The 113857-nt window shown below is 63.7% G+C and carries 99 protein-coding genes and 2 riboswitches (1 of these 101 cut by a window edge); of the genes, 46 read left to right on the top strand and 53 right to left on the bottom strand.

Features of this window, described 5'->3' with window-relative positions; genetic code table 11:
• Together QUG01_RS00535 and QUG01_RS00540 are read right to left on the bottom strand one after the other, a co-directional pair.
• Nucleotides 1-1036: the 5' portion of a hypothetical protein gene (locus tag QUG01_RS00535; RefSeq protein ID WP_500828404.1), read on the bottom strand. 275 nt of this gene lie to the left of the window's left edge; 1036 of the gene's 1311 nt are visible here — the first part of the coding sequence; its start codon is at nt 1034-1036; the stop codon falls past the left edge of the window.
• A 70-nt stretch (nt 1037-1106) separates the two neighbouring features.
• Entirely contained in the window at nt 1107-1883 is a 777-nt protein-coding gene (locus tag QUG01_RS00540) for a helix-turn-helix transcriptional regulator (RefSeq protein ID WP_500828405.1), read from the bottom strand.
• Nucleotides 1884-1984: 101 nt separating this feature from the next.
• Here QUG01_RS00540 and leuC point away from each other — a divergent pair, with 101 nt between their 5' ends.
• The 16 genes from leuC to QUG01_RS00620 all read left to right on the top strand — a co-directional run bounded on the left by leuC (nt 1985) and on the right by QUG01_RS00620 (nt 19564).
• A complete protein-coding gene (gene leuC, locus QUG01_RS00545) occupies nt 1985-3400 on the top strand; it encodes a 3-isopropylmalate dehydratase large subunit (RefSeq protein ID WP_500828406.1) in 1416 nt (471 codons plus the stop codon).
• A gap of 100 nt (nt 3401-3500) precedes the next feature.
• Nucleotides 3501-3686, top strand: coding sequence for an entericidin EcnAB (locus tag QUG01_RS00550; protein WP_106077113.1), 186 nt, complete (start codon nt 3501-3503; stop codon nt 3684-3686).
• A gap of 30 nt (nt 3687-3716) precedes the next feature.
• Nucleotides 3717-4355 (top strand): 3-isopropylmalate dehydratase small subunit, encoded by a 639-nt coding sequence (leuD, locus tag QUG01_RS00555; RefSeq protein ID WP_500828407.1) that lies wholly within the window; start codon nt 3717-3719, stop codon nt 4353-4355.
• A gap of 7 nt (nt 4356-4362) precedes the next feature.
• The gene (locus QUG01_RS00560; protein WP_500828408.1) at nt 4363-4680 is read left to right on the top strand and encodes a hypothetical protein; all 318 of its coding nucleotides are present in this window, start codon (nt 4363-4365) and stop codon (nt 4678-4680) included.
• Nucleotides 4681-4705: 25 nt separating this feature from the next.
• Nucleotides 4706-5770, top strand: coding sequence for a 3-isopropylmalate dehydrogenase (leuB, locus tag QUG01_RS00565; RefSeq protein ID WP_500828409.1), 1065 nt, complete (start codon nt 4706-4708; stop codon nt 5768-5770).
• Nucleotides 5771-5903: 133 nt separating this feature from the next.
• Nucleotides 5904-6401, top strand: coding sequence for a GNAT family N-acetyltransferase (locus QUG01_RS00570; protein WP_500828410.1), 498 nt, complete (start codon nt 5904-5906; stop codon nt 6399-6401).
• Nucleotides 6402-6656: 255 nt separating this feature from the next.
• On the top strand, nt 6657-7763 hold the full coding sequence (gene asd, locus QUG01_RS00575) for an aspartate-semialdehyde dehydrogenase (RefSeq protein WP_500828411.1): 1107 nt from the start codon (nt 6657-6659) through the stop codon (nt 7761-7763).
• A gap of 130 nt (nt 7764-7893) precedes the next feature.
• On the top strand, nt 7894-8904 hold the full coding sequence (locus tag QUG01_RS00580) for an aspartate-semialdehyde dehydrogenase (protein WP_500828412.1): 1011 nt from the start codon (nt 7894-7896) through the stop codon (nt 8902-8904).
• A 179-nt stretch (nt 8905-9083) separates the two neighbouring features.
• The gene (locus QUG01_RS00585) at nt 9084-11309 is read left to right on the top strand and encodes a motility hub landmark protein FimV (RefSeq protein WP_500828413.1); all 2226 of its coding nucleotides are present in this window, start codon (nt 9084-9086) and stop codon (nt 11307-11309) included.
• A 380-nt stretch (nt 11310-11689) separates the two neighbouring features.
• Nucleotides 11690-14092, top strand: coding sequence for a type IV pilus assembly protein FimV (locus tag QUG01_RS00590; protein ID WP_500828414.1), 2403 nt, complete (start codon nt 11690-11692; stop codon nt 14090-14092).
• A gap of 171 nt (nt 14093-14263) precedes the next feature.
• Nucleotides 14264-15052, top strand: coding sequence for a tRNA pseudouridine(38-40) synthase TruA (gene truA, locus QUG01_RS00595; RefSeq protein ID WP_500828415.1), 789 nt, complete (start codon nt 14264-14266; stop codon nt 15050-15052).
• The gene (locus tag QUG01_RS00600) at nt 15022-15693 is read left to right on the top strand and encodes a phosphoribosylanthranilate isomerase (RefSeq protein WP_500828416.1); all 672 of its coding nucleotides are present in this window, start codon (nt 15022-15024) and stop codon (nt 15691-15693) included. The genes truA and QUG01_RS00600 overlap by 31 nt, the downstream gene beginning before the upstream one ends.
• A complete protein-coding gene (gene trpB / locus QUG01_RS00605) occupies nt 15680-16882 on the top strand; it encodes a tryptophan synthase subunit beta (protein WP_500828417.1) in 1203 nt (400 codons plus the stop codon). Before QUG01_RS00600 ends, trpB begins: the two co-directional genes overlap by 14 nt.
• Nucleotides 16883-16892: 10 nt before the next feature.
• Nucleotides 16893-17681, top strand: coding sequence for a tryptophan synthase subunit alpha (gene trpA, locus QUG01_RS00610; protein ID WP_500828418.1), 789 nt, complete (start codon nt 16893-16895; stop codon nt 17679-17681).
• A gap of 73 nt (nt 17682-17754) precedes the next feature.
• A complete protein-coding gene (gene accD, locus QUG01_RS00615) occupies nt 17755-18624 on the top strand; it encodes an acetyl-CoA carboxylase, carboxyltransferase subunit beta (protein WP_500828419.1) in 870 nt (289 codons plus the stop codon).
• Between the two features lie 445 nt (nt 18625-19069).
• A complete protein-coding gene (locus QUG01_RS00620) occupies nt 19070-19564 on the top strand; it encodes a GNAT family N-acetyltransferase (RefSeq protein ID WP_500828420.1) in 495 nt (164 codons plus the stop codon).
• A 118-nt stretch (nt 19565-19682) separates the two neighbouring features.
• Here QUG01_RS00620 and QUG01_RS00625 read toward each other — a convergent pair whose 3' ends face one another.
• The 7 genes from QUG01_RS00625 to QUG01_RS00655 form a co-directional block, all read right to left on the bottom strand.
• Nucleotides 19683-22205 (bottom strand): alpha/beta hydrolase family protein, encoded by a 2523-nt coding sequence (locus QUG01_RS00625; protein ID WP_500828421.1) that lies wholly within the window; start codon nt 22203-22205, stop codon nt 19683-19685.
• A gap of 143 nt (nt 22206-22348) precedes the next feature.
• The gene (mmsB, locus tag QUG01_RS00630) at nt 22349-23239 is read right to left on the bottom strand and encodes a 3-hydroxyisobutyrate dehydrogenase (protein WP_500828422.1); all 891 of its coding nucleotides are present in this window, start codon (nt 23237-23239) and stop codon (nt 22349-22351) included.
• A gap of 30 nt (nt 23240-23269) precedes the next feature.
• The gene (locus tag QUG01_RS00635; protein ID WP_500828423.1) at nt 23270-24388 is read right to left on the bottom strand and encodes an enoyl-CoA hydratase/isomerase family protein; all 1119 of its coding nucleotides are present in this window, start codon (nt 24386-24388) and stop codon (nt 23270-23272) included.
• Nucleotides 24389-24419: 31 nt separating this feature from the next.
• Complete coding sequence (locus QUG01_RS00640) at nt 24420-25202, bottom strand: enoyl-CoA hydratase (RefSeq protein ID WP_500828424.1); 783 nt, start codon at nt 25200-25202, stop codon at nt 24420-24422.
• A 132-nt stretch (nt 25203-25334) separates the two neighbouring features.
• Nucleotides 25335-26495 carry an acyl-CoA dehydrogenase family protein gene (locus tag QUG01_RS00645; RefSeq protein ID WP_500828425.1) on the bottom strand — a complete coding sequence of 387 codons (1161 nt, stop codon included), beginning with the start codon at nt 26493-26495 and terminating at the stop codon, nt 25335-25337.
• Nucleotides 26496-26611: 116 nt separating this feature from the next.
• Nucleotides 26612-28114 carry a CoA-acylating methylmalonate-semialdehyde dehydrogenase gene (locus QUG01_RS00650; RefSeq protein ID WP_500828426.1) on the bottom strand — a complete coding sequence of 501 codons (1503 nt, stop codon included), beginning with the start codon at nt 28112-28114 and terminating at the stop codon, nt 26612-26614.
• A gap of 39 nt (nt 28115-28153) precedes the next feature.
• A complete protein-coding gene (locus QUG01_RS00655; RefSeq protein WP_500828427.1) occupies nt 28154-29002 on the bottom strand; it encodes a 3-hydroxybutyryl-CoA dehydrogenase in 849 nt (282 codons plus the stop codon).
• Between the two features lie 136 nt (nt 29003-29138).
• On the opposite strand from QUG01_RS00655, the gene QUG01_RS00660 reads away from it, so the two are divergent.
• The 3 genes from QUG01_RS00660 to QUG01_RS00670 all read left to right on the top strand — a co-directional run bounded on the left by QUG01_RS00660 (nt 29139) and on the right by QUG01_RS00670 (nt 32867).
• The gene (locus QUG01_RS00660; RefSeq protein ID WP_071108465.1) at nt 29139-29546 is read left to right on the top strand and encodes a MerR family transcriptional regulator; all 408 of its coding nucleotides are present in this window, start codon (nt 29139-29141) and stop codon (nt 29544-29546) included.
• Nucleotides 29546-30730, top strand: a complete 1185-nt coding sequence (locus tag QUG01_RS00665; RefSeq protein WP_500828428.1) for an acetyl-CoA C-acyltransferase — start codon at nt 29546-29548, stop codon at nt 30728-30730. The genes QUG01_RS00660 and QUG01_RS00665 overlap by 1 nt, the downstream gene beginning before the upstream one ends.
• Nucleotides 30731-30917: 187 nt before the next feature.
• The gene (locus tag QUG01_RS00670) at nt 30918-32867 is read left to right on the top strand and encodes a helicase-related protein (RefSeq protein ID WP_500828429.1); all 1950 of its coding nucleotides are present in this window, start codon (nt 30918-30920) and stop codon (nt 32865-32867) included.
• A gap of 66 nt (nt 32868-32933) precedes the next feature.
• On the opposite strand, the gene QUG01_RS00675 is transcribed toward QUG01_RS00670, so the two are convergent.
• The 6 genes from QUG01_RS00675 to glnE form a co-directional block, all read right to left on the bottom strand.
• Nucleotides 32934-33647 (bottom strand): hypothetical protein, encoded by a 714-nt coding sequence (locus tag QUG01_RS00675; RefSeq protein WP_500828430.1) that lies wholly within the window; start codon nt 33645-33647, stop codon nt 32934-32936.
• Nucleotides 33648-33720: 73 nt separating this feature from the next.
• Nucleotides 33721-34311: a TetR/AcrR family transcriptional regulator gene (locus QUG01_RS00680; protein WP_500828431.1), complete on the bottom strand. Its 591-nt coding sequence runs from the start codon at nt 34309-34311 to the stop codon at nt 33721-33723.
• 1 nt (nt 34312) lies between these two features.
• Nucleotides 34313-35347: a lipopolysaccharide heptosyltransferase II gene (gene waaF, locus QUG01_RS00685; protein WP_500828432.1), complete on the bottom strand. Its 1035-nt coding sequence runs from the start codon at nt 35345-35347 to the stop codon at nt 34313-34315.
• 120 nt (nt 35348-35467) lie between these two features.
• Nucleotides 35468-35668, bottom strand: coding sequence for a zinc-finger domain-containing protein (locus QUG01_RS00690; RefSeq protein ID WP_043624705.1), 201 nt, complete (start codon nt 35666-35668; stop codon nt 35468-35470).
• A gap of 102 nt (nt 35669-35770) precedes the next feature.
• Entirely contained in the window at nt 35771-36694 is a 924-nt protein-coding gene (locus QUG01_RS00695) for a branched-chain amino acid transaminase (protein ID WP_500828433.1), read from the bottom strand.
• A gap of 116 nt (nt 36695-36810) precedes the next feature.
• Nucleotides 36811-39495 carry a bifunctional [glutamate--ammonia ligase]-adenylyl-L-tyrosine phosphorylase/[glutamate--ammonia-ligase] adenylyltransferase gene (glnE, locus tag QUG01_RS00700; RefSeq protein WP_500828434.1) on the bottom strand — a complete coding sequence of 895 codons (2685 nt, stop codon included), beginning with the start codon at nt 39493-39495 and terminating at the stop codon, nt 36811-36813.
• Between the two features lie 122 nt (nt 39496-39617).
• Between glnE and QUG01_RS00705 the strand changes: the two genes are divergently transcribed.
• Genes QUG01_RS00705 through tldD form a run of 3 tightly spaced genes read left to right on the top strand, consistent with a single transcriptional unit; the run spans nt 39618 to nt 45706 of the window.
• Nucleotides 39618-43448 carry a YhdP family protein gene (locus QUG01_RS00705; RefSeq protein ID WP_500828435.1) on the top strand — a complete coding sequence of 1277 codons (3831 nt, stop codon included), beginning with the start codon at nt 39618-39620 and terminating at the stop codon, nt 43446-43448.
• Nucleotides 43448-44254 carry a carbon-nitrogen hydrolase family protein gene (locus tag QUG01_RS00710; protein ID WP_439646999.1) on the top strand — a complete coding sequence of 269 codons (807 nt, stop codon included), beginning with the start codon at nt 43448-43450 and terminating at the stop codon, nt 44252-44254. Before QUG01_RS00705 ends, QUG01_RS00710 begins: the two co-directional genes overlap by 1 nt.
• A 9-nt stretch (nt 44255-44263) precedes the next feature.
• A complete protein-coding gene (tldD, locus tag QUG01_RS00715) occupies nt 44264-45706 on the top strand; it encodes a metalloprotease TldD (protein ID WP_103321567.1) in 1443 nt (480 codons plus the stop codon).
• 5 nt (nt 45707-45711) lie between these two features.
• Here tldD and QUG01_RS00720 read toward each other — a convergent pair whose 3' ends face one another.
• Complete coding sequence (locus QUG01_RS00720; RefSeq protein WP_500828627.1) at nt 45712-46311, bottom strand: ATP phosphoribosyltransferase regulatory subunit; 600 nt, start codon at nt 46309-46311, stop codon at nt 45712-45714.
• A gap of 470 nt (nt 46312-46781) precedes the next feature.
• On the opposite strand from QUG01_RS00720, the gene QUG01_RS00725 reads away from it, so the two are divergent.
• Nucleotides 46782-47294: a PraA/PraB family alkane oxidation protein activator gene (locus QUG01_RS00725; protein WP_500828436.1), complete on the top strand. Its 513-nt coding sequence runs from the start codon at nt 46782-46784 to the stop codon at nt 47292-47294.
• On the opposite strand, the gene QUG01_RS00730 is transcribed toward QUG01_RS00725, so the two are convergent.
• Nucleotides 47291-48343: a GlxA family transcriptional regulator gene (locus QUG01_RS00730; protein ID WP_500828437.1), complete on the bottom strand. Its 1053-nt coding sequence runs from the start codon at nt 48341-48343 to the stop codon at nt 47291-47293. The genes QUG01_RS00725 and QUG01_RS00730 overlap by 4 nt on opposite strands.
• Before the next feature lie 275 nt (nt 48344-48618).
• Between QUG01_RS00730 and QUG01_RS00735 the strand changes: the two genes are divergently transcribed.
• The 5 genes from QUG01_RS00735 (at nt 48619) to QUG01_RS00755 (ending at nt 55081) form a co-directional block, all read left to right on the top strand.
• Nucleotides 48619-49800, top strand: coding sequence for a M20 aminoacylase family protein (locus tag QUG01_RS00735; RefSeq protein WP_500828438.1), 1182 nt, complete (start codon nt 48619-48621; stop codon nt 49798-49800).
• A 56-nt stretch (nt 49801-49856) separates the two neighbouring features.
• Nucleotides 49857-51668 carry a DUF1302 domain-containing protein gene (locus tag QUG01_RS00740; RefSeq protein WP_500828439.1) on the top strand — a complete coding sequence of 604 codons (1812 nt, stop codon included), beginning with the start codon at nt 49857-49859 and terminating at the stop codon, nt 51666-51668.
• A 289-nt stretch (nt 51669-51957) separates the two neighbouring features.
• A complete protein-coding gene (gene cysC, locus QUG01_RS00745) occupies nt 51958-52617 on the top strand; it encodes an adenylyl-sulfate kinase (RefSeq protein ID WP_500828440.1) in 660 nt (219 codons plus the stop codon).
• A complete protein-coding gene (locus QUG01_RS00750; RefSeq protein ID WP_500828441.1) occupies nt 52601-53668 on the top strand; it encodes a sulfotransferase family protein in 1068 nt (355 codons plus the stop codon). Before cysC ends, QUG01_RS00750 begins: the two co-directional genes overlap by 17 nt.
• A gap of 654 nt (nt 53669-54322) precedes the next feature.
• Nucleotides 54323-55081 (top strand): substrate-binding periplasmic protein, encoded by a 759-nt coding sequence (locus tag QUG01_RS00755; RefSeq protein ID WP_500828442.1) that lies wholly within the window; start codon nt 54323-54325, stop codon nt 55079-55081.
• A 19-nt stretch (nt 55082-55100) separates the two neighbouring features.
• Here the strand turns inward: QUG01_RS00755 and QUG01_RS00760 are convergent, their stop codons facing one another.
• The 9 genes from QUG01_RS00760 to QUG01_RS00800 form a co-directional block, all read right to left on the bottom strand.
• Nucleotides 55101-56108, bottom strand: coding sequence for a substrate-binding domain-containing protein (locus tag QUG01_RS00760; RefSeq protein WP_500828443.1), 1008 nt, complete (start codon nt 56106-56108; stop codon nt 55101-55103).
• Between the two features lie 325 nt (nt 56109-56433).
• Nucleotides 56434-57336, bottom strand: a complete 903-nt coding sequence (gene prmB, locus QUG01_RS00765) for a 50S ribosomal protein L3 N(5)-glutamine methyltransferase (protein WP_500828444.1) — start codon at nt 57334-57336, stop codon at nt 56434-56436.
• Between the two features lie 118 nt (nt 57337-57454).
• On the bottom strand, nt 57455-58831 hold the full coding sequence (locus QUG01_RS00770) for a phosphomannomutase/phosphoglucomutase (RefSeq protein ID WP_500828445.1): 1377 nt from the start codon (nt 58829-58831) through the stop codon (nt 57455-57457).
• A gap of 74 nt (nt 58832-58905) precedes the next feature.
• The gene (gene trpD / locus QUG01_RS00775) at nt 58906-59934 is read right to left on the bottom strand and encodes an anthranilate phosphoribosyltransferase (protein ID WP_500828446.1); all 1029 of its coding nucleotides are present in this window, start codon (nt 59932-59934) and stop codon (nt 58906-58908) included.
• Nucleotides 59935-59947: 13 nt separating this feature from the next.
• Entirely contained in the window at nt 59948-60334 is a 387-nt protein-coding gene (locus tag QUG01_RS00780; protein WP_500828447.1) for a lysozyme inhibitor LprI family protein, read from the bottom strand.
• Nucleotides 60334-60903, bottom strand: coding sequence for an aminodeoxychorismate/anthranilate synthase component II (locus QUG01_RS00785; protein WP_500828448.1), 570 nt, complete (start codon nt 60901-60903; stop codon nt 60334-60336). Before QUG01_RS00785 ends, QUG01_RS00780 begins: the two co-directional genes overlap by 1 nt.
• Nucleotides 60878-61066, bottom strand: coding sequence for a hypothetical protein (locus QUG01_RS00790; RefSeq protein WP_500828449.1), 189 nt, complete (start codon nt 61064-61066; stop codon nt 60878-60880). The genes QUG01_RS00785 and QUG01_RS00790 overlap by 26 nt, the downstream gene beginning before the upstream one ends.
• A gap of 163 nt (nt 61067-61229) precedes the next feature.
• The gene (brnQ, locus tag QUG01_RS00795; RefSeq protein WP_500828450.1) at nt 61230-62549 is read right to left on the bottom strand and encodes a branched-chain amino acid transport system II carrier protein; all 1320 of its coding nucleotides are present in this window, start codon (nt 62547-62549) and stop codon (nt 61230-61232) included.
• A 97-nt stretch (nt 62550-62646) separates the two neighbouring features.
• Nucleotides 62647-62793, bottom strand: coding sequence for a hypothetical protein (locus QUG01_RS00800; RefSeq protein WP_500828451.1), 147 nt, complete (start codon nt 62791-62793; stop codon nt 62647-62649).
• Nucleotides 62794-63246: 453 nt separating this feature from the next.
• Between QUG01_RS00800 and QUG01_RS00805 the strand changes: the two genes are divergently transcribed.
• Nucleotides 63247-64044, top strand: coding sequence for a substrate-binding periplasmic protein (locus QUG01_RS00805; RefSeq protein ID WP_500828452.1), 798 nt, complete (start codon nt 63247-63249; stop codon nt 64042-64044).
• A gap of 66 nt (nt 64045-64110) precedes the next feature.
• Here the strand turns inward: QUG01_RS00805 and QUG01_RS00810 are convergent, their stop codons facing one another.
• From QUG01_RS00810 to QUG01_RS00820, 3 genes are read right to left on the bottom strand one after another with little or no spacing between them, the layout of a single operon-like run.
• Nucleotides 64111-65403: an MFS transporter gene (locus QUG01_RS00810; protein WP_500828453.1), complete on the bottom strand. Its 1293-nt coding sequence runs from the start codon at nt 65401-65403 to the stop codon at nt 64111-64113.
• 35 nt (nt 65404-65438) lie between these two features.
• Nucleotides 65439-66608: a porin gene (locus QUG01_RS00815; RefSeq protein ID WP_500828454.1), complete on the bottom strand. Its 1170-nt coding sequence runs from the start codon at nt 66606-66608 to the stop codon at nt 65439-65441.
• 57 nt (nt 66609-66665) lie between these two features.
• Complete coding sequence (locus QUG01_RS00820) at nt 66666-67847, bottom strand: M20 aminoacylase family protein (RefSeq protein WP_500828455.1); 1182 nt, start codon at nt 67845-67847, stop codon at nt 66666-66668.
• 99 nt (nt 67848-67946) lie between these two features.
• On the opposite strand from QUG01_RS00820, the gene QUG01_RS00825 reads away from it, so the two are divergent.
• Both QUG01_RS00825 and modA read left to right on the top strand, forming a co-directional pair.
• On the top strand, nt 67947-68846 hold the full coding sequence (locus QUG01_RS00825) for a LysR family transcriptional regulator (RefSeq protein WP_500828456.1): 900 nt from the start codon (nt 67947-67949) through the stop codon (nt 68844-68846).
• Nucleotides 68847-68932: 86 nt separating this feature from the next.
• Nucleotides 68933-69676, top strand: coding sequence for a molybdate ABC transporter substrate-binding protein (gene modA, locus QUG01_RS00830; RefSeq protein WP_500828457.1), 744 nt, complete (start codon nt 68933-68935; stop codon nt 69674-69676).
• 102 nt (nt 69677-69778) lie between these two features.
• Here modA and QUG01_RS00835 read toward each other — a convergent pair whose 3' ends face one another.
• The 4 genes from QUG01_RS00835 to QUG01_RS00850 all read right to left on the bottom strand — a co-directional run bounded on the left by QUG01_RS00835 (nt 69779) and on the right by QUG01_RS00850 (nt 75019).
• The gene (locus tag QUG01_RS00835) at nt 69779-70393 is read right to left on the bottom strand and encodes a trimeric intracellular cation channel family protein (protein ID WP_500828458.1); all 615 of its coding nucleotides are present in this window, start codon (nt 70391-70393) and stop codon (nt 69779-69781) included.
• Between the two features lie 136 nt (nt 70394-70529).
• Nucleotides 70530-70627, bottom strand: a riboswitch (glycine riboswitch).
• A 4-nt stretch (nt 70628-70631) separates the two neighbouring features.
• A riboswitch (glycine riboswitch) is annotated at nt 70632-70718 on the bottom strand.
• 198 nt (nt 70719-70916) lie between these two features.
• Nucleotides 70917-73355 carry a DUF3141 domain-containing protein gene (locus QUG01_RS00840; protein WP_500828459.1) on the bottom strand — a complete coding sequence of 813 codons (2439 nt, stop codon included), beginning with the start codon at nt 73353-73355 and terminating at the stop codon, nt 70917-70919.
• Between the two features lie 132 nt (nt 73356-73487).
• The gene (locus tag QUG01_RS00845; protein WP_500828460.1) at nt 73488-74033 is read right to left on the bottom strand and encodes a GNAT family N-acetyltransferase; all 546 of its coding nucleotides are present in this window, start codon (nt 74031-74033) and stop codon (nt 73488-73490) included.
• Between the two features lie 44 nt (nt 74034-74077).
• Nucleotides 74078-75019, bottom strand: coding sequence for a LysR substrate-binding domain-containing protein (locus QUG01_RS00850; protein WP_500828461.1), 942 nt, complete (start codon nt 75017-75019; stop codon nt 74078-74080).
• A gap of 106 nt (nt 75020-75125) precedes the next feature.
• Here QUG01_RS00850 and QUG01_RS00855 point away from each other — a divergent pair, with 106 nt between their 5' ends.
• Complete coding sequence (locus QUG01_RS00855) at nt 75126-75734, top strand: FMN-dependent NADH-azoreductase (protein ID WP_500828462.1); 609 nt, start codon at nt 75126-75128, stop codon at nt 75732-75734.
• 59 nt (nt 75735-75793) lie between these two features.
• Here the strand turns inward: QUG01_RS00855 and QUG01_RS00860 are convergent, their stop codons facing one another.
• From QUG01_RS00860 to QUG01_RS00875, 4 genes are all read right to left on the bottom strand, one after another.
• Nucleotides 75794-76588 carry a substrate-binding periplasmic protein gene (locus QUG01_RS00860; RefSeq protein ID WP_500828463.1) on the bottom strand — a complete coding sequence of 265 codons (795 nt, stop codon included), beginning with the start codon at nt 76586-76588 and terminating at the stop codon, nt 75794-75796.
• Nucleotides 76589-76627: 39 nt separating this feature from the next.
• Complete coding sequence (locus tag QUG01_RS00865) at nt 76628-77458, bottom strand: substrate-binding periplasmic protein (protein ID WP_307912187.1); 831 nt, start codon at nt 77456-77458, stop codon at nt 76628-76630.
• 95 nt (nt 77459-77553) lie between these two features.
• Complete coding sequence (locus tag QUG01_RS00870) at nt 77554-78198, bottom strand: FMN-dependent NADH-azoreductase (protein ID WP_500828464.1); 645 nt, start codon at nt 78196-78198, stop codon at nt 77554-77556.
• A gap of 2 nt (nt 78199-78200) precedes the next feature.
• The gene (locus tag QUG01_RS00875) at nt 78201-78638 is read right to left on the bottom strand and encodes a GNAT family N-acetyltransferase (RefSeq protein ID WP_500828465.1); all 438 of its coding nucleotides are present in this window, start codon (nt 78636-78638) and stop codon (nt 78201-78203) included.
• A 73-nt stretch (nt 78639-78711) separates the two neighbouring features.
• Here QUG01_RS00875 and QUG01_RS00880 point away from each other — a divergent pair, with 73 nt between their 5' ends.
• On the top strand, nt 78712-79179 hold the full coding sequence (locus QUG01_RS00880) for a MarR family winged helix-turn-helix transcriptional regulator (protein ID WP_500828466.1): 468 nt from the start codon (nt 78712-78714) through the stop codon (nt 79177-79179).
• A gap of 18 nt (nt 79180-79197) precedes the next feature.
• Here the strand turns inward: QUG01_RS00880 and QUG01_RS00885 are convergent, their stop codons facing one another.
• Genes QUG01_RS00885 through QUG01_RS00895 form a run of 3 tightly spaced genes read right to left on the bottom strand, consistent with a single transcriptional unit; the run spans nt 79198 to nt 81699 of the window.
• The gene (locus tag QUG01_RS00885; RefSeq protein WP_500828467.1) at nt 79198-80688 is read right to left on the bottom strand and encodes an aldehyde dehydrogenase; all 1491 of its coding nucleotides are present in this window, start codon (nt 80686-80688) and stop codon (nt 79198-79200) included.
• A 46-nt stretch (nt 80689-80734) separates the two neighbouring features.
• On the bottom strand, nt 80735-81127 hold the full coding sequence (locus tag QUG01_RS00890; protein ID WP_500828468.1) for a VOC family protein: 393 nt from the start codon (nt 81125-81127) through the stop codon (nt 80735-80737).
• Between the two features lie 26 nt (nt 81128-81153).
• Nucleotides 81154-81699, bottom strand: a complete 546-nt coding sequence (locus QUG01_RS00895; RefSeq protein ID WP_071108498.1) for a cupin domain-containing protein — start codon at nt 81697-81699, stop codon at nt 81154-81156.
• 214 nt (nt 81700-81913) lie between these two features.
• Here QUG01_RS00895 and ald point away from each other — a divergent pair, with 214 nt between their 5' ends.
• From ald to QUG01_RS00940, 9 genes are all read left to right on the top strand, one after another.
• Nucleotides 81914-83038, top strand: coding sequence for an alanine dehydrogenase (ald, locus tag QUG01_RS00900; RefSeq protein ID WP_500828469.1), 1125 nt, complete (start codon nt 81914-81916; stop codon nt 83036-83038).
• A gap of 17 nt (nt 83039-83055) precedes the next feature.
• Nucleotides 83056-83811: a gamma-glutamyl-gamma-aminobutyrate hydrolase family protein gene (locus QUG01_RS00905; RefSeq protein ID WP_500828470.1), complete on the top strand. Its 756-nt coding sequence runs from the start codon at nt 83056-83058 to the stop codon at nt 83809-83811.
• A gap of 116 nt (nt 83812-83927) precedes the next feature.
• Nucleotides 83928-85262: a glutamine synthetase family protein gene (locus QUG01_RS00910; RefSeq protein WP_103321488.1), complete on the top strand. Its 1335-nt coding sequence runs from the start codon at nt 83928-83930 to the stop codon at nt 85260-85262.
• A 127-nt stretch (nt 85263-85389) separates the two neighbouring features.
• Nucleotides 85390-86769, top strand: coding sequence for an aspartate aminotransferase family protein (locus QUG01_RS00915; RefSeq protein ID WP_500828471.1), 1380 nt, complete (start codon nt 85390-85392; stop codon nt 86767-86769).
• 179 nt (nt 86770-86948) lie between these two features.
• Complete coding sequence (gene motA, locus QUG01_RS00920; RefSeq protein WP_500828472.1) at nt 86949-87806, top strand: flagellar motor stator protein MotA; 858 nt, start codon at nt 86949-86951, stop codon at nt 87804-87806.
• Nucleotides 87807-87824: 18 nt separating this feature from the next.
• Nucleotides 87825-88745 (top strand): flagellar motor protein MotB, encoded by a 921-nt coding sequence (gene motB / locus QUG01_RS00925; protein WP_500828473.1) that lies wholly within the window; start codon nt 87825-87827, stop codon nt 88743-88745.
• A gap of 10 nt (nt 88746-88755) precedes the next feature.
• Nucleotides 88756-89496 carry a class I SAM-dependent methyltransferase gene (locus QUG01_RS00930; RefSeq protein ID WP_500828474.1) on the top strand — a complete coding sequence of 247 codons (741 nt, stop codon included), beginning with the start codon at nt 88756-88758 and terminating at the stop codon, nt 89494-89496.
• Entirely contained in the window at nt 89483-90808 is a 1326-nt protein-coding gene (locus tag QUG01_RS00935; RefSeq protein WP_500828475.1) for a histidine kinase, read from the top strand. The genes QUG01_RS00930 and QUG01_RS00935 overlap by 14 nt, the downstream gene beginning before the upstream one ends.
• 67 nt (nt 90809-90875) lie before the next feature.
• Nucleotides 90876-91667, top strand: a complete 792-nt coding sequence (locus tag QUG01_RS00940) for a TrmH family RNA methyltransferase (protein WP_500828476.1) — start codon at nt 90876-90878, stop codon at nt 91665-91667.
• Nucleotides 91668-91684: 17 nt separating this feature from the next.
• Here the strand turns inward: QUG01_RS00940 and QUG01_RS00945 are convergent, their stop codons facing one another.
• The 6 genes from QUG01_RS00945 to QUG01_RS00970 all read right to left on the bottom strand — a co-directional run bounded on the left by QUG01_RS00945 (nt 91685) and on the right by QUG01_RS00970 (nt 100832).
• Complete coding sequence (locus QUG01_RS00945) at nt 91685-92932, bottom strand: multifunctional CCA addition/repair protein (RefSeq protein ID WP_500828477.1); 1248 nt, start codon at nt 92930-92932, stop codon at nt 91685-91687.
• Nucleotides 92933-92934: 2 nt separating this feature from the next.
• Nucleotides 92935-93870 carry a complex I NDUFA9 subunit family protein gene (locus tag QUG01_RS00950; protein ID WP_500828478.1) on the bottom strand — a complete coding sequence of 312 codons (936 nt, stop codon included), beginning with the start codon at nt 93868-93870 and terminating at the stop codon, nt 92935-92937.
• A 33-nt stretch (nt 93871-93903) separates the two neighbouring features.
• Entirely contained in the window at nt 93904-95793 is a 1890-nt protein-coding gene (locus tag QUG01_RS00955; protein ID WP_500828479.1) for a lytic transglycosylase domain-containing protein, read from the bottom strand.
• Nucleotides 95794-95914: 121 nt separating this feature from the next.
• On the bottom strand, nt 95915-96136 hold the full coding sequence (locus QUG01_RS00960; RefSeq protein ID WP_500828480.1) for a hypothetical protein: 222 nt from the start codon (nt 96134-96136) through the stop codon (nt 95915-95917).
• Between the two features lie 416 nt (nt 96137-96552).
• Complete coding sequence (locus QUG01_RS00965; protein ID WP_500828481.1) at nt 96553-99696, bottom strand: efflux RND transporter permease subunit; 3144 nt, start codon at nt 99694-99696, stop codon at nt 96553-96555.
• 8 nt (nt 99697-99704) lie between these two features.
• The gene (locus QUG01_RS00970) at nt 99705-100832 is read right to left on the bottom strand and encodes an efflux RND transporter periplasmic adaptor subunit (protein ID WP_500828482.1); all 1128 of its coding nucleotides are present in this window, start codon (nt 100830-100832) and stop codon (nt 99705-99707) included.
• A 287-nt stretch (nt 100833-101119) separates the two neighbouring features.
• On the opposite strand from QUG01_RS00970, the gene QUG01_RS00975 reads away from it, so the two are divergent.
• Nucleotides 101120-102022 carry a LysR family transcriptional regulator gene (locus QUG01_RS00975; protein WP_500828483.1) on the top strand — a complete coding sequence of 301 codons (903 nt, stop codon included), beginning with the start codon at nt 101120-101122 and terminating at the stop codon, nt 102020-102022.
• A 7-nt stretch (nt 102023-102029) separates the two neighbouring features.
• On the opposite strand, the gene gloA2 is transcribed toward QUG01_RS00975, so the two are convergent.
• The gene (gene gloA2, locus QUG01_RS00980) at nt 102030-102419 is read right to left on the bottom strand and encodes an SMU1112c/YaeR family gloxylase I-like metalloprotein (protein WP_500828484.1); all 390 of its coding nucleotides are present in this window, start codon (nt 102417-102419) and stop codon (nt 102030-102032) included.
• Between the two features lie 190 nt (nt 102420-102609).
• Here gloA2 and QUG01_RS00985 point away from each other — a divergent pair, with 190 nt between their 5' ends.
• Together QUG01_RS00985 and QUG01_RS00990 are read left to right on the top strand one after the other, a co-directional pair.
• The gene (locus QUG01_RS00985; RefSeq protein WP_500828485.1) at nt 102610-103341 is read left to right on the top strand and encodes a glutathione peroxidase; all 732 of its coding nucleotides are present in this window, start codon (nt 102610-102612) and stop codon (nt 103339-103341) included.
• Nucleotides 103342-103493: 152 nt separating this feature from the next.
• Complete coding sequence (locus QUG01_RS00990) at nt 103494-104882, top strand: dihydrolipoyl dehydrogenase (RefSeq protein ID WP_500828486.1); 1389 nt, start codon at nt 103494-103496, stop codon at nt 104880-104882.
• Nucleotides 104883-104939: 57 nt separating this feature from the next.
• Here the strand turns inward: QUG01_RS00990 and QUG01_RS00995 are convergent, their stop codons facing one another.
• From QUG01_RS00995 to QUG01_RS01010, 4 genes are all read right to left on the bottom strand, one after another.
• Nucleotides 104940-106253: an MFS transporter gene (locus tag QUG01_RS00995; RefSeq protein ID WP_500828487.1), complete on the bottom strand. Its 1314-nt coding sequence runs from the start codon at nt 106251-106253 to the stop codon at nt 104940-104942.
• A 69-nt stretch (nt 106254-106322) separates the two neighbouring features.
• Nucleotides 106323-107624, bottom strand: coding sequence for a NupC/NupG family nucleoside CNT transporter (locus tag QUG01_RS01000; RefSeq protein WP_500828488.1), 1302 nt, complete (start codon nt 107622-107624; stop codon nt 106323-106325).
• 133 nt (nt 107625-107757) lie between these two features.
• Nucleotides 107758-107925 carry a cbb3-type cytochrome oxidase assembly protein CcoS gene (gene ccoS, locus QUG01_RS01005; RefSeq protein ID WP_500828489.1) on the bottom strand — a complete coding sequence of 56 codons (168 nt, stop codon included), beginning with the start codon at nt 107923-107925 and terminating at the stop codon, nt 107758-107760.
• Nucleotides 107925-110354, bottom strand: a complete 2430-nt coding sequence (locus QUG01_RS01010) for a heavy metal translocating P-type ATPase (protein WP_500828490.1) — start codon at nt 110352-110354, stop codon at nt 107925-107927. The genes ccoS and QUG01_RS01010 overlap by 1 nt, the downstream gene beginning before the upstream one ends.
• A gap of 135 nt (nt 110355-110489) precedes the next feature.
• Between QUG01_RS01010 and QUG01_RS01015 the strand changes: the two genes are divergently transcribed.
• Nucleotides 110490-111485, top strand: a complete 996-nt coding sequence (locus tag QUG01_RS01015) for an NAD(P)H-quinone oxidoreductase (protein WP_500828491.1) — start codon at nt 110490-110492, stop codon at nt 111483-111485.
• 11 nt (nt 111486-111496) lie between these two features.
• Here QUG01_RS01015 and QUG01_RS01020 read toward each other — a convergent pair whose 3' ends face one another.
• The gene (locus QUG01_RS01020) at nt 111497-112813 is read right to left on the bottom strand and encodes an enoyl ACP reductase FabMG family protein (RefSeq protein ID WP_500828492.1); all 1317 of its coding nucleotides are present in this window, start codon (nt 112811-112813) and stop codon (nt 111497-111499) included.
• A gap of 159 nt (nt 112814-112972) precedes the next feature.
• Nucleotides 112973-113845, bottom strand: a complete 873-nt coding sequence (locus QUG01_RS01025) for a hypothetical protein (RefSeq protein ID WP_500828493.1) — start codon at nt 113843-113845, stop codon at nt 112973-112975.
• Between the last annotated feature and the right edge of the window lie 12 nt (nt 113846-113857).

Genomic DNA, 113857 nt, shown 5'->3' on the forward strand with positions numbered 1-113857 from the left:
AGTAATGGCCGAAGTTCTGGCCCAAGTCGGTGTAGAGCGACTCGTAACTGGTCATCGTGCTGCACTCGTTGACTAGAGCGTTTCTTTGACGGCAATTGGACATGACACTGCGCATCTTGCCATCAACTTGGATATTGAGCGGATAGAGTTTGCCATTTTCCAGGTTGAACAGGGCATAGTCTTCCTTTTTGTTCAGGCCCACCAGTGCGCCCATGCTTTTGACGGTTGAGAAAATATCGCCTAAGCCGCCATCATGAACGTATTGCTTTTCCAATAGCACGAAATTGGTTGCGCCCACATTGCCGCGTTGGAACTGAGCCATTTCCCAGCCGTCCGGGATGGATACGGACTTGACGCCCAAGCCTGGTACATAGCGGAAGGCTGAGCTGCCGCGGGATACCATGACGCCCTTCGCAATGGGTGTGATGGTGTTGCCGCTGATTTGCTTGCCGCTTGCGGTGGTGACTTGCCATATCCCGCCAGCAGGCTGGGCGGTAGCGATGGTGATGGGCTCGGCAGGGCTGCCGGCGCGCAGATATTTGTAAACCAGTTGCGGGCCGGATTGAACCGAGTAGGTAATGTCTCCAGTCAAGCTGTCGAAGGCATAGTTGCGGATGGTGCCTGAAGGGTCAAGATAGCTGCTCCCATCGATTTTGAGTCCATCTCGTGCCTGAACAATGCTGAAGCCGGTTTTGGGTTTGCCTAGAGTAGCCAATTGCTTAGCCACGGTTTGCTCATTTGAGTTAGATGGCGTTATGGATCCCAAATTGGCGGATGTGCTGTCCGGGGATGTCTGTCCGCTTGCCATGGCATTGATTTGTGCGGCTCTGACGGAGACATTGAGCATGCTTGCCCGCCATTGCTGCAACATGGACTGTTCTTCCTGCGGTGTTGGCGCGCGGCCAATTTGCTTGCTGTAGAACTGGCGGATTTGTTGCAAGGCCTGCTCTTCTTGCGGGGATAGGCTGTCGGCCATTGCGCTGCCTGCCAGCATGCACAGGGATGCGGCGAGCAGCCATTTTGTTGCAGATGACATGATTTTCCTTTTCACATTGCCAGACGCCACGTTCCATGTGGGCGAATGAGTGCAATATGATACATCAACGTCATAACAGCATCACCAGCTTCAGCTCCGGCGCGTTGGCCGGCCTGAGCGTGATCTGACGCTTGTGCAGCCTGCCTAGCGCCGGATGATGGAAGGCGCGTTCGCCGCCTTCGCGCTCCAGCACATCCTGCTGCTGCCAGAAACATTCGAAGTCCGCGCTTTCCCGGCGCAGCCTCTCCAGCATGGCCGCCGTTTCCACATCATCCAGTTGCTGGCCCAGGTCGGCCCGCAGCTCCGCCACGATGCGCCGCGCCCGTTCCGGCCAGTTGTCGATGAAGTCCCGCGCCTGCGGCATCAGAAAAATGAAGTCGAGCTGGCTGCGGCTGGCTTCCGGATTGCCAAGCCAGCCGCAAAACAGCTGTTCCGCGGCCGCGTTCCAGGCGACAGCCCGCCAATGGCGGTCCAGCACATAGGCCGGGATGGCGATGTGCGGCAGCATGGTTTCCAGGATTTCCCGCGCCTGCGGGTTGGCCTCGGCGCGTTTGTCCTTGGGATTTTTCAGACCGGCCAGGTCGAACAGGTAGTCGGTTTCCGCGCCGGACAATTGCAGCGAGGCCGCCAGCCGGCTCAGGGTATGGGCCGACACCGACTCGGTACGGCCCTGTTCCAGCCAAGTGAGCCAGGTGGGGCTGATGCCGGCCAGTTGCGCCACTTCCTCGCGCCGCAAACCTTTGGCGCGGCGGCGTGGGCCAGCGGGCAGGCCGGCCTGTTGCGGGGACAGTCGTTCGCGGTGGGCGCGCAGAAATGAGCCAAGCGGCGTGGACGAGGATGACTCCATATGACGATCCTGTTGGTTTTTATACCAGTATAACGGCTTATCTTGTAACAGGATCAAAGCTGGTCAAAGATGTGTGCAACGACGACCCGAGGAGCCGCAATATGACCGCGCAAACCTTGTACGACAAACTGTGGAACAGCCATGTAGTGCGCCAGGAAGCCGATGGCACGGCGCTGTTGTATATCGACCGCCACCTGGTGCACGAAGTGACCAGCCCGCAGGCCTTCGAAGGCTTGAAGCTGGCTGGCCGCAAGCTGTGGCGCGTGGATTCCGTGGTGTCCACCGCCGACCACAATACGCCGACCGATCACTGGGATGAAGGCATCCAGGACCCGATTTCCCGCCAGCAGGTGGAAACGCTGGACGCCAACATCAAGGCATTCGGCGCGCTGGCCTACTTCCCGTTCAAAGACAAGGGCCAGGGCATTGTCCATGTGATGGGGCCGGAGCAGGGCGCCACGCTGCCGGGCATGACCGTGGTGTGCGGCGACAGCCACACTTCCACCCACGGCGCTTTCGGCGCGCTGGCGCATGGCATCGGCACCTCGGAGGTGGAGCACGTGATGGCCACGCAATGCCTGGTGGCCAAGAAGTCCAAGAACATGCTGGTGCGCGTGGATGGACAGCTGGGCGCGGGCGTCACCGCCAAGGACGTGGCGCTGGCGATCATCGGCAAGATCGGCACCGCCGGCGGCACCGGCTACGCCATCGAGTTTGGCGGCGAGGCCATCCGCAGTCTGTCGATGGAAGGCCGCATGACGCTGTGCAATATGGCGATCGAGGGCGGGGCCCGCTCCGGCCTGGTGGCGGTGGACGACAAGACCATTGAATACGTGAAGGGTCGGCCGTACGCGCCCAAGGGCGAGCAGTGGGAGCAGGCCGTGTCTTACTGGCGCACGCTGCACTCCGACGACGGCGCGTATTTCGACGAGGTCATCGTCCTGCAGGCTGCCGACATCCAACCTCAAGTCACCTGGGGCACTTCGCCGGAAATGGTGGTGGACGTGGGCGGCAAGGTGCCGAATCCGGCGCGAGAAAGCGATCCGGTGAAGAAGGCCGGCATCGAGCGCGCGCTGGCCTATATGGGCCTCGCGGCCGATACGCCGATAGACCAGATTCCGGTGGATGTGGTGTTCATCGGTTCCTGTACCAACAGTCGCATCGAAGACTTGCGCGAAGCCGCCGCCGTGGCCAAGGGCCGGCAAAAGGCCGTCAACGTCAAGCAGGTGCTGGTGGTGCCGGGCTCCGGCCTGGTCAAGGCGCAGGCCGAGGCCGAGGGCTTGGACAAGATTTTCACCGCAGCCGGCTTTGAATGGCGCGAGCCGGGCTGTTCGATGTGCCTGGCGATGAACGCCGACCGGCTGTTGCCGGGCGAGCGCTGCGCCTCCACCTCCAACCGCAATTTCGAAGGCCGCCAGGGCCAGGGCGGGCGCACCCATCTGGTGAGCCCGGCGATGGCGGCGGCGGCGGCGGTGGCCGGCCATTTCGTCGATGTGAGGCGCTTGGCCGCGCAGTGAACGGCGGCGATGGACCACCGGCGACGACAGGGTAGAATGCATGTCTGATTCAATCCTGTCGGACAGAAGGGCTGTCCATCGCAATATGGAGCATCGCATCATGAACAAACCGATAGTCTGGCTGAGCCTGGCCCTGCTGCTGGGCGGCTGCAATACCGTGCAAGGCATCAAGACCGACGCCAAGGAAGGCGGGCAGGCCGTGGAGCATGGGCTGCAGAAGGCTGGCAAGGCGATCGGCAACGCGGTGGAAAAAGGCGGCGAAGCGATCAAGCGCACCGCTGACTAACCCCGCGCCATCCTGAACAGGGAGCGCAATATGAAAGCATTTACCACTTTGCAGGGCTTGGTCTGTCCGCTGGACCGCGCCAATGTCGATACCGACGCCATCATTCCCAAGCAGTTTTTGAAGTCGATCAAGCGGTCCGGCTTCGGCCCCAATCTGTTCGACGAGTGGCGCTATCTGGATCACGGCGAACCCGGCATGGACAACAGCCAGCGGCCGCTGAATCCGGACTTTGTGCTGAACCAGCCGCGCTACCTGGGCGCCCAGATCCTGCTGGCGCGGGAAAACTTCGGCTGCGGCTCCAGCCGCGAGCATGCGCCGTGGGCATTGGATGACCAGGGTTTCCGCGCGGTGATCGCGCCCAGTTTCGCCGACATCTTCTTCAATAACTGCTACAAGAACGGCCTGCTGCCCATCGTGCTGGCGGCGGATATCGTGGACCAGCTGTTCCGCGAATGCGAGGCCACGCCGGGCTATAGCCTGACGGTGGACCTGGCGGCGCAGACCGTGCGCACGCCGTCCGGCCAGGCCTTCCCGTTCGACATCACCGAGCACCGCAAGCATTGCCTGTTGGGCGGCCTGGATGAAATCGGCCTGACCTTGCGGCATGCGGACGAAATCAAGGCCTTTGAAGCCAAGCGCCGCGCAGAGCAGCCCTGGCTGTTTGCTTGAGCGCAAAATGAGCGATGCGGCCAAGCGCGGCAGCCAAGGCGGCATGGCGTGGCTCCATCGCCATCCTGTAGCCTGTTTTCTGCTGTTGGGGCTGAGCTTTCTGCTGTTTGGGCTTGGCACCATCAATCTGGCTTTGCTGCTGCAGCTTAATCTGAAGGTGTGGCTGGAGGCGGGCTGGCAGGCGGCGATGGATGGCGCGCTGCGCCAGTTGGGTGAATTGCTGCTGTCCGGCTACGCCGCGATGGCGGCCTACATCGTATTCAAATGTTGCGAAAAGGCGCTGGTGGAGCGGCTGACCCAGCGCGACCAAGACAAAACGAAATAAGACGAGCGGGAATAAGGAAGACACCATGAAAATCGCCATTCTGCCGGGTGACGGCATCGGTCCGGAAATCATCGCCCAGGCCGAACGCGTGCTGGACGCGCTGCGTCGCGACGGCCTGAAAATCGAGACCGAGCACGCGCCGCTGGGCGGCGCCGCTTACGACCAGTACGGCGCGCCGTATCCGGAGGCCACGCAGAAACTGGCGCGCGAAGCCGACGCCGTGCTGTTGGGCGCCGTCGGCGGCCCGCAATACGACAAGCTGGAGCGTCCGCTGCGGCCTGAGCGCGGGCTGTTGGCCATCCGCAAGGACCTGGGCCTGTTCGCCAATCTGCGCCCGGCCATTCTGTACCCGGAGCTGGCCAACGCGTCCACGCTGAAGCCGGAAGTGGTGGCCGGGCTGGACATCATGATCGTGCGCGAGCTGACCGGCGACATCTACTTCGGCCAGCCGCGCGGCATCGCCGTCAACGAGCTGGGCGAGCGCGAGGCCTACAACACCATGCGCTACAGCGAGAGCGAAGTGCGCCGCATCGCCCATGTCGCCTTCGGCATCGCCATGAAGCGGGGCAAGAAGCTGTGCTCGGTGGACAAGGCCAATGTGCTGGAAACCACTGAGTTCTGGAAAGAGATCATGATAGACGTGGCGCGCGAGTATCCGCAGGTGGAGTTGAGCCACATGTACGTGGACAACGCCGCCATGCAGCTGGTGCGCAATCCGAAGCAGTTCGACGTGATGGTCACCGGCAATATCTTCGGCGACATTCTGTCCGACGAAGCCTCGATGCTGACCGGCTCTATCGGCATGCTGCCGTCGGCGTCCCTCGATCAGAACAACAAGGGCCTGTACGAGCCCAGCCACGGCTCGGCGCCGGACATCGCCGGCCAGAACCTGGCCAACCCGCTGGCCACCATCCTGTCCGCTGCCATGATGCTGCGCTACAGCTTCGGCCAGGAGGCCGCGGCGCAACGCGTGGAAAGCGCGGTGAAGAAGGTGCTGGCGCAAGGCTATCGCACCGGAGACATCTTTGAAGCCGGCTGCGAGAAGGTCAGCTGCTCCGGCATGGGCGACGCGGTGGTGGCGGCGCTGTAAAACCGGTGAACAACCCCCCTGACCCCGCGTTGCGCCTCCTTGCCGTACTGTTTGCACTGCCCGCGTCGGCGCGCCTTGACCCGGGTTCTCTAAACAGGTTTTGTTAGCGGCGCTAAATTGCTGGAGAAGCTTCATGCATGTCATCCGTCTGGCAACGCTTGCGGATCTTGAGGGCATTGCGCAACTGCTGCAGGAGAACGCGCCTTCACAGGGCGGCTCCCTGACAGGCGAATTTCCCACGGAAAAAGTGGCAGCCATGCTCAGCGCGGCCATCTGCACGGTGGTTGCCGTGCGCGAAGACAAGTTGGTCGGCGTGCTGTTCAGTACCGACGCCCATCGTTTGGCGGACGCGCCGCCCGTGCAAGCCATGCTCCGGGCCTGGCCTGGCAGCCCCGGCGCTTATGTGTATGGCCCGGTGTGCGTGGCGCAGACCGAGCGCGGCACGGGCTTGCCGCGCAAGCTTTATGCGTCTTTGCGGCAAGCCTTGTCCGGACGCGAGGCGATATTATTCATACGCGAGGACAATGCGGCGTCGCTGACCGCCCATTTGAGACTGGGAATGCGAGAAGTGGCGTCGTTCACGCTGGATGGGTTGGCTTATTCTGTTTTGAGCGATGCGCCATTGGCCTAGCGCGCGGCCGATGCGTCTGTACCCGCGGAGGGCCAGGCTTGGCGAAGCCGAGTTTCGCGGCGCGACTGGCGCGGCCAGCGTGGTTGAGTTTTCTTGAATCGATTGTTCTGCCCACCTTCACAATAAAAGCTATTTACCCCATTGCCTGACGCGGTGGCGCGCTGCACAATGAGGTAACAGAATTTTCATCGCCGCTCCGCGCAAGACGGGGCGCGATTCACGAATCGGACTTAGGACAGACTCGGGAGATTTACAGTGAGAGTAGGCTTTGTAGGCTGGCGCGGCATGGTCGGTTCCGTGCTGATGCAGCGCATGCGCGAAGAAAACGACTTCGCCGCCATCGACGAACCGGTGTTCTTCACCACCTCCAATGTCGGCGGCAAAGCGCCGGACATCGGTCGCGAAGCGCCGGCCTTGAAAGACGCCGGCGATATCGACGAACTGAAGGCCATGGATGTGATCGTCACCTGTCAAGGCGGCGATTACACCACCGAAGTCTACGGCAAGCTGCGCGCGGCCGGCTGGAACGGCTACTGGATCGACGCGGCCTCCACGCTGCGGATGGAAGCGGACTCCATCATCGTGCTGGACCCGGTCAACCAGGGACTGATCGAGCAGGGGCTGGCCCGCGGCGTCAAGAATTACATCGGCGGCAACTGCACCAACTCCATCATGCTGATGGGCATGAACGGCCTGTTCCGCGAAGGCCTGGTCGACTGGGTGTCGTCCATGACCTACCAGGCGGCATCCGGCGGCGGCGCCAACCACATGCGCGAACTGCTGAAGGGCATGGGCGCGATCCACACCGCCGTGGCCGAAGAGCTGGCCACGCCGTCGTCCGCCATCCTGGACATCGACCGCAAAGTGGCCCAGGCCATCCGCGAGGACGTGCCGACCGAGTTCTTCGGCGCGCCGCTGGCCGGCGGGCTGATCCCGTGGATCGACAAGCAGCTCGACAACGGCCAGTCCAAGGAAGAGTGGAAGGGCCAGGCCGAGGTCAACAAGATTCTCGGCACCGCCAGCGTGATTCCGGTGGACGGCCTGTGCGTGCGCATCGGCGCCATGCGCTGTCATAGCCTGGCGCTGACGGTTAAACTGAAGAAAGACCTGCCGCTGGACGAGATCGAAGCCATCATCAAGTCCGGCAACGACTGGGTGAAATGGGTGCCGAACGATCGCGACATCTCGGTCAAGGAACTGACGCCGGCGGCCATCACCGGCGGGCTGCAAGTCGGCGTGGGCCGCGTGCGCAAGCTGAACATGGGCGGCGAGTACCTGTCCGCCTTCGTGATCGGCGACCAGCTGCTGTGGGGCGCGGCCGAGCCGCTGCGCCGCATGCTGCGTATCCTGATCGCGCGCTGACGGGTAGAATAGGCGCCAAGCCTCGCTCCGGCGCTTGCCGGGGCTGACAGAATTCAAGGGCACTTCGGTGCCCTTTTCGCATTGCAATGCCGGCGGCCCGCGCCGTCGGCGGTAACGATAGGAACAAGATATGTCGACTTCTCTGCAAATCGCCGTGGTGGGCGCCACCAGCCTGGTGGGCCAGGCCGTGCTGGAACTGCTGGCCGAACGCAACTTTCCGGCCGCCCGCGTGTTCGCGGTGGACAGCGCCGAGCAGGACGGCAGCACCGTGTCGCTGGGCAATCTGGAGCTGGACGTGCATCCGGTGGACGAGTTCAATTTCGAGAACGTCGGTCTGGCCATCTTCGCCGCCGGCGGCGAGATCTCGCGCCAATACGTGCCGCAGGCGCGCGACGCCGGCGCGGCGGTGGTGGATTTCAGCTCCGCTTTCCGCCGCGACGCCGGCGTGCCGCTGGTGGCGCCGGCGATCAACGCCGCCGAGCTGCAAGACCTGGGCCGCGCCCCGCTGGTGGCCGTGCCCAACTGCACGGTGACGCCGCTGGCCCTGGCCCTGGCGCCGCTGCTGCCGCTGGGCATCGCGCGCGTCACGGTATCCACCTACCAGGCAGTTTCCGGCAGCGGCCAGAAGGCGATGGAGGAAATGGCTGACCAGACCACCGCGCTGTTTACGCATCGCGACGCCGAGGTCAATGTCTATGCCAAGCGCATCGCCTTCAACGTGCTGCCGCAGATCGGCGAGGTCGACGCCAACGGCGACTCGGAAGAGGAGCGTTCGGTGCGCGACGAGACTGCCCGCCTGCTGAAACTGAAGCCAGAACAACTGGAAGTCACTTGCGCGCGCGTGCCGGTGTTCTTTGGCCATTCCTGGGTAGTTCAAATCGAATTGCATAAAGAGTTTGACCTCGAACAAGTGCAAAATCGGCTCAAGGCGGCAGGATTGCAGGTGGTCAGCCGCGAACAGCACGGCGGCTACATCACGCCGATGGAAGCGACGGGCAACGAAGGGATCTGGATCAGCCGGCTGCGCCGTCATGGCAACGTGATAAGCTTGTGGCTGTCGGCCGACAACGTGAAAGCCGGCGCGGCCATCCACTGCGTGCGCATCGCGGAGATTCTGGCCGGACAGAGCGCGCTGATGTAATCCCATTCAGGGCAGGCGCAGGGCGCGGCTGTTGTGACATCTGGCTAAACTTGCTGCCAGAGCCTAAGATTGCAGCAGTTGCCCGCCATCCCGGAGGCGGGCTCGCGCCAATAAAATCACATAAATGCGACAATGCCGGAAGGTAGACAGTGAGAAATCAGCGAAAAATCAAGCTTGGCATGCTTTTGATCGGTCTGGCGTGTTCCGCGTGCGCCTGGGCCGGATTGGGGAAGATTTATGTCCGCTCCAATCTGGGGGAGCTTCTGAGGGCGGACATCGAAATGACTGGGGTAACGCCCGGCGAAATGGACGCCGTCCGCGTGGGCCTGGCCGGCATCGAAACCTTTCAGGCGTTGAACGTCGACTACGCCCCCTCGCTGTCGACGCTGCGCTTCGCGCTGAATCCGGGTTCCAATGGCGCGACGATCCGCGTCAGCTCCACCCGGCCCATCAATGATCCCTATCTGCGTTTCGTCGTCGAGGCGCGCGCGCCGTCCGGGCGCTCAGTGCGGGAGTACACCGTGCTGCTGGACCCGGCAAACTACAATCCCGGCGGGCAGAACATCGTGCAGGATGCGCCCAGCTATGCCGACAGCGACCAGGCCTCCCGTTATAAGTCTGCCGCGCCGGTCAGACAGGCGCCGGCCGTTCCCACTGAGCTGAGGGTAAAGCAGGGCGCTACCTTGCGTTCGCTGGCCTTGAAAGTCAAACCGCGCGGCGCGAGCGTGCGTCAGACCATGGCGGCGCTGGCCCAGGCCAATCCTGACGCCTTTGAGCAGGGCGATGTCGACCATCCCAAGCCAGGTTCGGTTCTGAAAGTGCCGGCTGCCCGCAAGATCAAGGCGCTGTCGGCCGAGCAGGTCAGCAGCATCCTCGGCCCGGTCGCGAGCGCGGCATCGCAGCCGCAGGCGCAGTCGGCCGCATCGGGCGGCAAGGCGGGCGGCGACGTGCTCAAACTGGTGCCGGGAGACGGCGCCGACAGCGCCAAACTCAACGACTTGCAGCAACAGATCAATGCCAAAGAAAAGGCGCTGCAGGATGCCACGGCCCGCATCACGGCGCTGGAGCAGCAGCTGAAATCATTGCAGGCGGCTGGCGTGATTCCGCCCGCCAAGACGGCATCGGCCGCGGCGATGGCGCCGGCCCCCATGGCCGCGCCTGCCAGTTCGCCTGTCCCGGCGCCAGCCGCCAGCGCGCCCAAACCGATGGAAAAGCCGGCCGAGCCGCATCCGGCGCCCAAACGCAAGCCCGTTCATCTTGCGCCGCCTCCACCGCCGCCGCAGCCGTCTTTGATGAGCCGCGTGATGGAAAATCTGCCGCTGATCGGCGGCGGCGTCGCAGTCGTCGGGTTGTTGGGATTGTTGGGCGTGATGGTCGCCAGGCGCCGCGCTGGCGGACGTGACGCCGCCGCGGGAGCCGCTTTGGGGCGCGCCACCGTGATGGGGGCCGGCGCAACTGCCGCAGGCGGCTCCAACTCCTTCATGAGCAACTTCACCCAGGCCGCCGGCGCGATTGACGCCGCCGAGGTGGACCCGGTAGCCGAGGCTGAGGTGTACATCGCCTATGGCCGCGATCAACAGGCCGAGGAAATTCTCAAGGACGCGCTGTTGAAGGACCCGTCGCGCCACGAAGTGCGGATGAAGCTGATGGAGGTGTATGCGGCGCGGCCCGATACCGCGAGCTTCGAGCGTTTGGCGCGGGAGATGCAAGCAGCCTTCGACGGCCGCGGCGCGATGTGGGCCAAGACGGTCACGCTGGGACGGGCCATCGATCCGGAGAATCCTTTGTATCAATCGGGCGACGACGCCATGCCGGAGATCACGGCCGCCGCCGCGCCAGGCGAGGCGATCGATCTGGACAAGGAGTTGTTCGCACCGGATGTCGAGGCGGCTGCCGCCGAAATGACGGAAGCGGCGCCCGCGCCCGAGGCCGACCCCTTGGCGGCATTGTTCGATCTGCCGGCAGACGAACCCAAGCGCGAGGAAGAGCCTAACGTGCTGGACTTCGATCTGGAAGCCATGCTGCCGCCGGAGCCGACGGCGGAAGCAGCCAAGCCGGCAGCCACGGAAGGCAATCTGCTGGACTTCGACTTCAACCTTGACGCCGTGCAGGCGGAGCCGCCCAAAGCGGAGACCGGGCCGGCAGACGCGACGGAAGGATTGGAGTCCCTGTATGCGGACATGCTGGCGGAAACGCCTGCCGAGGCCCCGCCTGCCGCCGGCGCGCAGGCCGAGGGCATGTCTGTGCTGGATGACCCCTTGTCCACCAAATTGGATCTAGCCAAGGTATATCTCGACATGGGCGACCGCGAAGGCGCCCGCGAAGTGTTGCAGGATTTATTGGGCGAAGCCCAGGGGGCGTTAAAAGACGAAGCCCAGGCCTTGCTGGACAAAATCAGCAGCTGAGCCTGAGAATAATCCGCCGCCGCAAATGGCCGCCCTTGCCCGATTTGGCGCAGGCGGCCATTTTTCATGCCGTATGCGCGGCGATGGCGCATAAATAGATGGCCATCAAGGCGCGACTCGCCTGTTGGCATCGGCTACGCATAAAAAGCGTTTCGCGGTTTTATGGATTTGCGGCGGTGTTTTTTATGCCTATTTTAATATTGATGACCTTGGCGATTGGAAAGTGACCTAGGATTGCCAATCGAAACTGCTATAAGGTTTAATTGCAATGAATGCTAAGCTCGTCCGCGCGGAGGGCGAGAGGGGCCGCGGCGGCGCGTCCGGTTAAAAACAGAACAGGCAAAAGGTTGGGAACGTCCAAGATGGCTGCAAATTTACGCATGGCGAGTTTGGCCCTGCTGCTGGCGGGATTGGGGAGCGCATCCGCTGCGCAGGCGGGCCTGGGGCCCATTCATGTGCTGTCGGCCGATGGCGAGGCGTTTTCCGCCGAAATCCCGGTAGTCAATGAGGACATACAGGATTTTGCCCAGGTCAATCTGGCCGACCGCAATAACTACCCCTTGCTTTCGGCTTACAGCGGCTCCGCGCCGACGCTGCAATTCAGCTTGGTGCGCGGAAGCGACGGCCACCTGCAGAAAGTGCTGGTTAAGGGGCCATCGAGTTTCGGCGAGCCCTTGCTGCGCTTCGCCGTGGAAGTGGGTTGGCCCGATGGCAGGCTGGTCCGTGAGTTCGAGGTCGATTACAAACGCGATGGTCCGCGCCGCAAGGCTCCGGTTCCAGCCGGAGACGACGGCAAGCGTCATGCGGCAACGCCGGACCAGGGTTCGCGGCTGGATGGCGTCGGCCTTGGCGACATACGCGTCAATTCTCGATTGGGCGAACCCCTGATGGCGGAGCTGCCTTTGTTGGGCGGCGTATTCGACAAGGCTGAGCAGTTGCAAGTGGCCATCTATGCCGACACCTCCCAGAGCGGCCAGGTCAAGGAATTGCTGCGGCAGGTGTCCTCCATCTCGTATCAGCATGAGCGATCCGCCGATGGCCGGCGCATGTTGACGCTGGCCTCGTCGGTGCCCATCACTCTGCCGCAATTGGCGTTCCGGGTCGAGGTGGCCGCCGGCAGCGTCAAGGCGCAGAAATCCTATGTGCTGGCCTTGGAAGGAGCGGGGGCAGCCGGCGCCCAAGCCAAGGCTGCCGATCACGCCCCGCAGGCGGCCGAGTCGGCCAAGTCGGCCAAGTCCTACAAGGTGTTGAAGGGCGATACCCTGTCCGCCATCGCCTCGCGCATGCATGGCCACGCCAAGGGAGAGGATGTGGCCGCCCGCCTGTTGAAGGACAACCCTGATGCCTTCATCCGGGGCGACGCCAACCGCCTGCTGGCGGGGGCGGATTTACGCTATCCGGCCGAATGGAAAATGCGAGACCTGGCGCGCAAGGACGCGTCGGAGAAGGCTCAGCCGCCGGCGTCGCCTGGCGCCATGGCCAAATTGCTGGAGCAGGGACGGCAGGCCGATCAGGCTGGAAAGGGCGTATCGACCGAAGCCAAGTCCATGGCGAAACCGGAGGCCAGCGCGGCCAAGCCCGCCGCCATCGCCCGGCCTGCTTCGTCGCCGGCCGTTTTGGCCACAGAGCAAAAGATGCGCGACCGCCTGCACTTCCAGGAGCAGGCCTTGAAGGAGACCGAGGAGCGCACCCGCGCGCTGGAAGAGAAGATACGCGCCTTGCAGCAAGGCAAGGCGAAGGCCGCTGCCTCCATGCCCATGGCGGCGCAGGCGGCCAAGCCCGAGGCGAGCGCCAAGCCGGCCATGCCTTCCGCGCAACACAAGAGCGCGGCGGCGAAGCCGCAGCCGGTAGTGAAGGCGGTGGCTTCGCTGCCGAAGGCGGCCGAGGCTGCCACCCAACCCATGCCGCACCCGGCGCCTGCGCCGACTCCGGCTCCGGTCAATGCGCCAGCGCCCACGGCGCCATCGCATCCGTTGACGCCGAAGCCAGCCACGGAAAGCGTGCTGGATGACGCGCTTGCCGTCTTGAGCGACCGCGACGTACAGATCAAACTGGGCGGCGCGGCGGCGGCGCTCGGCCTGGTGGCCTTGCTGCTGATCCGCCGCAAGCGGCAAGGCAAGCAGGAGGAGGCAGCTGGCGAAGCGTCTGCGGGCGGAAGCTCGCGCTTGGCGCTGGGGCCGTTGGCGGGATTGATGAGTTCGCTGAAAAACGATGACGGAGCCGATCTGAGCGCGGTGGATGTGATGGCCGAGGCCGAGGTGTATCTGGCATACGGTCGGTCCGATCAGGCCGCGGCAGTGCTGCGCGCAGGTTTGGATAAGGAGCCGATGCGGCAGGATCTGCGCTTCAAGCTGCTGGAGGTGCTGGCGTCCAAGCCGGACAAGGACGCGTTCCTGCAGGAGGCGATGTCGGCCAAGAGCATGTTCAATCCGGACAGCACAATGTGGCAACGCATCTGCGAGCTGGGGCGGAACACGGTGCCGGGCCATGTTTTGTTTGGCGTGGCGGCTGAGCCTGCCGCAGCGGCCAAGCCTGAACCGGAGATGGCTCCCGCGCCTGCTCCGCGCGCGCCGGCCGCCGCCCCTGAGCCGGCAGCGCCTCCGCCGCAGCCTGCCGCTCCGGCCCCAGCCGCCAAGCCTGCGGCAACGGCCGCCAAGCCGACGTCGCCCATTGCGGCGCCGGATGTGGATATGGAAAAGATGGAACTGGCCAAGCTGTACATGGAAATGGGCGACAAGGAAACGGCCGAGACCCTGATGCGGGAGGCGCAGCACGGCAGGTAGGCGCAGTTTGGCGGTTTTGTCGGCAATGGCACCGGCCTGGATGGCGGTGCCATTCGTTTTTCTGGGGGCAGGGGCGTGGCGCAAACCTGCCGGGATAGGATAAAGTGGGGGTTTTACGGTTTCGCTGGCGGCAATGGCGCGCGAGGCCGGGGAACAAATGGATGATTGGGTATGAGAATCGCGCTCGGCATCGAGTATGACGGCCGGGCGTTTGCCGGCTGGCAAAGTCAGCCGCACGGCAATACGGTACAGGACATCTTGAATCAGGCCTTGGGCCGGATCGCGGGCAACCGCGACATCGCCACGGTGGCCGCCGGCCGCACCGACGCCGGCGTGCACGCGGCGATGCAGGTGGCGCATTTCGACACCGATGCCAGCCGCCCGCTGAATGCCTGGGTGCGCGGCGTCAATGCCTTGCTGCCGCCGGAAATCGCCGTGGTGTGGGCGCGCGAAGTGGACGATGGCTTCCATGCCCGGTTTTCCGCTTTTTCCCGCAGCTACAGCTATTTTTTGCTGACGCACCCGGTACGCTCCTGCCTGCTGGCGGGCAAGGTGGGCTGGTATCATCAGGCGTTGGATGTCGATGCGATGCGCGAGGCGGCGCAGCGTCTGCTCGGCCGGCATGATTTTTCCAGTTTCCGCGCGTCCGAATGCCAGGCCAAGTCGCCGGTGAAGGATTTGCAGCGGCTGGACATCGTGGAGGACGGCGGACTGATCCGCTTCGACCTTGTTGCCGATGCCTTCCTGCATCATATGGTGCGCAATCTGGTGGGCGCGCTGCTGTACGTGGGCAAGGGAGCTTTGGACGCGGCGGGCATGCAGTCGCTGCTGGAGGCGTGCGACCGTACCTGCGCGCCGCCCACCTTCATGCCGGATGGGCTGTACCTGACCGGCGTAGGCTATCCGGAGACGTTTGGCTTGCCGTCGCAATGCGAGGCCGGGCGCTTGAAACTGCGCTAGCACTTAACAGAGAAGAGACAGTGGTCAGAATCAAGATCTGCGGCATCACCAAGCCCGAACACGGCGCGGAAGCCGCCCGCCTGGGCGCCGACGCCATCGGCTTGGTGTTTTACGACAAGAGCCCGCGGAATGTGTCCATAGCCCAGGCGCGCGCCGTGATCGCGGCGCTGCCGCCTTTCGTCAGCGTGGTGGCCTTGTTCGTCAATCCGATGCGCGAATGGGTGGAACAGGTGCTGAGCGCCTGCGCCATCGATGTGCTGCAGTTCCATGGCGAGGAGAGCGCGGAATTCTGTCGCTCGTTCCGCCGTCCGTATCTGAAAGCCGTGCGGGTGAAGCCGGGTGTCGATCTGCTGCAATGGGCTGCGGCCTACCCGGATGCGCGCGGCCTGTTGACCGATGCCTTTGTCGAGGGCGCGCACGGCGGCACCGGCGCCACCTTTGACTGGACCCTGTTGCCGGACGATCTGCCTTTGCCGCTGATCCTGTCCGGCGGACTGGACGAACACAATATCGAAGAAGCCGTGCGCCGGGTGAGACCGGCCGCGGTGGACGTCTCCAGCGGTGTGGAGGCGGCCAAGGGAATCAAAGATGCTGCCAGAATGGCGGCCTTCATATCAGGAGCAAGACATGGATCGGTATGATTTTCCGGATGCGCAGGGCCATTTCGGCCCTTATGGCGGTGTCTATGTCGCCGAAACCTTGATGGTGGCGCTGGACCAGTTGAAAGAAGAATACGCTCGCGTGAAGGCCGATCCGACGTTCTGGCAGGAGTTTCGCCATGAACTGAAGCATTACGTCGGCCGCCCCAGCCCGGTTTATCACGCCAAGCGCTGGTCCGAGCAATTGGGCGGCGCGCAGATCTGGCTGAAGCGCGAAGACCTGAATCACACCGGCGCGCACAAGATCAACAATGCCATCGGCCAGGCGCTGCTGGCGCGCCGCATGGGCAAGAAGCGCGTCATCGCCGAAACCGGCGCCGGCCAGCACGGTGTGGCTACGGCCACCGTGGCGGCGCGCTATGGCATGGAGTGCGTGGTGTACATGGGCGCGGAGGACGTCAAGCGCCAGTCGCCCAATGTGTTCCGCATGAAGCTGCTGGGCGCCACCGTGGTGCCGGTGGAGTCCGGCTCCAAGACGCTGAAGGATGCGCTGAACGAAGCGATGCGCGACTGGGTGACCAATGTCGATTCCACTTTCTACATCCTCGGCACGGCAGCCGGCCCGCATCCGTACCCGATGCTGGTGCGCGACTTCGTGTCGGTGATCGGCGAAGAAGCCAAGGTGCAGATGCCGGAAGTGATCGGCCGCCAGCCTGATGTGGTGGTGGCGTGCGTCGGCGGCGGCTCCAACGCCATCGGCATGTTTCATCCATACATCGACGTGCCGGGCGTGCGCATGGTGGGCGTAGAGGCCGGCGGGCACGGCATCGCCAGCGGCAAGCATGCCGCGCCGCTCAGCTCGGATGCCAAAGTGGGCGTGCTGCACGGCGCCAAGAGCTATCTGATGCAAGACGAGGACGGCCAGATCATCGAGACGCATTCGGTTTCGGCAGGCCTCGATTATCCGGGCGTCGGCCCGGAGCACAGCTATCTGAAGGACATTGGCCGCGCGGAATACGTGGCGATCAATGACGACGAGGCGCTGCGCGCCTTCCACGATTGCTGTCATCTGGAAGGCATCATCCCGGCGCTGGAGTCCAGCCACGCGCTGGCCTGGGCCGCCAAGGCGGCGCCGAGCATGGGCAAGGATCAGGTGATCCTGGTCAACCTGTCCGGCCGCGGCGACAAGGACATCAATACCGTTGCCGGCCTGGCCGGCATCACGCTGTAAGGGGCGCTTCATGTCACGCATTGCCAATCGTTTTGCCGAACTCGCGGGCAAGAAGGCCCTGATTCCCTTCATCACCGCCGGCGATCCCAATCCCGGCCTGACCGTGTCGCTGATGCATGGCCTGGTGGAAGGCGGCGCCGACATCATCGAGCTGGGCGTGCCGTTCTCCGATCCGATGGCCGATGGCCCGGTGATCCAGCGCGCCTCCGAGCGCGCGCTGTCGCACAAGGTGGGGCTGCGCCATGTGCTGGAAATGGTGGCCGAGTTCCGCCGCGCCGATGAGGTGACGCCCGTCGTGCTGATGGGCTATCTGAACCCCTTGTGCGCGATGGGCTATACCGAATTTGCCAAGCGCGCCAAGGCCGCCGGCGTGGACGGCGTGCTGACGGTGGATTGTCCGCCGGAGGAAGCTGTCGATCTGCAGGCGGCGCTGGATGCCCAAGGACTGGACACGGTGTTCCTGATCGCGCCCACCACGCCGCCGGCGCGGGTGGCGGAAATCGCCAAACTGGCGCGCGGATACGTTTATTATGTGTCGCTGAAGGGCGTCACCGGCGCGGGACATCTGGACATTGACGACGTAGCGCGTAAAATTGCTGCCCTCAGACAACAATTGCCGCTGCCGATAGGCGTGGGCTTCGGGATTCGCGACGCCGCGACTGCCAAGGCCATCGCCACCGCTGCAGACGCGGTGGTGGTGGGCAGCAGGCTGGTACAGGAAATTGAGGCGGCGACACCCGAAACTGCCAAAGAGCAGTTAACTCGTCTGGTGGCCGAACTAAAGGCCGCCATCCGCTAGAACACCGACGGGGGCCATCGCCCCCGTTCATGCGCCGGGAACCGTCCCGCGCATTTAGATTCAAGGAGTCAGCATGAGCTGGTTGAATAAGCTCCTCCCGCCGAAGATCAAGCGCGAAAACCGCGCCGACAAACCTTCCGCGGTGCCCGAGGGGCTTTGGAGCAAGTGCCCGGAATGTGAAGCCGTATTGTATTACACCGACCTGGAGAGCAATCTGCAGGTCTGCCCCAAGTGTGGTCATCATCATCCGCTGACGGCGCGTCAGCGCCTGAATCTGTTGCTGGATGAGGAAGGCCGCCGCGAAGTGGGCGAGGAAGTCAGGCCGGTGGACATCCTCAAGTTCAAGGACAGCAAGAAGTATCCGGACCGCCTCAGCGCAGCCAAGAGCGATACCGGCGAGGACGACGCGCTGGTGGTGATGCAAGGCAGCATCCACTCCCTGCCAGCCGTGGTGGCCGCGTTTGAATTCCGGTTCATCGGCGGCTCCATGGGCTCGGTGGTGGGCGAGCGCTTCGTGCGCGGCGTGCGCGCGGCGGTGGAAGCCAAGGCGCCGTTCATCTGCGTGGCTGCTTCCGGCGGCGCGCGGATGCAGGAGGGCCTGAACTCGCTGATGCAGATGGCCAAGACCAGCGCCGCGCTGCAACTGTTGTCCGACCACAAGCTGCCGTTCATCTCCGTGCTGACCGACCCGACCATGGGCGGCGTATCGGCCTCGTTCGCCTTCCTGGGCGATGTGGTGATGGCCGAGCCCAAGGCGCGCATCGGCTTCGCCGGCGCCCGTGTCATTGAGCAGACCGTGCGCGAGACCTTGCCGGAAGGCTTCCAGCGCGCGGAGTTCCTGCTGGATAAGGGCGCCGTGGACATGGTGGTGGACCGCCGCGAGCTGAAGCGCAAGGTCGCCAACATGATTACCTTGCTGATGAAGGAACCGTCGGCAGTCTGACGACGACGCTCTCTTATCGGATTCCAAGCCCGCTCCGTCACATGACAAGCGGGCTTTTGCTTGCTGTGCAAGCCCGTCTTCTGGATTGTCATGACGACTTGAATTCCATATGACATAATTTTGCCGTCATTCAAAAATAATGAGGAGTCCTGCCAATGAGCCAATTCAATCTTCATGCGCAGGAGCAAGGCGGCCGGGCGGTGTTTCAATGGATTTTCGCTTAAAGCATTTTCTTCAGTTGTAATCGGCGCCGTCAGGCAGCCGCTCCCCGCTCTGCCCCTTCCACCGCATCCGCGCGGTGACTTAAGCCTGCTCGTCAGGCCCATTTTCCCTACTCATATCTTCGCGCTAGCCAGCCAGCTGTTTTCCCGCGCCGGGCGGCATGGTCACGGCTGCGGGTAGTTCAGCTGGCGCTTGGCGCGTGAAGCCCAATCAGGAAGTTTGTATGCAACAACTGGATATTTCGGCAATCGGCACGGTTGTTCTAAGCGAACGACTTTGCCTGGAGCCTTTGCAGGCGGAGCATGCGACGGCATTGTTTCCCTTGTTCCAACATCCGCGCATCTACGACTGGATATCGATGCGGCGGCCGGCGTCTGTCGAAGCGCTGGCAAAAACCTGGCGCGATCTGCCGTTTAAAGCGGCGGGCGAGCCTGATGAGTATGGGTTCGGATGGGCGGTGATGCGGCTGGAGGACGGCGCATGGCTCGGCAAGATGGATGCCGATATCCGCGCCGATGGCATCGCCAGCAATGTCGGCTATTGGTTTGCCCCGGATTACTGGGGGCAAGGCTATGCCAGCGAGGCGGTCGCGGCTTTGGCGCGCCATCTGGCCTTGCATGGGGTATATGAGCAACGGGCCACCGTGACGGTGGGCAATGAGGCCTCGTTGAAGGTGCTGGCGCGCGGGCTTTGTTCAAACGCGGGTGTTGCCGGATAACGATACCGTGGGCGGACGCCTAGTCGATGACATTGAGTTTGTTCGGCTGGACTTGAGGTAGGCCGGACATTGTTGGAAAACACGCCCCGAGGTGAGTCGGGGCGCGTATGGCTTGCGCTCAGGGCTGCGGCGCCGGCTGCCCGGCTTGCGCGGTCTTCTGCGCGCGCGGCGGGGCGTTCTTCACGTACTTGTCGAACCAGTTGAGCATTTCGTACACCAATTGCTCGTTGGATTCGCGCGCGGCGTACCAGTGGGGCTCGTGCGGCAGCATCACCAGACGGGTGGTGCCGCCGTTGCCGCGGATGGCCTCGAAGAACTTGGAGGCCTGCAGCGGGGTGGTGCCGGGGTTGGCGTCGTCGGTGCCGTGGACGATCAGAATCGGCGCTTTCAGCTTGTCGGCGTAGAAGAAGGTGGACACCTTGCGATAGACATCGGGCGCTTCCCATACCGAGCGGCGCTCGCTCTGGAAGCCAAACGGCGTCAGCGTCTTGTTGTACGAGCCGCTGGTGGCCGCGCCAGCGCGGAACAGGTCGGTGTGCGCCAGCAGGTTGGCCGTCATCAGCGCGCCGTGACTGTGACCGGTGACGGCCACGCGGTCCGGATCCACCACGCCCAGTTTCACCGCCTCATTCACGGCCGCTTCGGCGTCCATCTTCAGCTGGTCCAGGTAGCTGTCGTAGGCGGCTTTCGGATCGCCCACCACCGGGAACGAGGCCTGGTCGATGATGGCGTAGCCTGCCAGCAGCAGGTATTTGTACTGGTACAGGCGGGTGAAAGTCTGCTGCGAGCCGCTGACCTGGCCGGCGCTGGCGGCGTCGGCGTAGTCCAGCGGGTAGGCATTGAGGATGGCCGGGATGCGGGTGCCTTCCTGGTAGCCGGGCGGCGTATACAGCGTGAACGACAGTTCCAGCCCGTCGGCGCGCTTGTATTTGACCAGCCGCTTCTTGATCTGGCGCAGTTCCGGCGTCGGGTCGACGATGTGGGTGACCACGGCCGGCGTGGACGAGAAAACAGCCTCGCCCTTGTCGGCGCTGACGGGGCTGCCCAGTTTGCGCAGGAAGGCGTTGGGCGCTTCGGTCGGCGTCTGGCGCCAGGTCAGGAAGCTGCCGCTTTGGCTGGACAGGCCGATGAAGCGCTCATAGGCGGACTTGTCGCTGCGGAACAGGCGCTGGCTTTCGCCGGTTTTCAGGTTCAGCTTGTCCAGGAAGGGGCGGTTGCCTTGCGGGGAGGCGCCGGTGCCGGCCAGGTAGATGGCGTCGCCTTCCAGCTGGATCACCCGCTCGCCATTGGCCAGAGTGCGATGCACCGGGCTGCCCGGATCGGCGTACTTGTTGTCGAAGGACATGTCCCACAACAGCTTGCCCGCCTGTTTCGCATCGTCGATGTTGACGATGCGGGTCTGCCGCCAGTGTTTGTTCAGATCGATCTCATGCACCAGCGCGGTGTCGGCGCGCTCGCTCCAGTCTATGCCGGCGAAACGCTGAGTGGTGCGCAGGATTTCCACCGGCGCGGCGGTGAACGGCGCTTTTTGCATCATCACCTTGTCGCGCGCCGGCGCGGTGTTCTGCCAGTCGCCGCCATCCAGCGCCTCGGCCCAGAGCAGGGTAGCCGGCTCGGTGGCGCGCCAGAAGAAATCGCGCGGACCAAGCGGCTCGCCATGCACCGGCACGCGGTCGGCCAGCGGCAGTGAGGCGACGGTGTGGATGGCGATGCGGCCAGGCTGGGCAATATTCCAGACCTGCACTTCATGCGGGAAGCGTTGGTAAGTGGTGACGTAGGAATAGGGCTTGCGCACGCTGGACACCAGGATGTGCTTGCCGTCCGGCGCCGGCGCCACGCCATCGTATAGAGCCGCTTGGCCAAGCGGGGTGGCTTTGCCGCTGGCGGCGTCCACCAGCAGCAGCTGCGAGGCGGCATAGTAGTCGAACAGCGCTTCGTCATGCGGGCTGTTCAGCGTATCGCGGGTTTCATAGGTGCTGCTCTGGCCCTTTTCGCCATCGGCTTCCTGCACATTGGGGCCTTCCGGGCCCGAATCCTTCACCGGCGGCGGCCCCAGTTTGGCCGGCACGGCCTTGACCAGCAAGGTTTTCTGATCCGGCATCCATTGCAGTTCATCGTTGAGCATCGGGTTCAGGCGGATGCCGGGAAGCTTGCGGATCCGGCCGCTGGCGACATCGCCGACCCAAACTGCTACCGCATTCTGGGTGGTGTTGGCGAACGCGAAGCGTTTGCCGTCGGCCGACCAGATCGGCGCATCCGGGCAGGCGCCGGCCGGCAGCGAGATCGCCGTTTCCTTGCCGCCGGGGAGGGCCACCAGCTTGAAGCTTTCGGCGCACGGCGCGATGCCGTAGCCGCCAGGCGTGTCGTGCTTGCTGCGATTGGCCGGCTCGACGCGGGTGCCGGCCAGTTTCAGGTAAGGCGCGGCCACGCGGGCGATGGACGGATACTCCTGCCAAGCCACCAGCAGCATGTTGTCCTTGGTGGGGCTGATGCTGGGGCCGGGCAGCGACGGCGCGCGCATCACTTTCAGGATGTTGGCCGGCGGTTGCTGATAACCGGCAGCGGATGCGGCGGCGGGCAGCATGGCGCAGGCCGCCAGCGTGGCGGCGGCGATGCCCTTCAGAGCGTGCAATGGAAACATGGTCATCCTTGTAGACATCTTGTTGTGGTGATTGTCCGTTCATCAAGCGCCAACGGGAGGCTGCTGACGCGGCCTCCCGTTGGAAAGACACAATGACAAATTTATCACATGTCATATGTGTTGGGGTGATGGTCTTGACCTGTTCAATTCACCGTATGAAAGTATTTGACGATGCTGGAGAAGTCCAGCTTGCCATGGCCTTGGTGCACGTGTTCTTCATACAGATTGCGCGCCAGCGCGCCCAAAGGATTGGCGGCGTGGCTCTGCAGCGCGGTTTCCTCGGCCAGTCCCAGGTCCTTCAGCATCAGCTCGGACATGAATCCGCCGGCGTAGTTGCGGCTGGCCGGCGCATTTTCCATCACGCCGGGCCAGGGGTTGTAGAGTTCGGTAGCCCAATTGCGGCCGGAGCTTTTGCTGATGATTTCAGACAAGACTTTCGGGTCCAGGCCGTTTTTCACCCCCAGGGCCAGCGCCTCGGCGGTGCCGGCCATCAGGATGCCCAGCAGCATGTTGTTGCAGATCTTGGCGGTCTGGCCGGCGCCTGCGCCGCCGGCGTGGAAGATGTTCTTGCCCATCGCTTCCAGCACCGGGCGGGCGCGGGACAGGTCCTGCTCCGCGCCGCCAACGATGAAGGTCAGCGTGCCGGCCGCTGCGCCCGCCGTGCCGCCGGACACCGGCGCATCCAGCATGGCCAAGCCTTTTTCCTGCGCGGCCTCGGCCACCTTGCGCGCCGTGCCGGCGTCTATGGTGCTGCAGTCTATGATCAGCGTGCCCTTGGGCAGCTTGGTGAAAAGGCCTTCATCGCCCAGGTACAGGCTGGCTACATGTTTGCCGGCAGGCAGCATGGAGATCACCACCCCCGCGTCCTTGGCCGCGTCGGCGGCGCTGGAGGCGGCTCGGCCGCCGGCGGCCGCCACCTTGGCCAGCGCCTCGGCCGACAGATCGAAGGCACTGACCTGGAAGCCCTTGTTCAGCAGATTGACGGCCATCGGGCCGCCCATATTGCCCAGGCCGATGAAGGCGATGTGTTCCATGCTGCTCTCCTCTGTTTGGTTCTGTTTGTTTTATTTGAGCGCGGCCAGGGGGTGGTCCCCATCGCGCCAAGGCGATTCGAAGTGCCCATCGACCCAGACCTGGTCTATGTCCGGCAGCTGGCGGCTCCAGTGCGGATTGCGGTCTTTGTCCACCAAGAGCGCGCGCACGCCTTCCGGAAAGTCCGAGCGGGCGCAGAAATTCACCGACAGCACCAGCTCCATCCGCAAGGCCTCGGCCAGCGACATGTGCTTGGAGCGGTTCAGGATTTCCCAGCTGACGGCGGCGGAAGTGGGGCAGCCATGGGCGAAATTCTTGGCGGCGTCGGCGAGCCACGGGTCTTCGAATGCCGTTTGGGTCAGCGCTGCGCTGACGGCGGCCAGGTCGCCCTTGTTCATCAGCCGGTGCACCGCCAGCAGATTGCGTTCGACGTTGGAGGCGGGCAGGGCATCGCCCAACTGGCCTTCCAGCTGGTTCAGCAGCGCGCTGGCTACCGCCGGGTGGCCATGCGCGTCGCCGCTCCAGTCGGCCTGTTGCAGCGCTTGCAGCAGCGCCGGGTAAGCATCCGCCGCCAGCACATGATCGGCCAGATTGGCGATCAGCGCGTCGTGGGCGTTCAGCGGCGCGCCGGTCAAGGCCAGGAACAGGCCCAGGTGCGCCGGCATGCGCTGCAGGAACCAGCTGCCGCCCACGTCCGGGTACAGGCCTATGGTGATTTCCGGCATGGCGATGCGGGTGGCGGGCGTGACCACGCGGTGGCTGGCGCCGGCCATCAGCCCCAGGCCGCCGCCCATGACGATGCCGCCGCCCCAGACGATCAGCGGCTTCCGGTAACGGTGGATGCGGTAGTCGAGCGTGTATTCCTCGGTGAAGAAGGCCACCGCGTGCGGATGCGGGTAGTGCGGCTCGCTCACCAGTTTTTCGCGCAGGCTGCGCACATCGCCGCCGGCGCAGAAGGCACGCTCGCCAGCGCCGCGCAGCACCACGGCGACGATGCCTGCGTCGCGCTCCCAGATGGTGAGGCGCGAATCCAGCAGCCGGATCATGTCCAGCGTCAGCGCGTTCAGCGATTTTTCGGCATTGAGGGTGGCGATGGCGATGCGATGGCCGTCGCCGGTAGTCAGTTCGTCAAACAGCACCACGTCATGCATGGCGGGACCTCGTTCGGGTGATGGGCGGGTTTCAGGCGTTCTTCCAGTTCGGCGCGCGCTTTTCCAGGAAGGCGCGGGTGCCTTCGGCCTGATCGTAGGTGTCGAACAGCTTGATGAAGGCCTCGCGCTCCTTGATCAGGTTCCAGGCGGGCGGCTGAGTGCGGGCGGCTTGCACCAGCTGCTTGCACACGCCGACGGACGACGGCGACTGCTTGGCTACGCCTTCGGCCAGCTTGATGGCGGTTTCCAGCGCCTGGCCCTTGGCCACCACCTGTTCCACCAGGCCGATGCGCTCGGCGGTGGAGGCGTTGACGCGCTCGCCGCATAGGATCATGCGCTTGGCCCAGCCTTCGCCGACCAGCCAGGGCAGGTTCTGGGTGCCGCCGGCGCAGGGCAACAGGCCGACGCCGGCTTCCGGCAGCGCCATCTGGCTTTGTTCTTCGGCGATGCGGATGTCGCAGGCAAGCGCGCACTCCAGGCCGCCGCCCATGGCGTAGCCGTTGATCGCCGCGATGCTGACGCCGCGGAAGCCGGACAGCGCTTCGAAGGCCTCGCCGAACAGCATGGTCATCTCGGTGGCCACCTTCTTGTCGCCATCAGCGAACAGATTCAGGTCCGCGCCGGCGGAAAAGAACTTCTCGCCCTGGCCGGTGATCACCAGCGCGTAGATGTCGCGGTCGGCGTTGAGATCGGCCACCAGTTGCTTCAGCGCGGTCAGGCTGGCGCGGTTCCAGGTGTTGGCCGGCGGGTTGTCTATGGTCACTACGGCAGTGTGGCCGCGTTTTTCCACGTTCAGGTGGGCGTAGCTTTGCATCTGAATTCCTTTTCTTCTGCCACGAAAAGACACGAAAGGGACCACTCTTGCCATGGCCACAAGCAGGAGGCGTGATCCGAAAGCGCGATAGTTCGTGTTCTTTAGTGGTTTTCGTGGCGGCCAAATAAGCTGTTAACGCAGCGTTTCCAGCGCGCCGTCCTGCAGCATCTTGCGCGCGACGATCATCCGCATCACCTCGTTGGTGCCTTCCAGGATCTGGTGCACGCGCAGGTCACGCACATGGCGCTCCAGCGGGAAGTCCTGCAGATAGCCGTAGCCGCCGAACAGTTGCAGCGCGTTGTTGGCGATATTGAAACTCAAATCGGTGGCCAGCCGCTTTGCCATCGCGCAATAGGCGGTGGCGTCGGCGCTGGCATTGTCCAGTTTCCAGGCGGCCAAACGCACCATCTGGCGCGCGGCCACTAGTTCGGTCAGCATGTCGGCCAGGCGGAACTGCACGGTTTGCAATTCTGCCAGCGGGTGGCCGAATTGCTGGCGCTCCTGCACATAGCGCTGGGCGGCGTTCAGCGCGGCCTGGGCGGTGCCGACGGCGCAGGTGGCGATATTGATGCGGCCGCCGTCCAGGCCCTTCATGGCGAAGGCAAAACCCTGGCCTTCCTCGCCCAGGCGGTTTCCCACCGGAATTTCGACGTTGTCGAAGGTGATGGCGCGGGTGGGCTGGCTGTTCCAGCCCATCTTCTTTTCCTTCTTGCCATAGCTGACGCCCGGCGCGTCGGCCGGCACCACGAAAGCGGAAATGCCCTTGGGGCCCGGGCCGCCGGTGCGGGCCATCACCACCAGCACCTGGGTGCTGCCGGCGCCGGAGATGAACATCTTGCCGCCGTTCAGCACGTAGACTTCGCCCTTGCGTTCGGCGCGGGTTTTCAGCGAGGCGGCGTCGGAGCCGGCGCCCGGTTCGGTCAGACAGTAGCTGCCCAGCACTTCGCCAGTCACCATTTTCGGCACCCACTGCTCGGCCAGCTGCTTGCCGCCGAAGCTGGCGATCATCCAGCTGACCATATTGTGTATGGTCAGGTAGGCGGCGGTGGAGGTGCAGCCGGCGGCGAGCTCCTCGAACACGATGGCGGAGTCCAGCCGCGACAGGCCCAGGCCGCCGTAGGCTTCCGGCGTGTACAGGCCGAGAAAACCCATGTCGCCGCTCTTGCGGATCACGTCCAGCGGGAAGAGGGACTCGGCATCCCATTCGGCCGCGTCCGGGGCCAGCTCGCGCTCGGCGAAATCGCGGGCGCTTTGTTGGAAGGCGATCTGGTCTTCGTTCAGTTCGAAATTCATTTACAGCTCCTGTTTGCCACGAAACCCACGAAAAACACGAACCAAGGCGTCGATCATTCAAGGACCGGCGCTCGGCCGTCATTCTTTTGTGTCATTCCGTGGCCAGTAAAACCGGTTTAACGCAGCGAGATGGTGGTGTGCACCTTGCCGCTGCTGGCCTCGTCGTCGAACCAGCGGCTGGTGACGGTCTTGGTCTGGGTATAGAAGGCCACCACCTGCTTGCCGTAGGGGCCGAGGTCGCCCAGCTTGGACGCGCGGCTGCCGGTGAAGCTGAACAGCGGCACCGGCACCGGGATCGGCACATTGATGCCCACCTGGCCGACATCGATGTCCTCCTGGAACTTGCGCGCCGCCGCGCCGCTCTGGGTGAAGATGGCGGTGCCGTTGCCGTTGGGGTTGGCATTGATGATGGCGATGGCTTCATCCAGCGTGTCGGCGGCCATCAGGCACAGCACCGGGCCGAAGATTTCCTGGTGATAGATCGCCATCTCGGGTTTGACGCCGGAGAAGATGGTCGGGCTGACGAAGTTGCCATGTTCGAAACCGGCGACTGTGACATCGCGCCCATCCAGCTCCAGCTTGGCGCCTTCCTCCACGCCGCGGGCGATCAGGCTCTTGACGCGGTCCAGCGCGGCGCGGGAGATCACCGGGCCGAGGTCGGGGTTGTCCTTGCCGGGGCCGACTTTCAATCCTTTGGCCTTGGCCACCAGTTCCGGAATCCATTGCTGCGCCTCGCCCACCAGCACAGCCACGGATAGGGCCATGCAGCGTTGTCCGGCGGCGCCGAAAGCCGCGCCGGTCAATTGGTTCAATGCCTGCTCCTTGTTGGCGTCCGGCAGCACGATGGCGTGGTTCTTGGCGCCCATCATGCACTGCGCGCGCTTGCCGCTGAGGGTGGCGCGCTGGTAGACGTGGGTGCCCACCTTGGTGGAGCCGACGAAGGAGACGGCCTTGATGTCGGGATGGTCGCAGATGGCGTCGACGACCGACGCCGCGCCGTGCACTACGTTGAGCACGCCCTTGGGGATGCCGGCGTCCAGCGCCAGCGCTACCAGGCGCATCGTCACCATCGGGTCTTGCTCCGACGGCTTCAGCACGAAGGTGTTGCCGGTGGCGATGGCCATCGGGAACATCCACAGCGGGATCATCGCCGGGAAGTTGAACGGGGTGATGCCGGCGCATACGCCCAGCGGCTGCTGCACGGTGTAGGTGTCCACGCCGCCGGCCACGTTTTCGGCGTATTCGCCCATCTGCAGCGTGCCGATATTGGCGGCGTGCTCCACCACCTCCAGGCCGCGGAAGATGTCGCCCTCGGCGTCGGCCAGGGTCTTGCCTTGCTCGGCGGTGAGGATGGCCGCCAATTCCTTCATATTGTCGCGGATCAACTGCTGGTATTTCAGAAAGATGCGGGCGCGCGCGCCGATCGGCGTCTTTTTCCAGGTTTTGAACGCGTCCTTGGCGGCGGCGACGGCTGCGTTGACCTCGTCGGCGGTGGCCATCGGCACGCGCGCCAGCACTTCCTGGGTGGCCGGGTTGACGATGTCGCGCCATTCCGTGGTTTTGGATTCGACGAATTCGCCGCCTATCAACAGCTTGATGTTCGGTACTGACTGGCTCATGGCACGGTCTCCTCTATTTGTTCGGGCTGATGGCGCTGCTCAGTTGTAGCTGTAGAAACCCTTGCCGCTCTTGCGGCCCAGATGGCCGGCCTGCACCAGTTGGGCCAAGAGCGGGCAGGCGCGGTATTTGCTGTCGCGGAATTCGTGGTACAGGATGTCCATGATGGACAGACAGGTGTCCAGGCCGATCAGGTCGGCCAGCGCCAAGGGGCCGATCGGGTGGTTCATGCCCAGCTTCATCACGGTGTCGATGTCCTCGGCCGTAGCCAGGTTTTCATGCAGCGCGAAGGCGGCCTCGTTGATCATCGGCATCAGTACGCGGTTGGAGACGAAACCGGCGGCATCCTTCACCGTGACCGGCGTCTTGCCCAGCGCCTGGGAGAGGCGGAACACGGTCTGGTAGGCCTCGTCGCCGGTCTGCAGCGCGCGGATGATCTCCACCAGTTGCATTACCGGCACCGGGTTCATGAAGTGCATGCCCACCACGCGCTCCGGGTGGCTGACCCAGCTGGCGATGCGGGTGAGCGAGATGGACGAGGTATTGGAGGCGAGGATGCACTTTTCGCCGACTGCGGCGTCCAGCTCGCGGAAGATCTGTTCCTTGATGGCGGCGTTCTCGGTGGCGGCTTCGATTACGACATCGCAGCCGGCCAGGTCGGCCAGCTTGGTAGTGGCGCGGATGTGAGCGACGATGCCGGGGATATTGGCTTCGGCGATCAGCTCCTTCTTGGCCATCCGCTGCAGGCTGATATTGATATTGGCCATGCCTTTGACCAGGGCCGCGTCGTTGACATCGGCCAGCACCACCTCGAAGCCCTTCATGGCAAAGACCTGGGCGATGCCGTTGCCCATGGTGCCTGCGCCCACCACGCCGATTTTCTGGCTCATCTGTTTCTCCTGGACTGTTTGCTCTAACTTTTGATCACGATAACTTGACGTTTACGTCAACGTCAACAGACAATGAACACAAATGCAGGCGACTGTGGCGCGCGTGGCCGCGGCGGGAGAATCGGGGTACAGACATATGGGCGAGCAGGTTTTCAATATCACGGAATTGGCGCAGGAATTCGACGTCACCACCCGCGCCATCCGCTTCTACGAGGACCAGGGCCTGTTGGAGCCGGCGCGGGCCGGGCAGCGCCGCATCTACAACCGGCGCGACCGCGTGCGGCTGATGCTGATCCTGCGCGGCAAACGCATAGGCCTATCCCTGCAGGAGATACGCGAGCTGTTCGCGCTGTACGACGCGGCGCACGACGATGCGCCGCAGTTGCAGGAATTCATCCGCATCCTGGCGCGCAAGGAACAGCAGCTATTGGAGCAGATGGAAGACATCAAGGTGGTGCTGACTGAAATCGGCCAGTTGCGCGCCCAGTGCGAAAAGACGCTGGGCAAACGCAACAACGGCCACAATCGAGCAAAGGAGTTGTGATGCAACAACAGGAAATCGTGATTGTGGGCATGGCCCGCACCGCCATGGGCGGCTTTCAGGGCGCCTTGGCCGGCTTGAGCGCCAGCCAGCTGGGCGCGGCCGCCATCCGCGCCGCGGTGGAGCGCGCCGGCGTTTCCGCCGGCGAGGTGGACGAAGTGATCATGGGCTGCGTGCTGCCGGCCGGCCAGGGCCAAGCGCCGGCGCGCCAGGCGGCGCTGGGCGGCGGCCTGCCCCAGTCCACGCCGTGCACCACCATCAACAAGATGTGCGGCTCCGGCATGAAGGCGCTGATGATGGCGCATGACCAATTGCTGGCCGGCAACGGCAATGTGGTGGTGGCCGGCGGCATGGAGAGCATGAGCAACGCGCCGTATCTGGTGCCCAAGGCCCGTGGCGGCCTGCGCCTGGGCCATGGCGAGATCAAGGACCACATGTTCCTGGATGGCCTGGAAGACGCCTACCAGAAGGGCACGCTGATGGGCGTGTTCGCCGAGCAGTGCGCCGAGAAATACGGCTTCAGCCGCCAGGATCAGGACGAATTCGCCATCGCCTCGCTGACCCGCGCCCAGCAGGCGATCAAGGGCGGCCAGTTCAAGGACGAGATCACGGCGGTGACGGTGCCGGGCCGCGGCGGCGACACCGTGGTGGATACCGACGAGCAGCCGCTGAAGGCCAATCTGGACAAGATTCCGACGCTGAAGCCGGCGTTCAAGAAGGACGGCACCGTCACGCCGGCCAATTCCAGCTCCATTTCCGACGGCGGCGCCGCGCTGGTGCTGATGACGGCGGCCGAGGCGGCCAAGCGCGGCCTGCAGCCGATCGCCCGCATCGTCGGCCACAGCAGTTTTGCCCACGAGCCGGGCTGGTTCACCACCGCCCCGGTGCATGCCATTGAAAAGCTGCTGGCCAAGACCGGCTGGAAGGCTGGCGAGGTGGATCTGTATGAGATCAACGAAGCCTTCGCCGTGGTGACGATGGCGGCGATGCACGACCTGAAACTGTCGCACGACAAGGTCAACGTGCATGGCGGCGCCTGCGCCCTGGGACATCCCATCGGCGCGTCCGGCGCCCGCATCGTCATCTCGCTGTTGTCGGCATTGAAGCAGCGCGGCGGCAAGCGCGGCGTGGCCAGCCTGTGCATAGGCGGCGGCGAGGCTACCGCGCTGGCGGTTGAGCTGATGTAAGGCGTAATCGAAAACCGCAATTGCAGGCCGCCGGCATGTGTCGGCGGCCTGTTTTTTTGCGACGCATCAAGCCACGCTTGCATTGACGGGAGTCTTGACGGATGGTGATAGCAAGCCTGAGCGGCTGGCGCATCGCCGCCGGCTGCTTTATCATCGCCCGCCTTTAGCCCTGCAAACGAATGCCGCCATGACTGACACCATCGAAGCGCTGCCGCCCGAGATCCAACTCGACGATTATCTGGCGGAACACAACGCCACCATCGTCACCACCGAGGGCAGCCACGCGGTGTCGGTGCATGGCGAACTGGAGCTGGATGGCCACCGCATCCCTTATCATCTGGTGCCGGACGAAGGCTTCCTCGGCAAGAGCGGCAAATGGCGCAAGCTGTCGCCGGAAGACCGGCTGGCTTTGGTCAAGGAACGCTGGAACGACGCCGCGCGGCTGAGGATGGAGGCGCAACTGTTAGCTTGCGCGCGCGAGGTGTTCGCGGTGGACGGCATCGAGCCGTTGCGCGCGCTGAGCGCCTTCATGGCCAAGTACGAGCGCGCCAAGGTGCGTTGCACCATCGCGCTGGACCGGGTGGCCGCCGCGCGCAGCCGGCAGACCGCCGACAAGGCTGCAGCCAAGACGCGAGACGCGGTCAACCTGTCGCGTTACCCGGAATCGTTCGCTACCGCTTACGCGATGCAGCGCCACTTCATCGCGGTGCTGGGGCCGACCAACTCCGGCAAGACCCATGCGGCGATGGAGCACTTGCAAAAGGCCAAAAGCGGCGTCTATCTGGCCCCGTTGCGCTTGTTGGCGCTGGAAAACTATACCCGGCTGCAAGAGGCCGGCATCGCCGTCAGCCTGATCACCGGCGAGCAGCGCAAGCTGCACCCGGACGCCACGCATGTCGCCAGCACGGTGGAGATGCTGAATCCGGAGCGCCAGGTTGAGGTGGCGGTGATCGACGAGATCCAGTTGCTGGATGATCCGGACCGCGGCGCGGCCTGGACCGCCGCCGTGTGCGGCGTGCCGGCGCAGACCGTTTACCTGGTGGGCGCGCCGGAAGCGCGCGAGGCGATCGAATCGTTGGTGGCGCGCGTCGGCGGCACGCTGGAAGTGCGCACGCTGGAGCGCAAGACCGCGCTGCAGATGGACAAGGCGCCGCTGATGTCCCTGAAGAATCTGAAGCCGGGCGACGTGCTGATCGCTTTCTCGCGGCGCGAGGTGCTGAACTGGCGCGACAAGGTGATAGAGCAGGGCTTGAGCGTATCGGCCATCTACGGCAACCTGTCGCCGGAAGTGCGCCAGGCGCAGGCCGAACGCTTCGTGTCCGGCGAAACCCAGGTGGTGGTGGCCACCGACGCCATCGGCATGGGGCTGAACACGCCGGCGCGGCGCATCATCTTCACCACCGCCAGCAAGTGGGACGGCTACGCCGAGGGCATCATCGCCGCCCCGCTGGCCAAGCAGATCGCCGGCCGCGCCGGCCGTTTCGGCAAGCATGAAACCGGCTATGTCGCAGGCTTCGACGGGCTCACCCACAAGACCATAAGCGCGCTGCTGCGGCAAAAGGCCGAGCCGCTGCCGAACAACGGCTTCTTCGTCGCGCCCAGCCTGAAGTACCTGGAAGCCATCTCGCAAGCGACGGGGGAGGTCAGGCTCAAGGCCCTGCTGAGCCTGTTTGCCAAGCACATCAATGTGCACGATGAGTTCTTCCTGCCGGCCAATCTGTCCGACCAGATGGAAAAAGCCGAGTGGCTGGACGCCTTGCCCTTGAGCCTGGCCGACCGCTACACCTTCAGTCTGTGCCCGATCTCGACCAAGATTCCGATGCTGGAGAACGCGCTGCATGACTGGGCCGAGCACCGCGCCCGCGGCAAGGCCGCGCCGCTGCTGCGGATGATGGGCACGGGAGGGCGCAACGAGCTGCAATACCTGGAAGACAGCTGCAAGCTGTATGCCGCTTACGCCTGGCTGGGCTATCGCATGCCGGACACCTTCCCGGATGGCGAGATGGCGCAGTTGCTGATGCAAAGCACCTCGGAGCGCATTGATGCCTTGCTGCAAGTGCAGAACGCGCAGAAGCGCAAGAGCGGCAAGGGCAATGGCTTCGAGCGGCGCAAGCCGGGCGCCCGCCGCCGCAGTTGATGCTGCGCAATAAAGCCGAATCCCCGCGTGCTGCGCGGGGATTTTTATTTCACATCGCCGGAGGCGTTAGGCCTTGGTGGAGATATGGGGGGTGGAGACGCTAGGCACCAGCAAAGACTGGGTAGCCTGATACTGCGCCAAGTCTTGCCTGCCGCTGCCAATCAGCTGTTGAGCCCGGCTGACGCTCTGCGTGGCCAGGGTGGCTGGCGCGGTGGCGGTCTGCGCGGGGGTGGGCGGCGTAGCAGCCTGCTGCGTCTGGGCTGGTTGGTTGGCGGCGCGGGTGGTTTGCGTGGCGGCGGCGGTTGCGCCATTGTTATTGGCCGCATTGTTCTGGGCCGGAGCAGCAGCCGGGGCGGTATTGCCGTTGACCGCGGGCGCGATGGCGGCGGCGGTGGCCGGCTGCGGGTTAGTCGCCAGAACGGCTGCGGTGTTATTCACCTGGGCGGGGTTGACCTGAGGCGCAGCCGGAGGCCTGGCTTGCGCGGCGTTGGCATTTGCCGCCTGTGCCGTTTGCGCCGCCTGGTTTTGTTGAGCGCGTTGCGTTTGCTGAGCGCTCTGCAGCGCCTGTTGGCTGCGGCTATTGGTCAACTGTTCTTGCAGTTGCTGTTCCACGCGGGCGGTGTCCGGGTTCTGCCGGACCGCGGTCTGCGTTTGTGGCTGGCTGGTGGCTTGCTGGACAGCGGGCTGGGCGGTGTCCAGCGACGACTGCACCTGCCGCGTGTTCGACACGGCATAGTGCGGTTGCGTCGTCGTGTTGCCAATGCTGGCGATGTTTGCCATGGCTACAGTCCCAGTGTTCCTATATCGCTGATATTAGTACATTTTTCGACTGATGGCTTGATTTCTTTGCTGTCTACTCGGTTAGCACCAGTTGCAGCATGCGCCTAGCCAGATCGTCGACGCTGAGTTCGCCATCGCGGCGATACCATTGCACCGTCCAGTGCAAGCTGCCTAACAGCGTGCGGCGCAGCAGACGGGTATCTTGCTTGACCAGTCCGGCGGCGGCGGCCTCATCCAGCACTTGTTGCCATAGCGCTTCGTAGCGGTCGCGCAACACTATCAGTCCGGGTTTGGCGGTTTCCGATACGCTGCGCCACTCGTACAACATCACTTCCAGCGCGGCCTGGTTGTCGCCCAGCAGCGAGTTCAGGTGCACGCGGAACAGGGCGGCAAGCTTGTCGCGCAGCGAGGCGGCCTCTGCCAGCGCCGTGGCCAGTTGCTCGGTGGTGCTGGTAATGCCCAGCGCCATCACCGCCACCAGAATCTCTTCCTTGGTGCGGAAATGGTAGAACAGGCTGCCGGACTGCATGCCGACGGCGCTGCCCAGGTCGCGCACGGTGGTGCGCTCGTAGCCTTGGTCGCGAAACAGCACGGCGGCGGCGCGCACCAAGGCCATGCGGCGGTTGTTTTCTTCGGGCGGTCTTGGGGTTTCCACTACGCTCATGTCATTCCTGGGTGGCGGTCAAAGCCGGCAGCAGAGTTTGCGACGCCTGCCAGACCATGTCGGGTTGCATTTTTTCCAGACAGTCGGTGTGCCCGTACGGACAGCTGCGCTCGAAGCAGGGGCTGCAGTCCAGATTCAGCGACACGATGGCGGCGCGGTCGGACAGCGGCGGGGTGAAGTCCGGGCTGGACGAGCCGTACAGCGCGACCAGGGGTTTGTCGAGCGCCGCGGCGACGTGCATCAGGCCGGAGTCGTTGCAGACGGCTAGCGTGGTCAGCCCGATCAGGTCGATCGCTTCCTCCAGGCCAGTGGCGCCGCATAGGTTGACCGCGCTGCCGGCGGACAGGCGGGCGATTTCGTCGCCGATCTCCTTGTCCTTGCCGGAGCCGAACAGCCATACCGCGTAGCCTGCGGCATCGAAGCGGCGCGCCAGTTCGGCGAAGTGGCGCGCGGGCCAGCGTTTGGCCGGGCCGTACTCCGCGCCGGGGCAGAAGGCGATGGCCGGGCGCGTCAGATCGAGAGCCAGGCGCGCCGCGACCTGGCGCTGAATGGCCGGATCGGTGCTCAGCTGCGGATTGGGAATGGGGCGGGGCAGCGCCGAGCGCTTGTCTTCCGCCAGCGCGCAGAAGCGCTCCACCATCATCGGCAGTTCCTGTTCGTCCAGCTCGCGCGCATCGTTCAAGAGGCCGTAGCGGGATTCGCCGAGGAAGCCTGTGCGCAATGGGATGCCGGCGAATAGCGGGATCAGCGCGGATTTCAGCGAGTTGGGCAGCACGATGACCTGATCGAAGCCTTCCTTCGCCAGCTGTCGCGCCACTTTCCAGCGCTCGGCCAGCCGCAGCGCGCCGTGGCCAAACGGATTCAGATGCGACTTGGCCACTTCCGGCATCCGCGCCAAAAGCGGCAGGGTCCAGGCCGGCGCGAACACATGCAGTTCCAGTTCGGCGTGGCGCTGGTGCAGGCGGCGGTACAGCGGTTGTGCCATCACGCTGTCGCCGACCCAGGACGGGCCGATGACGAGGATTTTCTTTTTCATGCGGGGTGCTTCCGGTTCCAAACGCAAGCCGGCTGGGGCAGCGCGGCTTGCGTTTGGCGGCGGCAAGCAAAAAAGGGGTGGCCCGCGCCACACCCTTTGCCGTCGTTGCGGACGCTGGCCTCAGTGGTGATGGCCTGCCGGGCCGATCAGCTTGTACTGGGTGCCGCAATACGGACAGAGCGCCTCGCCTGTCTTGGCCACCGGCAGGTAGACGCGGGGGTGGGAGTTCCAGGCCTTCATGTCCGGCATCGGGCAGTGCAGCGGCAGGTCGTGCTGGGTGACTTCGATATAGCGTGCGGTGTTTTCTTTCAGTTCTGCCATGGTCGTTCCTTGTTGCAGCGAGCGGGCTTCCGACAAAAGCGCCGCCAGCAGGACGGCTGGAGGGCCGCTCGCTGCTGGCGCGCGAGATGCGGATTCTACCGCTTATTTTACGTAAGTGAGCCAGTGCCGATGTTCGGCATCCTGGCCCTTGACGATGCTGAAGTAGCGCTTCTGGATTTCGGAGGTGATCGGGCCGCGGCCGCCATCGCCTATCGGGCGGCGGTCCAGTTCGCGGATCGGGGTCACTTCGGCGGCGGTGCCGGTGAAGAAAGCTTCGTCCGCGCTGTAGACTTCGTCGCGGGTGATGCGCTTTTCCACCAGTTGCAGGCCCATTTCACTGGCAATTTGCACCACGGTGTCGCGGGTGATGCCTTCCAGCGCGCTGGTCAGGTCCGGAGTATATAGCTTGCCCTTGCGAACGATGAAGATGTTTTCGCCGGAACCTTCGGCCACGAAGCCATCCACATCCAGCAGCAGGGCTTCGTCGTAGCCGTCCGCCGTGGCTTCGTTATTGGCCAGGATGGAGTTCATGTAGTTGCCGTTGGCCTTGGCCTTGCACATGGTGATGTTGACGTGGTGGCGGGTGAAGGAGCTGGTCTTCACGCGGATGCCTTTTTCCAGGCCCTCGTCGCCGAGGTAGGCGCCCCACGGCCAGGCGGCCACGATCACGCGCACGTCGTTCTTCATCGGCGCCACGCCCAGCTTGCCGGAGCCGTAGAAGGCCATCGGGCGGAAATAGCAGGACTTCAGGCCATTGGCCTTCACCACGTCCAGGTGGGCCTGGTTGATCTGTTCCGGAGTGAATGGCAGATCCATGCCCAGAATCTTGGCGGAGCGGAACAGGCGGGCGGTGTGATCCTGCAGGCGGAAGATCGCCGGGCCGTCGGCGGTTTCGTAGGCGCGCACGCCCTCGAACACGCCCATGCCGTAGTGCAGCGTGTGGGTCAGGACGTGGGTGGTGGCGTCGCGCCAGTCCACCAGCTTGCCGTCATACCAAATATATCCGTCGCGATCAGCCATCGACATCTCGGTTCTCTCCTGTGTTGTGCTTTGTCCGGGCGCGGGGCCCTGTCTTGCCGGCGGCGGTCCGCCATTTGAATGGACCAGTGTATACCGCGGCGCGCGGCTTTGTGAACCGGCTGTCAGGAAAAATCGAGCGCTTGCTCGAAAACCTGTTGCCAAAGCTGTTTGCCGCAGTGGTAAGCGGCAAGCAAGGCGGCGTCCACGTCCACATTCTGCCTGTCGTTTAGGCGGGCCGCGTGCTGCAGGCGTCGGAACAGGCGGTAGCCATCGCGCGCCTGTTCCGCCAGCGCCGGGTCTATCAGTCCGGCCTGCCCAGCCACAGCCAGCAGGGCGATATTGCCGGTATTGCCGGTGAAAGCGGGCAGGCGGTGGGCGTGGGCCAGGATCAGGTACTGCACGATGAACTCGATGTCTATGATGCCGCCGCGGGCGTTCTTGACGTCGTCGTCGCGCGCGGGATGGCTCTCCAGCATCCGTTGGCGCATGGCCAGGACTTCATCGCGCAGCTTGGCCGGCTCGCGCCGCAGTGTCAGGATGGCGTGGCGCTCGGCCTCGAACTGCGCGCCGATGTCCGCATCGCCGGCGACGAAGCGGGCGCGCGTCAGCGCCTGATGCTCCCATACCCAGGCCTGGTTTTCCTGGTACTGGCGGAAGGCGGCGATGGAACTGACCAGCAAGCCGCTGGCGCCGTTGGGGCGCAGCCGCAGGTCGATGTCGTACAGAACGCCGGCGGCGGTGGCGCTGGTCAGCCAGGTGGAGAGCTTGCGCGCCAGGCGGGAGTACAGGTCAGGCGCATCGGGGTGCGGGTCGTCGTACAGGAAGATGATGTCGAGGTCTGAGGCGTAGCCCAGCTCCTTGCCGCCCAGCTTGCCGTAGCCAATCACCGCGAAGCGCGGCGTATCGATGTGGCGGGCCGGAATGTCGCGCCAGGCGTGGCGCACCGCCGCGTCCAGCACCAGGTCGGCGAGCCGCGACAGCTCGTCGGACAGCGCTTCCAAGGTCCACATGCCGGCCAGGTCCTGCGCCACCAGGCGGAAGGTCTGGGCGTGCTGGAAGTGGCGCAGCGCGTCCATTTTGGCCTCGACGTCGCCCTCTGCCTGGTCCAGCTGCGTTTCCAGCTGGGCGGCCAATTGCGGCCAGTCCGGCGCGGCGTACAGCACGCGCACGTCGAGCAGCTCGTCCAGCAGGATGGGGTGGCGGCTGAGGTAGGCCGATACCCAGGCGCTGGCGGAGTACAGCGAGGCCAGCCTTTGCAGCGTCTGCGGGTATTCGGTCAGCAGCGCCAGGTAGGAGGCGCGGCGGCTGATGGCTTCCATCAAGCCGATGATGCGCGACAACGTGTCGTCGGCATTGGGGAAGCGCGAGGCCACTTCGATCAGCGCCGGCATCAGCGCGTCCAGCTTCTTGCGGCCGGACAGCGGCATCTGCAGATAGCGCTGGCTCTGCGCCAGGCCCTTGAGCTGGCGGGCGACCGCTTGGGGATCGGTATAGCCGAGTTCGGCCAGCTTCTGCTCCGGCGCCTGTTCCGACACGTCCAGCCATAGCTCGGACAGCGGGTGGTCCGGGCTGTCTTCGCTAGGCAGGATGAAAACCTGCTCAAAGTGCCGGCTGACCTTGGCGCGGACCGCAGCCAGCGCCTCCTCGAATGCGGTCCAATCGGCAAAGCCCATGCTGGCGGCGATCTTCTGGCGGGTGTCTGGCGCGGCGGGCAGGGTCTGCGTCTGCTGGTCGTCCAGATACTGCAGGCGATGCTCCAGATTGCGCAGGAAGGCGTAAGCAGCCTGCAGCTCCTCCACGGCGTCCGGCTCCAGCAGCCGCAGCGCGGCCAGCCGGTCCAGCGTGGCGCGGGTGCCGCGCAGCTGCAGGGTGCGGTCGCGGCCGCCGCGGATCAGCTGGAACACCTGGGCGATGAATTCGGCTTCGCGGATGCCGCCGGGGCCGAGCTTGATGTTGTCCGCCATATCGCGCCGCGCCACTTCGCGCCGGATTTGGGCGTGCAACTCGCGCATCGCGCCGTAGGCGTTGTAGTCCAGATATTTGCGGTAGACGAAGGGCCGCACCAGCTGGTTCAACGCCTCGGCGTCGCCCGTCAGTGCCTTGGCCTTTATCCAGGCGTAGCGCTCCCACTCGCGGCCCTGGCTCAGCAGGTAGTTTTCCAGCGCGGCGAAGCTCATCACCAGCGGGCCGGAGTCGCCGTAGGGGCGCAGGCGCATGTCGACGCGGAAAACCTGGCCGTCCGGCGTGATGTCGTTGAGCAGCGCGATCAGCCGTTTGCCCAATTGGGTGAAGTACTCGTGGTTGCTGATGCGGCGCGCGCCGTCGGTTTCGCCGCCTTCCGGGTAGATGAAGATCAGGTCGATGTCCGAGCTCACGTTCAGTTCGCCGCCGCCCAGCTTGCCCATGCCGATGACGATGAGCTGCTGCGGCTCGCCGCTGTCTTCGCCTATCGGCTGGCCATATTGCGTCAGCGCGGCCGCGGCGCAGGCCAGCGCCTGGCGCACGGCGAATTCCGCCAGCTGGCTGATGGTGCTCATGACTTCGTCCAGCGAGGCCAGGCCGTTCAGGTCGCGGCAGATCAGTCGCGCCATGACCGCCTGACGCAGCTGGCGTAACGCCGGCGCCTGCTGCTCCGGCGCGGTCAATGCCGGCCAGTCGACGAAAGTCTGCATTTCGTCCAGGGTGAAGGGCTGCTGCCATTTTTGCTGCAGGCGCTGGGCTTGCTCGGGGCGGGCGCTCAGCAGACGGTGTAAATATTGGGAAAACTCGCAACTGCGGGCAATGGCATCACTCGTGTTTGCTGGCATAATAGCTCCGACGGCTTGGCGCGTGGCCGGGTGACGGCGGCGCCAGGGGCGGGCTGCAGCCGGTTTCGCGCCGTATCTCTCACTCATGCCATTGTAACGGTTTGCCATCGTTGAAAAAGCCCTTGTCGCCGTTGTCCCATATTCATGTGCTGCGCCTGTTGAAGCGCGGCCTTTTGCTGTTCGCGGCGGCGCTGGCTGTTTCCGGCAGCTTGCTGTGCGCGGCTTTTGCCCTCTTCACCTTCTGGCTGCTGCCGCGTCTGGATCAGTACCGCCCGCAGCTGGAGAACAGCCTGTCCGCTTCGCTCGGGCATCAGGTCGGCATCGCCAGGCTGTCCGGCCAATGGGACGGCGTGGCGCCGCGGTTTGAATTGAATGGCGTGTCCATCGCCAATCCGGTTTCCGGCCAGGCGCTGACCTTGAGCGCCGTGACGGTGCAGCCATCGTGGACATCCTTGCTGGCGAGGGAGCCGCGGCTGTCGGTGTTGGCCGATGGGCCGTCGGTGGAGCTGCGCCGCGATCCTAACGGCGTCATCTATCTGAACGGCTTCGATCTGAGCAGCGGGCCCTCGCATGATAACGCGCTGGGCAACTGGCTGTTGCGCCAGCCTTCGCTGGAAATCCGCAATGCCCGCCTGAGCTGGGTGGATGAGCGCCTGGGCCTGCCGCGGCTGGATCTGCAGCAAGGCCGGCTGTTGCTGGAGCGCACGCTGCTGGGGCATAAGCTGCAATTGTCCGGTTTGCCGGCAGCCACGCTGGGCAAGGGCTTCGAACTGAGTGCCGGCTGGCGCGGCGACGACATCGACCGCTGGCAGGATTGGTCCGGCACCCTGCGCGTGGCCCTGAACGGCGCGCGCGCCAGCGTCTGGTCGCGTTATATGCGTGATCTGGGCGTGCTGCGCAGCGGCGAGGGCGACGGCACGCTGGAAATGGCGTTTTCCGATGGCGCCATCAACAGCCTGCAGGCGGATGTCAGCGTGCGAGACGCGGCCTACACGCCGCCCAGCGCGCGCGAGCTGGTGTTGCCGCAATTGCAGGGCAAGCTGCAGCTGGAGCGGCAGTCGGGCGGCAGCTACCGCATCGCGGCCAGTGATTTAACCTTGGCCAGCGCCACCGGGCTGGCCTTCGACAAGTCTTCCATCAAGGGCGAGTGGCGTCCAGGCGCGCAAGGCGGCGGCGAGTTGACGCTGGATAATGTCGATGTCGGCAATCTTAACCCCTTCATCCATGCTCTCGGGCTGGATCGCAACCCCTTGTTCGCCCGCTTCGCGCCGCGCGGCGCTCTGCATGACCTGACCGTGGGCTGGCAAGGCCCGGTGGAGGCGCCGCACAGTTTCAAGCTGAAGTCCCGTTTCGAAAAGCTGGCCTGGCAACCGTTTGCCGACGTGCCGGGCGTGTCCGGCGTCAGCGGCAAGGTGGCGTTCGACGAGCATGGCGGCCGCCTGCAATTGGATACCGGCCAGTCCGAAGTGGTGTATCCGGAATTGTTCGGGCACAGCCTGCCGTTTGACAAGCTGGTGGCGGACGTCCAATGGACGCAGAAGGGCGCAGGGCTGGATATCGCGTTGCACAAAGTGGTTTTCGCCAATGCGGACCTGAGCGGCCAAGTGAGCGGCAGCTACCATTATCCCGGCAACAGCGCCGGCCTGATCGACCTGAGCGGGACGATAGACGCGGTCAAGGCGACGCGCATTCCCTCCTATTTGCCGCATCAGGTGGGCGAGCGCACCACAAGCTGGCTGAGCAAGGCGCTGCTGGACGGGGTGGCGAAGAACCTGACTTTTAACCTGAAGGGCGATCTGGAAAAATTCCCGTTTGCCGGCGGCAATGGCGGCGAGTTTTTGGTGGAGGCCGATGTCGAAAAAGCCAAGCTGCTGTATGAAACTGGCTGGCCGACGATAGACGATATCGACGCCAAGCTGCGCTTCCACAACGAATCGATGCTGGTGGAAGGCAAGCGCGCGTCCACGGTGGGCGTGCCGCTGCGGGACGTGACGGTGGCCATAGATCAACTCGGCGCCGATGTGCCGTGGCTGAAGATCCATGGCCGGGTGGAAGACCAGCTCGACCGCATGCTGGCTTTCACCACCAAGAGTCCGGTCGATGGCTGGCTGGGAGGCTTTACCGGCCAGATCCAGGCGGAAGGGCCGGCCGGCCTGAAGCTGCAACTGGCCGTGCCCTTGGATGGCGATGAGTCCACCCGAGTGCGCGGCGACCTCGAGTTCAAGCATAACGCATTGCAGTTCAAGCGATTGCCGTTGCCGGCGCTGGAAGGGGCGCAGGGCGTGCTGACCTTCACCGAACGCGGCGTGGACAGCAAGGGCCTGACCCTGCATGCGTTTGGCGGTCCGCTGAAGCTGACGGCGCATACCGCGGCCGACAAGCGCATGCGCTTCGCGCTGAGCGGCGAGGCGGACGGCAAGGCGCTGATGCAGCAATACCTGCCGTTGGCGGAGCCGCTGGTGTCCGGCCGGATGCAGGTTGATGGCCGCTTCGTCGTGCACGATGGGCTGGAGAGCCTGCAGCTGGACAGCACCTTGCAAGGCGTGGCGCTGGACGCGCCGGCGCCGTTGGGCAAGACGGCGAATAGCGCCATGCCGCTGCAACTGCAGTTGCAGCCGGCGCCGGCCCGTTTGGGCGGCGGGATGCGGCTGGAGTTCGACCTGGGCGACGCGCTCGCCGGCAAACTGCGGCTGAATGAAAATGGCGATTTGCAGGCCGGCGCGCTGGGCGTGGGGCGGCGGGCGGGCGAGTGGCCGTCTTCCGGACTGGCTGTGCGGGCGCAGCTGCCCAAGGTGGCGCTGGACGAGTGGTGGAGCGGTTTGTCGCGGTTGGACGCGCATGGCGGCGACAAGCCGCTCGGCCTGCCCTTGCTGCTGCAACTGAATACGCCTGAATTGAGCTTCGCCGGCTTCGTGTTGCATCAGGCCGACGCCCAGGTTTCGAACAATGGACAAAATGGCCTGTGGAACGTGGGTTTGCGCTCCCGCGAGGCGGATGGCACTGCCAGCTATCAGTTAGGGGGCGGCGGCGGTCTGCTGCAGGCCAACCTGGAGCGCTTGGCCTTGAGCTGGCCTTTGCGAGCGGAGGGAACGGCAAGCGCCGCCAGCGCCCAGCAGCAGTTGCCGGCGATGAAGGTGCACATCGGCGAACTGTCCTTGCAAAACCGCAAGATCGGCCAACTGGACATGACGGCGCGGCGCAATGGCAGCGTCTGGCTGATGGACCCCTTGCGCCTGAGCGCGCCGGAGGGCACGCTGTCCGGCAGCGCGCGGGTGGATGAGCAGGGCGCTGGCCGGGTGGAGACGCGTTTCCAGCTGGACGTATCGAATGCCGGCAAATTGTTGGAGCGTTTTGGCCAAGTCGATGTGTTCCGCAATGGCCAGGGCAGTTTGTCGGGGCAGTTGAGCTGGCCGGGCGGCTTGAGCGATTTGGACGCCGCGCATCTGTCCGGCCAGATGGCGCTGGATTTCAAGAACGGGCGCTTTGCCAAGGTGGATCCTGGCGTGGCGCGTTTGCTCGGGGTGTTGAGCCTGCAATCGCTGCCGCGGCGGATTCGGCTGGACTTTACTGATGTCTTCAGCGACGGTTTCGCCTTTGATGCGCTGCAAGGCAAGGCCAGCGTGCGCGATGGCGTGTTCCGCTCCGACAAGGTTGAGATGAGAAGCCCGGCGGCCGAGGTGAGCATCGCCGGCAATGTCGATCTGGATCGTGAGACCCAGGCCTTGCAGGTGAAGGTGGTGCCGCACGTCGCCGAGAGCGTGGCCCTGGCGGCCGGCGCCGCCTTGCTGAACCCGGTGGTGGGCATCGCCACCTTGGCGGCGCAAAAGGTTTTGCAGGATCCGGTGGGCAAGATACTCACGCTGGAATATTCTGTGACAGGATCGCTGAAGGATCCGCAGGTGAAGCGGGTGAATGTCGGCGACCCAGTCAAGCTCAGAGGAAATAAACCATGATGCAGAAATTCATCGCCGCTGCGGTGCAGATGGTGTCCGGCCTCAATGTGGAGGCCAATCTGGCCAAGGCTGACCAGCTGCTGGCCGAGGCGGCCGCGCGCGGCGCGCAACTGGCGGTGCTGCCGGAATATTTTTGCCTGATGGGCGCCAAAGATACCGATAAAGTGGCGCTGCGCGAGGCTTTTGGCGACGGTCCGATCCAGCGGGCGCTGTCCGACATGGCGCGCCGCCATGGCTTGTGGCTGCTGGGCGGCACGGTGCCGCTGCGCTGCGAGGAGGCGGACAAGGTATACAACAGCAGCCTGCTGTTCAGCCCGCAGGGCGAAGTGGCGGCGCGTTACGACAAAATCCACCTGTTCGGCTTCACCGGCCAGGGCGAGAGTTACTGCGAATCCAACACCATCCGTCCCGGCCAGACCCCGATCAAGGCCGAGACGCCGCTGGCCGACATCGCGCTCGGCATCTGTTACGACCTGCGTTTTCCCGAACTATTCCGCCTGCTGGCGCCGTTCGATCTGCTGATCCTGCCGGCGGCCTTCACCGCCACGACCGGGCAGGCCCATTGGGAGGCTTTGCTCAGAGCGCGGGCGATAGAGAATCAATGCTACCTGATGGCTTCGGCCCAGGGCGGCACGCATGAAAACGGCCGGCATACCCATGGCCACACCATGATCATCGACCCCTGGGGGCGCATTCTCGCCGAGTTGCCGCGCGGCGAGGGCGTGGTCACCGCAGAGCTCGATCCCGAACTGATCCACTCGGTGCGTAGCGGCTTGCCCGCGTTGGCGCACCGGGTCATACGCTGAAAGAACACCATGCAAGACGCCTTCACCATCGCAAACGATCTGCTGCTCAAACCCTACGGCCTGGATGAGGCCGCGCTGGAACGCACGCTGTCGCATATGCGTCATCACGCCATCGACTATGCCGACCTCTACTTCCAATACACCCGCAACGAGGGTTGGCATCTGGAAGAGGGCATCGTCAAGTCCGGCAGCTTCAGCATCGATCAGGGCGTCGGCGTGCGCGCCGTCGCCGGCGACAAGACGGCCTTCGCCTATTCCGACGCGATCCATCAGGACGCGCTGACCCGCGCCGCGGAAGCGGTGCGCGCCATCGGCAATGTCGGCGGCGACGGCAGCGCCGGCGCGGTGGAGAAGCGCAAGCCTCAGTCGCTGTATCCGTCCATCGACCCGTGCCACAGCCTGGAGGCCGCGGCCAAGGTGGCATTGCTGGAAAAAGTGGAGAAGCTGGCCAAGGCCATCGATCCGCGCGTGATCCAGGTGATGGCTGGCCTCGCCATGGAGTATGACGTGGTGTACGTCGCGCGCCATGACGGCGTGCGCGCCGCCGACGTGCGGCCGCTGGTCAGGCTGTCCGTCATGGTGATCGCCGAGCAGAACGGCCGACGCGAGCAGGGCTCGTCCGGCGGCGGCGGCCGTTTCGATCTGGCCTATTTCGACGACGCCGTGGTGGAACGCTATGTGCGCGAGGCGGTGAAGCAGGCGCTGGTGAACCTGGACGCCCGGCCGGCGCCGGCAGGCCAGATGACGGTGGTGCTGGGGCCGGGTTGGCCCGGCGTGCTGCTGCACGAGGCGATCGGCCACGGCCTGGAAGGCGATTTCAATCGCAAGGGCACTTCGGCCTTCTCCGGCATGGTGGGCCAGCGGGTGGCCGCCCAGGGCGTGACCGTGGTGGACGACGGCGTGATGGGCGGACGCCGCGGCGCGCTGGCCATCGACGACGAAGGCAATGCCACGCAGCGCACGGTGTTGATCGAGGATGGCATCCTCAAGGGCTATATGCAGGACGCGATGAATTCGCGCTTGATGCAGGTGGCGCCCACCGGCAATGGCCGCCGCGAATCGTATGCCAGCATTCCGATGCCGCGCATGACCAATACCTATATGCTGGCCGGCCAGCGCGATCCGCAGGAAATCATCGCCTCGGTCAAGGATGGCCTGTACGCGGTGAATTTCGGCGGCGGCCAGGTGGACATCACCAGCGGCAAGTTCGTGTTCTCAGCTTCCGAGGCGTGGCGCATCGAGAACGGCAAGCTCAGCTATCCGGTCAAGGGCGCCACCTTGATTGGCAGCGGCCCGGAAGTGCTGAATTACGTCTCCATGATAGGCAACGACCTGGCGCTGGATCAGGGCGTCGGCGTGTGCGGCAAGGAAGGCCAAAGCGTGCCGGTCGGCGTGGGCCAGCCGACGCTGCGCATAGACGGCGGGCTGACCGTCGGCGGCACCGGCGGCTGATCGTTTTATGACGCGGCCGGGCAACAACCCGGCCGTTGCACATCAAAGCGGGATGCCTTGCGCCTCAAGCGCAAGCGCCAGCCTGTCCAGGCCAATGCCGAAGCCTGCGCCCTCGCGGTAGGCGCCGCCGCGCCGCCCACCACTTGTTTCTGCGCGCCCAGCTCGGGCACCCGCATTTCGAATCCCTCGCCATTCAGGTAGTAGCTGAGTCCGCGGCGAGCCGCGCTGTCGAGCTGATAACGCAGCCCCAGGCTGTCCAGAAAGCCCTGGCAGAGCTGCCGGCTCATGCGGCTGGCCGCCGCCGGGTCGTCACTCAGATGCTCGAAGCCCAGTTGAGTGAATTCCCGATAACGGCCGGCTTGCGGCCGCTCATAACGGTAACAGCGCGCGACATAGAAGAATTTGGCTTCGCGCCGGCCATTCAGAAATTCCTTGGTTCTTTCCTGAAACAGCGCGGTGGCCTCCGGTATCAGGCAGCAAGGCCTGCCTTTTCGATCCGGGAAGGCCCACATTTGTTCGAGTATTTCGCTGCCGCCGGTTTTGGCGATGTAGGTGTCTTGTCCCCATAAGGCGGGCAGGATGGCTTCTTCCGCGCCTGCGTCAATGAAGCCAGCTCCGGAAACGGTTTTCCAGTTGGCGAAGGGTGGCGGCCTGCCGGCCGCAGACGATGCGGGTGCCTCTGATCATGGCCATGATGTTTTCCTTTGCATGCGCGATAGTCGCGCGAAATAAAAAAAAGACGCCTTGCGGCGCCTGTGTGGTGGTGGCTGACGGATGGGATGAGCCAGCTAATGCGTCTCCTCTCAATCGACATGCACCCGCCCGGCGCGCTTGGGCTGGCCGTGATGGTGGTGGCGATGGCGGAGAGAAGTTTTCATGCCTTTATCATGTTGCCGCTCGCTCGGCATGTCAAGCCCCTGATAAGGCTGACCTTAAAGCCAGGCGCTCTGGACGGTTGGACCGCAGGCTGATCCAGATCAATCATCTCATGCCTTCATCATGACATTTTGTGTTTCGAAGTCGGGGCCGGCGGCCGCGATTTCGCCTCTGACAAACATAAGATGGGAATTCCGAGATGAGCAAGATCAGCAAGATTCAGGCCGGCGCGGCATTGGCGCTGGCATTGGGCTGTGTCGCATCCGCAGACGCCGTGACCATTACGCCGCCGGGTCCTGGCGGCGCGGCCATTCCGTTTTCCGCAGTGGGGCCGGCCACGGTCAGCAAGGGCGGGGTGGATGTCGATTGCAACGCCGTGTTCAGCGGCACGGTGGATGGCGTCGGCAATATCCGGATCACCAGCGCCGCGTTCAAGGGCATTCCGGTATGCCGGATGATCAAGGCCAGCGCCACCGCCGCCACGCCGTGGGTGGGGCGAGTGACGGCGCAGAATCAGCTGGCCATCGTCGGCGTGATGGTGGACGTCCAGGCGCCTATCCTGGGCGGTCAATGCGGGCCAAGCCAGATCGCGGGCACGATAGGCGATAACGGCAGCGAAACCACCATAGGCCTCTCCTCCGCGCCCTTGGCTGGCGGCTGCTCGATTTCCGCCAAGCTGAACACCACGCCGTACATGCATGTAACGCCTTAGCCGTCCGTGCGGAGCGGGCGAGGCGTGGGCATCTCGTCCTCTGCCCGCCACCAGCGCCGAGCGGCGCGCAAGGCGTAGGCGCGGCGGTAGGCGGTGGGGGTGAGGCCGGTCAGCCGGCGGAACAGGCGGCGAAAGGCGCTGGCGTCCTCATAGCCGCATTGTTCGACGATGCCCGGCAGGTCTACTGTTGTGACTTCCAGCAATAGCTTGGCGCGTTCCACGCGCAACTGGTGCAGGTAGTCCAGCGGCGTCATGTCCGCCACTTCGCGGAAGTGGCGCAGCAGGGTGCGGCTGCTGACCGCGGCGGCGGCGGCCACCTTTTCCAGATCGTAGGGTTCCGCCACATGTTGTTCCAGCCAGCGGCGGGCCTTGAAAACCGCGCTGTCACGGGTGGAGGTATTCAGCAGCGACAGCGTCTGGCCAGATTGTTCGAAGCGGGCGGCTTGATATAGCAGGCCGTTGGCGCAGCTTTGCGCCAAGATTTCGCCGGCGAAGTGGCGCACCAGCTCCACCGCCAATTCGATGATGGAGGCCGGCGCGCCGCTGCAGATGATATTGCCGTCCACCGTGACCGGGCGGTCCATCAGCAACTTTACCTTGGGGTGGCTGTTGGAGAACCAGCCTGCTATCAGCCAGGTGATGGTGGCGTCGCGGCCGTTCAGCACGCCGGCGCGCGCCAGCATGGCGGCGCCGTTGTAGTTGGTGGCGATGACGTCGCCGGCGGCGTGGCGACGCGCGATCAGCGCCAGGGCATCCGCCGACTGCTCCAGCTGCTGTTTCAGATGGGGGACGCTGTGCATGTCCAGCCCTGGCACCAGCAAGGCTGTTTTGCAATTTGCCGGCATCGGACCGGGCTGACGCGCCAGCCACGGCGGCAGCGCCATCTCGGCGCCGGAGGCATCGAGCAGGCGCCAGCCAAACAGCGGTTTCTGTTGCCGCGGATGGTGCAGGTGCCACAGTTTGTTGGCGGCATGCAGCACATCGATCACCGAAAACAGCGTGCCGCTGAGGCAATTCGGCAGATAAAGCAGGTCTATGCATGCGTTCATAATGGTCTGCCATGGCGATTTCAGCTTTAAATTTGGCGAAATCCGCCGGTAAAGTCCATGTCAAATTTCTGTCATTTCCTTAGTCATCACTGAAAACCTAAGGTTTCCATCACTTTCATGTCATGAAACTGGCTGGCGAAAACGGCTTGTTTAATGGCGGTTTTCGCCGATCAGGATTGCGATAGTCCATCTCTAGACTGGTGCTCAAGGCGGCAGGTTTGCGCTATCCAGCCCGCTCCGCCTGTTTCTTCCTCCTCTTGGAAATGGAGCCTCTTATGTCCCAGCCGCAAGGAATCATTGCCGCCATCCGTGACGGCGAGCCAGAGTTCATCGCCATCCGCCAGGCCATTCACGCCCATCCGGAGCTGGGTTTCGAGGAGGAAGCCACCAGCCGGCTGGTGGCCGAGTCGCTGCGCAGCTGGGGCTATAGCGTGACCGCCGGCCTGGGCGGCACCGGCGTCGTCGGCCAGTTGCAATGCGGCCGCGGATCCCGTCGCCTGGGCATCCGCGCCGACATGGATGCCTTGCCCATACACGAAGAGACGGGTCTGCCTTACGCCAGCAGATTGCCCGGCAAGATGCATGCCTGCGGCCACGACGGCCATACGGCCATCCTGCTGGCGGCGGCGCGTTATCTGGCGCAGTCCCGCGATTTCGACGGCACGCTGAATTTGATTTTCCAGCCAGCCGAGGAGGGACAAGGCGGCGCGGCGCGCATGATGGCGGAAGGCTTGTTCGATCGTTTCCCTTGCGACGCGGTGTTCGCGCTGCATAACGGCCCCACGCTGCCGGCCGGCAGTTTCGTCGTACAGCCGGGCGTGCTGGCGGCCTCCGCCGATTCGGTGACCATCACGCTGACCGGCAAGGGCGGCCATGGCGGCATGCCGCATACCTGCGTCGATCCCGTCGTGGCGATGGCCTCCGTCATCCTCTCGCTGCAGACCATCGTGTCGCGCAACCTGGCGCCCGATCAGCCGGCGGTGGTGACGATAGGCGCGGCACTGGCCGGTTCCGCCTGCAATGTGATTCCGGATAGCGCGCGGCTGGAGCTGACGGTGCGCACTTTCAGCTCCGCCGTGCAGCAGCAGATCGAGCAGCGCCTGCGCGAGCTGGTGACGCTGCAGGCGCAGAGCTTCGGCGTGACGGCCGAGATTGTCTGGCAGCCGGTGACGCGGGTGCTGGTCAACTCCCCGGCGGAAACCCGCATTGCGCGCGAGGTGGCCGAAGCGATGGTCGGTCCGCAGGGAATCGTGCCGTTGCCGGCAGGCGCGATGGGCGGGGACGACTTCTCCTGGATGCTGGAGCAGGTGCCCGGCTGCTACGTGGTACTGGGCAACGGCATAGGCAGCAAGGGCGGCTGCATGATCCACAACCCTGGTTACGACTTCAACGACGAAATTCTCAGCGTAGGCGCCAGTTACTGGGCCAGATTGGCCGAGGCATTCCTGCGCGGATAGCAGCATGCACCGCGCCGTTGTCGGCGCGGTGACGACAACAAACAAAGGAGAGCGATATGAGGAGAACCATCATCTGTCTGAGCCTGCTGCTGTGGGCGGGCGCCAGTCGGGCGGGGGACATCACGGTCAGTACGCTGCCTTCCGGCTTGGGCGAGGGGAGCCGCTTCGACCTGGGCGGGGCGCGGTTGGCGATGAAGGGGGCGATGTCGGTCGGCAGCGTTTATCGAATGGATAATCCTGATCCGACCTTCACCGGTCACGCCAATGCGATGGACACGCTGAACGACGGCGATTTGAATTACCGCAAGGGAGATGTGATTTCCGAAGCCTGGCAGGGCTATCTGCAGGGCGATCTGAGCTACCGCGACGTGGGCGTGTTTGTCAGCGCCAAGGCCTGGTACGACTACGGACTGAGCCACAAAGGCGTGCCGCATGGCCATTCGCCCAACGGCTATCAGCCAGGCGCGCAGTTGAATGACAGCGGTTTTACCCAGCTGGATCGTTTCGGCGGCTTGGCGCTGGATGACGCCTACTTTTATGGGCGCGCGCAGCTGGGGCAATCGTCGCTGTCGCTTAGGCTGGGGCAGCAGGTCATCCCTTGGGTGACGCCCACCACCATTCTGGGTGGCATCCAGCGCGTCAATGCGATGGATTTCAACGCGCTGGGCCGCGCCGGCACCATTCCGGAGATGGTCAGCATCCCGGCGCCATCTTTGTACGCCAAGTTGGATGTGACGCCCAAGCTGGCTGTGGACGGCTATTACCAGTTTCAGTTCAAGCCGAATGCTTATCCGGCCTGCGGCACGTTCTACTCCGGCAATGACTATGCCCAGCCTGGCTGCGACAAGTTGACGCTGAACGGCAGCCTGCTGAGCTTGCTGCGAAGACGGAACATCGTCACCAGCGATCAGCAATCGGCCGCCAATCCGCTGGATTACATTGCGCGCGTCGCCGACGACAAGCCCTATGGCGGCGAGTACGGCCTGAGCTTGAGCTATCTGCTGGACAATATCGGCCAGCTGGGGCTGTTTTATTCCAATCAGACCGGCCCGGAGAGCGTCACCCAGATGATACGCACCGGTCCCGGCGTGCTGTTGCCGGCTGCGGCCAATCTGGGCCTGGCCCAGCCGACCGGCATTGCGGGGGTGTATCGCCGCAGTTTCCCGGACGACATCCATATGTTCGCCATCAATTTCAAGACCCGCCTGCCCAGCGGCACCGGCATCTACAGCGAGTTCAGCTATCGCCCCAATCAGCCGGTGGCCTGGAACGGAGCCGATTTTCTGTATGGCGTGCTGAGCGGCAGCGGCCCGCTTGGCTACTTGGCGCACACGCCGACCGGCTATGTGGCGCGCGGCTACGATACCTTCCATAGCAGCCAGTTCAATTTGGGGGCGACGCAGCCGCTGGGGCGGCTGCTGGGCGGCGATGCGACGCTGTCCGGCGAAGTGGGCATGAAATACCTGGCGGGTTTGCCTGATCCCTATGTGATGCGCTATGGCCGCGTGGGTTTTGGCCAGGCGTCCAGCGCCGCCGCGCCGTCCTGTGGCGGGACCAGCCCGAGCTGCGCGCTGGATGGCTTCGTCACGCCTATGGCGTGGGGCGTGCGCGGCAAGCTGGAGGAGCGCTATGGCGGCGTGCTGCCAGGCTGGGAGCTGATGCCGTCGCTGCTGCTGGCGTATGACGTGAAGGGCTATTCGCATGACGGCCAGTTCATCGAAGAGCGGCACAGCATGTTGTGGCGAGTGCGGGCGGAATACCGCAAACGCTATCAGTTTGAGCTGCTGTATCTGGCCACGGCCGGCGGCCAATACAACACACAGTCTGATCGCAGCCTGGCGATGGTGAGCGCAGGGATCAAATTTTAATGGCGGCGGCGCGGCTTGGGGCCGCGCCGCTTTTTTACTGCAGGGGATGGGCCGGTCTTGGCGCAGGACGATGCCGCATGATTTCAGCGTGGCCGATTTGAAAATAATACATATGAATGGCGGTCTGATCTTAAATATGAATCGAATGATCCGTGCAAATACTAATATGGACTTTTTCATTGGTATTTTCCGTTGGATACGCGCTATGACCAATATATCCAGCGCGTGACTGCTGCAAATCTCTTGTCCTTTCCCTTGGTTTGCATCTGCTCACGGCAAGGGTGGGATCATGACTACGCTTTCTCCTAATGCAGGCCTTCCGGCCAATATTTTCAGGACTCGCGGCCGCATCCGGCTGGCGGACAGGCAGCGCTTGTTCGGCCATGCGGCTTTGACCCTTTGGCTGACAGGCCTCAGCGGCGCGGGCAAATCCACCATTGCCTATGCGCTGGAAGACCGGCTGGTGCATGCCGGCATGTCGTCGACCGTGCTGGATGGAGACAATCTGCGCCATGGCTTGAATCGCGACTTGGGGTTTTCCGCCGTGGACCGGAGGGAGAATATCCGGCGCATGGCTGAGGTGGCGCGGCTGATGAACGATGCCGGGATGATTGTGGTGTGCGCCTGCATTTCGCCTTTCCGCAGCGACCGGGAAATGGCGCGCGAAATCATTGGCGAGCGATGTTTTGCCGAGATTTATGTCAGCACCGCGCTGAACGTTTGTGAGGCACGCGACTGCAAGGGTCTGTACGCCAAGGCCAGGGCGGGGCAGGTCGCCCATTTCACCGGCATTTCCGCCCCGTACGAGCCGCCATTGCATCCAGCCTTGGCGCTGGATGCCGGCTCGCTCAGGTTGGAAGAGTCGGTGAACAGCCTGTTTGGTTTGGTGCTGGGCTGTTGTGGACCTGCGAGCTTGGGAGAAGGGGCTAAACATGATTACTTCATCTGAAACGCGCCGGCCGCTGCCGGTGTTGATGATTCCATTGCGGCGCTGCGGCAGCCACGCGCTGCGGCTACGGCTGAATTTCAGCCGAGAGTTCTATTCGCCATATCCGCTGCATATCGTCGATCTGATGCCATTGCTGCCGCTGTACGGCGACCTGTCCGAGGATCGCAATTATTTCCAGTTGGTGGTGGATATGGTGGGCTTGCAGGCGGCAAGCATGGTGAAATGGCCGGATATCGCGTTCGACCCGGTGGAAGTGTTTGAGTCCCTGGCCGAGCAGCCGCGCAGCGTGCACCGCATCGCTTGGGAGTTGTTGTTGCGCGCCGGCGAGAAGCAGCAGGCCAGGGTGGTGATGGATAAGTCGCTGGATTGCGTGTGCTACGCCGATGAGCTGTTGCGGCTGTTCCCGAATATGCGTTTTTTGAACGTGGTGCGCGATCCGCGCGCCCAGATCGCGTCGATCAATCGGGCGATCATTCACGATTTCGATACTGTGCTCAATGTGCGTATCTGGTTAGCGGCGTACAAGGCGGCGGATCGCCTATTGGCCGAGCATCCGGACAAAGTGCTGACGATACGCTATGAGGATTTTCTGCTGGATCAGCAGACGGTGCTGCGCCAGGTATGCGATTTCTTCGGCATCGCCTTTTTGCCGCAGATGCTGGACATCGGCAGCTCGACCGAGGCGGCGAAGATTGCGCAACTATCATCCTTGTGGTCATCCAACCATTTCCCGCCGATTGCCGCGCATGCCGACAAGTTCAAGCAGCAATTGTCGATGCGCGAGATCGAAATCATCGAAACGGCGTGCCGCGACTATATGGAGCGTTATGGCTACACCATGCTGACGGCCGCGCAATTGCCGTTGAGCGATGAGTTGATCAAGGCGGCGGAAATCCGTTCCTTGAAAGCCCGCGCGCAAGCCTGGGGCGATTTGCGCCGCGACAATTACCGTGATTACATTCTGCGGCAGTGCCGGGCCGATTATTTGGCTGGAATTCGGCGGCGGCTGCAGCGCGACCGCCAGTTGGAGCAGTCTTTCCAGGAGATGTGATCGGATTTGGCTGGCGCTAAGTCTCAAACACGCAGGAATCCCATTGATGGCCAGCGCATGCTGCACCACCACGCTGAGTGGGCTGTCTTGGCCGAGGTAGCTACTACCCTCGAAGTGCCATTCATATGAGGGCCATGGGTCGGGCCAAGCTTGCGAAGCCCAACTTTTACCGAGAACGGTAGCCGCGACAAGCCGCAGCCCGCGCCATTGCCAAAGAAAAAAGCGCCTCTCGCAAGAGGCGCTTTTTCATTGTCCTGGCACCGGTTGCGGCCGGTGTACGAAGCAAACAGCGCCGCGATGCAGACTTCGCGTGGACCAGATCAACAGGACTTGGCGCGGGCGGGCACCGCCGCGAGCCATGCGCGACAAGGCGAAGCGTCCCGCACCTCGCGGATTCAATTCATGGCGATGTCCGCCACGATCTTGGCCGACTCGAACCCCTCGCGGCAGTAGTGGAGATGATGGCTACAATTGACAGAAAAGGTCATTGCAATGGGCCGCACGATTGGGCATCGATATCGCCATGAGCGGGGTTGACTGATTGCGGGTGCGCATTGCGTTGTTGGCATGGTGAATTCAGGCAGGGGCAAAGGGGATATGTGGCGCGCGCAGCTGGGGCGGGGACAAAAGGGTAGTGAGCCATGCTGGTCGGCCATGGGGCTGGTGGTGGTGCTTGCCATGGCTTCCACGGCGGCTCAGGGCTCGCCACTGCGTGCTTGCGCCTCCGACGCGGACTTGCCCCCCTTCGTATTTACGTCCTTGGCGGGCTTTGCGGGCGGGGCCCAGAACACAGGCTTGGCCATCAATGTATTGCAGCGCAGCCTCATGCGTGCCGGGCGCGAACCCGCAGTCGTCGAGCGGCTGCCCTGGCGTCGCTGCCTGGAAACCGTTGCCTACGGCCAGCGCGATATTGCCATCAACGTTCCAAGCCGGGAGTTGGATGCCAAGCGGTTTCTGGCTACCGATGCGTACGCAGAGATTCACCATGTGTATTTTTACTCTGCGCAGAAGCATCCAGGCGGAGCCTTGCTGCACTCGTCGGCGGATCTTAAGCGCTACATGGTGTGCGGGCTGTTTGGCAGTCGTCTTGATGCCTTCGGGATCGCGCAGAATCGCCAGGATACCGGTTCAAAAAATCAACGCAATGCCATCAGCAAGATCGCCGAGGGGCGCTGCGATGTTTTCATTGATATCCGCGAGGTGGTGGACAGCCTTTCCGCGCACGACGCGGGGCTGAGAGACCTGTTTACCATGCCAAGCATTCGGCGTCTGGACTTGCCTGGCGACGTTCCGACAGGCCTTCATTTCGAACTCAGCCGCGCGCTGCCCGATGGACGCTACCTGCAACGGTCATTCAATGCCACCATTCGTGACTTGATCCGTAATGATGAGATGACGCGCATGACCCCGTAAATGGCCGTGTTGGCCCGGCTTATTTGGCTGATTTTCCAAAAACCGTTTTTGCTGCTACCGGCATCAGCTTGTCCACATTCCGGGCGGTCGCCACCAGAATCGGCACCAGAATCTCTTTCGCCGGCTTGTGCCCGTGCAGATACGAAACCAGTGCGCCGGCCGCGGAGCTTCCCATCAGAAAAGGTTGCTGCATGCCGACGGCAATGAGAACATCGTTTTTGAGCAATTGGGCGACTGCGGGCATGGCGTCGAAGGATACGAGCAATATCTGCGTTTCCTTGCCGGCTTCCTTGATGGCGCGTGCAGCGCCATCCACTGGCTGGTCGGTTTCGATGAAAAATCCCCGTATTTTCGGATGGGTCGCCAGAATCTCCTTGGTATAGCGATAGGTTTCTTCGGCTGAGTAATCTTTCATTTGCCGCAGAACCGTTTCGGCTGCAAAGCCGGCGTCTGTCATCGCGTCACGAAAGCCATTGGTTCGATCCTGCCCGTTCTTGCGAGTCAGCTCAATGGTGACCATGCCATAGCTGCCATTGTTCCAGCCGCGTGCTTTCATCGCAGAGGCCAGCTCGACGCCAACGTCGTATGCGCCGCGGTAATTGTCCGATTTGACGAAACTGACATAGTCGCCTCCATTGGTGCCAATGTCCGCGATGGCGATGGGAATATTGGCGCGCTTGGCCAGCAAGAGCGCATCCTCGGCCGATTGGCTGTTGGTTGGCGAAATCACGATGCCGATAGCCTTGCGGGCAATGGCTTGGCGCACATTGTTGAGCTGTGTGTCTGCGCTGAGTCTGCTGTCTAGTTCCGAAAAAGTATAACCATTCGCGTCCGCGACCGATTTGACACCCTTGCCAACGGTATCCCAGAAGGGCAAATCCGCTTTGGCGGTAATGTAGACGAGTTCAGCTGCATGGCCGCTACAGGGGCCGAGCCCGAGCAATGTCGTGAAGACGGCTTTGAGGCCGTAGCGGAGCAAGGAGGCCAAGCCCGATGGGCTGGTTGTTGAAATCGCGTCGCTATTCACCTTGCACTCCCTGCTGGCGATAATCTTCAGTGATGATTTCTTATTCTAGAAAGTTTCGTCCAAGATGCCACTGCCTGCCCTGGATCTGGCAAAGACCGCTTGGGCTGCGCGTGGTGGATGCTCGAAGCGGCTGGCAGGTGGCGTGCTTCATGTGCTTTAGTGGTGCGTCCTTGAGCGGCGCTCCCGGATAGGCCTCCAGGGCCGGAATTTTTCTTGCCTGCGAAACGGTATTTCAGGCGCCGCCCGACTGTCACGGTTACCACCCGAACCGGGATGGAATGAAAAAAGCCGCCAAACCCTTTAGTCTGGCGGCTTTTTGGTCTGTTTAGATTTTGGCCGAAACCAAATCTTCACGCGTCAGCAGGAAAACAAAGCCGTCGCCGCTCTGCGTTTCCATCCACATGAAGGGCAGGGTGGGGAAGCATTCTTCCAGCATGTCGCGGTTGTGGCCGATTTCCACCATCAGCACGCCGCGCTCGTTCAGGAAATCCGGCGCGCGGCGCAGGATTTCGCGGGTGGCGTCCAATCCGTCCTCGCCGGAGCCGAGGGCGATTTCCGGTTCGTGCAGGTACTCCTCCGGCAGCGCGTCGACCGATTCGGCGTCGACATACGGTGGGTTGGAGATGATCAAATCGTACTTGTCTTCCAGGCCTTCGAACATGTCGGTGTGGATCAAGTTGATCCGGTCTTCCAGGCCGTAGTGCTCAACGTTGATTGCCGCCACTTCCAGCGCGTCCAGCGAGATGTCGACGGCGTCGATCTCGGCGTCCGGATAGTGGTGGGCCAGCTGGATGGCCAGGCATCCGGAGCCGGTGCACAGGTCCAGCGCGCGGTGCACCAGTTCAGGATGTTCGATCCACGGCGCCAGCGGTTCGCCCAGCAGCTCGTAAATGAAGGAGCGCGGCACCAGCACGCGTTCGTCGACATAGAAATTGAACTCGCCCTGCCAGGCTTCGTTGGTCAGGTAGGCAACCGGCACTTTGTCTTCGGCGCGGCGGCGGATCAGCTCCAGCGTGCGTTCCACTTCTTCCGGCAGCAGCTTGGCGTCCAGATACGGATCCAGGGTGTCGATCGGCAGCTGCAGCGCGGACAGGATCAGATAGACCGCCTCATCGTGCGCGTTATGGGTGCCGTGGCCATAGGTCAGTCCGGCATCGTTGAAACGCGACACGGCGAAACGCAGCAAGTCGCGCACGGTGGAGAAGTGGCTTGCGGCCAATTGGTACATGACAGTCCTTTCAATGCAACGGGGACATGGATGGCCCATGTCCCCTGATAGCTTGGTTCATCGGCCTGAGGCCTTTGACGTAGCCAACAAAATCCGGTGAAGCGCTTGCCGCGCCGAATCAGAACGGCAGCTTGGCGTCGGTGGCGGTGGCCAGCACGCGGCGGAAGTCGCCCTTGATGCGCTCCAGCGCTTCTTCGTTATCCGCCTCGAAGCGCAGCACGATCACCGGCGTGGTGTTGGAGGCGCGCGCCAGGCCGAAGCCGTCCTTGTATTCGACGCGCAGGCCGTCCAGCGTGTTGACTTCCTCGGCGCCGTCGAATTGCGCCGTTTCCTGCAGTTTGGCGATCAGCGAATGATTTTCGCCTTCCTTGGCCATCTTCAGGTTCAGCTCCGGCGTGGAGACGGCATTGGGCAGGGCGTTCAAGAGTTCGCTTGGGTTTTCCACGCGCGACAGCACTTCCAGCAGGCGGGCGCCGGTGTAGATGCCGTCGTCGAAGCCATACCAGCGTTCCTTGAAGAACACATGGCCGCTCATTTCGCCGGCCAGCAGGGCGCCGGTTTCCTTGATCTTGGCCTTGATGAAGCTATGGCCGGTGCGCGCCATCACCGGCACGCCGCCGTTCTTCTTGATCCAGGGCTTGAGCAGGCGGGTGGACTTGACATCGAAAATCACCTTGGCCTTGGGGTTGCGCTCCAGCACGTCGGCGGCGTACAGCATCAGCTGACGGTCCGGCCAGATGATGTTGCCGTCCTTGGTGACCACGCCCAGGCGATCGCCGTCGCCGTCAAAAGCCAGGCCGAGCTCGGCGTCGGTCTTCTGCAGCGCCTCAATCACGTCCTTCAGGTTCTCCGGTTTGGCCGGGTCCGGATGGTGGTTCGGGAAGTTGCCGTCCACATCGCAGAACAACTCGCGGACTTTGCAGCCCAGGCGGCGGTACAGCAGCGGGGCGAAAGCGCCGGCCACGCCGTTGCCGCTGTCCACCACGATGTTCAGCGGGCGTTCCAGCTTGATATCCGAGGTGATGCGATCGAAGTAGGCTTCGGCGATGTCTTCGGTGCGGTAGCTGCCTTCGCCTTCGGCGAGATTGCCGTCCGCGATGCGCTGGTAGAGCAGCTGGATGTCTTCGCCGGCCAGGGTGTCGCCAGCCAGCATCATCTTGAAGCCGTTGTAATCGGGCGGGTTATGGCTGCCGGTCACCATGACGCCGGACAGGGTGCCCAACTGGTGGGCGGCGAAATACAGCATCGGAGTGGCCACGCGGCCCACGTCGATCACGTCGATGCCGGCGGAGCGGATGCCGGCCGCCAGCGATTCGCTGAGTTCGGGGCCGGACAGGCGGCCGTCGCGGCCGATCACGATGGCCTTGACCTTGCGGGACTGGGCTTCGGAGCCGATGGCCTGGCCGATTTGCTGGGCCACGGCGGCGGTCAGCGTCTTGCCGACGATGCCGCGGATGTCATAAGCCTTGAAAATGTCTTTGGATAGTTTGTTCATGATGTTCTGACACGGTCCATGTGTTATGTGGAGCGTAAAGCGGCGCCTCGTCTTGGGGCCGTTGCATCCGGGATTCAATGACCGAACTGTTGGGTCATCGCGATCAGTTCATTCAGTTTCTGGCGAGCCTTGCCGCTGTCCAAGGCTTCGCGCGCCATGGTAACACCATCGGCCAGGCTTGGGGCGATGTCGGCGGTGTAAATCGCCGCGCCGGCGTTGAAGAGCACGATGTCGCGCGCCGGGCCGGGCTCGCCGTTCAGCACGGACAGCAGCCGCTCGCGCGACTGTTCGGCCGTGGCGGCGCGCAGGTCTTTCAGCTCGCAGTTCATCAGGCCGAATTCGCCCGGCTCCAGCTCGTATTCCAGAATCTCGCCGTTCTTCAGTTCGGCCACCTGGCTGGGGCCGGACAGCGTCAGCTCATCCAGGCCATCGCAGCCGTGCACGATCATCACATGCTTGCTGCCCAGCTGTTTCAAGACGCGCGACTGGATGCCCACCAGGTCCGGGTGGAACACGCCCATCAGCTGGTTGTCGGCATCGGCTGGATTGGTCAGCGGCCCCAGAATGTTGAAGACGGTGCGCGCGCCCAGTTCCTTGCGGATCGGCGCCACATGCTTCATCGCGCTGTGGTGGTTGGGGGCGAACATGAAGCCCAGGCCGATCTGATCCAGGCATTGGCCGACCTGTTGTGGCGTCAGTTGCAGATTGACGCCAAGCGACTCCAGCACGTCGGCGCTGCCGGAGCTGGACGACACCGAGCGTCCGCCGTGCTTGGCCACGCGCGCGCCGGCGGCGGCGGCGACGAAGGCCGAGGTGGTGGAGATATTGAAGGTGTGCGATTTGTCGCCGCCGGTGCCGCAGGTATCCACCAGGTGGCGGCGGTCGGCTAGCGGCACATGCGTGGCGAATTCGCGCATCACGGTGGCGGCGGCGGCGATTTCCGAGACCGATTCCACCTTGACGCGCAGGCCGATCAGGATGGCCGCCGTCTGGGCTGGCGTCAGCTCGCCGCGCATGATCTGGCGCATCAGCGCCAGCATCTCGTCGTAAAACAATTCATTGCCGTCGATCAGCCGGTTCAGCGCGGCTTGCGGGGTAATCATGGCGGGATTCCTATCAGCTTTGCCGGCCCAATTCGGCCAGCCTTTGCGTGTCGAGGTCGATTTCACAGGCGAGGCGGGCGCGCTCGGCGCCGTTGCCGCTGGCGTAACTGGCTTCCACCCAGCCGCAGTGCTGGCGGCGATAGGCTTCGTAAGCCTGGCGGGCGCGGCGCAATTCGCGCGCGGCGTGGAAGCGGCCATCGGTGGCGGTGTCCAGCTTGCGCATCGCGTCCAGAGTTTTGTCTTCCTGCGCTTGCAGCTGCTTGCGGACGTCGGCGTGCCGCTGCTGCAGGCAGGCGGCGATGGCCGGCGTGTCTGGCTGGCTTTGCGTGCAGTCATCCAGCGCGCCCGCCCAGGCCTGCGCCGACAATAAGGCGGCGATCAGCGGCAGCGGCAAGCGCATCAGGCGAATTCCTTCAGGAAGTTGTCCAGCATGCGGTGGCCGTGTTCGGTCAGGATGGATTCCGGGTGAAATTGCACGCCTTCGATGGGCAGGGTTTTGTGACGCACGCCCATGATCTCGCCGTCATCGGTCCAGGCGGTGACTTCCAGGCAGTCCGGCAGCGTTTCGCGCTCGATCACCAGCGAGTGGTAACGGGTGCAGGTGACCGGATTGGGCAGGCCGCGGAACATGCCCTTGTCCAGATGGCTGACCGGCGACACCTTGCCGTGCATCAGTTGTTTGGCGTGCACCACCTTGCCGCCGAAGGCCTGGCCTATGCCCTGATGGCCCAGACACACGCCCATGATGGGCAATTTGCCGGCGAAGTGCAGGATGGCCGGCACCGATACCCCGGCCTCGTTCGGGGTGCAGGGGCCGGGGGAGACCACCAGGTATTGCGGTTTCAGCGCTTCGATCTGCGGCAGCGTGATCTCGTCATTGCGGAACACCTTCACGTCCTGACCCAGCTCGCCGAAGTACTGGACCAGGTTGTAAGTGAAGGAATCATAATTGTCGATCATCAGCAACATAATTCGCCCAATCTATTGATTTGTATGCATTTTTTTCGGCATGACTGCCGGCTTGTCCATTGATGCGGCGGCCAGGGGCAGGTAAGGAACTGCGCCGCCATTTGGCGCATGCCGCTGCTTGTGGTGCGGCGCCGCCCTGATTTTGTGCGGCGCGAGAATTCATTACGCCTGATCTTACGGTAATTTGCCTGCCGCTGGAAACCGGCGGAGTGACGGGGCAGGCGTCAGCGCGTGATGTAGATTGCACAAGGCGGGCTGGAGGGAGGGGCGTGCCTGCGCGGCGGCTTGTGGGCGTTCAGCCAACCGCGGCAGACATGGTGGCAGGCTCATGGGCGTGAGGGCAGCTCGCTTGCCAGCCAACGCATGCGGCCCAGCATCACGCTGACGGCCAAGGCCAGCAGGCCCGGCAGCAGCCAACCCAGACTCAGCGAGAACAAGGGCAATTGTTCCAGACCATCCTGCAGCGCGGCGGGAAGCAGGCCGGCCGCCTTCAGGGCGTCGCCCAAGCTGATCAGGGACACGACGCCCAGCGTCAGGCAATAACTGAGGGGCAGATTCGGCAAACGGCTGCGCAGCGCTTGCAGCAGCACCAGGCAGATCGCGCTGGGATAAATCAGATACAGGGCGGGCACGGTGACGCGGATCAGCACATCCAGGCCAAAGTTGGCGATCAGGGTCGACGCTACGGAAATCAGCGCCAGCCAGTAAGCATAAGTCAATCGCCCCGTCTGCTTGGCGAAGTAATCCGCGCAGGTGCTGCCGAGTCCCACCACGGTGGTCAAACAGGCCAGCAGCACAATGCCGGCCATCAGCCAGCTGCCTGCGTCGCCAAACAGCCAGGCGACATAACGGACCAGGATTTGCCCGCCATTGCTCGCGCCTGCCGCGACGGGCGCGCTGGTGGCGCCCAGATAGAACAGGCACAGATACAGCAAGGACAGCAGCGCGACCGAGATCAAGCCGGCCTTGAAAGTCAAGAAGCGAACCATCTTGGGCTGCGTGATGCCTTTGCCGCTCAGCGTGCGCGCAACCAGGCCGCCAAACGCCATGGCCGACAACACGTCCATCGTTTGATAGCCACTTAGCAAGCCTTCGACAAACGCGCCGTCGACATAGTTGGCGCTGGTTGCGCCCACGCCGGACAGCGGCTTCAGCATGACGCCCAGCGCCACTGCCGACAGCAGCAGCAACAGCACGGGCGTCATCAAGCGGCCGACGCTGTCTATCATCCGGCCGGGCTTGAGCATGAAATAGAGTCCAATGCCATTGAACGCCAGCGCGAACAAGACGCCGCCCCAGGGCGAATGGGCGAATCCCAGCGGCAGCCAGCCCATCTCGTAGGCGACATTGGCCACCCGCGGCATCGCAAACAGCGGCCCCAGAATCAGATAAAGCAAGCTCCAGAATACGGTTGCGGCCCAGGGCGGCAGATCGCGCGACAGCGCCTCGCCCCGGCCCAAACCGGCCACGGTCAGCAGGGTCAGAAAAGGCAGGCCTACGCCGGTCAGCATGAAGCCCAGCGCCGCTATGGGCCAGGCTTTTCCGGCCAGATGGCCTGCCATAGGCGGAAAAATGACGTTGCCAGCGCCAAGAAACAGGGCAAACACCATCATGCCCAAGGCGGCTGTGTGGTTGCGGGACAGCATGGAAGTCTCCGGATTGTGATGCCGGCGGACCTGGAGAAGGAGGGACATTTAGACCGGTCCCTCGCCAGGGACGTCGGCTAAATGAAAATGAGCGGCCTTATCCCTGGCTGATATTCAGCGGGATAATAATCTTCACGACGCCGCGCACAGCAGGCGCCACCTGGCCGCGTTGCGGCGAAGCGGACTGGGCATAAGCGATGGGCAGCATGGATTTACCGGTTGAGAACAGATAGCGAGCACTCATTAGAACGTCTATGCCTGCGCTTGGCAAGGCATGGCCAGAAGATTAAACGCCTGGCATGGCGCGGCCACTCCCAAGCCATGCTCACCGCGGTCAGGCCTATCCCGTCCATCGTGCGCAACGGCGCGTGCCTGCCCGCGCGTCATCGGGCGATGGGCCTGTCTGGGCATGGATTGGAGATTCTGCGCTTGTCCGGCAATCCTGGCCGCTTTGGCAAGCAAGATATTTTACTGTCGAACGGCTATATCCAAGAGAACATGTCTAGGGGCTGTTGACGTTTGCTGAGAGGTTGCGAAAGGCATCCGGTCCTGCGGGTTTGGCCTCTTTTGACCAGATTCGGCGGTGCGCAGCCCTGGCATGGCTATGCGGCGGACTGCGCGCCTTGCATCCGGCCAAAATCGGCGCAAACGCGATCCCCGCAGCACAACCCGTCAACAGCCCCTTGGGAGCGAATGCATGAGAAGGCTGCTGTGGATGGCAATGCTGTGGAGTCTGGCCTGGCCAGTGCCTGCTCAGACTCTGCTGGTGGCGATGGAAGAGGCGGATAACCGTCCGTTCGAATACCTGGACGATCAGGGCAATCTGACCGGTTTTCACACCGAGATTGTGCGCGCGGTGGCCAAGGCGCTGGGGTGGGAGGTGTCCTTCCAGCGCATGCCGTGGGGCCGGGCGCAGTTATCGCTGGCCAACGGCAAAGTGGATGCAGTCACCTATATGGGTAAAACCGCGGAAAGAATGAAGTACGCGGTTTTCCTGGATGGCAATCAGCTGGATGTCGAGCGAGTCACCTTGTTTGTGCGCAGGGAGGATGCCGCGCGCATTCACTACATTCCGCCAGTATCCAGCATGATGAACCGCTGGCGCTTTGGCGCGCCGCATGGCTATTTTCTGGGGCAAGAGATCGCCGACGCGGTGGCGGCCGGGCTGCCCCTGGACCAGCATGCGCAGAATCAGGCGCAATTGTTCGGCATGCTCGTGGCGCATCGCATCGACGTGGCGGTTGCCGAGAAACTGGCGCTGCAACTGGTGGAGCCGGAAATGCCAGATGTGGCTGCCCATGTGGCGCCGGTAACGGGCGCGGTGTTCAGCGGCAACCCCATGTACATCGCCTTCCGCAACAAAGGCGACGGGCCGCAGTTGGCCAAGCAGTTTGCCGCGGCTTACGCCAAGTGGCGTCATGGTGATGTCTATCCTTGGCTGATCGCGCGGTTCAAGGTGTACGAGCGGGTACCGGATAGCTTCATCCCCAAGTAGCCGGCCTTCCACGCGCCCCAGCCCGCGAACAGCGGGCTGGGTTATTTGGCGGGGCGGCTCATGCCGTCAGTCGGTGGCGGCTTCTTCCTTAAAAGCCAGCAACGCCAGCAAGCTGGCCGCGCTGCAGGCCATGATGTACCAGGCTGGGGCTAATGGATTGCCGCTGACGCTGATCAGCCAGGTGACGATGAACTGTGCGAAGCCGCCAAACAGCGTCACGCCGCAGGCATAGATGATGGCAAGTCCGGTGGCGCGGCTGCCGCGCGGGAAGGCCTCCATGATCAGCAGGAAGCCGGCGGGGCTGCCCAGCGCCAGCGGCGCGGTCAGCGTCATGGCCAGCGTCAACGCGGCAGGCAGCGAGGGTGTCGCGTGCAGCAGCATGAAGCAGGGCAGCGTCAGCAGCGCGCACAAAGCATTGACGGCCAGCAGCAGGGGTTTGCGTCTGGGCAGACGGTCGGCCAGCATGCCGGCCAGCGGCGAGGCCAGCAGCAGGACCAGCCCGGCCGCGCATCCTGCGAGCAGCGCGGAGGCCGGCGGTTGATGCAGCACCTTGATCAGATAGGACGGCAGGTAGTGCGCCACCACATACATATTGGCGGTGCCGCCCATGATCAGCATGCAGCCCAACAACAGCTTGCGACGATGCTGGCGCATCAGCGCCGCCAGGCTTGGCTGCTCAGCCGCTTCGGCCTGGTGGGTTTCGTCCAGATGGCGGCGGATGTACAAGCCCACCGGCCCCACCAGCAAGCCCAGCAGGAAAGGCAGCCGCCAACCCCAGCTTTCCAGCGCTTCATGGCTGAGGAAATAGGTCAGCAGCGCGCCGCTGAGCGCGCCGGCCAGCACCGCGCCGCCCTGGGTGGCCATCTGCCAGCTCACCATGAAGCCGCGCCGGTTGCGCGCGCCGGACTCCATCAAAAAGCTGGTGGCGGCGCCGACTTCGCCGCCGGCGGCGAAGCCTTGCAGCAGACGGCCTGCGACGATCAGCAAGGGCGCCAGCAGGCCTATGCTGTCGTAAGTCGGCGCCAGGCCGATCAAGGCGGTGCCGCCGGCCATCAGCCAGATGGTCAGCGTCAGCGCCGGTTTGCGGCCGGCGCGGTCGGCGATGCGGCCTATCACCACGCTGCCCAGCGGCCGCATCACGAAGCCGATGCCGAAGGTGGCCAGCGCCATCAGCAAGGAGCCGTACTCGCTGTGCGACGGGAAATACAATTTGCCGATCAGCACGGCGAAAAAGCTGAACACGGTGAAGTCGTACAGCTCCAGCCAGTTGCCCAGCGACACCGCGACGATGGTGCGGCGCGACGAGGCGGTGTGCGTTACCGGCGCGTCGGCCGCGGGGGCGGTCAGCGTCTTGTTCATATGAAGTTCCTCGATCTGGATAGGGACAGGCGGCTTCAGAAAAAGTTGTGGTACAGGCCCACGGCGGCGCTGACGGGCGTGATCCCGGTCTGCGGCCTGCCCAGCCGGTCGGCAGGCAGCGGCTGGCCGTTCAGCATCAGGGTGGAGCCGCCCAGGTTGCGGATGGCGCCGGCGCGCGCATACAGGCCTGTGCGCTGGGACAGGTTGTAGTCGTAGCCCAGCATCAGGCCGAGGGCGGAGCTGGAGATGGCCTGCCCATCCGCGTCGCGCGCGCTTGTTGTATCGCGGTAGACGGCGGACAGGCGGTAGACATGCCGCTTTTCCGCGACGATGGCGCCGGCGGTGTAGACGCGGGCGATGCCGTTTTCCTGGCGGCGCGGCATGGTGACGGTATGCGAGGCGGACAGCACCAGCCGGCCGATGTCGTAGACCGCGGCCAGGCCGTAGAAGTCATTGCGCGCCGCGTCCGCGCCGGACGGCGACAGCGGCTGCCAGCTCTGGTTGAAGCTGGCGGCCAGGAACAAGGGGCCGTCCAGATGCGCCAGCATGGCGCCGCGGCTGCCCGGCGCGCGCCGGTTGGGCGAAGCGGCCTGCAGCAGCTCGACGTTGAAGCCCTGGCCGCGCGGCGAAATCCACTTCACGGCATGGCCCACGCGGCTGTCGAACTGGGCGGAGCCGGGGCCGAGGTCGGCATTGGGCAAAACGCCGCGCGGCGTCTGCACCGCGCCCATGCCTGCCCAGCTGTAGACCGAATGGGTGTTGACGGCGCCGAACGGATCGATGAACAGCGGCAGGCCGGCGTTGAGCTGGCGGCCCAGCCGCAGCGCGCCCCAGCGCGTGGACTCCAGGCCCAGCCAGGCTTCGCGGTTGAAGGTGATGCCGGGCGATTGCGGCGTGCCGTCGTTGGCGTTGAAGCCGGCCTCCAGATTGAACTCCGTCCGCCAGCCGTCGGCCAATAGCTCGCGGCCGGCCAGGCCGAACTTGGATGTCCATTCGCCGCCGCTCTGCAGCTGCCAGGCGCGCCTGCCGCCGGCTTGCGCGTAGTTGACGCCCAGGTCCAGCGTGCCATACGGGGCGACGCCGCCGTTCTTCAGCATGCCGTTGAACAGGGGCAGGCCTTGCAAGCGGGTCAGCAGGAAGGAATCGGCCCAGGCGGGCGGGGCCAGGCAGGCCGCCAGCAGGGGCGGCCAGGTGTGACGCAGCATAGCTTTCTCCTTTGTCTTGCGATGCCGGCTGTGCCGCCGGCTTGATCGCGCCGCGCGTCAGCCGCGCAGATAGCTTTCCGCCAGCCGCGCCCACAGCGAGGCGCCCACCGGCAGGGCCTGGTCGTTGAAGTCGTAGCCAGGGTTGTGGACCATGCAGCCGCCGCGGCTTTCGGTGCCGTTGCCCAGCAGCACGTAGCAGCCGGGTTTCTTTTCCAGCATCCAGGCAAAATCCTCGCTGCCCATCATCCCTTGCGGCGGTTGGATCAGTCGTTCCGCGCCGGCTTGCTCGCGGATCAGTTCCGCCATGAAGCGGGTTTCATCGGGCGTGTTGACCAGCACCGGCGCGATGGTGCGGTAGTCGATTTCCGCCGCTACGCCGTAACTCTGCGCCTGCAGCTGGACGGTTTCATGCAGCCGCTGTTTCAAGGTGGCGTGGACGTCGCGGCTGAGCGCGCGTACGGTCAGCTTCATTTCCGCGTGTTCCGGAATCACGTTGTGCGCCTTGCCGGCGTGCAGCGCGCCGACGGTGACTACGCCGGCCTCTGTCGCCGGAATATTGCGCGCCACCAGGGTTTGCAACGCCATCACGATGGACGAGGCGGCGACGATGGGGTCGCGGCCGAAGTTGGGCATCGCGCCGTGCGCGCCCACGCCGGTGAGGCGAACATCCACGCTGTCGGACGAGGCCGCCATGGCGCCTTCCTTCAGTGCGAAACAGCCGACAGGCAGGCCCGGCGCGTTGTGCAGGGCGTAGACGGCGTCGCAGGGGAAGCGCTCGAACAAGCCGTCTTCAAGCATGGCCGGCGCGCCGCCCAGGCCTTCCTCCGCCGGTTGAAAGATCAGATGCAGCGTGCCGTTGAAGCGCCGGGTTGCAGCCAGGTATTGGGCGGCGGCCAGCAGCATGGCGGTGTGGCCGTCGTGGCCGCAGGCGTGCATCTTGCCGGGCTGGGTGCTGGCGTAGGAGAGGCCGGTGGTTTCCTGGATGGGCAGCGCGTCCATGTCGGCGCGGATGCCGAGCGCGCGCGACCCTGCGCCTGCGCGCAGCGTGCCCACCACGCCGGTCTTGCCGATGCCGGTTTGCACCTCATAGCCCCATTCGCGCAGCTTGGCGGCGACCAGCTCGCTGGTTTGCCGCTCCTCGAACCCCAGCTCCGGATGAGCGTGTATTTGGCGGCGCAGCTGGATGAACTCATCCAGGCTGTTCAGGATTTCCGGGAGGATGAAAGTATCGTTTGCCATGGCTTGGTCTCCTGGTTGAAAGGTGCCGAACCATGCTAGGCAAAACTATTTGCGCTGAATAAGCACAAATATTGATAGCCATAACCATGAGTTATCCACGTGAGTCCACTCAAGCAACATCAACTGCGGGCCTTGGTCGCCGTGGCGGATCACGGCAGCATCAATGCGGCCGCGCGCGCGCTGTGCGTCACGCAGCCTGCCATCACCAAGGCGCTGCGCGAATTGGAGGCGGAGCAAGGCGTGCCCTTGTTGCTGCGCAACTCCTGGGGCGTGACGCTGACCGATGCCGGACAGACGCTGCTCGGCCATGCGCGTCTGGTGATACGGGAGCTGGAGCGGGCGCAGCAGGAAATGGATAGGCTGCGCTCCGGCCGCGAGAGCAGCCTGCGCATCGGCCTGACCCCGCTGGCCGGTTTCGAGATTTTGCCGCAGTCGTTCGCGGCCTTCCGGCGCGCCATGCCGCAGGTGCGGGTGGATTTCCTGGAGCAGGATGGGAAACAACTGCTTGAGGGCCTGCGCAGCGGGCAGCTGGATTTCGCGCTGGGCGCCTTCTCCACGCCGCCGGACGATCCATTCGTGCGGGTGGAGCGGCTGTGCGAATCCCCATCCGGCTTTGCCGTCCGCGCAGAAAGCCCGTTGCGGCATGCCGCCGCGTTGGCGGAGTTGCGGCAGGCGGAGTGGCTGCATACCGATCAGAGCGGCCAGTACGAAAGCTTTGTGCATGGCATGTTTGCGCGCGAAGGACTGGCGCCGCCGGAGCGAGTGACTTGTTGCACGTCCAATGTCTTACTGTGTGGGCTGCTGATGACGATGGATGCCGTGGTGCCGATGTCCAATCAGGCCTTGCAGGCCACGCTGACGGCGCAGCGTTTTGTAGAGCTGCCGCTTAAGCAGCGGCCGCCGAGGCTGAGCCTGCTGCTCTTGGTGCGGGAGGGCGCGCTGCTGAGCCGGGCCGCGGAATGGTTCATCGCCCGCATTCGCGAGGCGCAAACCGTTTGAATCGGTTTCGGCCATGCCGACTTTGGGTCTTTTTTTGTTCGCATCGCATGCCCTATGCTGAATCGTGAAGTTTCAGGGAGCGCATCATGCCGAAGATATTGGCGGGGTGCCTGCTGGCCTGCGCATGGGCAATCGCCCATGCCGCGCCGGTCACGGTGGCCGCCGCCAGCAATACTGAGCCGGCGCTGAATGAGATCGTCAAAAAATTCACGGCGAAGACTGGCGTAACGGTAAAGGTGGCTTATGGTCCCGCGGTGGCGCTGGCCTCGCAGATTGCCAATGGCGCCGCGTACGAAATCTACATCTCGTCCAGCGAAGAATACACCCATAAGCTGCAGGCGCAGGGGCGCTGTCTGGAAGAGCCGCGCATCTTTGGTTTGGGTTCCCTGGTGCTATGGTCGCTGGCGGCGGATTTTCATGAGAGCGGCTGGCTGGAGTGGCTGCGCCAAGGCAGAGGCAAGATCGCGCTGCCGGATCCCGAGTCCAGCATTTATGGCCAGATGGTTTTATACAGCTTGAATCATTACCAACTAGCGGAACGCCTGCGCCCGCGTTTTGTCAGGGCGCCGGATGTGGCCCATGCCGCCGAAATGGTGGCGTCCGGCAGGGTGGCGGGCGGTTTCGTTTCCAAGTCTCAGGTGCTGGAGCGCTCACGTTTGGGCAAGGGGCATTGGGTAGAGATTCCGCCGGATAGTTACCCGACTATCCGGCAGACGGTGGCGCTGCTGACGCCGGCGGCAGGCCATCCGCAAGCCCGGCAATTGTTCGATTACCTTTTCAGTCCCGAATCGCAGAAAATCTGGCGCGCGTATGGCTATGCCAAACCTTGAGACGCGAATCATGCGCCATGGGGCGGCGCGCATCGATGTCCGCGTCACGCCATGGCTTGCTATGCGTGACGCAAACCACCCCGCCTAAGCGGGGTGGGGGTGTCAGTGATGATCGTGGCGGTAGGCGAAAACCGGCAGCTGCCACTCGCGCCACAGCGCGGTCATGCGCAGCGCCAGGCCGAAGGCGAAGCTGGCGGCGATGTTCCAGTCGTGCGGAACCTCCAGCGCGTTCAATCCCAGGTAGAGGATGGCCACCAAGAGCGACACGCTGGCGTACAGCTCGCGGCGGAACACGATGGGCACGCGATTGCACAGGACATCGCGCAGAATGCCGCCGGCGATGCCGGTGATCATGCCTGCCATGACCACGATGACCGGGTGATAGCGCATGCCTAACGCGACATCGCAGCCGATGATGGTGAACGCCACCAGGCCCAGCGCGTCCAGCACCAGGAATAGCCGGTTCAGATGGCGCATGAAGCGCGCGGCCAGCACGGCCGCGATGCCGCCGGCCACCACCAGCAATACGTACTCCGGGTGTTGCGTCCAGCCTATCGGGTAGCGGCCGAGCACGATGTCGCGCACGGTGCCGCCGCCCAGCGCGGTGAGGAAGGCGATGACGGTGACGCCGAAGATGTCCATGTGGCGGCGGCCCGCAGCCAGCGCGCCGGTCATCGCTTCCGCGGTGATGGCGATCAGATAGATCAGGCTCAGCATGGCAAGCTCCCGCGCGCGACGGCGGCGGATGGGCATGAAAAAGGGAAAAGAATGTCTACTGGCGCGGGCAAAAGCGCGCGGCCGATGGCAGGTGCGGACAAGGCAGTCTCCTGGGTGGATTCCGGGTTGCGGAACAGCCTCTCCCCTTGTCCTTTTACCTGAGAGTTGCATGGCCGGCGGCCACTTGCCCCTTCGGTGGACCGCTCGCGGCGGCCTCTCTCCAATCGGCTTGAATCAATGGTGCACTGCGGTACTGCTTGCCTGAGCGATTATGGGAGTTTGCGTCTTCGGCGGGGGCGGCGCCCCTCTCTCCCGCAGCGCGTCAAATATTAGCTATTGCTGTTTGAATAGTCAATATTCAGAACCTATTGATGATCATTTTTCTGCATGGAGCAATTGCGGCGGAGGGATGGCGGGGAGGGGATGGGAAATCAGTACGAAGCGACGCTAACCAAGCCGCGAAAGGGTTTGAGGTGTGTTGGCGATAAAACCGGAGCGCCTGTCGGCGCTCCGGCGTGGCGCGTCAGGAGTCCTTCTGCTGCTTGGCGGCGGCAGCCGGCTTGACGGTTTTGGCTGCGGCAGGCGCTTGGCCGTTGGCCTTGACTGCGGGCTTGCGGGCTGGCGCAGGCTTGGTCGCCGGTTTGCGCGTGGCGGCGGTCTTGGCCGGCGCCGGCTGGATTTCAGCCTTGGCCGCCGGGACGATGGGTTGGGCCGGAGCCGGCTTGACTGCAACCGTTTCCGTCGCGCGAGGGGCGGCCGACTGAATCACGGCCTTGTCCAGAATGGCCTTGCGGTCTTGTTCGGACAGCCCAAGCACATTGGCCGCCTGCTCCAGCCGTTGTTGTTGCTCCGGCGGAATGTCATGGCGATTCACCAGCAGCAGGTCGCGCACCAGCATCCAGGCCTGGTGGCGGATGTGCTGGTCGGGCAGCAGCGTGCTCAGGCCGTTCAGCGCGCGCTGGTGATCGGCGCGCACCAGGGCGACCTGTTTGCGTACGGTATCCTTCAGCTGCATCAGCGTCAGCGGATATTCGCGCTGCACGCCGCGCATGGTGCGGCGGATGGCGTTGAATGGCCGTTCATCGATGACGCCCATGCCGATGCCGACATAGACCAGCAGCCGGATGAAGCCATCAGCCAGCGTGCCTTGCTCGAAGCTCGGGTCCAGCGCCTCGCGCTTCAGGCGCGCCAGCTCGCGGCTTTCCCAGGTGAGCGCCTGCTTGCGCTCCTCGCCGGCGGGCTGCACGCCGACCAGCGTGGCCAGTTGCGGCGATTCGTAAATCCCGCGGAATAGTTGTTCCTGGGCGGCGTCGCGCAGGTCGCGGTAATGATCCAGCGACTGGACGATGAAGTCAGACATCCGTTCCTGCCACTGCCACAGCGGATTGTCCGTGGAAACCGGGCGCCGTTGTTCGCGCACCTTGGCGGCGAGTCCGGGCAGCCACCACAGCCAGGGGTTCTTCGGCGAGATCAGCGTGCGCTCGAAGCGGGCGGGATGCAGCTCGCGCAGCAGGCGGGCGCTGGCCTCGTTGCTGAAGGCGCGCACCACGGGGGACAGATAGCGGTCGTACACGCCCTGGTTGATTTCGGAGACGCGTTTCACTACTTCGAAAGCCTGTTCGTCTTCGCGGCCGTCATCCAGCGCCAGGATGTCGGATACATCGCGGGCTTCGAAGCGGATGATGTAGCGGCCTTCGATGTATTCCTGGCCCGGAGAGTCCGGCGCGATGTCTTCGATGACGGCCTCGTACAATCCCGGCACCAACACGTCTATCAGGTCCAGCGCGCTGGCGAACTCGCTGTGCTCCTTGTTGGCCACGCCGGATGACACAAAGATGCCCAGGTGGCCCACTTTGTTGTGCAGGCAGTAGACGATGGTCTGCTCGTTGTTGCGGATGTCCTCGACGCTGTCGTACAGGTCGGCGATCCAGTTCAGCGCCTGCTGCGGCGGGGTGATGTTATCGCCCCAGGAGGCGAACACCATGATGGGCGAGCGGATGTTGCGCATGTCCACGCGCATCGTGCCGTCATGGCTGGTGATCTTGCCGTGGACCAAATCGTTGCCGACGAACAGCTTCTGGGTGATCCACTCCATCTCCACCTTGTTCAGCAGATAGTGGCCGCCCCACCAGCGTTCGAAATCGAGATAGCGTTGCGGCTCGGTGTCCACCTTGGAATACAGATTGTACGACTTCTTCCAAAGGGTGTTGGCCGGGTCCAGCTTCTCGAAGTTTTCCACCAGATGGGCGCCGTCGAAATGGCCGTTGCCCAGGTCGCCGGCCAGCGAGGCGCTCCAGGTGCCGCCGTTCAGGCCGCCGGCGTAACGCATGGGGTTCTTACCGCGCACGCCGGCCCAGTAGGACAGCGGCGAGCCGGCCAGCAGGATCGGGCCGACCAGGTCCGGCGCCACCGAAGCCAACATGGCCAGCGCCCAGCCGCCCTGGCAGTTGCCGATGACGAAGGGCTTGCCGTCGCTGTCCGGGTGCAGTTCGTTGACGCGCTTGAGGAAATGGCCTTCGGCCTTGGCCACGCTTTCTATGGTCTGGCCCGGCACGGGCTGAGGGAAGAACATTACGAAGTAGCAGGGATGTCCCTGCTGCAGCGCGATGCCGATTTCGCTGTCCATCTTGAAGCCGCCAATGCCGGGGCCGTGGCCGGCGCGCGGGTCGATGACCACGAAGGGGCGCTTGGCCGGATCGGTGGCCGGGCTGCCCTCCGGCGGCTTGATCGCCGCCAGCGCGTAGTTGGCCGGATCGGGCAGCTCGCGCGCGTCCATGATGATGGTGTAGTCGAACACCAGCACCGGCGGCTTGCCGCTTTCACAGTGTTCCAGATAGGTGGCGCCGCGCTGATACAGCGTGTCCCAGTACAGAACGCCGCGCTGGCAGGCGTCCAGCCAGTAATCAAACAACGGTTGGGCAAACGGGATTTTCCCGTCTCGAACTGCAGTAGTTGACCACATTGCAACCCCTTGCGTTTTGATGAGTGAAAACGGTGTGCGGCCAAGGCAACGGCCTTGGCTGCCACTGTACTCGTTATCTGCTGCAATGCAATAAATGCGAATGGTCTTGAGCCGATGTGTGGCGCGCAGCCATCAGCTTGTTGCACTGCAACTATCGTTTCGAGTGGCAGACGGCGGCAGAGTTTCCAGCGATTTGACCATCACCACGCTGCGATAGGCTTTGTCCGGCCATTGCAGCGGGGCTTCCACGCGGTAGCCGCGGCGCTGGTAGCGGCTGACGAGGTGGATAGCGTCGCGCGCGGTGTCCAACCTGATGGCGGCGCAGCCCTGGGCGCGCGCCCAGTTTTCCGCCGCTTCCAAAAGTTGCTCGCCCAGGCCGTGGCCCTGCCATTCCGGCGCGACGGCCAGTTGCGCCAGCACCGCGCCGTCGGTTGCTCGGAATTGCAGGCAAGGGGATGCGAGCCGCGCGCGATGCACCGTGACGGTGCCGGCCAGCTGGTTTTGGTGCCAGGCCAGCAGGCAGTGGCCTCCCTGGATGCGGCGGCGGGTTACGTCCGCGCTTTGATCCACCGCTGTGTAGCGCAGCCCCATCGCGGCCAATTGGGCGTAGGCGCGGTGCAGCAGATCGGTCAATTGTTCTATCGAATCGGTTTCGGTTAAGGGGCGCAGCGTGAACATGGGAAGGTTTTTTCGAGGGGTGACGCCATTGTTAAAAGCAAATGTCATGCCTGGTGAAGATGGGGCCGTCCCCAATCGCCTGCCATTTCCTCGCTGATCAACTCTTCCCCGATGAAGTCCAGAAAGGCGCGGACGGCCGGCGACAAGCCGCGGCGGGTAGGGAAAGCCGCATGCAGGATGCCCCAGGGAAAATCGAATTGCGGCAGGATGCGGCTAAGCCGTCCATCGGCCAGCGCTTGGTGGCAGACATTGGTGGGCAGCGCGGCGATGCCGATGCCGGCGATGGCGGCCTGCAGCAGCACGATCATGTCGTCGGTCATCAAGCGTGGCGCGTCGATGTGAATGGTGTAGGTCTGGCCGACATTGTCCAGCAGCACCCACTGGCCGCGGCCGTCCGGCCGGCTCATCGTCAGCGCCGGCAGCGCGGCCAGCCGCTCCGGCGCTTGCGGTTCGTCGTGCTTTTCGAGGAAGGCGGGGCTGGCCACCAGGATGACCCGGCTCTTGCCCAAGGTGCGCACGACCAGGCTGGCGCTGTCTTCGATGACATTGCGGACTCGCAGCGCCACGTCCACGCCTTCCTCAATCAGGTCCACCCTGCGGTTGGTGGCCTCCAGCGCCACCCGCACCTGCGGGTGGCGCGCCAGGAAGCGCGGCAGCGCCGCGCTGAGCATGGTCTTGGCCAGCAGTTCCGGGCAACTGACCCGTATCAGGCCGCGCGGTTCGGCGCTGCTTTGCAGAATGGTCTCATCGGCGGCCTCGGCTTCGGCCAGCATGGCCTGGCAGTGTTGATAATACTGGCTGCCGATTTCCGTCAGCGACAGTCGGCGCGTAGTCCGTTGCAGCAGGCGCACGGCCAGGCGGCTTTCCAGTTCCGCCACCCGCCGCGACAGCGTGGATTTGGGAATGCCCAGCACCCGGGAGGCCGCCATGAAGCCGCCGTGCTCCACCACTTTGGCGAAGTACATCAGATCGTTCAGGTCTCGCATTATTGTCTCGCTGGTGGAACAATGTTTCCGATTTTAGCAGTCTAGTTCCGATTGTTGCTCGCGCTTATCATGCACACATCTCCACTGCACCGCGAAAGACCCGAACATGAAACTGCTGCATCTCGATTCCAGCATCCTGGCCGACAACTCGGTTACCCGCGAATTGTCCGCCGTAGTGGCCAATACGCTGCGTCAGCGTCACGCCAATGTCGAAACCATCTACCGCGATCTGGCGGCCAATCCGATCGCTCACTTGTCCGGCGAAATCGTCGGCGCGCGTTTCGTGCCGGAGACGGACTGGACGCCGCTGCAGCGCAGCGAGGCTGCCTTGACCGATCAACTGATCGAGGAGCTCGTCGCCGCCGATGTGCTGGTGATCGGCGCGCCGATGTATAACTTCTCCATCCCGACTCAGTTGAAGAGCTGGATCGACCGCGTAGCCGCAGCCGGCCGCACCTTCAAGTACACGGAGAACGGCGTGGTGGGCCTGGTGCCCAACAAGAAGGTGATTGTGGTGTCCGCCCGCGGCGGCGTGCACAGCGGAGAGCAGGGCAGTCTGATGGACTTCCAGGAAGATTATCTGCTGAAGGTATTGGGTTTCCTGGGCGTGAGCGACGTGGAAATCATCCGCGCCGAGGCCATAGGCATGGGGCCGGACAAGCGCGCCACGTCGATCCACCTGGCGAAGGAAGCCATCGCCAAGCTGGCGCTGTAACAAGCAATGCAAACCAGGCCCGGCGCATTGCAGCCGGGCCTGACTGCGTCTGGAGAGCGTTAATCCAACGGCAGCTTCAGCGCCTGATCCACGCTGGGTTCGGTCAGATAACGCCGCATGATGGCGCGCAAGGTGCCGTCGCGGTACATCTTGCGCAGCTCGTCCTGCCACAGCGCGGCGGCTTGCTGGCTGAAACGCGCCTTGCTCAGCACGATGCTGCCCGCGGTGATTTCGCTGTCCGGGAAAAAGTCGTGCACCGTCACCTGCTGGGCGGCCTGATGGCTTTGCAGCCAAGGATCGAAGCTGATGGGATGGCCGAAAGAGGCCGTCACCACCCCGCTGCAGACCATTTTATACAGATCGTCCTCGTTGGCGGCGATGACAATCTTATGCTGTTGCGCCAATTCATCCAGAAACTTGTCTTCGGCCGGACTGTGGCGGTAACCGCGCACCATGCCCCAGCGCAGGTCAGGCAGCTTGAGCAGCGCATCCAGCGTGGAGACGTTCACGCCGCGGTGCAGCAGCACCAGATTCTTGCTGTGATGGTAGACCGCCATCCACAAATAGCGTTGCCGCTCCGGCGTCACGGTGGTGGAGGTGCCGATGTCGGCCTGGCCGATCTCCAGCAGCTTCAATACGCGCAGCCGCGGATAGTCGCCTTCGCTCTGGATGGGGCAATTCAGCCGGCGGGACAGTTCGTGAAGAATGTCCGGATCGTAACCCTTGCCCAAGTGATAAGCGACGCCGAAGTTGTAATAGGCGACGGTCAGCGGACCGCTGGGGCAGGCGGGGTTGGGAGTCGATTGAGCGGTAGCCAGCCAAAGCGAAAGCGCGCAGCCTGCAAGCAGTTTCATCGATTACTCCGTGTAGACGAGATGACATTGCCGTTCTGTTCAGTCTAGCGGCAACTGCATCATTTGCTTGGCGGCCCCTTCGCTGAGATAGCGCCGCAGGATGTTGAGCAGGCTGTCATCCTGATACATTTTCTTTAGCTCCAAATGCCAACGCTCGGCCGCCTCTTGCGGAAACCTTGCCTTGCTCAGGGCCAGGCCGCTGGCGATGGTTTCTCCGGACGGAAACAAATCCACCACGAGGATGCGTTTGGCGACCTGAGGGTCGTGCAGCCAATGCCCATAGCTGGTGGGCAGCGAGAACGCGGCGGTCACGATGCCGTCGTCTAGCATGCGGAACAGGTCGTCCTCGTCATTCGCCATCACCAGTTTGTTTTCCGCCTTCATCTGCGCCAGCAATTGATCCTGCTGCGCGCTGTGCCGGTAGCCGCGTATGGCGCCCCAGCGCAAGGCCGGGTCCCGCAATAGCTCCGCTAGCGTGCGCGCATGGATGGACCGATGCAGCAGCACCATGTTTCGGGTGTGGTTGTAAGGGAAGATCCAGGCGTAGACCAGTCGATCCGGCGTGGCCAAGGTGGAAGTGCCAAGGTCGATCTGGCCGCTTTCCAGCATCTTCAGCGCGCGCAGCCGCGGCAGCTCCGTTTCGCTGGCTATCGGGCAGTGCAGCCGCCGGGCCAGCTCGCGCACCATGTCCACGTCGTAGCCGTTGCCGTCGCGATAGGCGACGCCGAACTTGTAGAACCCCACGCGTAGCGGGCCATTGGGGCAGGCCGGATTGGGCGCCGCGTGGCTGGGGAGGGCCAGCAGGCACGAGGCCAGCCACGCCAAGGCAAGATACGAACGAATGCGATTCAGCGAGGCGATGGCGTGCATGAGTCCCGAACCCGTGCGGCGACCTGCTCCGTGCCCATGGGTTGGAGGCACGGCGATGCCGCGTTGTTATTCCTCGCTGATTATAGTCAAGCCGATTACGCTGTCGCGCGATAAGCCGCGGCTGCGGCGTAGCGCCTGGATTGCCGCTCCACCCATTGTTCCGTCGCCTGGGCTGCCGCTAGCAAGGCCTTGTCGCCGCGTTTGAGCGATTCCAGCTGCAAGATGGATACATCGCTCAGTCCTATGGTGGCCAGCGCGCAGCGCAGATACGGCGTCAAAAAGTCGGGCTGCCAATCGGGCTTGGACTGCATCGGCCCGCCGCTGGCCACGATGACGAAAACCGGCCGGTTGTTCAGCAGGCCGTTTTTGCCATCCGGCCCGCCGCGGAAGGTCCGGTCGGGGCGCATCACCAGGTCCAGCCAGACTTTCAGCGCGGCCGGCACGGTAAAATTGTGCATGGGCGTGGACAGGATCAAGCAGTCGCAGGCCTCCAGTTCGGCAATCAACTGTTCTGATAGCACGAGCGCCTGCCGTTGCGCATGGTGGCGCGCGTCTTCGCGCATCAGACTGGCTTCGACAAACTCCCGGTTGATGGCATGGGGCGGCAGCAAAGAGATATCTCGCTCGATAAGGGTGGGCGAGCTGGTCTGCGCCAGCCGCGCTGCCAGCAGCTTGCCGGCCTGGAGGCTATGAGAGCCTGCGCCATTGGGGCTGGCGTTGACGTGCAGAATGCTTGGCATGTTCAGTCCTCGCTCAGTGGCTGCATAAAGCGCAAGGCGGTGGCGACCAAGCCCTGGCGATAATAAAAGCGATGGCCCAGGGTGTTGGACATCGGTGTGTCCAGCAACAGCTTGGCGCAACCATGGCTGCGGGCCAGCTGTTTCAAATGGTTCATCAGGGTTTCGCCCAGGCGCTGGCCGCGGCAGCGCTCATCGGTGACGAGGTCGTCCACATACATGTGCCGGCCGTGCACCAGGTTTTCCATGGGACGCCAGCCGGCCAGGGCGGCTAGTTCGCCGTCGCGGTACAGCCCAAGCAGCCGGTAGCCTTGACGGGCCTGGCGCTGCCAGCTCGCGACCAACTCATCGGCATCCATCAGGTGGGGACGGAATTGGCGCATCAGCGCAAAGCTGGCGCGGACTGTTTCTGCGGTATCGATGTCGCGGATTTCAAGACGCATGGCTGGTGTCCTGTCGGTATCGTGGTTAATATCAGAGTTCTTACATCATGCAACATATCAGAGCTTTGATATTATGATCAAGTCATCAGGGACCGCATTGCCGGAGCCGGGCGAGGGCAAGCGCGGCGAAGGCGGACATATAGGCTATCTATTGCGCCAGGCCGCTGCGGGCCAACATTTGCGGATGGAGCGCGCATTGGCGGATTTGGGCGTGACGCCGCCGCAGTTCGTGGTGTTGACGATGCTGGCGGCCTATCCCGGACATTCCAACGCCGATTTGGCGCGGCTGGCCTTGCTGACGCCGCAAACCGTCAGCGTCATCGTGGCGAATCTGAAAAAAGCCAGCCTGGTGGAGGCCAGGCCGCATGCCAGCCATGGCCGCATCGTGCAATTGCAGTTGAGCGCCAAGGGGGAGGATTTGCTGACGCAAAGCAAGGCGCGGGTGCGTGAGCTGGAAGCGCGCATGCTGGAAGGATTGTCGGCAGTGGAGGAGCGGACGATACGCCGTTGGCTGGCGAGGCAGGCTGCCGGCCAGGACTGAGCCTGGCCGGCGAGCCGCTTACAGCTTGATCAGGGTGCTCTTCAGTTCGGTGTATTTTTCCAGCGCATGCAGCGATTTGTCGCGGCCGTTGCCGGATTGCTTGTAGCCGCCGAACGGGAAGTTCATGTCGCCGCCCTCGTCATAGCAGTTGACCCAAACCGTGCCGGCGCGCAGGCGGCGCGCCACTTGGTGGGCGGTGCTGACGTCGGCAGTCCATACCGCGGCTCCCAGGCCGTATTCGGTGTCGTTGGCGATGCGGATGGCTTCCTCGACATCATCGAAGGTGATGACCGACAGCACCGGGCCGAAGATTTCCTCGCGGCAGATGGTCAGGCTTTCGCTTGGGCAGTCGAAGGCCGTTGGCTCGATGAACAGGCCCTTGTCGGCGTGGGCGGCCTTGCCGCCCAGCAACAGGCTGGCGCCTTCGCTCAAACCTTTGTCGATATAGCTCAGCACCTTGCGGTACTGGATATCGTCGACGATGGCGCCCATCGAAGTGGCCGGGTCCAGCGGATCGGCCGGATAGTAGCCGGCGGCGGCCTTTTTGAACTCCTCCAGAAAGCGCGCCTTGATGTCGCGATGCACCAGCACGCGGGAGCCGGCGGTGCACATCTCGCCCATGTTGTAGTAGATGGCGCCGGCCGCCGCGCGCGCGGCGCGGGGCAGGTCCGGACAATCCGGCAGGATGATGTTGGGCGACTTGCCGCCCAGCTCCAGCCAGGCGCGTTTCAGATTCGATTGCGCGGCGTAGCCGGCGATCAATTTGCCGACAGCGGTGGAGCCGGTGAAGGCCACGCAGTCCACGTCCATGTGCAGCGCCAGCAGGCGGCCGACATCGCCGGCGCCGGGCAGCACCTGGAAGATGCCGTCCGGGATGCCGGCTTGTTTGGCCAGACCCGCGACGCGGATGGCGGTCAGCGGCGATTTTTCCGATGGCTTGACGATGACGGCGTTGCCGGCGGCCAGCGCTGGGCCGAACTTCCAGCTGGCCATCAGAATCGGGAAATTCCACGGCACAATGGCTGCCACTACGCCGATGGGTTCGCGCGTCACCAGACCCAGCAGCTTGGGATCGACCGGCGCCACTTCGCCGCCGATCTTGTCTATCGCCTCGGCGAACCACTCCACGCAATAGGCCGCGCCAGGCACATCCACCGTGGTGGTGTCGCCGATGGGTTTGCCGGCGTCCAGGGTTTCCAGCAGCGCCAATTCGTCGGCATGTTGGCGGATCAGCGCGGCGAAGCGTTTCAGAATGCCGCCGCGCTGGCGCGGCGCCAGGCCGGACCAGGCGTCGGAGTCGAAGGCGCGGCGCGCCGCCTTGACCGCGGCCTCCACCTCGGCTTCGCCGCAATGGCTGATATCGGCCAGCTTGGCGCCGGTGGCGGGGTTGACGCAAGCGAAGCGTTTGCCGTCTGCGGCCTCGCGGTAGGCGCCGTCAATGAAGGCGCGTCCTTCTATTTGCAGTTCTGCAGCAAGTTGTTTCCAGTCGGCATGTGTACTGCGGGACATGGGTTTCTCCTCTTGTGTGGTGCTGCTTTGCGGTTGTGGTGCGAATTCAGGCGGAAATCGGGCTGCAAAGTTCGATCAGCGTGCCGTCGGGGCTGCGCAGGTAGGACACGGTCTGGCCCCATGGTTTCTGGGTTGGCGCCGCCAGTTCCACCGCCCCGCATGCCAGCGCGCGCTGATGCGCGGCCTCCACTTGTTCGGTGACCAGGCCGATTTCCATGCCCAAAGGCTGGACGGTGTCGCTGGCGCGCACGTGGCCGGCGGGAAGGTTCATGGCCGCTAGTTCGTGGCTGGCGAAGGAAAGGGTGGTGTCGCCGGTGTCCAGCTCGCCATACGCGCCGGATTCATGCAGGAATTTCTGTTTCAGGCCGAATGCCTGGTCGAAGAAGCGCAGCGAGGCCGCGACATCTGGAACGTAAACAATGGTGTAACCCAGCTTCATGGACTTCTCCATATGCTTGCTGCGAATCAGAAGGTTGGCGGCGAACTGGCGCTTACCACTTCGCAGATGTCGTCGCCGACGTTGCGGAAACGGTGCGGCAGCTTGCTGTCGAAGTAATAGGCATCGCCCGGCCCCAGTACCCGGCTGTCTGCGCCTACGGTGACTTCTATGCTGCCGCGGATGACGACGCCGCCTTCCTGGCCTTCATGCGTCAGCATGTCCGGGCCGGTATCGGCGCCGGGGACGTAACGCTCGCGCAGAATGGCGATGTCGCGCTTGTCATGGGCGGTGCCGACCAGCATCAGATTGATGTCCTCGTTGCCGAGATTGGGCAGCTCATCCGCTTGGTAAAACACGCGCGGCTGGGCGGGTTCGGCGTCGAAGGTGAAGAATTCCGCCAGTGTGATGGGCAAGCCTTCCAGTACTTTTTTCAGGGAGCTGACGGACGGACTGACCCGGTTTTGCTCGATCAGCGAGATGGTGCCGTTGGTGACGCCGGCTCGTTTGGCCAGCTCTCTTTGCGACAAGCCGAACCTTGTCCTGACCATTCTCAAGCGCGCGCCGACATCCATTCTTCCTGCTCCATCAGTATGTTAATAATTTTAGACATTATGCGGCATTGTACCGCACCGACGGGGAAACCTGCTTGCTGCGTCGCAAAATCAAATATCTTTGCAAGGGTGAGGTTTTATAGTCAGAATCAGTTTGAAAGGGCAAGCGCGATGTGAATTTTCTTAAACGGCTGTTGCCAGTTTGCCCATGAACCAAATGAATTTGGAGGCGACTATGTTGATCGGCGTTCCGAAGGAAATCAAAAACCACGAGTACCGGGTGGGTCTGACCCCGTCTGGTGTCCGCGAGTTGGTTGCAAATGGGCACAAGGTACTGGTGCAGACCCACGCTGGCTTGGCCATTGGATTTACCGACGAGCAGTACATTCAAGCCGGCGCCTCCATCGCCTCCAATGCGGAGGAGGTGTTCGAGCGTTCTGAAATGATCGTCAAGGTCAAGGAGCCGCAGCCGGTGGAGTGCCGGATGCTGCGTCCCGGCCAGGTGCTGTTCACTTATCTGCATCTGGCGCCGGATCCTGAACAGACCAAGCTGCTGATCGAGTCTGACGCCGTCGCCATCGCCTATGAGACGGTGACCGATGAGCGCGGCGGCCTGCCGCTCTTGGCGCCGATGTCGGAGGTGGCGGGCCGCATGGCTATCCAGGCCGGCGCCCACGCCTTGGAAAAAGCCCAGGGCGGCCGCGGCGTGCTGCTGGGCGGCGTGCCGGGCGTCGCCCCGGCCAAGGTGGTGGTGATAGGCGGCGGCGTGGTGGGGCTGAACGCCGCGCGCATGGCGATGGGCACCGGCGCCGACGTCACCATTCTCGACAAGTCGCTGACCCGCCTGAAAGAGATAGACATGGTGTTCGGCGGACGTATCAAGACCCTGATGTCCAACGGTGCCAATATCGACGATAGCATCCGCGACGCCGATCTGGTGATAGGCGCGGTGCTGATTCCGGGCGCGGCGGCGCCGAAGCTGGTGACGCGCGCCATGTTGAAGACGATGAAGCCTGGCGCGGTGCTGGTGGATGTGGCCATCGACCAGGGCGGCTGTTTCGAAACCAGCCGCCCCACCACCCACCAGGACCCGATCTACACGGTGGACGGCATCGTGCACTACTGCGTGGCCAATATGCCCGGCGGCGTGGCGCGGACCTCGACCCAGGCCTTGACCAACGCCACGCTGCCGTACGCGCTGGAGCTGGCCAACAAGGGTTGGCGCCAGGCCTTGCTGGATAATGCCCACCTGCGCAATGGCCTGAACATCTGCCGCGGCCGCGTCGCTTACCAGGCGGTGGCGCAGGATCTGGGTTACGCCTACGTCGATCCGATCGAGGCCATCAAGGCCCCCAGCTGAACAGGAGCCGCACTGCCATGTCGCAAGCCATCATCGGTATTCCCTGCGATCTCAAGACCATAGGCCTGCTGCCGTTCCACGCGGTGGGCGACAAATACATCACGGCTGCGGCCGGCGGCGCCGGCGGCTTGCCGCTGCTGATTCCCGCGCTCGGCGACGAGGATTTGCTGCGCGCTACGCTGCAAACGCTGGACGGCGTGCTGTTGCCAGGCTCGCCGTCCAATGTGGAGCCTCACCATTACGGCGGCCCGGCCAGCCGCGAAGGCACGCTGCATGATCCCAAACGCGACGCCACCACGCTGCCGCTGATCCGCATGGTGCTGGAGCAGGGCATCCCGCTGTTGGGCATCTGCCGCGGCTTTCAGGAAATCAATGTGGCGCTGGGCGGGGAACTGCACCAGCATGTGCAGGAGCAGCCTGGCCTGAATGACCACCGCGAGGCGGAAAGCGACGACGTGGCCGAGATGTACGCCCCGGCGCACGCGGTCAGCTTTGTCGAGGGCGGCTTGCTGGCACAGTGGACTGGCCAGCGCGGCGCGCGGGTGAACTCCTTGCACCAGCAGGGCATCAAGCGCCTGGCGCCGGGACTGGACGCCGAGGCGCACGCCGAGGACGGCCTGGTGGAAGCCTACCGCATCCGAGACGCCAAGGCCTTCGTCTTTGCCGTGCAATGGCATCCGGAATGGCGCTATTGGGAAAATCCGCTGTCGCAGGCGATATTCGGCGCCTTTGGCGAGGCTTGTCGAGCCAGGAGCGCGCAACGAGGCAAGTGATGGGGCAGTAACCGCGCGCGGGCCGATGAACCCCACGCGCGTTTTGATGACTCATAAGAAGCACCTCCCGATCCAGAGCCGCAGTCAGCGGCCGGGGAGTCTACAGAGGAAGCATTATGAATCACCAGATCAATGAGTGGTTGCGAGAGCACCGTATCACCGAGGTGGAATGCATCGTGCCGGACATGACCGGCGTGGCGCGAGGCAAGATCGTTCCGAAAGACAAATTCGTATCCGACCCGGAAATGCGCCTGCCGGAAGCGGTGCTGATCCAGACGGTCACCGGCGACTATCCGGACGACAGCATGCTGGATCTGACCGATCCCGACATGGTGCTGGAGCCGGACCCGAACACGCTGCGCTATGTGCCGTGGGCGGTGGATCCGACGGCGCAGTTGATCTACGACTGTTTCCGCGCCGACGGCACCCCGGTGGACGTCGCCCCGCGCAATGTGCTGAAGCGCGTGCTGGGGCTGTACGACGAGATGGGCCTGGAGCCGGTGCTGGCGCCGGAGATGGAGTTCTATCTGTTGTCGCCGAATCCGGACCCGGACATTCCGCTGGCGGCGCCGGTGGGGCGTACGGGGCGGGCCGAGTTTGGCCGCCGCTCTTACTCCATCGACGCGGTCAACGAGTTCGACCCGCTGTTCGAGGACATCTACGACTATTGCCATGCCCAGAACCTGGAGGTGGATACGCTGATCCACGAGATCGGCACCGCCCAGATGGAAATCAACTTCCTGCACGGCAACCCGCTGGAGCTGGCCGACCAGGTTTTCCTGTTCAAGCGCACCGTGCGCGAGGCGGCGTTCCGCCACAATATGTACGCCACCTTCATGGCCAAGCCGATGGAGAACGAACCGGGCAGCGCCATGCACATTCACCAGAGCGTTGTGGACAAGAATACCGGTCGCAACGTGTTCTCCAATGACGACGGCAGCCCGTCGGACCTGTTCTTCCATTTCATTGCCGGCATGCAGAAATACATTCCGCAAACCATGCCGCTGTTCGCCCCTTACGTGAACTCATTCCGTCGTTTGTCTCGTTATACCGCGGCGCCGACCAATGTCGAATGGGGTTACGACAACCGCACCGTCGGCCTGCGCATTCCGCATTCGTCGCCGGCCGCGCGCCGCATCGAAAACCGGGTGCCGGGCGTCGATGTGAACCCGTATATCGCCATCGCCGCCACGCTGGCCTGCGGCTATCTGGGCATGACCGGCAAGCTCAAGCCGTCCGAGCCGCGCCAGACCGACGCCTACGAGTTGCCCTATCAATTTCCCAACAGTTCCGAGGAGTCCCTGCAGCAGCTGGCCGGCTGCCATGAGATCGCCGAGGTGCTGGGGCCGCGCTTCGTCAAGATGTACGTCGGCATGAAAGAGAAGGAGTTCTCTGAATACTTCCGCGTGATCAGCCCGTGGGAACGCAAGTTCCTGCTGCTGCATGTGTGATGCGGGAACCGTCAGGGTACGGTTAGAATCGCAGCGATGGACAGGATAAATGAATAAAACGACGCCCCAGGCGCAGGAGAGGCGGACCGCCGGTTCGCCTTGTCGGAGAAAACAGGAAGGAAGTGTTATGCAGAACCAACGTACCACCAGCCAACTGCGCGAGCTGGATGCCGCCCACCACCTGCATCCGTTCACCGATACCGCATCCCTCAACCAGGCCGGCGCGCGCGTGATGACGCGCGGCGAGGGCGTGTATCTGTGGGATTCCGAAGGCAACAAGATCATTGACGGCATGGCCGGCCTTTGGTGTGTCAATGTCGGTTATGGCCGCAAGGATTTCGCCGAAGTGGCGCGGCGTCAGATGGAAGAACTGCCGTTCTACAATACCTTCTTCAAGACGACTCACCCGGCTGTGGTGGAGCTGTCCGCCTTGCTTTGCGAGGTCACGCCGGCCGGCTTTGATCACGTGTTCTACACCAACTCCGGCTCGGAGTCGGTGGATACGATGATCCGCATGGTGCGCCGCTACTGGGATGTGCAGGGCAAGCCGGAGAAGAAGACGCTGATCGGCCGCTGGAACGGCTACCACGGCTCCACCATAGGCGGGGCCAGCCTGGGCGGCATGAAATACATGCACGAGCAGGGCGATCTGCCGATTCCCGGCATGGCGCACATCGAGCAGCCGTGGTGGTACAAGTTCGGCAAGGATATGACGCCGGACGAATTCGGTCTGGTGGCCGCCCGCTGGCTGGAAGAAAAGATTCTCGAAATCGGCCCGGAAAAGGTGGCGGCGTTTGTCGGCGAACCCATCCAGGGCGCAGGCGGCGTGATCATCCCGCCGGCCAGCTACTGGCCGGAAATCGAACGCATCTGCCGCAAATACGATGTGTTGATCGTCGCCGACGAAGTCATCTGCGGTTTTGGCCGCACAGGAGAGTGGTTTGGCCATCAGCGCTTCGGTTTCCAGCCGGACATCTTCACCACCGCCAAGGGCTTGTCCTCGGGCTACCTGCCCATTGGCGCCGTTTTTGTCGGCAAGCGCGTGGCCGAAGGGCTGATCGCCGGCGGCGACTTCAACCACGGCTTCACCTATTCCGGCCACCCGGTCTGCGCCGCTGTCGCCCATGCCAATGTGTTGGCGTTGCGCGATGAGGGCATCGTTCAACGGGTCAAGGATGATATCGGCCCTTATCTCCAGCAGCGTTGGCGCGAAACCTTCAGCCGTTTCGAGCATGTGGACGATGTGCGCGGCGTCGGCATGCTGGGGGCGTTCACCCTGGTCAAGAACAAGGCCAAGCGCGAGCTGTTCCCGGACTTTGGCGAGGTCGGCACGCTTTGCCGCGATATCTTCTTCCGCAACAACCTGATCATGCGCGCCTGCGGCGACCATATCGTTTCCTCGCCGCCGCTGGTGATGACGCGCGGCGAGGTGGATGAAATGCTGGCGGTGGCGGCCCGCTGCCTGGAGGAGTTCGAGCAGACGATCAAGGCGCGCGGACTGGTTTGACAGCGGCTATGCTGCGGGGGCGGGCAGTATTTTTTGCGTCGCTTCCCGGTTTTACAGCGAATGAGGCGGGTTGGTACAATTCCACCCGCTTTTTCTATTATTTCTATAATGAATTGCAAAAAGGCATGCTGTAATACAAACAACGGCATTCGGCTACAAAACAAATAGGGACTTGACGCATGTTCGTCGGAATCGGGTACATCATCATTCTGGGTTCGGTGCTCGGAGGCTTCATCGCCGCAGGGGGCCATGTCGCCGCACTTATCCAGCCGCTGGAATTCGTGATGATCGGCGGGGCGGCTGCCGGCGCATTCGTCGTTGCCAATGGCGGCGCGCCGCTGAAAGCCACCATGAAGGCGCTCCCCACCGTGTTCAAAGGCAGCCCGTACGGCAAAGCCTTCTATATGGATCTGTTTTCCCTGCTGTTCGAGATACTGACCAAGGTGCGCAAGGAAGGCCTGATGTCGATCGAGGCCGATGTCGAAAATCCGGAAGCCAGCCCGGTGTTTGGCAAATATCCCAGTATTTTGCATGACCATCATGTCGTAGAGTTCATCAGCGACTACCTGCGGCTGATGGTGGGCGGCAATCTGAACGCCTTCGAGATCGAAAACCTGATGGACGTGGAAATCGAGACTCACCACCACGAGGGCGAAGTGCCGGTGGCCGCGGTCAAGAGCCTGGGCGACGGTCTGCCGGCCTTCGGTATCGTCGCCGCCGTGATGGGCGTGGTGCACACCATGGAATCGGTAGGCGCGCCGCCGGCTGAGCTGGGCATGCTGATCGCCCACGCGCTGGTGGGTACCTTCCTCGGTATTTTGCTGGCTTACGGCTTCGTCGGCCCCTTGGGCACCATTCTGGAACACAAGCTGGCGGAAGGCACCCGCGTCTACCAGACCATCAAGGTGACGCTGCTGGCCAGCCTGAACGGCTATGCGCCGCAGGTGGCGGTGGAGTTCGGGCGCAAGGCGCTGTCGTCGATGGACCGTCCGTCCTTCAAGGAACTGGAAGACCACGTCAAGTTGACCAAAAAATAAGCCGGGCAGGGGATAGAGATGGCGGACGAATCGCAACGACCCATAGTCGTCAAGAAAATCAAGAAAGGCGGGCACGGTCATCACGGCGGCGCCTGGAAGATCGCCTACGCCGACTTCGTGACGGCGATGATGGCGTTCTTCCTGCTGATGTGGCTGTTGGGCTCGGCTTCGCAGGGCACCCTGAACGGCATTTCCGAATACTTCAAGACGCCGCTGAAAGTGGCGCTGGCTGGCGGAGCGGGCGCCGGCGACGCCACCTCGGTGATCAAGGGCGGCGGCAACGACATCACCAAGCAGGCCGGGCAGGTCAACAAGGCTGGCGCCCGGCAGGTGGAAATCATGCAGAAGCAGCAGGAGCAGGCCCGGCTGAATGAGCTGCAACAGAAGATCCAGCAGACGATAGACAACAGCGTGCTGTTGAAGGAATACAAGAACCAGCTGAAGCTGGAAATGACGCCGGAAGGCCTGAAGATTCAAATCGTGGACGAGCAAAACCGGCCGATGTTCGACTCCGGCAGCTCGCGCATGTTGCCGCACACCCGGGCTCTGCTGCAGCAACTGGCGATGGACTTGAACCAGCTGCCCAACAGGATCAGCATTTCCGGCCACACCGACGCCACGCCTTTTTCCGGCGGGCAAGGCGGCTACAGCAACTGGGAGCTGTCGGCGGATCGCGCCAATACCGCGCGCCGCGAACTGGTCGCCGGCGGGCTCAGCGAAAGCAAGGTCATACGAGTGGTGGGCCTGGCCTCGGCCATCCCACTGGTAAAAAGCAATGTGTTCAGCCCGGAAAACCGCCGCATCACCATTGTGGTGCTGAACAAGGAAGCTGAAGTCTCCATTCTCAACGACGGTTTCAAACCGCAGATGAATCAGGAAGTGATAGGCGGCCCGGCAGACGGCCAGCCTGCCGGAAGCCAGCCATCGGCTTCGCCGTGAGGCGCGCGGCATGAGGCGATTGCGCCACGTATCGCAGCAGCTGTTGGCCGGCCTTGCCGCCTGGGTGTTCATCGCGCCCGGGCTGCATTTGGAAGCTTGGGCGCTGCTGCAGGGGCTGCTGGCCGCCTTATCGTCCATCGGATTGCGCCAGCCGGGTTGGCAGCGGCTGGCCCATGGCTTGTTCGTGCCGGCTGTGGTATTGATGAGGCAGCTGGATATCGCGCCGATCTGGTATCTGGCGGCCTTGCTGGCGACGCTGGCGCTGGGGCGCAATGCGCTGTTTGAGCGAGTGCCGCTATATCGCTCCGGCGCACTGGTCGCGCAGCGGCTGGGCGACGTGCTGGCGCAGCAAAGCCGGCTGCTGGAGGCCGGCTGCGGCGATGGCCGGCTGGCGGTTCGTCTTGCCGCCCTGCGCCCGGATTTGCGCGTGCTGGCGCTGGAAAACGCGGTGGGCGCTTGGTTGCTGGCGCGCTTGCGCTGGTGGCGCGCCGGGAAGCCCTCCAGGCTGGACATAGGTTGCCGCAGCTTTTGGAAAGAAAACTGGGGGAATCATGATGCGATCTACGTTTTTTTGTCGCCGGAGCCTATGCCTCGGGTCTGGCGCAAGTTTCTGGATGAGGGCCGGCCAGGCAGCCTGCTCATCAGCAATACTTTCACCGTGCCGGACATCGAGCCTGACCAACGCCTGCCGCTTGATGGACCCCTACAAAAAGAACTTCTGATCTGGCGCCACCCACATGGATCTCAATAACTGGACGAAAACCATTGCCGAGCAGCGATGGCCGATTCTCCCCGATACGCTGGCCGAGGTGCGCGATGCCTGCGCCCGGCACAGCGATCTGATCAATTTCACCTATCTGGCCAATCTCTGCCTGTCGGATCCGTTTCTGTTGCTGGACTTGTTCCGGGTGGTCGGCAATTCGCGCGCCTTGCAACGCAACGAGTCCATTCCCGCGGTGGAGCCGACGCTGTTGCTGATGGGGCTGGAGGCGGTGGTGACGCGCTTTAATCGCCTGGAGGCGCTGGAAGCGGCCCCGGGCAAGCTGGACCCGGAAGTTTACGAAGCAGTGGGCGACTGGATGGGGCGCAGCCGCGTGGCGGCGCTGCTGGTGAAGGAATGGCTGTCCATCATGGGCGATCTGAAAGTCGAGGATTGCTTTGTTTCGGCATTGCTGTACAACCTGCCCGGCTGCATCTACATGATCCAGCGCAACAGCTTGCCGGACAAACCGCTGCTGCAGGAAATGTCAGAGGCCTTCGACGCCGACTACGCGAAAATTCTGGCCGCTTTCATCAAGGCCATGCCGCTGCCGACAGGCTTCAACCAGCTGCTGGGACCCGGCGCGCCAAGCAAACGGCGACAATTGCTGAAACTGGCCATCGCCACCGCCAACTCTCTGGAGCATGGCGTGACCCGCAGCACCTGGCTGGTGGGCGTGGATACCGCCGCCAAGTTGATCAACTGCACGCCGGAACTGGCCTATCAATCCGTGGTGCATGCAGTATTGAATGTGGCCCGGCATCCGCATGTCGCCGGCTATACCTTCCCCGCCCGCGCCTTGCTATTGCTGCCGACAGACAGCAAGAAGATGGAGATGAAAAAAGCGGCGGCGCTGTCCAGTGGCGATCAGCTGGAAAACGCCATCCGCGAGTCCATTCGCTTTCTGGCCAATGACTTGAAATTCGAGCGCGTGCTGTATTACCACTATGAGCATGACGGCCATCTGCTGAAATTGCGCTACCAGGTTGGCGTGCCGTCCGAGAGCCCGCTGCGCAAGCTGCCGCTGGAGCTGGAGCCGGGCAGCTTCTTCGGCGTGTTCACCAGCAAGCCGCAAAGCTTCCACGCGCCGGCCGCGGTGCGGCAACAGTTGACGCGGCGCTACGACGACGAGTTTTTCCGTCATGTAGGGGACCAGGAATTCGCCCTGATGACGCTGTTTGGCGGCCACAAGCTCAGCGGCGTGTTCTACGTCGACAATGCGGTCAGCGGCCGCTCGATAGACGATACCACCTATCATCGCTTCAAGGATCTGGTCACCCGGCTGACGATGATGCCGCAATGATGCAAGAAGGCGGCGGGGCGGGTAAACTCTGCCTCTTCGCTTTTGCGCAGCCTGACAAGAACATCCCATGCCTTACATAGCCAAATCCATCACCTCCCCGCATAACGACGAAGTCAAGGCGCTGGCCCGTCTGGTCCAGCACAGCCGCGACCGCCGCAAGGAGGGCGTGATGGTGCTGGAAGGCATTCACCTGGTCGAATCCTGCCTGCAGGCCGGAGGCCGGCTGGCGCGGGTGTATCTGAACGAAGCGGCGGCCGCCAAGCTGGAAGTCATCGCCCTGCTGGATGGCTTGCCGGCGGATGCTGTCGTGGTGACCTTGCCGGAGCCGGTGATGGCCAAGGCGACGGCGCTGTCCAGCGCTTGCGAGCTTTTGGCCTTGTGCGAGCGGCCGCTGCCGCCCGCGCCGCATGCCGACGCGCCGCGCGTCCTGCTGGAAGACATCCAGGATCCGGGCAATCTGGGCACCATTTTGCGCAGCGCCGCCGCTGCCGGCGTCTACGATGTGTTCTTGTCCAAGGGCTGCGTCGATGTGTTCTCGCCCAAGGTGCTGCGCGCCGGGATGGGCGCGCACTTTGCCTTGCGCATTCATGAGCATGCCGACTTGGCCGAAGAGCTGCGCCGCTTCACCGGCCGCAAACTGGTCACCTATCTGGAAGGTTCCCGTTCGCTGTACGGTCATGATCTGACCGGCGCGGTGGCCTTTGTGTTCGGCAACGAGGGCGCCGGTGTCAGCGAAGCCTTGTTGCAACTGGCGGACGACCGCATCCGCATTCCCATGCCCGGCCACGCCGAATCGCTGAACGTCGCGATGGCGGCCACCGTGTGCCTGTTCGAGCGGGTGAGGCAGCTGCAGCCTTGAGCCGTATGGCGAGCCGCTTATCCACCTGACGGTTCGCCGGCCTCGCGCCGCTGCCATTCTCGCTTGCCGGCGGCGATGACGGCCACGCGCGCGGCGTCTATGGTGGCCGGAATGGCGGCCTTGTCCGCGCAGCCGGCGGCGATGGCGCCGGCGTCTATTTGCAAGGCGGCTTCAAGCAGCGTTAGCAGATAGGCCTGCTGAGGGTAGGGCGCATCCTCGAAGTTCAGCCGGCCGCGGGCGTCGGCCAGGCAGGCGTCCAGCATCAGGCGGAAGCGTTCCGGCCGGCGCAAGGCGTCGCACTCCTTGAACAGCCGCAGCATCGTGTCGGGACGCAACTCGAAGGCTTGATGCACCTTGATGTGATGTACCAGCGTGATGTGGGCCAGATCGCGGCAGTCGCTCGGCACGCGCAGCCGGCGACAGAGCTCCGCCAAGGGCGCGATGCCGCGCATCTCATGGCCGATGTGGCGCGGCAACACGTCGGGCGGGGTCAATGCCTTGCCCAGGTCGTGCCCCAACGCGGCAAAACGCACCGTCAACGGCTGTTGTTGCGAAGCGGCGTAGTCCAGCACGCGCAGCGTATGGTCGCCGCAGTCGATTTCCGGGTGATAATCGGCGCGCTGCGGCACGCCGAACAGCGCATCCACCTCCGGCAGAATGCGCGCCAGCGCGCCGCATTCGCGCAGCACCAGCAGCATCCGCGATGGCTTGTCCTCCATCAGGCCCTTGGCCAGTTCCTGCCATACCCGCTCCGCCACCAGCGCGTCGGCCTCGCCGTCGTCCACCATCTGGCGCATCAGCGCCATGGTTTCCGGCGCGACGGCGAAGTCGAAGCGGGCGGCGAAGCGCGCCAGCCGCAGGATGCGCACCGGGTCTTCGGCAAAGGCCGGGCTGACGTGGCGCAGCAGGCGCGCTTTCAGGTCTTCCTGGCCGCCGTAGGGATCGGTCAGGCTGCCGTCGGCGGACTCGGCGATGGCGTTGATGGTGAGGTCGCGCCGCGCCAGATCTTCTTCCAGCGTCACGTCCGGCGAGGTGTGGAAGGTGAAGCCATGGTAGCCTTTGCCGACTTTGCGCTCGGTGCGCGCCAGCGCGTATTCCTCATGGGTTTCCGGGTGCAGGAAGACCGGAAAGTCCTTGCCCACCGGGCGGAAGCCCAGTTCCAGCATTTGCTCGGGGGTGGCGCCCACCACCACCCAGTCTCTATCCTTGACCGGCAGATTCAACAGACGGTCCCGAACGGCCCCGCCCACGGTGTAGATTTCCATGCTCAACGTCCGGCCTTTTCCCGATAGCAGGAGGCGATGAAATTGCTGTCGCGGCCGGCCAGCCAATCCGGCGCCAGCGCGGATAGCGCGGTGGGCTCGAAGCCCAGCAGCGCTGAAGGGAAGGGCTGGTCGCTGACATTATCCCATTGCAGCGACCTGACATTGTCGCGGCTCATCAGCGTGGGGCCTGGCAGGCACTCCATCAGCGCGCCCTGCAGCATCGCCAGGCTGTCCGGCAGGCCGATCACGGGACGCGGATGGCCGCTGAGCCTGCCGGCCAGCTGCGCCAGCTCGGCCAGGGTATAGATTTCCGGCCCGGCCAGATCCAGCCGGCATCCCACGGTTTCCTGCCGCGCTAGGCAGGCGCTGACCGCGCCGGCCACATCCTCCACCCATACCGGGGCCATCCGGCAGCGCGCGCCGGCCAGCGGCAGCAGCGGCAGCCGTTTTTGCAGGTCGGCGAACAGATTGAGAAAGGCGTCATCCTGGCCGAATACCACCGATGGACGCAGTATGGTCCAGGCCAGGCCGCTGTTTTCCACCGCCAGTTCGCCCAAGGCCTTGGTCTGCTGATAATCGCTGGGCGCATCCTGCGCCGCGCCCAGGGCGCTGATGTGCACCAGGCGGCGCGCGCCTGTTTGCTTGCAGGCGGCGACGATCTTTTCCACCAGCTGGACATGCGCCTTCTCGAACTGGGCGCGGCTGCCGTGCAGGATGCCCACCATGCTGACCACGGCGTCGTGGCCGGCGATCAGCTCGGCCAAGCGCGCTGGATCGTGGACATCGGCCGATGCCAGCTCGACCGACGGCAGCACGCTGAACGCCGGCAGCGCCGCCTTGCGGGTGGCTACCGTCAGCCTATGCCCTTGTTCGGCCAGCCTTGTGGCGATATGCAGGCCGATGAAGCCGCTGCCGCCTATCAGACAGATTCTAGACATGTTCGCTCCCGTGTTGCGTTGCCCAGACTGCGCTCAGCGCGCCGGGATCATGCCCATCCGGTTTTTCAGCGAGATGTTGGCGTGACCGAAAGTGCTGGAATAATAGGCTGCGTTGGCCATGACTTTTTGCACATAGTCGCGGGTTTCGCTGAACGGTATGGTTTCCGCGTAGATGGTGCCGTCCAGCGGGCGGTCTGCCTGCCAGTTGCGGGCGCGTCCGGGGCCGGCGTTGTAGGCGGCGGTGGCCATCACCTGATTGCCGGACAGATTGTCCAGCACATAGCGCAGATACCAGGTGCCGAGCTGGACGTTGGTTTCGATGTCGTTGACCGCGAAGTGGGTCAGGCCGATTTTTTTGGCCGCCCATTTGGCCGTGGCCGGCATCAGCTGCATCAGGCCGGAGGCGCCCACGCCGGAGCGCGCCATGGTGATGAAGCGGCTTTCCTGGCGGATCAGGCCGTAAACCCAGGCGTCGTCGATATCCAGTTGGCGGGCGTACTTTTGCGTGACTTCGCGGTAGGGCGTCAGATAGCGCAGCGAAAAATCGTGCTCTTCCTTGGTGCGTTCCGCGCTGTAGATGGCCATGTCGTAAAAGCCTTCCTTGCGGGCGATCTCGGCGGCGGCCAGCAGCTCCATGTCGTTGCGGCCGCGCATCGCCCAGCGCCATTCTCGTTGCGCGTCGGTGCGGAATTCGGGCTTGGTGTAGATTTCGGCCACGTTCAACAGCGCCAGCGAGCGGCGAATCGCCGGGTCGGCTTTCAGTTTGTCGACATCCGCGCTGCTCGGCGTGGTCTTGCTGGCGGAGGCGGACAGGCTGTTGCCCAGTTCTTCCAGCGACAGCAGCGCGTAATAGCTGTGGCCCACGCTGGCCTGGCTGAGCAGCGGGTTGGCTTCGGCGGGCTTGCCCAGCTGCTTCAGCGAGCGGGCCTGCCAGTAGCGCCAAGCCGGTTTGCTGGAAACGGCTTTAGGCATGCGGCGGATGATGTCATCAAGTTGCGCCCACTGTTCCAGCCGCAGCGCGGCGCGCGCCCACCATTCCCACTGATCGGTGGTGAGCTGGCGCGGATCGGCCTTGGCGAACCATTGCAGCGCCTGTCCCGCGAGTTGTTTGCGCGCGGACAATAGGGCGAGTTGGCCCCAGCCGAAGCCGGCGCGATCCGGCGTCAGGTCTTTTTCCACCCGCGCCAGGTAGGAGGCGCCGCCTTCCAGATCGCTCTTGGCCTTGCGCACGATGTCGTACAGGATGGCTTCCTGACCGCCGGGCGTGGCCGGGCTGGCGTTGGCCGGCTTGTTCAGCGCCGCGTTGTCCAGCGGCAGCTGGGTGTCGGAGGCCAGTTGCCGGGCCTGGGTCAGGAAGTTGCCGGCCAGCAGCAGGCGCGTGCGGCGCCACAGCCAATCCTGGTCAAGCAGGCCGCGGGCGTAGGCGTTTTCAATCAAGCGGGTGCAGCCGTCCGGGGCCGGTTTGCTGTCGAGGAAGCGGTCGAGGTCGTCCAGCTTTTGGCCCTGGCGCAGTTGGTAGATCTGGCCGTAACAGGTGGATTCTTCGTCGCGGCCTTCCTCCGGCAGCTTTTTCCACTCTTCGGCGAAGGCGGTCCAGTTCTCTCGCAGGCCCAATTTCTTGACCCACTCATTGCGGATGCGTTCGGGCATCAGGCCTTCCTGTACTTGCGCCAGGAAGCGCAATACCTGGGCGTCGTCATTCTTGTCCAGCGCCTTCCAGGTCAGCCAGTAAGCCGGGTAGTCCTTCAGCGGATAGCTGGCTGGCAGCTTGTCGCCCAGGCTGGCCAGCTTGGCCTGGTCACTGGAGCGATACGCATCGCGCGCGGCGATCAGCGTATCGTCGGGGCCGGCGAAGGCGGAGAGAGGGGCGGCCGCCGCGATCGCCAGGAGGGTCAGGCGTATGGAGGTGGTCAGGACTTTCATGTGGGTCGGCGTCTTTTTGTTCAAAGCCCATCCAGGCCGGATAGGGTTTGCATGTTGTTTGGGTTGCGGGCTTCGCCAGACCAACCGCATTTCTCATAGAGACAATTCAGGCGATGTCGGTTCAGGCGTTGTTGCCACGGCAATGACTTGTCCATGGCGCCCTGCGGCCATCTTTTTTCAGGCGGCCGCTTTGAAGTTCGGTATGTCGATTCGAATGCGTTGGCGATGGTTTGGCCATATAAAGATTCTTTTTCGACACCCAGTAATTTAAAGCATTTTCCGCTTTGCAGCCAGACAAGGCCGCGGTGAAGTAGCCTAACTGCGTGTTTTTCTGATATTTCAAGTGAGCTGCCTGGGCGGATGGCCTGATGTCGAGTATTCGCGGAGGCGGCGTGCCGACGATGCCGTGATATCGAGGTGAATATAAAGCCCGTAATGAGGCTTTGTATTTTGGGGCGTTCTGGGTTGGAAATATTCGATGATGCGGGGGCGCCGATTACGGTCCGCCGGCTGATATTCCATGATGGGGATGTGAGTGGGTTGGGCGGCCGCGAGGAGGGGCGTTATCTAGGGGCTGTTGACGTTTGGTGAGTGGATCGCGTTTGCGCTACGCCAAACCCGCAGGGCCGGGTGCCTTTCGCGCCGACTCTTCGTTATTCCGCGCTGGCAGAGAATGACTATGCGGCGCGCGAAACGCCTCGATTCGTCGCAAAACGCATCCCGGCGCGACCGCTCTCCAAACGTCAACAACCCCTAGTGTTAGCCCGATGCGCTGTTTTCGGCAGATGCCATCTCGACCGCTTGGCGAGGCTTGCGGCCGCGCTGCATGATCAAGATGAAGAACAGCGGAATGAAGAAGATGGCGATGAAGGTGGCGGCCAGCATGCCGCCTATCACCGGCGTGCCCAGCGAGTGGCGGCTGGCGGCGCCGGCGCCGCTGGATGTGAGCAAGGGCACGCACCCCAGGATGAAGGCCAGCGAGGTCATGACGATGGGGCGAAAGCGCAGCCGCGCCGCCTCGCATGCCGCTTGCGACAGCGACATGCCTGCCTGGTGTTTCATCACCGCGAACTCCACGATCAAGATGGCGTTCTTGGCTGCCAGGCCTATCAGCGTCACCAGGCCGATCTGGAAGTAGACGTCGTTGCTCATGCCGCTGAGGTAGACCGCAAGCAAGGCGCCGAACAATGCAAACGGCACGGCGCTCACGACCGCCAGCGGCAGGCTCCATTTCTCGTATTGCGCCGCCAGGATCAGGAACACCATCAGGATGCCGAAGGCAAAGGCCATGGCGCCGCTGTTGCCGGCCAGTTTTTCCTGATAGGCGCTGCCGCTCCATGCCAGGGTATAGTCCTTGCTCAGGGTTTGCTCCGCCACTTGCTCCAGCGCGGCGATGGCCTGGCCGGAGCTGACGCCGGGCGCCGGCTGCGCCATGATCTTGGCGGCGTTGAAAATATTGAAGCGGTTTACCAGTTCCGGGCCGAAGCTGGGCCGGATGGCGACCAGGCTGGTCAGCGGGATCATGGTGCCGTCATCGGAGCGCACATGCACATTGCGGATGTCTTCGGGGCGGGCGCGGAAATCGGCTTCGGATTGCAGCTGCACTTTGTAGGTGCGGCCGAATTTGTTGAAGTCGTTGACGTAAAGCTGGCCGAAGGTGGCGGACATGGCGTCGAACACGTCGTTGATGTTCACGCCCAGCGCCTTGGTTTTTTCTCTATCCAGATCGATGAACTTCTGCGGCACGTCGGCGCGGAAGGTGGTGCTGACCGCGGCGAACTCAGGCCGTTTTTCCGCCGCCGCAAGAAAGCGCGCGGTGGCTTCGCTGAGTTTGCGCGAGCCATTGCCGCCCCTGTCCTGCAAGAAAGCCTCCAGGCCGCCCGTAGTGGACATGCCGATGATGGGGGCGGGCGTGAAGGCGCGGATGACGGCCGCCTGAACCGATTTGCCGCGCGCCATCGCCCAGGCGGCGATGCTGGCGGAGTCCTGTCCGGCGCCTTTGCGTTCGTGCCAGGGCTTCAGGGTGACGAAGCTGGTGGCGTGATTGGATTGTTTTGAGCCGGACAGGATGTCAAAGCCGGTAAAGGTGGTGACATTGGCGATATCGGGGTTCGACAGCAAGACCTTGTCGAAAGCCTCGGTCACCTTGGCGGTGCGGGTCAGCGCGGAGGCGTCCGGCAGCGCTACGCTGACAAACAGGCTGCCCATGTCTTCGTCCGGGACCAGTGAGCCGGGCACGCGCGTGAACAGCAGGCCGGTGGCCAGCAGCAGGGCGGCGAACAGTCCCAGCCCCAGCCCCCGGCGGCGGTTGAGGAAGGCGACGCCGGTGACATAGCCGAAGGTGAGCCGGGTGAAAGCGCGGTTGAACCAGGCGAAAAAGCGCGCCGGTTCATGCTGCCCCGGTTTGAGCAGCAAGGCGCACATCGCCGGGGTCAGCGTCAGCGCCACAATCCCGGACAGGATCACCGAGATGGCGATGGTGATGGCGAACTGTTTGTACATCACCCCGGTCATGCCGCCCATGAACGCCACCGGCAGGAACACCGCGCACAGCACCAGCACGATGGCCACCACCGGACCGGAGACTTCCTGCATCGCCAGGATGGCGGCTTCCTTGGCCGAGCAGCGCTGCTCGCGCATGATCCGTTCCACGTTTTCCAGCACCACGATGGCGTCGTCCACCACAATGCCAATGGCCAGCACCATGCCGAACAGCGTCAGCAGATTGATGGAGAAGCCCAGCAGGATCATGCCGGCGAAGGTGCCGATCAACGATACCGGCACGGCGATGCAGGGAATCAGCGTGGCGCGGAAGCTCTGCAGGAACAGGTAGACGATGGCGAAGACCAGCACGGTCGCCTCCAGCAAGGTGGAGATCACCTTTTCGATGGAAACCTGGATGAACTGGGTGGTATCGAAAGGGATGGCGTAGTCGATGCCGGCCGGGAAACGGTCTTTCAGTTCCTCCATCTTGGAGCGGATGGCCGCGGCCACCTCCAGCGCGTTGGCGTTCGGCTGCAGATAAGTGGTGATGCCTACCGCGGGCTTGCCGTTGCGCATGCCGATCACGTCGTAGTCGTTGCCGCCCATCTCCACCCGCGCCACGTCCTTGACGCGGATCTTGGAGCCGTCAGGCTCCGAGCGGATGATGATGTCGCCGAACTCTTTCGGGTCGGCCAGCCGGCCTTTGGCGTTGACGGTGTAGGTGAAGTTGATGGCCTGGTTGGTGGGTTGGGCGCCGATCTTGCCGGCGGCGAACTGTGCGTTCTGCTCGCGCACCGCCCGCGTCACGTCGGCCGGCGTCAGCGCCAGTTGCGCCAGGCGGTCTGGGCGCAACCAGATGCGCATCGCGTAATCGGTGCCGCCCATCATGTTGACGTCGCCCATGCCTGGAATGCGCTTGAGTTCGTCCATGATGTTGAGCAGCGCGTAGTTGGCCAGGTAGTTGCGGTCGTATTGGCCATTCGGCGAGCCGATGGAGATCACGCTGAGCACGGAGGTGGATTTCTTGCGCACGGTGATGCCCTGGCGCTGCACTTCCTCCGGCATCATTTTCATCGCCGCCTGCACCCGGTTATTGACGTCGATGGTGGCCTGGTCCGGATCGGTGCCCACCTTGAAGTAGACGTTGAGGCTGAGCTGGCCGGTGGACGAGGCGTTGGACTGCAGATACAGCATGTTCTCCACGCCGTTGATCTGCTGCTCCAGCGGCGCGGCTACGGTTTCGGCTATGGTTTCCGGCGTGGCGCCGGGGTAGCTGGCGCTGACCGATACTACCGACGGCACGATCTGCGGATATTGCTCAATGGGCAGCGCGCGCATGGCCGCCAGGCCCGCCAGCGTGATGATGATGGCGATGACGCTGGCGAAGATGGGGCGGTGAATGAAGAATCTGGAAAACATGGCGCCTCCTATTGGCCGGCCTGGGCGATCGGCTTGACCACGCTGCCGGGCGTGGCCTTCATCAAGCCATCCACGATCAGGCGTTCGCCGGCGGCCAGCCCGGATTCGATCACCACCTGGCCGCCGCTCTGCATGCCCAGCTCCACCGGATGCGCGGCTACCTTGTTGTTCTCGTCAACGGTCAGCACCATGTTTTCGGCTTGCGACTGGATGATGGCGGACTCCGGCGCGGTGATCACGTTCTGGCGGGTGCCCAGATCCAGCAGCACGCGCACAAACTGGCCAGGCAGCAATTTTCCGTCCGGATTGGCGAAGATGGCGCGGCTGCGGATGGTGCCGGTGCGCGGGTCCACGCGGTTGTCGTGGAAGTTGAGTTCGCCGGTCAATGGATATTCGCTGCCGTCGGCCAGCAGGATGCGGACCCGCGGCGCGTTTGTGGGCGCCACGATGTCGCCATGGCTGACTCCGTGTTCGTAGTCGAGACGGTCCTGCTCCGAGATCGAGAAGTTCACATACATCGGATCGAGTTGCGAAATGGTGGTCAGCGGCTCGGCGGCGTCGACGCGGATCAGGCTGCCTTCCGATTGCACTTGTTTGCTGGTCATGCCGGAAATGGGCGCGGCGACATGGGTGTAGTCAAAGTTGAGCTGCGCTTCCTTGACCTTGGCGTCGGCGGATTGCTTGGCGGCGCGCGCCTTGTTGTAGGCGGATACGGCGTTGTCGTAGTCCATCTTGGAAACGGCGTTTTCCTTGAACAGCGGAATGATCCGGTCGCGGTCGGCGGTGGCCTTGTCCAGCGCGGCTTGTTGTTGCGCCTGCGCGCCTTTCGCCTGTTCCAGCACGGCTTGGTAGGGCGCGGGGTCGATCTGGAACAGCACTTGTCCCTGTTTTACCGGCTGGCCTTCTGTATACGTGCGCTTGAGCAGGATGCCGCCGACGCGGGCGCGCACTTCCACATCGCGGAACCCGGCGGTCTCGCCCACCAGCTCCAGACGCAGCGGGACGTTGCGCGGGCGTACCGTTTGCACGGTGACGGTAGGAATCTCCGGTTCGGATTTGGGTTGCGAGGGCGCGCAGGCGCTCATGAGCGGCAATAACAAACCAAGCCATAAGGGGCGTAGCAGTGGGTGGTGCATGTGATGGAACTCCTGTGCGGGCGAATGCCGCAGATGCGTTGCAGGTGAGGGGAGGCGGTCAGACGGGTGTGTGGGGGCGCATGAGTGAATCAGGTCGGCGTTTAATTGCTTGGCGCAATGTGCAGCATATAATTGTTAAAAAAATTGAAGTATTAATTTGTATTAATGTTTAATATGTTTTTAATAAAATCGATTTTTCCTATGTTTTGAGTGATTTTGAATTTTATTTTCTATTTCAGGTCCGAAAAAGCGGAAATGATAGAAGCTGAAATTCAAGGAATTTGAATATGAAGATTTCGCTCGAGGCATTGGCGGCGCTGGATGCGGTGGCGCGGCACGGCAGTTTCGCCGCGGCGGCGGAGGCTTTGCACAAGGTGCCGTCTGCGTTGACCTACACCATGCAGAAGTTGGAACAACAGCTGGGAATCGCCATTTTCGATCGCAGCGGCTACCGCGCGCGCTTGACCCCGGAGGGGGAAGTGCTGCTGCGCGACGGACGCCGGCTGCTGGATGCCGCCGATCGCCTGGAACGGCGGCTGGCGCTGCGCGTCGAGGGCTGGGAGGATGAGCTGCGCATCGCGCTGAGCGGGGTGACGCCGATCGATACCCTGGTGCCGCTGATTCAAGAATTCGATGCCTTGGGCACCGGCACCCGGCTAAGTTTTGCCCGCGAGATTTTCAACGGCACCTGGGACGCGCTGCTTGATGAACGGGCCGACTTGGTGATAGGCGCGCCGATGCAGGTGGTGCCGGATGGTTGCAGCTGCCGCGAGATCGGCCAGATGGACATGTTGCTGCTGATGCGGCCAGATCACCCGCTGGCGGCCGAGCCAGAGCCAATAGGGCGCGAAAAGTTGCGCCGCCATCGTCTGATCGCCATCGGGGATACCGCGCGCAATATGCGCGGTCGCGCGGCCGGCGTGGAAGAGGGGCAGGAACTGCTGCTGGTCTACAGCAATTCGGCCAAGCTCAGTCTGACGCTTGCCGGTTTGGGCGTGTGCTACCTGCCCAGGGAGTGTGTGCGCGAGCACCTGGCCGGGGGCGAGCTGGTTTCGCGGCGGGTGGAATCCGCCCGCCCGATGCCGGCGGCTTGTTTTGCCTGGCGGCACGGGAGCGGCGGCAAGGCTTTGCGCTGGTTTGTCGAGCGGCTTGAGCCATGGGCGGCCGCCCATGGCCGCGGCGCCGGGTGAGCGGCGCTTAGGCGCTTTGGTAAAACTCGATCGGCAAGCCGTCTGGATCGGAGCAGAAGAAAAAATGCGCGCCGGTATATTCGTCCACCCTGATCGCTTCGCAGGCGACGCCGTTCGCCTGCAGATAGCTGCGCGCGGCCGCGGCATCGGCGCACGCCAAGGCCAGGTGGCGCAGGCCGCAGGCTTCAGGCCGGGTGGGGCGGGATGGCGGCGACGGAAAGCTGAACAATTCGATTTGGGCGCCTCCCGGCAAGGCGAGGTCCAATTTCCATGACTGCCTCTCTTCCCGCCAGTTCTCGGCCACGATCGGCAAGCCCAGAATGCGGTGGTAGAAGTTTCGCGAGCGCTGATAGTCGGAGGCGATGATGGCGATGTGGTGCAGGCCGTGGATATGCATATCGATTTGGAACGGTGTGTGTGATGCCGATGCTGCGGCGCCGTTGGCCAGTGGCGGCCGGTCGCGCGCGTAGCTCATTAGGAAAAACAATCAGAATTCTTGCGACAATCAATTAGACGAATTTGATCATGGCTATCAGAATGAACCCATTGATAGTTAACAACCGCATCACCCCGCTAAGGAGATAGCCATGCTGCAAAATCGTGAAGGCCAACGCGTACCGAACGTGACTTTCCGCATCCGCGAAAACAACGAATGGAAGAATGTTACCACCGCAGAACTGTTCGATGGCAAGACCGTCGCCGTGTTCTCGCTGCCCGGCGCGTTCACCCCCACCTGCTCGTCCACCCACCTGCCGCGTTTCAACGAACTGGCGCCGGCTTTCTTCGCCAACGGCGTGGACGCCATCCTCTGCGTATCGGTCAACGACACCTTTGTGATGAACGAATGGGCCAAGGATCAGGAAGCCAGCAATCTGGTGATGATTCCGGATGGCAACGGCGATTTCACCGAAGGCATGGGCATGCTGGTGGACAAGGCCGACCTGGGCTTCGGCAAGCGCAGCTGGCGCTATTCCATGCTGGTGAAGAACGGCGTGGTGGACAAGATGTTCATCGAGCCGCAAGAACCGGGCGATCCGTTCAAGGTGTCCGATGCCGACACCCTGCTGAACTACATCAATCCGACGGCCAAGAAGCCGGATCAAGTGGTGGTGTTCACCAAGGTCGGTTGCCCGCACTGCGCCCGCGCCAAGGCCGTGCTGGCTGAAAACGGCTACGACTTCGTCGAAGTGCCGCTGGACAACAAGATTCGCGGCAAGGTGCTGGGCGGCGTGTCCGGTGCAATGACTGCCCCGCAAGTGTTCATCAACGGCCGGCTGATCGGCTCCGCCGACGAAGTGGAAAAGCGCTTCGCCAAGTAAGGTTGAACTGACGTTCGTTGCCGGCGGCTTCGGGCCCTGACGCCGCCGGTCGCCTTGGGCCGGTACTCCTGCCGGCCGTTTTTTCGCCGGGATGCGGGACGGCATGCGCGGCGTGTCGTGCCGCATCCCCGCCAGATAAGAGGATACAGACCATGAAAACCATCCATATCGACGTTGCCGTCATCGGCGCCGGCACCGCCGGCCTGGCCGCCTACCGCGCCGCCAAGGCGGAGGGCGCCTCTGCGCTGATCATCGAAGGCGGCCCCTACGGCACCACTTGCGCCCGCGTCGGCTGCATGCCGTCCAAGCTGTTGATAGCCGCGGCGGAGGCAGCCCATCACGCCTGCCACACGGACAGGTTCGGCGTGCATGTCGATGGCGAGGTCCGCATCGATGGCCGCGAGGTGATGGCCCGGGTGCGCAGCGAGCGCGACCGCTTTGTCGGCTTCGTCGTGCGCGGCGTGGATGGCATTCCGGCCGAAGACAAGTTGCGCGGCTACGCTCGCTTCGTCGACAACACCACGCTGCAGGTGGACGACCACGCCATCGTCCAGGCCAAGCGCGTGGTGATCGCCACCGGCTCGTCGCCGGCCATTCCGGCGCCGTTCCAGGCTTTTGGCGATAGGCTGATCGTCAACGACGACGTGTTCGACTGGGAGACGCTGCCGCAGAGCGTGGCGGTGTTCGGCCCCGGCGTGATCGGCCTGGAACTAGGCCAGGCCTTGTCCCGGCTGGGCGTGCGGGTGCGCGTGTTCGGCGTGGGCGGCGGCGTCGGCCCGCTGTCCGATCCCGCGGTGCGCGATTACGCCCGGCAGGCCTTGCAGGATCAGTTCTACCTCGATCCGAGCGCCCAGGTGCTGGAAATGGCCAATGACGGCGATTCCGCGCGCATCCGTTACGTGAACCTGGACGGAGAAGAGGTCGAGGAGCGTTTCGACTATGTGCTGGCGGCAACCGGCCGCACGCCGAATGTGCGGGGGCTGGGGCTGGAGAACACCAGCGTGCGGCTGGACGCGCGCGGCGGGCCGGTGTTCGATCCGGAAACGCTGTTGTGCGTCGGCGCCCCGGTGTTCATCGCCGGCGACGCCAACAATATCCTGCCGCTGCTGCACGAGGCGGCCGACGAGGGCAAGACCGCCGGTTTCAACGCGGCGCGTTATCCCGGCGTGACGCCGGGCCTGCGCCGCTCGCCCATCGCCGTGGTGTTCTCGGACCCGCAGATGATGATGGTGGGCCGCCGCTTCGCCGATCTGCCGGAAGGCAGCTTCGTGGTCGGCGAAGTCAGCTTCGAGGACCAGGGCCGCAGCCGGGTGATGGGCCTCAACAAGGGCCTGCTGCATGTGTATGCGGACCAGGCGACCGGCCGCTTCCTCGGGGCGGAGATGATAGGCCCGCGCGCAGAGAATCTCGCCCATCTGCTGGCCTGGAGCCATCAGCAGCAGCTGACTGTCGCCCAGATGCTGGACATGCCGTTCTACCATCCGGTGATAGAAGAAGGGCTGCGCACCGCCTTGCGCGACGCGTTGGCCAAGCTGGCTTGATGGGGACGTTCGCCTTGGCGCGGATGCAGAAACGGGGGCTTTGGCCCCCGTTGTCATTTATGAGCGGCCCAGCAGTGGCCGGATCCAGCTGAAGCGCTGGCGCCAGATCACCGGCGCGCGCCAGGCCAGGTGGGCGGTGGCCAGCACATTGAGCAAGGCAGCCGCCAAGAGCAGCATGGAGATGCTGCCATACCATTTCAGCATCAGCACGCTGCCGATGGCCGCCGCCACCATGTAGAAGCCGTTGATGATGTTGTTGGCCGCCACCGCCTGCGAGCGGAATGCGTCCGGGCTGCCGGTTTGCAGCCAGGTGTACAGCGGCACGGCGAAGAAGCCGCCGAAAAAGCCCAGCAGCGCGACATCGACGATGCTGCGCCAGCTGCCGGCGCGCGACAGGTATTCCGTCAGCGTGGCCAGCTGGCCTTGATGGTGCGGCATGGCGCCCAGGGCCAGATCGCCGCCGAACACCGTCATGCCGGCGCTGCCCAGCAGCACGATGCCCAGTTGCAGCTTGCCGTGCGAAACCTTGGCGCAGGCCATGGAGCCGATGCCGATGCCGATGGAGAACAAGGCCAGCAGCAGGGTGTAGACATCGGCGTCGCCGCCCAGATGCAGCCGGGTGAAGGTGGGCAGCTGGGTGGTGTAGATGGCGCCCATCAGCCAGAACCAGGAAATGCCGAGGATGGCGCAGCGCACATCGTGGATTTTCCAGGCTTGCCCTACCAGTTGCACCGAATCGCCGATGAAGTTCCAAGACAGTTTCAGGTGCGGCGCGCCGGCCGGCACCGAGGGCATCCTGGCGCTGCTGAAAAAGCCGAGCACGGCGGTGGCCAGCAGGGCGGCGATGATCATCAGCACGCTATTGTGCGTCAGCACGCTGCCCAGCAGCTGGCCCAGCAGAATGGCGAGGAAGGTGCCCATCTCGATCAGGCCGGTGCCGCCCACCAGTTCGTGCTCTCGCAGATACTGCGGAAGCACCGAATACTTCAGCGGACCGAAGAAGGCGGAGTGGGTGCCCATCAGGAACAGCGCGCTCAGCAGGATGGCGGCCGATTGCAACAGGAAGCCTGCACCGGCCAGCAGCATGATGGCGATTTCCGCCAGCTTGATCAGCCGGGCGATGCGCGCTTTGTCGAAGCGTTCGGACAATTTGCCCGCGCTGGCCGAGAACAGAAAGAACGGCAGAATGAAAATGCCGGCGGCCAGGTTGACCAGTTGCTCCGGCGGCAGCCCGGCTGTCGTCAGGCCGTGAAAGCTGATCAGCACCACAATGGCGGTTTTCAGCATATTGTCGTTGAAGGCGCCCAAAAACTGGGTGCCGAACAGCGGCAGGAAACGCCGGGTGGCGAAGAAGGAGAATTCGGATTTCATGGAGCCGTTCATGCAAAAGGCGGGAACCGCATGCTAACGGATTCCCGCCTGCTTGTCAGTGACGCCGGCTTACGCCAGCGACAGCCACAGGCCTGCCGTGGACGCGGTCATGAAGCCGGTCAGTATCGAAGCCAGCAGGGCGCGCATGCCGATGTCGGCCAGCTCCTGCTGCCGCGACGGCGCCAGCGCGCCGATGCCGGCCACGCAGATGCCCACGGAGGAGAAGTTGGAGAAGCTGGCCAGCGCGAAGGTGGAGATCATCACCGTGCCGGGCGACAGCGAGCCGGCCGCCTTCATCTTGGCCAGGTCCAGATAGGCGATGAACTCGTTCAGCACGATCTTCTGGCCCAGCAGGCTGCCGACGCCCAAGGTCTCGTGCCAGCCTATGCCCATCAGGAAGGCGCAGACGCGGAAAGCCTGGCCGGCCAGATATTGCAGCGTCAGGCCGTCGAACATGCCGCCGGTGGCGGCGCGGATGGCGCCGTTGACGCCCAGCAGCTCGCCCAGGCCGTCCTTCACCGCGTAATTGGCCAGCGCGATCAGCGACACGATGGCCAGCAGAATGGTGGCCACGGCGGCGGCCATCTTCATGCCGTCGAGCGCGCCGGACACCACGGCGCTGACGAAGTTGCCGCCGGTCTTTTCCTGCTCGGCCGTGAGCTTGTTGCTGGAAATCTCAGCCGGGCGGGTTTCCGGGAACATGATCTTGCAGAAGGTGGCGGCGCCGGCCGCGTTCATGCAGGATGCGGTCAGCAGATAAGTGGCGAAGCGAGCCTGCTCGGCCGGGTCGGCGCCGCCGAGAAAGGCGACGTAAGCGGCCATCACGCCGCCGGACAGCGTGGACATGCCGGCAATCATCACACAGGCCAGCTCGGAGCGGGTCATGTGCTGGATGTAGGGGCGGGCCAGCAGCGGCGCCTCGGTCTGGCCCAGGAAGATGTTGGCCGCCGTCACCACGCTCTCCGGGCCGGACAGCCGCAGGCTGCGTTTCATCAGCCAAGCCAGGCCGTTGACCACTTTCTGCAGGATGCCGAAGTGGTACAGCAAGGCGCTGAAGGCGGAGAAAAAGATGATGACCGGCAGCACGGTGAAGGCGAACAGGAAGCCGAGCTTGCCGCCGGGGTGCGACAGATCGCCGAAAATGAAGCGCGCGCCGTCGCCGGAGAAGCTCAATACTTTGGCGAAGCCGCTGCCGAAAGCGGCAAAGGCGGCGTTGACCGCGGGCAGGTAGTTGATCGCCAGGAACAGGCCGCTGGGAATGGCCAGGCCGATCAGCACGGTGCGCCAGTTGATGGCGCGGCGGTTGGTGGAGAAAGCGAAGGCTGTGCCGACAAGGAGCAGCATGCCGGCCAGGGCTTGTATGGTATTCACGGAGACGCCTTTAAAACTAGCAGGATAATGATTTGCTAATGCTTAAAGACGCGGCATTCTACAGCAATCGACCGCCGGCCATAAAGGGCGGCGGTCGATTGCCGCGCATTTTACCCGGATGGGTAGCGCAGCGTCATTCCAGTTTGTCGTCGCTATGCGGCGTATCGTCGTCCATCAGGATGCGGTGGGCCGGGCCTTCCATGTCGTCGAACTGGCCGGCGCGGGTGGCCCACCAGAAAACCGCGCCGATGACGAAGGCCAGCACCAGGCTGAGCGGGATGAGCAGATAAAGGCTTTCCATCAAGGTTTCCGTTGGGTAAGGCGCAAGGCGTTGCCGACCACCAGCAGCGAGCTGAGCGCCATGCCCAGGCTGGCCAGCCACGGTGTGACATGGCCGGCGATGGCCAAGGGCAGCGCCACCACATTATACCCCGCCGCCCACAGCAGGTTTTGCCGAATCACTGTCAGCGCCCGCCGGCCCATGGCGATGGCCTGGTCTATCAGCAGCAGCTGGTCGGCAATCAACACCATGTCGCCGCTGGCGCGGGCGACATCGGTGCCGCCGCCCATGGCGATGGAGACATCGGCGCGCGCCAGCACTGGTGCGTCGTTGATGCCGTCGCCCACCATCAGCACGCGCCGGCCTTGGGCTTGCAATTGGGAAACGAAGGCCAGCTTGCCCTCCGGCGCGGCGCGGGCGCGCCAATCTGCGATGCCCAGTTCTGCGGCCAAGCTCGCGACGGCGGTTTCGCCATCGCCGCTGAGCAGATGCACGGTCAGCCCGCGCGCGCGCAGCTTGCGCGCCAGCGCGGCGGCATCGTCGCGGCAGTTGTCGCCGATGGCGAAGCAGGCCTGCACGCCATCGCGATTGGCCAGCAGCACTTGGCTGCAGTCAGGATGCCAGTTTGTCTGTTCCATGACTGGCTGGTTCAGCCAGACGGCGATGAACGGCGCCGATCCCAATCGCCATTCCTCGCCGTCAATCATCCCGGCTACGCCGTGGCCCGGATGATTGGCCGCGGATTGCAGCGTGGGCAGCGCGAGGCCATCCGCCGCGGCGACGATGGCTTGCGCCAGCGGGTGTTCGGATGCCTGTTCCAGCGCCGCGGCCAGCGCCAAGGCCTGTGCGCGCAGCAATGGGCCTTGCGCATCGCGCAGCCGCATCTGGCCGTGGGTCAGCGTGCCGGTCTTGTCGAACACCACGTCGGTGATTTTCGCCATCGCCTCCAAGGCATGGCCGCGCGTGGTGAGCACGCCTTGCGCGGCGAGGTTGCCGCTGGCGGCGGTGAGCGCGGCCGGGGTGGCCAGCGACAGCGCGCAGGGGCAGGAAATCACCAGCACCGCCACCATGATCCACAGCGCGCGGTCCGGATCTATGAAATGCCAGCCGATGTAGCTGCCGGCGGCGGCCAGCAGCAGCAGCGCGACGAACCAGCTGGCGAAACGGTCGGCCAGCACCGCCAGCCTGGGTTTTTCCGACAGCGCCTGGTCCAGCAAGCGCACGATGCCGGCCAGCCGGGTGGCGGGGCCAACCTGCTCCACCCGCATCAGCAGCGGGCTGGCGGTGTTGACGCTGCCGGCGATCAGCGCATCGCCGGGCTGCTTGGGGATGGGCCGGCTTTCGCCGGTCAGCAGCGATTCGTTGCAGGCGCTCTTGCCGTCCAGCACGGCGCCGTCGGCCGGGATGGTTTCGCCGGGTTTGATCAGGATGACGTCGCCGGGGCGCAGGCTGGCGACGGTGGCCTCATGGCTGTCGCGGCTGTCTGGCCAATTCGCCAAGCGGTGGGCGAAGGCCGGCACCAGCCTGACCAGGCTTTCGCTGGCGGCGCCGGCCTTGCGCCGGGCGATGCCCTCCAGATAGCGGCCGCCCAGCAGCAGAAACACGAACATCGACACCGAGTCGAAGTAGATGCCATGCTCCACCTTGTGGATCAGCGCCCAGAAGCTGGCGAAAAACGCCGTGAGAATGCCGATGGTGACGGGCGTATCCATGCCCACGCGGCCGCGTTTCAGGTCGCGCCAGGTATTGCGGTAAAACGGCAGGGCCGAATACAGCAGCACCGGCAACGTCAGGATGAAGCTGGCCCAGTGCAGCAACCACAGAAAGTCCGGCGCGATGTCGCCGTCCGGCGCCAGGTAGACCGGCACCGCGTACATCATCACCTGCATCATCGACAGCCCGGCCACCCACAGCCGGGTCAGCGCTTGTTTGCGTTCTTTTTGCTGCAGTTTCTCCTGGCGCTCGGCGTCGTAGGGATGGGCGCGATAGCCTATGTCCGCCACCGCCTGCAAAATGGCGGACAGCTGGATGCGGCTGTTGTCCCAGCGTACGCGGGCGCGCTGGGTGCTGTAATTGATGTCTACCGACAGCACGCCGGGCAACTGGCGCAGATGCTGTTCGTTCAGCCAGATGCAGGCGGCACAGGTGATGCCTTCCAGCATCAGCGCCGCTTCGCGCTCCTCGCCGTCGCCGCGGTGGACGAAGCTTTGCTGCAGCTCTTCGGCGTCGTATAGCTTGATCTGCTCCAGCACGGCGGATGGCAGCGCCTCGGCGCGGGCCGCGCCCTCGGTCCGGTGTTGGTAGTAGTCGGCCAGACCGGACTGGATGATGGTGTTGGCCACCGCCTGGCAGCCAGCGCAACAGGCCGCCTCCTCTTGCTGGCGGTAGCGGATGGGGAAATGCACGCCGGTGGGGACGGGCAGGCCGCAATGGAAACAGTTCTCGCTCATGACGAGGGATTGTAATCAATGCTGGCCCGGATTGCTTGATCCAGCTCATAGGCTGTCCAGTCGCGGCGCTTGCATTGTCCGACATTGGCCGCATCTGTCCGTCATTGAGCGCAAGCCGACGAAAGGATGGGAATCATGATGCAGGCAGTGGTGCAGCACACGCCCGGCGGCGTGGAAACGATGGATATAGGCGAGTGGCCGCGCCCGCAATTGGCGGCGGGCAAGTTGCTGGTGAGGGTGATGGCGGCCGGAGTCAACCGCGCCGACCTGGTGCAGCGCGAAGGCCGCTATCCGCCGCCGCCTGGCGCCAGCCCGCTGATGGGCCTGGAGGTGGCCGGCTGGGTGGAGGAGGCGGCGCACGGTTCGGCGTTCCAGCCTGGCGACGCGGTATTCGGCCTGGTGGAGGGCGGCGGCTACGCCGAGTACGTGTTGATGGAGGAGGCTTTGGCCATCGCCAAGCCGGATGAGCTGTCCTGGGTCGAGGCCGCCAGCCTGCCGGAAGCCTGGATGACAGCCTGGTTCAACTTGGTGGAAAAAGCCCAGTTGCAGGCCGGCGAACGGGTATTGGTCCATGCCGGCGCCAGCGGCGTGGGCGCGGCGGCGATCCAACTGGCGAACATGCTGGGCGCTGCGGCGTTCGCCAGCGCGGGCAGCGAGCAAAAGCTGGCGTTCTGCCGCGAGATGGGCGCGCGGCAAGTCTTCAATTATCGCGAGACGGCGGCGTTTGGCGATCTGGTCAACAGCTGGGGCGGGGCGGATGTGGTATTGGACCCGGTGGGCGCCAGCTATCTGGCGGAGAACTTGCAGGCGCTGAATCCGGATGGCCGTCTAGTCAACATCGGCCTGATGGGCGGTTTGAAGGCTGAGCTGGATTTCGGCCGGCTGCTGATGAAGCGGCTCAGCCTGATAGGCTCCACGCTGCGGCCACAGCCCTTGACGGTGAAGGCCAGGCTGGCGGCGGCGCTGCGCGAGCGCATCCTGCCGGCGATTCTGGATGGACGGCTGCGCGCCGTGGTGGACAGCAGCTATCCCTGGACCCAGGTGGCGGATGCGCATCAGTATGTGGCGGAAAACCGCAACCTGGGCAAGGTGGTGCTGACGATGTTTCCCACCCAGGCCGGGGAGGCCTGAGCGGGTATGGCTTAACCGTTGGCCTGGTTCAGCTGGCGGGCGATGATGTCGTGATTCAGCCACAGCACCGGGGCCCCCGGCTGCGCGGCTTCGCCGAACATCAGCGCGCCGCTGGCTTCGATCACCAGGCTGCTGAGGTGGTCGGTGATCAGCGCCTTGGCGTCGCGGTGCATGGCGACGATGGATTCGGAAGCGCCTATCATCACGTCCGCCAGTTCCGGGCTGTTCGGCATGGGCCAGGCCGCGAAATCGCGGAAGCCGCGCATCACTTCGCCATCATTCAGCGCGTCGAGCTTGCCCAGCACATCCTCCAGCGCGTAGCCGTCCTGCAGCAAGGTGGCGCAGGCCTGCCATTGCGCGTCCGCCCAAGCGCCGGCTTGTTCGCGCTTCAAGGCGCGCAGCAGCGCCAGCAGCGGCAGCTCCACGCCGACGAAGATGTCCGATGAATTGGTGCGGATTTCCGGGCAATTGAACACCGTGGCTTTGACGCCGTTTTGCCAGGCGGCGCGGGCGATGTTTTCCAGCCGCATCTTGGCGTAGCCCTGAGTGTAGTTGGTGTAGGTCTGCCACTGGTATTCGCCGTTGATCAGAATCTCGGTGCCATGATAGCCGTAGGCGGTATAGCGCACTTGGCCGCCGGAGGATTCCAGGCGCTGGCGCAGCTTGGCGCTGCCGTCTATCAGGTGCTGGAAGGTATTGGCGGTGACTTCGTCGAAGTTCTGCAGAATCAGCTTGCCCAGGTCGCTGCCCAGCAAGGCCTCGGTCGACAGGAAGCGCTCGCCGCGGCCTTTGTATACGCGGTTGGCGATGGCCAGGAACACCTTGGCCTTGGGAATGCCGCCGGCCATGGTGTGGGCGAAGAATACATTGCGGCCATCGGCGATCATGCCGTCCAGCTGCGCCATGGCTTGCGCCACGCCGGCCTGGAAGCGGGCGACGCCGATCTGGCGGCATTTTTCGATATGTTCCCAGTCCAGCTTGTCGTCTTGCCAGGTCTTCAGGCTGAGAGCGGCCAGCAGCTGGGTGGGCGTGGCTTCGCCTGCCGGCGCATCCTGGTCGAAACCGGCCATCAGCGGCACGTTGATGATCTTGCCGCCCAGATTGGCTTCCGCTTCCGCCAACTCTTCTTCGTTCAGCGGACGCAGCTGGTTGTTCTCGTCGCGACGGCCCACGGTCATGCCGATGATTTCCATGCCGGCCTTGCGCGCCTCGTTGATCAGGCCGTTGGCGTAGCCGCGGCCGAACAGTTCGCCAAACAGGACGAATACGTCGCCGGCACGGAATAGGGTGTGTCGCGGGAGGTCGCGCAGGGCAGTGGCTTCTGTCATGTAATCGATCTTTCCAGAGGAATGGCGGCTTGCCGCGCCAAGATGGCTGGCAGGCTGCGAATTTTTAGTGTGATTGCTCGAAAATGGCGTGCATGATACCCGAAACCGCTTGCCATGCGCGCCATTTTGACGGGGGCGGCGGATTGAGCCGCTGGCCCGTCACGATTGCAGCGGCGACAGCGCTTCGATCAGCGCCACTTCCTGGGCGTAGCTCAGATTCTTCAGCTTGCCGAGCAGCGCCTCGCTGTCGATCTGGAACTGTTGATCCAGCTCGTCGTCGATGATGCGGGCTTCCACCGCCAGCCACACGCCGCGGCAGGAGGCTGCGCTGTCGAAGTGGATGCCGGCGATGACGCCGGCGATCAGGCGCAGTTCGTCGTCGCTGAACAGGCGCGACAGCAGCGCTTGCTCGCGGCGGACGATTTCGGCGTAGCGGTCGCAGATCTGCTGCACGCGGTCGGCGTCGCCGTAATGAGCCGGCTCCTCGTGGGCGGGCGCCGCGCCGCCATGATGGAACCAGGCTTCGATCAGCGGACGCAACTGCGGCAAGTCCTCATGCCAGACGCGCGACAGGGCTTCGCGAAATTCCGCGTTGTCGGTGAAGGACAGCTCGTCGAAGGGCATGGCCGGCAGCACGTTTTCATCCAGCGTGCGCTTGCCCACCCAGATGCGGCCCTCGTCGTCCAGCCGGGCTTCTCCGCGCCAGACCGCCTGTTCTTCGGTGGCCAGATTGTCGACGTGGATTTCCACATACGGCAGCGGCACGTTCTGCCCCTCGTCCTCGGTGACGAAGCGCAGGGTGATGTCGAACAGGCCGTGCTTCAATACTTCCAATAGCTGCAGGCCGCCGGCGTGGCCGGCCAGGATGTAGCGATCATCGTTTTCATAAACGGCCACTTCTTCGGGATGGGCGGCCGGATGGATCAGCTTGGCGCGCAGCGCGTCGGCCAGTTCGTTGGCGTCGTTATGGTGGATGTCGAAGCCGGTGCGGTAGGCTTCGCGCTCATGCCACAGAGCGTTCCAGTCGTACATGTCAGGAGTCCT

Source organism: Chromobacterium sp. CCUG 76385 (genome assembly GCF_059916625.1).

Bases quoted from the DNA above. Each gene is read 5' to 3' on its own strand.
- QUG01_RS00800 (WP_500828451.1), bottom strand. From the start codon at position 62,793: ATGAGTGCTCGCTATCTGTTCTCAACCGGTAAATCCATGCTGCCCATC.
- QUG01_RS00660 (WP_071108465.1), top strand. From the start codon at position 29,139: ATGGGCGAGCAGGTTTTCAATATCACGGAATTGGCGCAGGAATTCGAC.
- QUG01_RS01025 (WP_500828493.1), bottom strand. From the start codon at position 113,845: ATGTACGACTGGAACGCTCTGTGGCATGAGCGCGAAGCCTACCGCACC.
- QUG01_RS00570 (WP_500828410.1), top strand. From the start codon at position 5,904: ATGCATGTCATCCGTCTGGCAACGCTTGCGGATCTTGAGGGCATTGCG.
- QUG01_RS00990 (WP_500828486.1), top strand. From the start codon at position 103,494: ATGAAAACCATCCATATCGACGTTGCCGTCATCGGCGCCGGCACCGCC.
- gloA2 (WP_500828484.1), bottom strand. From the start codon at position 102,419: ATGCATATCCACGGCCTGCACCACATCGCCATCATCGCCTCCGACTAT.
- QUG01_RS00590 (WP_500828414.1), top strand. From the start codon at position 11,690: ATGGCGAGTTTGGCCCTGCTGCTGGCGGGATTGGGGAGCGCATCCGCT.
- QUG01_RS00710 (WP_439646999.1), top strand. From the start codon at position 43,448: ATGCAGAAATTCATCGCCGCTGCGGTGCAGATGGTGTCCGGCCTCAAT.
- QUG01_RS00835 (WP_500828458.1), bottom strand. From the start codon at position 70,393: ATGCTGAGCCTGATCTATCTGATCGCCATCACCGCGGAAGCGATGACC.
- QUG01_RS00680 (WP_500828431.1), bottom strand. From the start codon at position 34,311: ATGAGCGTAGTGGAAACCCCAAGACCGCCCGAAGAAAACAACCGCCGC.
- QUG01_RS00950 (WP_500828478.1), bottom strand. From the start codon at position 93,870: ATGTCTAGAATCTGTCTGATAGGCGGCAGCGGCTTCATCGGCCTGCAT.
- QUG01_RS00655 (WP_500828427.1), bottom strand. From the start codon at position 29,002: ATGAGCCAGAAAATCGGCGTGGTGGGCGCAGGCACCATGGGCAACGGC.
- accD (WP_500828419.1), top strand. From the start codon at position 17,755: ATGAGCTGGTTGAATAAGCTCCTCCCGCCGAAGATCAAGCGCGAAAAC.
- QUG01_RS00895 (WP_071108498.1), bottom strand. From the start codon at position 81,699: ATGGATGTCGGCGCGCGCTTGAGAATGGTCAGGACAAGGTTCGGCTTG.
- QUG01_RS00940 (WP_500828476.1), top strand. From the start codon at position 90,876: ATGCCTTACATAGCCAAATCCATCACCTCCCCGCATAACGACGAAGTC.
- waaF (WP_500828432.1), bottom strand. From the start codon at position 35,347: ATGAAAAAGAAAATCCTCGTCATCGGCCCGTCCTGGGTCGGCGACAGC.
- QUG01_RS00890 (WP_500828468.1), bottom strand. From the start codon at position 81,127: ATGAAGCTGGGTTACACCATTGTTTACGTTCCAGATGTCGCGGCCTCG.
- QUG01_RS00995 (WP_500828487.1), bottom strand. From the start codon at position 106,253: ATGAAATCCGAATTCTCCTTCTTCGCCACCCGGCGTTTCCTGCCGCTG.
- QUG01_RS00675 (WP_500828430.1), bottom strand. From the start codon at position 33,647: ATGGCAAACATCGCCAGCATTGGCAACACGACGACGCAACCGCACTAT.
- QUG01_RS00735 (WP_500828438.1), top strand. From the start codon at position 48,619: ATGTCCCAGCCGCAAGGAATCATTGCCGCCATCCGTGACGGCGAGCCA.
- QUG01_RS00755 (WP_500828442.1), top strand. From the start codon at position 54,323: ATGGGGCTGGTGGTGGTGCTTGCCATGGCTTCCACGGCGGCTCAGGGC.
- brnQ (WP_500828450.1), bottom strand. From the start codon at position 62,549: ATGCTGTCCCGCAACCACACAGCCGCCTTGGGCATGATGGTGTTTGCC.
- QUG01_RS01015 (WP_500828491.1), top strand. From the start codon at position 110,490: ATGATGCAGGCAGTGGTGCAGCACACGCCCGGCGGCGTGGAAACGATG.
- QUG01_RS00815 (WP_500828454.1), bottom strand. From the start codon at position 66,608: ATGCTGCGTCACACCTGGCCGCCCCTGCTGGCGGCCTGCCTGGCCCCG.
- QUG01_RS00915 (WP_500828471.1), top strand. From the start codon at position 85,390: ATGCAGAACCAACGTACCACCAGCCAACTGCGCGAGCTGGATGCCGCC.
- QUG01_RS00560 (WP_500828408.1), top strand. From the start codon at position 4,363: ATGAGCGATGCGGCCAAGCGCGGCAGCCAAGGCGGCATGGCGTGGCTC.
- trpD (WP_500828446.1), bottom strand. From the start codon at position 59,934: ATGATTACCCCGCAAGCCGCGCTGAACCGGCTGATCGACGGCAATGAA.
- QUG01_RS00780 (WP_500828447.1), bottom strand. From the start codon at position 60,334: ATGCGCTTGCCGCTGCCGCTGATCGCCGCCTTATTGTCGGCGCAGGCC.
- QUG01_RS00620 (WP_500828420.1), top strand. From the start codon at position 19,070: ATGCAACAACTGGATATTTCGGCAATCGGCACGGTTGTTCTAAGCGAA.
- QUG01_RS00650 (WP_500828426.1), bottom strand. From the start codon at position 28,114: ATGAGCCAGTCAGTACCGAACATCAAGCTGTTGATAGGCGGCGAATTC.
- QUG01_RS00985 (WP_500828485.1), top strand. From the start codon at position 102,610: ATGCTGCAAAATCGTGAAGGCCAACGCGTACCGAACGTGACTTTCCGC.
- QUG01_RS00970 (WP_500828482.1), bottom strand. From the start codon at position 100,832: ATGCACCACCCACTGCTACGCCCCTTATGGCTTGGTTTGTTATTGCCG.
- QUG01_RS00550 (WP_106077113.1), top strand. From the start codon at position 3,501: ATGAACAAACCGATAGTCTGGCTGAGCCTGGCCCTGCTGCTGGGCGGC.
- prmB (WP_500828444.1), bottom strand. From the start codon at position 57,336: ATGTACCAATTGGCCGCAAGCCACTTCTCCACCGTGCGCGACTTGCTG.
- QUG01_RS00790 (WP_500828449.1), bottom strand. From the start codon at position 61,066: ATGAATTCTCGCGCCGCACAAAATCAGGGCGGCGCCGCACCACAAGCA.
- QUG01_RS00625 (WP_500828421.1), bottom strand. From the start codon at position 22,205: ATGTTTCCATTGCACGCTCTGAAGGGCATCGCCGCCGCCACGCTGGCG.
- QUG01_RS00820 (WP_500828455.1), bottom strand. From the start codon at position 67,847: ATGGCAAACGATACTTTCATCCTCCCGGAAATCCTGAACAGCCTGGAT.
- QUG01_RS00635 (WP_500828423.1), bottom strand. From the start codon at position 24,388: ATGCATGACGTGGTGCTGTTTGACGAACTGACTACCGGCGACGGCCAT.
- truA (WP_500828415.1), top strand. From the start codon at position 14,264: ATGAGAATCGCGCTCGGCATCGAGTATGACGGCCGGGCGTTTGCCGGC.
- leuB (WP_500828409.1), top strand. From the start codon at position 4,706: ATGAAAATCGCCATTCTGCCGGGTGACGGCATCGGTCCGGAAATCATC.
- QUG01_RS00730 (WP_500828437.1), bottom strand. From the start codon at position 48,343: ATGAACGCATGCATAGACCTGCTTTATCTGCCGAATTGCCTCAGCGGC.
- cysC (WP_500828440.1), top strand. From the start codon at position 51,958: ATGACTACGCTTTCTCCTAATGCAGGCCTTCCGGCCAATATTTTCAGG.
- QUG01_RS00670 (WP_500828429.1), top strand. From the start codon at position 30,918: ATGACTGACACCATCGAAGCGCTGCCGCCCGAGATCCAACTCGACGAT.
- QUG01_RS00885 (WP_500828467.1), bottom strand. From the start codon at position 80,688: ATGTCCCGCAGTACACATGCCGACTGGAAACAACTTGCTGCAGAACTG.
- modA (WP_500828457.1), top strand. From the start codon at position 68,933: ATGCCGAAGATATTGGCGGGGTGCCTGCTGGCCTGCGCATGGGCAATC.
- mmsB (WP_500828422.1), bottom strand. From the start codon at position 23,239: ATGGAACACATCGCCTTCATCGGCCTGGGCAATATGGGCGGCCCGATG.
- trpA (WP_500828418.1), top strand. From the start codon at position 16,893: ATGTCACGCATTGCCAATCGTTTTGCCGAACTCGCGGGCAAGAAGGCC.
- QUG01_RS00945 (WP_500828477.1), bottom strand. From the start codon at position 92,932: ATGGAAATCTACACCGTGGGCGGGGCCGTTCGGGACCGTCTGTTGAAT.
- QUG01_RS00965 (WP_500828481.1), bottom strand. From the start codon at position 99,696: ATGTTTTCCAGATTCTTCATTCACCGCCCCATCTTCGCCAGCGTCATC.
- motB (WP_500828473.1), top strand. From the start codon at position 87,825: ATGGCGGACGAATCGCAACGACCCATAGTCGTCAAGAAAATCAAGAAA.
- leuC (WP_500828406.1), top strand. From the start codon at position 1,985: ATGACCGCGCAAACCTTGTACGACAAACTGTGGAACAGCCATGTAGTG.
- QUG01_RS00640 (WP_500828424.1), bottom strand. From the start codon at position 25,202: ATGCAAAGCTACGCCCACCTGAACGTGGAAAAACGCGGCCACACTGCC.
- glnE (WP_500828434.1), bottom strand. From the start codon at position 39,495: ATGCCAGCAAACACGAGTGATGCCATTGCCCGCAGTTGCGAGTTTTCC.
- QUG01_RS00860 (WP_500828463.1), bottom strand. From the start codon at position 76,588: ATGAAACTGCTTGCAGGCTGCGCGCTTTCGCTTTGGCTGGCTACCGCT.
- trpB (WP_500828417.1), top strand. From the start codon at position 15,680: ATGGATCGGTATGATTTTCCGGATGCGCAGGGCCATTTCGGCCCTTAT.
- ccoS (WP_500828489.1), bottom strand. From the start codon at position 107,925: ATGGAAAGCCTTTATCTGCTCATCCCGCTCAGCCTGGTGCTGGCCTTC.
- QUG01_RS00880 (WP_500828466.1), top strand. From the start codon at position 78,712: ATGATCAAGTCATCAGGGACCGCATTGCCGGAGCCGGGCGAGGGCAAG.
- QUG01_RS00975 (WP_500828483.1), top strand. From the start codon at position 101,120: ATGAAGATTTCGCTCGAGGCATTGGCGGCGCTGGATGCGGTGGCGCGG.
- QUG01_RS00850 (WP_500828461.1), bottom strand. From the start codon at position 75,019: ATGCGAGACCTGAACGATCTGATGTACTTCGCCAAAGTGGTGGAGCAC.
- QUG01_RS00665 (WP_500828428.1), top strand. From the start codon at position 29,546: ATGCAACAACAGGAAATCGTGATTGTGGGCATGGCCCGCACCGCCATG.
- ald (WP_500828469.1), top strand. From the start codon at position 81,914: ATGTTGATCGGCGTTCCGAAGGAAATCAAAAACCACGAGTACCGGGTG.
- leuD (WP_500828407.1), top strand. From the start codon at position 3,717: ATGAAAGCATTTACCACTTTGCAGGGCTTGGTCTGTCCGCTGGACCGC.
- QUG01_RS00770 (WP_500828445.1), bottom strand. From the start codon at position 58,831: ATGAACAAACTATCCAAAGACATTTTCAAGGCTTATGACATCCGCGGC.
- QUG01_RS00930 (WP_500828474.1), top strand. From the start codon at position 88,756: ATGAGGCGATTGCGCCACGTATCGCAGCAGCTGTTGGCCGGCCTTGCC.
- QUG01_RS01010 (WP_500828490.1), bottom strand. From the start codon at position 110,354: ATGAGCGAGAACTGTTTCCATTGCGGCCTGCCCGTCCCCACCGGCGTG.
- QUG01_RS00740 (WP_500828439.1), top strand. From the start codon at position 49,857: ATGAGGAGAACCATCATCTGTCTGAGCCTGCTGCTGTGGGCGGGCGCC.
- QUG01_RS00810 (WP_500828453.1), bottom strand. From the start codon at position 65,403: ATGAACAAGACGCTGACCGCCCCCGCGGCCGACGCGCCGGTAACGCAC.
- QUG01_RS00645 (WP_500828425.1), bottom strand. From the start codon at position 26,495: ATGAATTTCGAACTGAACGAAGACCAGATCGCCTTCCAACAAAGCGCC.
- QUG01_RS00695 (WP_500828433.1), bottom strand. From the start codon at position 36,694: ATGTCGATGGCTGATCGCGACGGATATATTTGGTATGACGGCAAGCTG.
- QUG01_RS00750 (WP_500828441.1), top strand. From the start codon at position 52,601: ATGATTACTTCATCTGAAACGCGCCGGCCGCTGCCGGTGTTGATGATT.
- QUG01_RS00580 (WP_500828412.1), top strand. From the start codon at position 7,894: ATGTCGACTTCTCTGCAAATCGCCGTGGTGGGCGCCACCAGCCTGGTG.
- motA (WP_500828472.1), top strand. From the start codon at position 86,949: ATGTTCGTCGGAATCGGGTACATCATCATTCTGGGTTCGGTGCTCGGA.
- QUG01_RS00905 (WP_500828470.1), top strand. From the start codon at position 83,056: ATGTCGCAAGCCATCATCGGTATTCCCTGCGATCTCAAGACCATAGGC.
- QUG01_RS00785 (WP_500828448.1), bottom strand. From the start codon at position 60,903: ATGTTGCTGATGATCGACAATTATGATTCCTTCACTTACAACCTGGTC.
- QUG01_RS00910 (WP_103321488.1), top strand. From the start codon at position 83,928: ATGAATCACCAGATCAATGAGTGGTTGCGAGAGCACCGTATCACCGAG.
- QUG01_RS00540 (WP_500828405.1), bottom strand. From the start codon at position 1,883: ATGGAGTCATCCTCGTCCACGCCGCTTGGCTCATTTCTGCGCGCCCAC.
- tldD (WP_103321567.1), top strand. From the start codon at position 44,264: ATGCAAGACGCCTTCACCATCGCAAACGATCTGCTGCTCAAACCCTAC.
- QUG01_RS00845 (WP_500828460.1), bottom strand. From the start codon at position 74,033: ATGTTCACGCTGCGCCCCTTAACCGAAACCGATTCGATAGAACAATTG.
- QUG01_RS00935 (WP_500828475.1), top strand. From the start codon at position 89,483: ATGGATCTCAATAACTGGACGAAAACCATTGCCGAGCAGCGATGGCCG.
- QUG01_RS00865 (WP_307912187.1), bottom strand. From the start codon at position 77,458: ATGCACGCCATCGCCTCGCTGAATCGCATTCGTTCGTATCTTGCCTTG.
- QUG01_RS00840 (WP_500828459.1), bottom strand. From the start codon at position 73,355: ATGTGGTCAACTACTGCAGTTCGAGACGGGAAAATCCCGTTTGCCCAA.
- QUG01_RS00585 (WP_500828413.1), top strand. From the start codon at position 9,084: ATGCTTTTGATCGGTCTGGCGTGTTCCGCGTGCGCCTGGGCCGGATTG.
- QUG01_RS00870 (WP_500828464.1), bottom strand. From the start codon at position 78,198: ATGCCAAGCATTCTGCACGTCAACGCCAGCCCCAATGGCGCAGGCTCT.
- QUG01_RS00600 (WP_500828416.1), top strand. From the start codon at position 15,022: ATGCGAGGCCGGGCGCTTGAAACTGCGCTAGCACTTAACAGAGAAGAG.
- QUG01_RS00805 (WP_500828452.1), top strand. From the start codon at position 63,247: ATGAGAAGGCTGCTGTGGATGGCAATGCTGTGGAGTCTGGCCTGGCCA.
- QUG01_RS00725 (WP_500828436.1), top strand. From the start codon at position 46,782: ATGAGCAAGATCAGCAAGATTCAGGCCGGCGCGGCATTGGCGCTGGCA.
- QUG01_RS00855 (WP_500828462.1), top strand. From the start codon at position 75,126: ATGAAACTGCTGCATCTCGATTCCAGCATCCTGGCCGACAACTCGGTT.
- QUG01_RS00875 (WP_500828465.1), bottom strand. From the start codon at position 78,638: ATGCGTCTTGAAATCCGCGACATCGATACCGCAGAAACAGTCCGCGCC.
- QUG01_RS00690 (WP_043624705.1), bottom strand. From the start codon at position 35,668: ATGGCAGAACTGAAAGAAAACACCGCACGCTATATCGAAGTCACCCAG.
- QUG01_RS00955 (WP_500828479.1), bottom strand. From the start codon at position 95,793: ATGAAAGTCCTGACCACCTCCATACGCCTGACCCTCCTGGCGATCGCG.
- QUG01_RS01020 (WP_500828492.1), bottom strand. From the start codon at position 112,813: ATGACAGAAGCCACTGCCCTGCGCGACCTCCCGCGACACACCCTATTC.